General features: G+C 71.0%; 95 protein-coding genes and 6 pseudogenes (2 of these 101 cut by a window edge). 46 read left to right on the top strand and 55 right to left on the bottom strand.

Annotated elements, in window-relative coordinates:
- Window positions 1-669, top strand: partial view of a Gfo/Idh/MocA family protein gene (locus tag ACWDAG_RS11060; protein WP_450695297.1) — the 3' portion only. 459 nt of this gene lie to the left of the window's left edge; the window shows 669 of its 1128 coding nt (coding positions 460-1128); its start codon lies off the left edge, out of view; its stop codon occupies window positions 667-669.
- A 49-nt stretch (window positions 670-718) separates the two neighbouring features.
- Here ACWDAG_RS11060 and ACWDAG_RS11065 read toward each other — a convergent pair whose 3' ends face one another.
- Entirely contained in the window at window positions 719-1879 is a 1161-nt protein-coding gene (locus tag ACWDAG_RS11065) for a PP2C family protein-serine/threonine phosphatase (RefSeq protein ID WP_450695298.1), read from the bottom strand.
- Window positions 1880-1993: 114 nt separating this feature from the next.
- Window positions 1994-2752: an IclR family transcriptional regulator gene (locus ACWDAG_RS11070; protein ID WP_450695299.1), complete on the bottom strand. Its 759-nt coding sequence runs from the start codon at window positions 2750-2752 to the stop codon at window positions 1994-1996.
- A gap of 253 nt (window positions 2753-3005) precedes the next feature.
- Here ACWDAG_RS11070 and ACWDAG_RS11075 point away from each other — a divergent pair, with 253 nt between their 5' ends.
- The gene (locus ACWDAG_RS11075) at window positions 3006-3290 is read left to right on the top strand and encodes a hypothetical protein (protein ID WP_344398743.1); all 285 of its coding nucleotides are present in this window, start codon (window positions 3006-3008) and stop codon (window positions 3288-3290) included.
- A gap of 410 nt (window positions 3291-3700) precedes the next feature.
- On the opposite strand, the gene ACWDAG_RS11080 is transcribed toward ACWDAG_RS11075, so the two are convergent.
- The 10 genes and pseudogenes from ACWDAG_RS11080 to ACWDAG_RS11125 all read right to left on the bottom strand — a co-directional run bounded on the left by ACWDAG_RS11080 (window position 3701) and on the right by ACWDAG_RS11125 (window position 13327).
- Window positions 3701-3967 carry a hypothetical protein gene (locus ACWDAG_RS11080; protein WP_450695300.1) on the bottom strand — a complete coding sequence of 89 codons (267 nt, stop codon included), beginning with the start codon at window positions 3965-3967 and terminating at the stop codon, window positions 3701-3703.
- Between the two features lie 205 nt (window positions 3968-4172).
- Window positions 4173-6146, bottom strand: coding sequence for a collagenase (locus ACWDAG_RS11085; RefSeq protein WP_450695301.1), 1974 nt, complete (start codon window positions 6144-6146; stop codon window positions 4173-4175).
- Between the two features lie 147 nt (window positions 6147-6293).
- Window positions 6294-7253 (bottom strand): LysR family transcriptional regulator, encoded by a 960-nt coding sequence (locus tag ACWDAG_RS11090; protein WP_450695302.1) that lies wholly within the window; start codon window positions 7251-7253, stop codon window positions 6294-6296.
- 154 nt (window positions 7254-7407) lie between these two features.
- Window positions 7408-7560, bottom strand: a complete 153-nt coding sequence (locus ACWDAG_RS11095) for a hypothetical protein (protein WP_450695303.1) — start codon at window positions 7558-7560, stop codon at window positions 7408-7410.
- Between the two features lie 288 nt (window positions 7561-7848).
- A pseudogene (locus ACWDAG_RS11100) lies at window positions 7849-8754 on the bottom strand (sugar phosphate isomerase/epimerase family protein); the annotation flags it as partial.
- Window positions 8751-9299, bottom strand: a complete 549-nt coding sequence (locus ACWDAG_RS11105) for a hypothetical protein (protein WP_450695304.1) — start codon at window positions 9297-9299, stop codon at window positions 8751-8753. The pseudogene ACWDAG_RS11100 and the gene ACWDAG_RS11105, both read right to left, overlap by 4 nt.
- Window positions 9300-9322: 23 nt before the next feature.
- On the bottom strand, window positions 9323-9574 hold the full coding sequence (locus ACWDAG_RS11110; RefSeq protein ID WP_450695305.1) for a hypothetical protein: 252 nt from the start codon (window positions 9572-9574) through the stop codon (window positions 9323-9325).
- Between the two features lie 139 nt (window positions 9575-9713).
- Window positions 9714-10625 carry a YceI family protein gene (locus tag ACWDAG_RS11115; RefSeq protein WP_450695306.1) on the bottom strand — a complete coding sequence of 304 codons (912 nt, stop codon included), beginning with the start codon at window positions 10623-10625 and terminating at the stop codon, window positions 9714-9716.
- 31 nt (window positions 10626-10656) lie between these two features.
- On the bottom strand, window positions 10657-11526 hold the full coding sequence (locus ACWDAG_RS11120) for an intradiol ring-cleavage dioxygenase (RefSeq protein WP_450695307.1): 870 nt from the start codon (window positions 11524-11526) through the stop codon (window positions 10657-10659).
- A gap of 16 nt (window positions 11527-11542) precedes the next feature.
- A complete protein-coding gene (locus tag ACWDAG_RS11125; RefSeq protein ID WP_450695308.1) occupies window positions 11543-13327 on the bottom strand; it encodes an FAD-dependent oxidoreductase in 1785 nt (594 codons plus the stop codon).
- A gap of 143 nt (window positions 13328-13470) precedes the next feature.
- Here ACWDAG_RS11125 and ACWDAG_RS11130 point away from each other — a divergent pair, with 143 nt between their 5' ends.
- Window positions 13471-15300, top strand: a complete 1830-nt coding sequence (locus ACWDAG_RS11130; protein WP_450695309.1) for a helix-turn-helix domain-containing protein — start codon at window positions 13471-13473, stop codon at window positions 15298-15300.
- Window positions 15301-15419: 119 nt separating this feature from the next.
- Window positions 15420-16595, top strand: coding sequence for an FAD-dependent monooxygenase (locus ACWDAG_RS11135; protein WP_450695310.1), 1176 nt, complete (start codon window positions 15420-15422; stop codon window positions 16593-16595).
- Window positions 16596-16618: 23 nt separating this feature from the next.
- Here ACWDAG_RS11135 and ACWDAG_RS11140 read toward each other — a convergent pair whose 3' ends face one another.
- Window positions 16619-18097, bottom strand: coding sequence for a glutamate--cysteine ligase (locus ACWDAG_RS11140; RefSeq protein ID WP_450695311.1), 1479 nt, complete (start codon window positions 18095-18097; stop codon window positions 16619-16621).
- A gap of 169 nt (window positions 18098-18266) precedes the next feature.
- Here ACWDAG_RS11140 and ACWDAG_RS11145 point away from each other — a divergent pair, with 169 nt between their 5' ends.
- The gene (locus ACWDAG_RS11145; RefSeq protein WP_450695312.1) at window positions 18267-18638 is read left to right on the top strand and encodes a cupin domain-containing protein; all 372 of its coding nucleotides are present in this window, start codon (window positions 18267-18269) and stop codon (window positions 18636-18638) included.
- An 87-nt stretch (window positions 18639-18725) separates the two neighbouring features.
- A complete protein-coding gene (locus ACWDAG_RS11150) occupies window positions 18726-19745 on the top strand; it encodes a LacI family DNA-binding transcriptional regulator (RefSeq protein WP_450695313.1) in 1020 nt (339 codons plus the stop codon).
- Here ACWDAG_RS11150 and ACWDAG_RS11155 read toward each other — a convergent pair.
- Window positions 19728-23690, bottom strand: coding sequence for a glycosyl hydrolase (locus tag ACWDAG_RS11155; RefSeq protein ID WP_450695314.1), 3963 nt, complete (start codon window positions 23688-23690; stop codon window positions 19728-19730). The genes ACWDAG_RS11150 and ACWDAG_RS11155 overlap by 18 nt on opposite strands.
- Before the next feature lie 341 nt (window positions 23691-24031).
- On the opposite strand from ACWDAG_RS11155, the gene ACWDAG_RS11160 reads away from it, so the two are divergent.
- The 3 genes from ACWDAG_RS11160 (at window position 24032) to ACWDAG_RS11170 (ending at window position 29171) form a co-directional block, all read left to right on the top strand.
- Window positions 24032-25330: an MFS transporter gene (locus ACWDAG_RS11160; protein WP_450695315.1), complete on the top strand. Its 1299-nt coding sequence runs from the start codon at window positions 24032-24034 to the stop codon at window positions 25328-25330.
- Between the two features lie 35 nt (window positions 25331-25365).
- Window positions 25366-26835, top strand: a complete 1470-nt coding sequence (locus ACWDAG_RS11165; protein ID WP_450695316.1) for an arabinose isomerase — start codon at window positions 25366-25368, stop codon at window positions 26833-26835.
- Between the two features lie 164 nt (window positions 26836-26999).
- A complete protein-coding gene (locus ACWDAG_RS11170) occupies window positions 27000-29171 on the top strand; it encodes a GH92 family glycosyl hydrolase (protein ID WP_450695317.1) in 2172 nt (723 codons plus the stop codon).
- Window positions 29172-29175: 4 nt separating this feature from the next.
- Here ACWDAG_RS11170 and ACWDAG_RS11175 read toward each other — a convergent pair.
- Window positions 29176-29373, bottom strand: a pseudogene (locus ACWDAG_RS11175) (cytochrome P450); the annotation flags it as partial.
- Between the two features lie 5 nt (window positions 29374-29378).
- On the opposite strand from ACWDAG_RS11175, the pseudogene ACWDAG_RS11180 reads away from it, so the two are divergent.
- Window positions 29379-29486 (top strand): annotated as a pseudogene (locus tag ACWDAG_RS11180) (gamma-glutamyl-gamma-aminobutyrate hydrolase family protein); the annotation flags it as partial.
- A gap of 34 nt (window positions 29487-29520) precedes the next feature.
- On the opposite strand, the gene ACWDAG_RS11185 reads toward ACWDAG_RS11180, so the two are convergent.
- A complete protein-coding gene (locus tag ACWDAG_RS11185; protein WP_450695318.1) occupies window positions 29521-30939 on the bottom strand; it encodes a phytoene desaturase family protein in 1419 nt (472 codons plus the stop codon).
- A gap of 199 nt (window positions 30940-31138) precedes the next feature.
- On the opposite strand from ACWDAG_RS11185, the gene ACWDAG_RS11190 reads away from it, so the two are divergent.
- From ACWDAG_RS11190 to ACWDAG_RS11215, 6 genes are all read left to right on the top strand, one after another.
- The gene (locus tag ACWDAG_RS11190; RefSeq protein WP_450695319.1) at window positions 31139-36352 is read left to right on the top strand and encodes a family 43 glycosylhydrolase; all 5214 of its coding nucleotides are present in this window, start codon (window positions 31139-31141) and stop codon (window positions 36350-36352) included.
- Between the two features lie 125 nt (window positions 36353-36477).
- Window positions 36478-37803, top strand: coding sequence for a S1 family peptidase (locus tag ACWDAG_RS11195; RefSeq protein WP_450695320.1), 1326 nt, complete (start codon window positions 36478-36480; stop codon window positions 37801-37803).
- Window positions 37800-40148: a tetratricopeptide repeat protein gene (locus ACWDAG_RS11200; protein WP_450695321.1), complete on the top strand. Its 2349-nt coding sequence runs from the start codon at window positions 37800-37802 to the stop codon at window positions 40146-40148. Before ACWDAG_RS11195 ends, ACWDAG_RS11200 begins: the two co-directional genes overlap by 4 nt.
- A 65-nt stretch (window positions 40149-40213) precedes the next feature.
- Window positions 40214-41608: a vWA domain-containing protein gene (locus ACWDAG_RS11205; protein ID WP_450695322.1), complete on the top strand. Its 1395-nt coding sequence runs from the start codon at window positions 40214-40216 to the stop codon at window positions 41606-41608.
- Window positions 41605-42633 (top strand): hypothetical protein, encoded by a 1029-nt coding sequence (locus ACWDAG_RS11210; RefSeq protein ID WP_450695323.1) that lies wholly within the window; start codon window positions 41605-41607, stop codon window positions 42631-42633. Before ACWDAG_RS11205 ends, ACWDAG_RS11210 begins: the two co-directional genes overlap by 4 nt.
- Window positions 42630-43898 carry a carbohydrate ABC transporter substrate-binding protein gene (locus tag ACWDAG_RS11215; protein ID WP_450695324.1) on the top strand — a complete coding sequence of 423 codons (1269 nt, stop codon included), beginning with the start codon at window positions 42630-42632 and terminating at the stop codon, window positions 43896-43898. The genes ACWDAG_RS11210 and ACWDAG_RS11215 overlap by 4 nt, the downstream gene beginning before the upstream one ends.
- 230 nt (window positions 43899-44128) lie before the next feature.
- Here ACWDAG_RS11215 and ACWDAG_RS11220 read toward each other — a convergent pair whose 3' ends face one another.
- Window positions 44129-45211: a sugar ABC transporter substrate-binding protein gene (locus ACWDAG_RS11220; RefSeq protein WP_450695325.1), complete on the bottom strand. Its 1083-nt coding sequence runs from the start codon at window positions 45209-45211 to the stop codon at window positions 44129-44131.
- The gene (locus ACWDAG_RS11225; RefSeq protein WP_450695326.1) at window positions 45208-47742 is read right to left on the bottom strand and encodes a SpoIIE family protein phosphatase; all 2535 of its coding nucleotides are present in this window, start codon (window positions 47740-47742) and stop codon (window positions 45208-45210) included. Before ACWDAG_RS11225 ends, ACWDAG_RS11220 begins: the two co-directional genes overlap by 4 nt.
- A 251-nt stretch (window positions 47743-47993) precedes the next feature.
- Between ACWDAG_RS11225 and ACWDAG_RS11230 the strand changes: the two genes are divergently transcribed.
- The 3 genes from ACWDAG_RS11230 to ACWDAG_RS11240 are packed head-to-tail and all read left to right on the top strand — an operon-like array spanning window position 47994 to window position 51174.
- Window positions 47994-49082 (top strand): substrate-binding domain-containing protein, encoded by a 1089-nt coding sequence (locus ACWDAG_RS11230; RefSeq protein ID WP_450695327.1) that lies wholly within the window; start codon window positions 47994-47996, stop codon window positions 49080-49082.
- Window positions 49083-49120: 38 nt separating this feature from the next.
- The gene (locus ACWDAG_RS11235) at window positions 49121-49900 is read left to right on the top strand and encodes an ATP-binding cassette domain-containing protein (protein WP_450695328.1); all 780 of its coding nucleotides are present in this window, start codon (window positions 49121-49123) and stop codon (window positions 49898-49900) included.
- A gap of 5 nt (window positions 49901-49905) precedes the next feature.
- Window positions 49906-51174: a sugar ABC transporter permease gene (locus tag ACWDAG_RS11240; RefSeq protein WP_450695329.1), complete on the top strand. Its 1269-nt coding sequence runs from the start codon at window positions 49906-49908 to the stop codon at window positions 51172-51174.
- A gap of 156 nt (window positions 51175-51330) precedes the next feature.
- Here the strand turns inward: ACWDAG_RS11240 and ACWDAG_RS11245 are convergent, their stop codons facing one another.
- Together ACWDAG_RS11245 and ACWDAG_RS11250 are read right to left on the bottom strand one after the other, a co-directional pair.
- Window positions 51331-52113 (bottom strand): VOC family protein, encoded by a 783-nt coding sequence (locus ACWDAG_RS11245; RefSeq protein ID WP_450695330.1) that lies wholly within the window; start codon window positions 52111-52113, stop codon window positions 51331-51333.
- A gap of 147 nt (window positions 52114-52260) precedes the next feature.
- Window positions 52261-53799: a CYTH and CHAD domain-containing protein gene (locus tag ACWDAG_RS11250; RefSeq protein WP_450695331.1), complete on the bottom strand. Its 1539-nt coding sequence runs from the start codon at window positions 53797-53799 to the stop codon at window positions 52261-52263.
- Window positions 53800-53872: 73 nt separating this feature from the next.
- On the opposite strand from ACWDAG_RS11250, the gene ACWDAG_RS11255 reads away from it, so the two are divergent.
- Window positions 53873-54391, top strand: coding sequence for an ABC transporter substrate-binding protein (locus ACWDAG_RS11255; protein WP_450695332.1), 519 nt, complete (start codon window positions 53873-53875; stop codon window positions 54389-54391).
- A gap of 73 nt (window positions 54392-54464) precedes the next feature.
- Here the strand turns inward: ACWDAG_RS11255 and ACWDAG_RS11260 are convergent.
- Window positions 54465-54581, bottom strand: a pseudogene (locus tag ACWDAG_RS11260) (CHAD domain-containing protein); the annotation flags it as partial.
- Window positions 54582-54750: 169 nt separating this feature from the next.
- Here ACWDAG_RS11260 and ACWDAG_RS11265 point away from each other — a divergent pair.
- Complete coding sequence (locus ACWDAG_RS11265; protein WP_450695333.1) at window positions 54751-56013, top strand: MFS transporter; 1263 nt, start codon at window positions 54751-54753, stop codon at window positions 56011-56013.
- Window positions 56014-56066: 53 nt separating this feature from the next.
- Here the strand turns inward: ACWDAG_RS11265 and ACWDAG_RS11270 are convergent, their stop codons facing one another.
- Window positions 56067-57125 (bottom strand): alpha-hydroxy acid oxidase, encoded by a 1059-nt coding sequence (locus tag ACWDAG_RS11270; protein ID WP_450695334.1) that lies wholly within the window; start codon window positions 57123-57125, stop codon window positions 56067-56069.
- Between the two features lie 161 nt (window positions 57126-57286).
- Here ACWDAG_RS11270 and ACWDAG_RS11275 point away from each other — a divergent pair, with 161 nt between their 5' ends.
- The 4 genes from ACWDAG_RS11275 to ACWDAG_RS11290 all read left to right on the top strand — a co-directional run bounded on the left by ACWDAG_RS11275 (window position 57287) and on the right by ACWDAG_RS11290 (window position 61839).
- Window positions 57287-58477, top strand: a complete 1191-nt coding sequence (locus ACWDAG_RS11275; protein WP_450695335.1) for a L,D-transpeptidase — start codon at window positions 57287-57289, stop codon at window positions 58475-58477.
- A 112-nt stretch (window positions 58478-58589) separates the two neighbouring features.
- Window positions 58590-59114 carry a hypothetical protein gene (locus tag ACWDAG_RS11280; RefSeq protein WP_450695336.1) on the top strand — a complete coding sequence of 175 codons (525 nt, stop codon included), beginning with the start codon at window positions 58590-58592 and terminating at the stop codon, window positions 59112-59114.
- 231 nt (window positions 59115-59345) lie between these two features.
- Window positions 59346-60695, top strand: a complete 1350-nt coding sequence (locus ACWDAG_RS11285) for a jacalin-like lectin (protein ID WP_450695337.1) — start codon at window positions 59346-59348, stop codon at window positions 60693-60695.
- 403 nt (window positions 60696-61098) lie between these two features.
- Window positions 61099-61839, top strand: a complete 741-nt coding sequence (locus ACWDAG_RS11290; RefSeq protein ID WP_450695338.1) for a maleylpyruvate isomerase family mycothiol-dependent enzyme — start codon at window positions 61099-61101, stop codon at window positions 61837-61839.
- On the opposite strand, the gene ACWDAG_RS11295 is transcribed toward ACWDAG_RS11290, so the two are convergent.
- Complete coding sequence (locus ACWDAG_RS11295) at window positions 61819-62217, bottom strand: MarR family winged helix-turn-helix transcriptional regulator (protein ID WP_450695339.1); 399 nt, start codon at window positions 62215-62217, stop codon at window positions 61819-61821. The genes ACWDAG_RS11290 and ACWDAG_RS11295 overlap by 21 nt on opposite strands.
- An 86-nt stretch (window positions 62218-62303) precedes the next feature.
- On the opposite strand from ACWDAG_RS11295, the gene ACWDAG_RS11300 reads away from it, so the two are divergent.
- A complete protein-coding gene (locus ACWDAG_RS11300; protein ID WP_450695340.1) occupies window positions 62304-63788 on the top strand; it encodes an MFS transporter in 1485 nt (494 codons plus the stop codon).
- A gap of 71 nt (window positions 63789-63859) precedes the next feature.
- On the top strand, window positions 63860-64144 hold the full coding sequence (locus ACWDAG_RS11305) for a DUF6332 family protein (RefSeq protein WP_450695341.1): 285 nt from the start codon (window positions 63860-63862) through the stop codon (window positions 64142-64144).
- On the opposite strand, the gene ACWDAG_RS11310 is transcribed toward ACWDAG_RS11305, so the two are convergent.
- The 3 genes from ACWDAG_RS11310 to ACWDAG_RS11320 form a co-directional block, all read right to left on the bottom strand.
- Complete coding sequence (locus tag ACWDAG_RS11310) at window positions 64105-64770, bottom strand: response regulator (protein WP_450695342.1); 666 nt, start codon at window positions 64768-64770, stop codon at window positions 64105-64107. The genes ACWDAG_RS11305 and ACWDAG_RS11310 overlap by 40 nt on opposite strands.
- Window positions 64767-66002: a sensor histidine kinase gene (locus ACWDAG_RS11315; RefSeq protein ID WP_450695343.1), complete on the bottom strand. Its 1236-nt coding sequence runs from the start codon at window positions 66000-66002 to the stop codon at window positions 64767-64769. The genes ACWDAG_RS11310 and ACWDAG_RS11315 overlap by 4 nt, the downstream gene beginning before the upstream one ends.
- A 93-nt stretch (window positions 66003-66095) precedes the next feature.
- Window positions 66096-66782 (bottom strand): TetR/AcrR family transcriptional regulator, encoded by a 687-nt coding sequence (locus ACWDAG_RS11320; RefSeq protein ID WP_450695344.1) that lies wholly within the window; start codon window positions 66780-66782, stop codon window positions 66096-66098.
- Between the two features lie 170 nt (window positions 66783-66952).
- Here ACWDAG_RS11320 and ACWDAG_RS11325 point away from each other — a divergent pair, with 170 nt between their 5' ends.
- Entirely contained in the window at window positions 66953-67402 is a 450-nt protein-coding gene (locus ACWDAG_RS11325) for a nitroreductase family deazaflavin-dependent oxidoreductase (RefSeq protein ID WP_450695345.1), read from the top strand.
- On the opposite strand, the gene ACWDAG_RS11330 is transcribed toward ACWDAG_RS11325, so the two are convergent.
- Window positions 67392-68627, bottom strand: coding sequence for a geranylgeranyl reductase family protein (locus ACWDAG_RS11330; protein WP_450695346.1), 1236 nt, complete (start codon window positions 68625-68627; stop codon window positions 67392-67394). The genes ACWDAG_RS11325 and ACWDAG_RS11330 overlap by 11 nt on opposite strands.
- Window positions 68628-68759: 132 nt before the next feature.
- Here ACWDAG_RS11330 and ACWDAG_RS11335 point away from each other — a divergent pair, with 132 nt between their 5' ends.
- Complete coding sequence (locus ACWDAG_RS11335) at window positions 68760-70115, top strand: M20/M25/M40 family metallo-hydrolase (protein ID WP_450695347.1); 1356 nt, start codon at window positions 68760-68762, stop codon at window positions 70113-70115.
- Window positions 70116-70256: 141 nt separating this feature from the next.
- On the opposite strand, the gene ACWDAG_RS11340 is transcribed toward ACWDAG_RS11335, so the two are convergent.
- On the bottom strand, window positions 70257-70832 hold the full coding sequence (locus tag ACWDAG_RS11340) for a HutD/Ves family protein (RefSeq protein ID WP_450695348.1): 576 nt from the start codon (window positions 70830-70832) through the stop codon (window positions 70257-70259).
- A gap of 182 nt (window positions 70833-71014) precedes the next feature.
- Window positions 71015-71341, bottom strand: a complete 327-nt coding sequence (locus tag ACWDAG_RS11345) for a hypothetical protein (protein WP_450695349.1) — start codon at window positions 71339-71341, stop codon at window positions 71015-71017.
- A gap of 339 nt (window positions 71342-71680) precedes the next feature.
- On the opposite strand from ACWDAG_RS11345, the gene ACWDAG_RS11350 reads away from it, so the two are divergent.
- Window positions 71681-72733, top strand: coding sequence for a protein kinase family protein (locus tag ACWDAG_RS11350; protein WP_450695350.1), 1053 nt, complete (start codon window positions 71681-71683; stop codon window positions 72731-72733).
- Window positions 72734-72812: 79 nt separating this feature from the next.
- On the opposite strand, the gene ACWDAG_RS11355 is transcribed toward ACWDAG_RS11350, so the two are convergent.
- The 4 genes from ACWDAG_RS11355 to ACWDAG_RS11370 form a co-directional block, all read right to left on the bottom strand.
- On the bottom strand, window positions 72813-73289 hold the full coding sequence (locus ACWDAG_RS11355) for a hypothetical protein (protein ID WP_450695351.1): 477 nt from the start codon (window positions 73287-73289) through the stop codon (window positions 72813-72815).
- Between the two features lie 201 nt (window positions 73290-73490).
- Window positions 73491-74534: an NUDIX hydrolase gene (locus ACWDAG_RS11360; RefSeq protein ID WP_450695352.1), complete on the bottom strand. Its 1044-nt coding sequence runs from the start codon at window positions 74532-74534 to the stop codon at window positions 73491-73493.
- A gap of 147 nt (window positions 74535-74681) precedes the next feature.
- Window positions 74682-74888, bottom strand: coding sequence for a hypothetical protein (locus ACWDAG_RS11365; RefSeq protein ID WP_450695353.1), 207 nt, complete (start codon window positions 74886-74888; stop codon window positions 74682-74684).
- Window positions 74885-75868 carry a TIGR01777 family oxidoreductase gene (locus tag ACWDAG_RS11370; protein WP_450695354.1) on the bottom strand — a complete coding sequence of 328 codons (984 nt, stop codon included), beginning with the start codon at window positions 75866-75868 and terminating at the stop codon, window positions 74885-74887. The genes ACWDAG_RS11365 and ACWDAG_RS11370 overlap by 4 nt, the downstream gene beginning before the upstream one ends.
- 280 nt (window positions 75869-76148) lie before the next feature.
- On the opposite strand from ACWDAG_RS11370, the gene ACWDAG_RS11375 reads away from it, so the two are divergent.
- Window positions 76149-78170 (top strand): NPCBM/NEW2 domain-containing protein, encoded by a 2022-nt coding sequence (locus ACWDAG_RS11375; RefSeq protein ID WP_450695355.1) that lies wholly within the window; start codon window positions 76149-76151, stop codon window positions 78168-78170.
- Window positions 78171-78224: 54 nt separating this feature from the next.
- Here the strand turns inward: ACWDAG_RS11375 and ACWDAG_RS11380 are convergent, their stop codons facing one another.
- Window positions 78225-79172, bottom strand: coding sequence for an ROK family protein (locus tag ACWDAG_RS11380; RefSeq protein ID WP_450695356.1), 948 nt, complete (start codon window positions 79170-79172; stop codon window positions 78225-78227).
- A 249-nt stretch (window positions 79173-79421) separates the two neighbouring features.
- Here ACWDAG_RS11380 and ACWDAG_RS11385 point away from each other — a divergent pair, with 249 nt between their 5' ends.
- Window positions 79422-80471, top strand: a complete 1050-nt coding sequence (locus tag ACWDAG_RS11385) for a LacI family DNA-binding transcriptional regulator (RefSeq protein WP_450695357.1) — start codon at window positions 79422-79424, stop codon at window positions 80469-80471.
- Window positions 80472-80478: 7 nt separating this feature from the next.
- A pseudogene (locus ACWDAG_RS11390) lies at window positions 80479-81231 on the top strand (hypothetical protein); the annotation flags it as partial.
- A gap of 23 nt (window positions 81232-81254) precedes the next feature.
- Here ACWDAG_RS11390 and ACWDAG_RS11395 read toward each other — a convergent pair.
- Together ACWDAG_RS11395 and ACWDAG_RS11400 are read right to left on the bottom strand one after the other, a co-directional pair.
- A complete protein-coding gene (locus ACWDAG_RS11395; RefSeq protein ID WP_450695358.1) occupies window positions 81255-83150 on the bottom strand; it encodes a protein kinase domain-containing protein in 1896 nt (631 codons plus the stop codon).
- A 96-nt stretch (window positions 83151-83246) separates the two neighbouring features.
- The gene (locus tag ACWDAG_RS11400; RefSeq protein WP_450695359.1) at window positions 83247-84551 is read right to left on the bottom strand and encodes a DUF6986 family protein; all 1305 of its coding nucleotides are present in this window, start codon (window positions 84549-84551) and stop codon (window positions 83247-83249) included.
- Between the two features lie 210 nt (window positions 84552-84761).
- On the opposite strand from ACWDAG_RS11400, the gene ACWDAG_RS11405 reads away from it, so the two are divergent.
- On the top strand, window positions 84762-85691 hold the full coding sequence (locus tag ACWDAG_RS11405; RefSeq protein WP_450695360.1) for an endonuclease/exonuclease/phosphatase family protein: 930 nt from the start codon (window positions 84762-84764) through the stop codon (window positions 85689-85691).
- A 58-nt stretch (window positions 85692-85749) separates the two neighbouring features.
- Here the strand turns inward: ACWDAG_RS11405 and ACWDAG_RS11410 are convergent, their stop codons facing one another.
- From ACWDAG_RS11410 to ACWDAG_RS11425, 4 genes are all read right to left on the bottom strand, one after another.
- Window positions 85750-86712: an electron transfer flavoprotein subunit alpha/FixB family protein gene (locus tag ACWDAG_RS11410; RefSeq protein WP_450695361.1), complete on the bottom strand. Its 963-nt coding sequence runs from the start codon at window positions 86710-86712 to the stop codon at window positions 85750-85752.
- Between the two features lie 74 nt (window positions 86713-86786).
- Window positions 86787-87575: an electron transfer flavoprotein subunit beta/FixA family protein gene (locus ACWDAG_RS11415; protein ID WP_450695362.1), complete on the bottom strand. Its 789-nt coding sequence runs from the start codon at window positions 87573-87575 to the stop codon at window positions 86787-86789.
- Window positions 87576-87795: 220 nt separating this feature from the next.
- Window positions 87796-88311 carry a flavin reductase family protein gene (locus tag ACWDAG_RS11420; RefSeq protein WP_450695363.1) on the bottom strand — a complete coding sequence of 172 codons (516 nt, stop codon included), beginning with the start codon at window positions 88309-88311 and terminating at the stop codon, window positions 87796-87798.
- 205 nt (window positions 88312-88516) lie between these two features.
- Entirely contained in the window at window positions 88517-88930 is a 414-nt protein-coding gene (locus ACWDAG_RS11425; RefSeq protein ID WP_450695570.1) for a TlpA family protein disulfide reductase, read from the bottom strand.
- A gap of 75 nt (window positions 88931-89005) precedes the next feature.
- Between ACWDAG_RS11425 and ACWDAG_RS11430 the strand changes: the two genes are divergently transcribed.
- Together ACWDAG_RS11430 and ACWDAG_RS11435 are read left to right on the top strand one after the other, a co-directional pair.
- Complete coding sequence (locus ACWDAG_RS11430) at window positions 89006-89422, top strand: DUF4395 domain-containing protein (protein ID WP_450695364.1); 417 nt, start codon at window positions 89006-89008, stop codon at window positions 89420-89422.
- Window positions 89423-89606: 184 nt separating this feature from the next.
- Entirely contained in the window at window positions 89607-90335 is a 729-nt protein-coding gene (locus tag ACWDAG_RS11435; protein ID WP_351463103.1) for a lysophospholipid acyltransferase family protein, read from the top strand.
- Window positions 90336-90339: 4 nt separating this feature from the next.
- Here the strand turns inward: ACWDAG_RS11435 and ACWDAG_RS11440 are convergent, their stop codons facing one another.
- From ACWDAG_RS11440 to ACWDAG_RS11465, 6 genes are all read right to left on the bottom strand, one after another.
- Complete coding sequence (locus ACWDAG_RS11440; RefSeq protein ID WP_450695365.1) at window positions 90340-91032, bottom strand: B3/B4 domain-containing protein; 693 nt, start codon at window positions 91030-91032, stop codon at window positions 90340-90342.
- An 8-nt stretch (window positions 91033-91040) separates the two neighbouring features.
- On the bottom strand, window positions 91041-91634 hold the full coding sequence (locus ACWDAG_RS11445) for a transglutaminase domain-containing protein (RefSeq protein ID WP_450695366.1): 594 nt from the start codon (window positions 91632-91634) through the stop codon (window positions 91041-91043).
- Between the two features lie 72 nt (window positions 91635-91706).
- Window positions 91707-92135 carry a PH domain-containing protein gene (locus ACWDAG_RS11450; RefSeq protein ID WP_450695367.1) on the bottom strand — a complete coding sequence of 143 codons (429 nt, stop codon included), beginning with the start codon at window positions 92133-92135 and terminating at the stop codon, window positions 91707-91709.
- Window positions 92136-92198: 63 nt separating this feature from the next.
- Window positions 92199-93269, bottom strand: coding sequence for a threonine aldolase family protein (locus ACWDAG_RS11455; protein ID WP_450695368.1), 1071 nt, complete (start codon window positions 93267-93269; stop codon window positions 92199-92201).
- Window positions 93266-94060 carry an SDR family NAD(P)-dependent oxidoreductase gene (locus ACWDAG_RS11460; RefSeq protein WP_450695369.1) on the bottom strand — a complete coding sequence of 265 codons (795 nt, stop codon included), beginning with the start codon at window positions 94058-94060 and terminating at the stop codon, window positions 93266-93268. The genes ACWDAG_RS11455 and ACWDAG_RS11460 overlap by 4 nt, the downstream gene beginning before the upstream one ends.
- Window positions 94057-95454, bottom strand: coding sequence for a DUF6421 family protein (locus tag ACWDAG_RS11465; RefSeq protein ID WP_450695370.1), 1398 nt, complete (start codon window positions 95452-95454; stop codon window positions 94057-94059). The genes ACWDAG_RS11460 and ACWDAG_RS11465 overlap by 4 nt, the downstream gene beginning before the upstream one ends.
- Before the next feature lie 394 nt (window positions 95455-95848).
- Between ACWDAG_RS11465 and ACWDAG_RS11470 the strand changes: the two genes are divergently transcribed.
- Window positions 95849-96532 carry a glycerophosphodiester phosphodiesterase gene (locus ACWDAG_RS11470; RefSeq protein ID WP_450695371.1) on the top strand — a complete coding sequence of 228 codons (684 nt, stop codon included), beginning with the start codon at window positions 95849-95851 and terminating at the stop codon, window positions 96530-96532.
- A 3-nt stretch (window positions 96533-96535) separates the two neighbouring features.
- On the opposite strand, the gene ACWDAG_RS11475 is transcribed toward ACWDAG_RS11470, so the two are convergent.
- Complete coding sequence (locus ACWDAG_RS11475) at window positions 96536-97075, bottom strand: GNAT family N-acetyltransferase (protein WP_450695372.1); 540 nt, start codon at window positions 97073-97075, stop codon at window positions 96536-96538.
- 69 nt (window positions 97076-97144) lie between these two features.
- On the opposite strand from ACWDAG_RS11475, the gene ACWDAG_RS11480 reads away from it, so the two are divergent.
- On the top strand, window positions 97145-97537 hold the full coding sequence (locus tag ACWDAG_RS11480; RefSeq protein WP_450695373.1) for a VOC family protein: 393 nt from the start codon (window positions 97145-97147) through the stop codon (window positions 97535-97537).
- Between the two features lie 9 nt (window positions 97538-97546).
- Window positions 97547-97765: pseudogene (locus ACWDAG_RS11485) on the top strand (VOC family protein); the annotation flags it as partial.
- On the opposite strand, the gene ACWDAG_RS11490 reads toward ACWDAG_RS11485, so the two are convergent.
- From ACWDAG_RS11490 to ACWDAG_RS11505, 4 genes are all read right to left on the bottom strand, one after another.
- Window positions 97766-98059 (bottom strand): DUF1905 domain-containing protein, encoded by a 294-nt coding sequence (locus tag ACWDAG_RS11490; RefSeq protein WP_450695571.1) that lies wholly within the window; start codon window positions 98057-98059, stop codon window positions 97766-97768. It lies immediately after the preceding pseudogene.
- A gap of 24 nt (window positions 98060-98083) precedes the next feature.
- Window positions 98084-100645: a cellulosome protein gene (locus ACWDAG_RS11495; RefSeq protein WP_450695374.1), complete on the bottom strand. Its 2562-nt coding sequence runs from the start codon at window positions 100643-100645 to the stop codon at window positions 98084-98086.
- A gap of 126 nt (window positions 100646-100771) precedes the next feature.
- Window positions 100772-101314 (bottom strand): MarR family winged helix-turn-helix transcriptional regulator, encoded by a 543-nt coding sequence (locus ACWDAG_RS11500; RefSeq protein WP_450695375.1) that lies wholly within the window; start codon window positions 101312-101314, stop codon window positions 100772-100774.
- A gap of 113 nt (window positions 101315-101427) precedes the next feature.
- A complete protein-coding gene (locus tag ACWDAG_RS11505) occupies window positions 101428-103050 on the bottom strand; it encodes an FUSC family protein (protein WP_450695376.1) in 1623 nt (540 codons plus the stop codon).
- A gap of 166 nt (window positions 103051-103216) precedes the next feature.
- Between ACWDAG_RS11505 and ACWDAG_RS11510 the strand changes: the two genes are divergently transcribed.
- The 3 genes from ACWDAG_RS11510 (at window position 103217) to ACWDAG_RS11520 (ending at window position 105187) form a co-directional block, all read left to right on the top strand.
- Window positions 103217-103765: a DUF5134 domain-containing protein gene (locus tag ACWDAG_RS11510; RefSeq protein WP_450695377.1), complete on the top strand. Its 549-nt coding sequence runs from the start codon at window positions 103217-103219 to the stop codon at window positions 103763-103765.
- Between the two features lie 61 nt (window positions 103766-103826).
- Entirely contained in the window at window positions 103827-104501 is a 675-nt protein-coding gene (locus tag ACWDAG_RS11515) for a phosphatase PAP2 family protein (RefSeq protein WP_450695378.1), read from the top strand.
- Window positions 104498-105187, top strand: a complete 690-nt coding sequence (locus ACWDAG_RS11520; RefSeq protein WP_450695379.1) for an HAD family hydrolase — start codon at window positions 104498-104500, stop codon at window positions 105185-105187. The genes ACWDAG_RS11515 and ACWDAG_RS11520 overlap by 4 nt, the downstream gene beginning before the upstream one ends.
- Before the next feature lie 16 nt (window positions 105188-105203).
- Here ACWDAG_RS11520 and ACWDAG_RS11525 read toward each other — a convergent pair whose 3' ends face one another.
- Window positions 105204-105452: a DUF2630 family protein gene (locus tag ACWDAG_RS11525; RefSeq protein ID WP_450695380.1), complete on the bottom strand. Its 249-nt coding sequence runs from the start codon at window positions 105450-105452 to the stop codon at window positions 105204-105206.
- Window positions 105453-105646: 194 nt separating this feature from the next.
- Between ACWDAG_RS11525 and ACWDAG_RS11530 the strand changes: the two genes are divergently transcribed.
- The gene (locus ACWDAG_RS11530; protein ID WP_450695381.1) at window positions 105647-106336 is read left to right on the top strand and encodes a TetR/AcrR family transcriptional regulator; all 690 of its coding nucleotides are present in this window, start codon (window positions 105647-105649) and stop codon (window positions 106334-106336) included.
- On the opposite strand, the gene ACWDAG_RS11535 is transcribed toward ACWDAG_RS11530, so the two are convergent.
- Window positions 106321-106788 (bottom strand): DUF6214 family protein, encoded by a 468-nt coding sequence (locus tag ACWDAG_RS11535; RefSeq protein ID WP_389074092.1) that lies wholly within the window; start codon window positions 106786-106788, stop codon window positions 106321-106323. The two genes, ACWDAG_RS11530 and ACWDAG_RS11535, sit on opposite strands and share 16 nt — an antisense overlap.
- Before the next feature lie 190 nt (window positions 106789-106978).
- On the opposite strand from ACWDAG_RS11535, the gene ACWDAG_RS11540 reads away from it, so the two are divergent.
- Both ACWDAG_RS11540 and ACWDAG_RS11545 read left to right on the top strand, forming a co-directional pair.
- Window positions 106979-108334 carry an FAD-dependent oxidoreductase gene (locus tag ACWDAG_RS11540; protein ID WP_450695382.1) on the top strand — a complete coding sequence of 452 codons (1356 nt, stop codon included), beginning with the start codon at window positions 106979-106981 and terminating at the stop codon, window positions 108332-108334.
- Between the two features lie 141 nt (window positions 108335-108475).
- Entirely contained in the window at window positions 108476-109861 is a 1386-nt protein-coding gene (locus ACWDAG_RS11545; protein ID WP_450695383.1) for a nucleobase:cation symporter-2 family protein, read from the top strand.
- Here the strand turns inward: ACWDAG_RS11545 and ACWDAG_RS11550 are convergent.
- Complete coding sequence (locus ACWDAG_RS11550; RefSeq protein WP_450695384.1) at window positions 109784-110149, bottom strand: ArsR/SmtB family transcription factor; 366 nt, start codon at window positions 110147-110149, stop codon at window positions 109784-109786. The two genes, ACWDAG_RS11545 and ACWDAG_RS11550, sit on opposite strands and share 78 nt — an antisense overlap.
- Window positions 110150-110242: 93 nt before the next feature.
- Between ACWDAG_RS11550 and ACWDAG_RS11555 the strand changes: the two genes are divergently transcribed.
- Window positions 110243-111322, top strand: a complete 1080-nt coding sequence (locus tag ACWDAG_RS11555; protein ID WP_450695385.1) for an NADH:flavin oxidoreductase/NADH oxidase — start codon at window positions 110243-110245, stop codon at window positions 111320-111322.
- Window positions 111323-111477: 155 nt separating this feature from the next.
- On the opposite strand, the gene ACWDAG_RS11560 is transcribed toward ACWDAG_RS11555, so the two are convergent.
- Window positions 111478-113607: the 3' portion of an HAD-IC family P-type ATPase gene (locus ACWDAG_RS11560; RefSeq protein ID WP_450695386.1), read on the bottom strand. It continues 2190 nt past the right edge of the window; 2130 of the gene's 4320 nt are visible here — the last part of the coding sequence; its start codon lies off the right edge, out of view; the stop codon is at window positions 111478-111480.

Genomic DNA, 113607 nt, shown 5'->3' on the forward strand with positions numbered 1-113607 from the left:
GTCACCCCGGGACACGAGCGCTGGCATCCCCACCCCGACTTCTACTACACCGCCGGAGGCGGCCCTCTGCTCGACATGGGGCCGTACTACCTGGCGTCCCTGGTGCATCTGCTGGGGCCGGTGCGTGCCGTGGTCGGGGCGGCCGGCCGGCTGCGCGGCGAGCGCGTCATCGGTTCCGGCCCCCGCGCGGGCGAGCGGATCCCGGTCGAGGTGGACAGTCATGTCTCCGGTGTGCTGGAGCACGTGGGCGGTGCCCTGACGACGATCACGACGAGCTTCGACGGCGTGGCCACCACGGCCGCCCCGATCGAGGTCCACGGCGAGACCGGCACGCTCACGGTGCCGGATCCCAACCACTTCGACGGCGAGGTGCGGCTCTTCGAACTCGGCGGCACCCAGTGGCGCACGCTCCCGCCGTCGGCGGGTTACGTCGACGGCGCGCGCGGCCTCGGTCTGCTCGACTTCATCACTGCCGACGGGCAGCGGGCGCCTCGCGCGAGCGGCGCTCTCGCCCTGCACGTGCTGGAGACGATGACCGCCCTCCTGCGCTCCGCGGCCGAGGGACGCCGCATCGAACTGGCGACCTCGGCACTGCCACCGGCCCTGGTTCCCCTCACGGCCGCCGAGGCGTGGAGAGAACCGGCCGCCGGCCCAGCCGCCGCACGGTGAGAGCGGCAGCGGGCACACCGGCATGCCCTCTTCGCCACGGACTTGCTCGTCACGCGGCTTCGGAGGCGAGGTCCATGTCGTCGCACTCCCCGTCGGCGGCAGGCTCGCAGAGGGCCGGTTTACGGATCAGGAGCAGCGCCGCGTCGTCGTGAAGGCGGCCGCCGACATGTGCCAGCAGTTCGTCATGGAGCGCGCCGAGGGTGCGGGCCGGGTCGTCGGACACATGGCGTGCAAGCCCCTCGTGGAGTGGATAGAACGCGCGGCCGCGGTCGCGGGCCTCGGTGACGCCGTCGGTGTACAGCAGCAGCTGGTCCCGGTCGGCGAAGGACAGCACCTGGAGGCCGGGGGTGTGATCGGTGAGTGCGCGCAGCCCTAGGGGCGGGGCCGGGTGCGTGGACTCCACCGCCGTGACGCTGCCGTCCCCGCGCACCAGCAGCGGTGGGGCGTGTCCGCAGTTCACCACCTCCAGCTGCCCGGCCTTCGGGTATCCGGCGACCACGGCGGTGACGAAGTCGTCGCTGCCGAGGTTGCGCGCAAGGCTCCGCTCGATCCTGTCGACGACGGCGAGGAGATCGGGCTCGTCGTAGGCGGCCTCGCGGAAGATGCCGAGCACCAGCGCGGCGGTTCCCACGGCCGGCAGCCCCTTGCCGCGCACGTCACCGACGATCAGCCGTACCCCGTACGGGGTGGGAATCAGCGCGTAGAGATCGCCGCCGATACGGGCCTCGGCCGCGGCGGCGCTGTAGCGGACGGCCACCTGGAACGGGCCGACGGTCGCCGGGACGGGCGCGAGCAGCGCATGCTGGGCGGTCTCCGCGACCGAGCGGACGGCGGCGAGGACCCGCTCCCGGCGTCCGCGCAGCCAGCTGGCCAGACCGCTGGCCAGGGTGACGGCCGCAAGGGCGGACAGTACGGCCGCCAGCTCGCTGCTCGGGACGCCGTTGCGGGTGCCGAGCACGGCACCCAGCACCGCGGCGAGGAGGCCGACGCAGAGGACCCCGCGCGGGCCGTTGGTGGTGGCGGCCAGGGCCGGCCCGGCCGCGAGCATCGGCAGCCAGGTGATCCCCGCTCCGCCGGCCAGGTCGGCGAGCACGATCACGGAGACGATCAGCACGGGCAGGACGGGCGCCCCCGCGGCCAGCTGCGCGACGGCGCGCCGGAGCGACCGTATCGGCCAGTGTCCGCCGTCATGGTCTCGGGCCTGACTCATCTTTCGTCTGCAGTCCTCACCTGTGTGGGGCACGTCGGTCCTGGGGCCCGCCACTGAAATGTCTGTTTCATCCAGGAAACGCGGTGAGCCCGGGCGGTCACAAGCAGAGGATTTTCAGATAGTGAGCGACAGGCTCCTCGTCACACGGTCCGCCGTCGGCAGCAGCCGCGCCCGGATCTCCGGCAGCCGGGAGAGCCGCTCCGCCGGCATCGAGACGCCGAGCGAGCCGAGGGTGTCGCCGCTGTAGACGGGAACGGCGACACAGACCGTGCCGAGGGTGTACTCCTCCATGTCCGTGACGGCCGGGGCGACGGGTGAGGCCTCCAGCCGCCGGAGCAGTTCCGGGCGGCTGGTGATCGTCCGGGGGGTGAGGTCGGCGAGACGGTGGCGGGAGAGGTAGTCGTTGCGGGCCTCGTCGTCCAGTTCCCGCAGGACGGACTTGCCCAGGGCGGTGGCGTGCCCGGCGTCCTCGAACCCCACCCACAGGTCGACGCGGGGCGCTCGTGCGCTGTCGACGATCTCGGCGACGCGGATCTCGCCGTCCTCGTAGAAGGTGAGGTAGGCGGCGGTCGCGAACTCGTCCCGCAGCGCGGCGAGCGTGGGGCGGACCCGGCTGAGCAGTGCCTGTGCACGGCCCGTGGTCTGCAGCGTCTGGAGTCTGTCGCCGAGCACGAACCCGCCGTCGCCGAGCTTCCGCAGGTATCCGTCGTGGACCAGCGTCCGCAGCAGGTGATAGGCGGTGGCCAGGGGCAGCCCCGTCTCCCGTGCCAGCTGTTTGGCCGGCGCACCGTTCTCGTGGGCGCTCGCCGCCTCCAGCAGCCGGAAGGCCCGCTGGACGGAGGTGATCAGCGTGGGGCCGTCGTGCTCACCCATGTGACCAGCGTGCGCCAGGTGTACACGGCGCGCAACAACTCGCCCGGCGCCCTGCCAAGTTGGCAGGCCTCAATATCTGCTTACGTCGCCGTTCACTCACAAGGCGTATTTCCCGGCCATCGACCAGGGTAGTGAGTGATTTCCCGAATTCGGCGCGCCGCCGGATGTTCCGGGGATATTTCTTATTAACCTCCACAACTGCACGAAGTCGATCTATCGCAGGTCGCATCCACTTCACTCCACCGGAGATGACATGCACCAGCTTCGCAAGGCTGCCGTTCTGGTCGCCGCCGTCAGCGTCGGCCTCCTGGGTGCCGGCACCGCTCAGGCCCACGACGACGGCGGCAAGGGCGGCGGCAGCACCGTCCTGCAGAGCACCACCTGCAGGTCACACGACCTGAACCTGGACATCCTCGGCCAGGTCGGACTGCTCAACGGCCTGCTCGGCGGCGCCCTGAACGGCGAGGGCAACGAGGGCGCGCAGTCGACCTCGCTGGGCTCGTCCATGGGCTGCAACAACAGCGTCGGCGGTAAGTAGGACAAAAGCTCACCCCGGTGCCCCGGCCGCAAGCCGGGGCACCGGGGTTTTCGCTTGCCCGGAAAACCCGGTCGACCGCCACTGTCCCAGAAAGCCGAAATACCGGATCGGGAACCCGCCCCGGTCCGGCATTCGCGAATACAGATGATTGCTTTCCTCTTGGCGGAGGCGCCTTTCCCGCACGGATCTACGGACGCCGGAACGTGTACCCGTTCCCGAGCGCAATGGAGGCCCGGATGTCCTCGCCGTCGACCGGCGGGCACCCGGGCCTTGAAGGACCGCGGACACGGCAGCAGCCCAGGCGCGCACCCTGATGGGTCTCTGCGCGTCCGGGCTGCCTTTGCTGCTCTTGACGGACTTGGGCCGACCGGCGTGCGGACTACGGAGCCGCCCGCCCTCTTGAGGCCTGGCTACTTGTCGCTCGCATCCTTGGGGGAGGCCGGCGCGACGAACGCGTCGATGAACCGGTTGAGATCCAACTCGGGCACGGTGTATCTGGGCGACTGTTCCGGCGTCGCCTTCTTGGAGCTCTCCACCGGCGCGAAGTGCCACTGCGGGGTGACTTCGGTGGCCTGCCGCGGCCCGTCGGCTTCGTCGGCGAAGCCGACGCCGACACCAAGAACGGACAGCCCCGCGACCGCTGCGGCTACGACCGCAGCGCGCTGAAACTTGCGCATGGTTGACCCTTTCTCACCTGGGCGCAAAGCCCTGGGTTGACTACTTAATGTGAGCATATACATGCACTAAGTAGTAATTTGGGATCTTGGGCGCTCCATACTCCATTTCGACCCTCGGCGCATCCGCAAAAGTCCGGCGCCACGGCTTGAGCTCCGCGATCAGCGCGCGGCTCGCGCCCCAGCACTGACCGCCGCCCCGTCCGGCCTACATCACCGATCCACTACGCCTTCCGGGGGCGGGCGTGTCGGAGCAGGCGCCGGCGGCGCATGCCGTGAGCCACTGGTCGAAGTCGGCGTCGTAGCGGGTACCGATGTCGGAGTTGTAGACGGCGTATCCGCCCGTGTAGTCGCCGACCCGGAAGCGGGCGAGCATGCGCTGGATGTCCGCCGGGTGGTTCTCGAACATGTAGCGGACCGCGAGATAGCCCCACGGGTAGGTGCGGATCACGTCGCTGTTCGCGTAGGTGTTCTGGAACAGCGTGCTCAGCCGGTAGGTGTGCTTGGCCGCCTCACCGACCGCCTGCTCGTCGGTCAGGCCCCGGTAGCCGTAGGAGACGTATTCGGCCAGGCCCTCGATCCACCAGACGTCCGGCACCGACGTCTGCCGGGTGAAGTCGCCCTTCATGTCGTAGCGGGCGTCGAGGATGTGCGTGTACTCGTGGTTGAGGTTCCAGACGCGGGCCGTGAAGCCGTCGTCGGAGGGCTTCTGGTACATGATCGAGAGGGGCTGGTTGGCGGGGTCGGCCGGGTCTCCGGTCAAGGTGATGCCGCCGTTGTCCGTGCTGACGCCGTAGATCGCCCCGGCGTAGGTCTGGTAGTCCGCGCGGGTGGCGAAGACGACGAACTGGACCGTCGACAGGTACTGGCCCGGTATGGGGCCGTCGTCCTTGACGAGGTCGTCGAAGTAGGGGTCCTGTGCGCTGAGGTCGGCGCATACGGCGTCGAGGTCGGCGGAGGTGAGCGCCTGGGCCCGGACGGTGTGGGTCGCGTCGCAGGTGTGGGTGAGGGGCAGGGCCGCGTCGGTCAGCCGGGCGGGCAGGTTGCAGATGTCGTAGTACGAGCAGTCGGGGCGGTCGTAGTAGTCGGCCTGCGTCGCCACGGCGACCCAGAGCCCGGCCGTGGGACCGGTGATCTTCGAGGCGTTCAGCAGGTCCTTGGCCAGGGGCTGGACCGTGGCGCGCAGCGCCGTGTGTTCGACGTAACGGGCAACGTTCATCCCGGCGTTGGAGTCCAGGTAGGCACGGTCGGTGCCGAGCAGGTCCAGGTGCTTGAGCGCGAACCCGTGCAGGGTCCGGGCGATGCCCGGGTCGGCGGTCACTGCGTTGACGTAGTCCGGGTTCCAGTTGCCGCGCCAGAGCGGGGTGTAGACGTCGTTCACGGCGGCGACCATGCTCGGGAACGCGTCGTAGGAGCCGTCGTAGGCCTTGAGCATGCGCTGATAGGCGGTCAGATAGCGGGCCTGTTGGTCGGCGCTGTCGGTGAGGATGACGGTCTCGCCCAGCACGTCTCCGTTCGCCGCGCTGACGTCCCGGGAGTGCCGGTTGGCGAAGAAGGCGTCCAGGCCGCGGGTGGTGGACTGGGCCAGGGGCGCGCCGTACGGGCCGACGTCGGACGGGCGGTTGAACTGGACGTAGTAGCCGGCCCGCAGGAACAGGACGAGCTGCCACACCCCGGAGGAGTTGTCGCCCCGATACCGTTGCGCCTCTCGCGTGAAGGCCTTCGCCACGGTGACCATCTGGGACTGGCGGAAGATGTCGCGGGCGTCGGTGCCGGTCACGGCGAACAGCGTGTTGACGCAGCCCGTGGTCGAGGCTTCGACGAAGGCGACGAGCGCCGAACCGGTCCTGCTTGCGAAGTCGGCCGGGGTGCACGAGACCGGCTTCGGTCTGGGTTTCGGTCCGGTCTGTGTGGCGGGCCGGGTGCGGGAGGGGGTCGGCTTCAACGGCGGCAGTTGGGCCGTGGTGAACGGGCGGGCCTGTACGGCCGGCTGGTCGGCGGTGGTGGTGGTCGAGCCGGTCGGCGGCGGGGTTGGCGTCACCTTCCGGGCCGTGGTCATGGGGGTGGCGCCGTGCCCAGTGGGGGGTGCCGCGAGCGCCGGCACCGACAGCAGGCCCGCGAGGGTGGTGCAGACGGCGAGGGTGACGGCGGCGCGTCTGGGCAGCGCAAAGAGGTAGCGCATCTCTGGACTCCTCTGCGGAGGGATGCGCCTCGATACGGGTGTTGAGGCGCGTGAGGCACCATCTCAGCGCCGCATGCGCCCAACAATGGAATGTGACATAGCACTGTGCGGCGACCGGCCATAACACCCCCACAACGGCGGGACGGGCTACGCCCCGCCCGCCCGCCATGTACGCGCGGCCCAAGCCTTCAAGTGCGGTGACTTCTCGGCGAGTTCGCGATAGGCGACAGCAGCGGAGTGGAACAGCTCCTCCACCACGTCCTCGGCAACCGCGTCACGCCGCCAGGCCAGCACATAACGGCACCACAGCGGCGTCCCGATCAGCGGTTTGATCACCACGTCGGGGATCGGCCGCAGCGTCGCCTGCACGACGGACACCCCGAGGCCGTCGGCGATCATGCTCTGCAACTGCAGCTGGTCACCAAGGAATTCATGTACGGCGACCGGTGAGAACCCGGCCGCCGCGCAGGCCGTGTGGAAGACTCCCGGCCAGCCCGCCCCGTCGTCCGGTGTCAGGAACCAGGCGTCCTCGGCCAGATCGGCGAGCGAGACCTGTGCGTGGTGTCCGAGGCGATGGCGGGCGGGCAGCGCCACGAACGTGGGCTCGGTGACGATGCCCCGGTGGGTCACCGTGTCCGCATGCTTCAGTTCCATCCCGGGGTAGTCCGCGGCGACGGCCGCATCCACCTCGCCATCCTCCAGGAGTTCGACGATCCGCGAGGAGGCGTACACGCTGCTGACGGCGAGCCTGACGTCCGGCAGCCGGGCGCGGACCCGCGAGACCATGCCGGAGAGCACCGGGGAGTTGGTCGCCGCCACCCGCAGGGTTCTACGGGTGTGCGCGGCGTCGGCGGCCGGGCGGTGTCCGATCGCTGCGGCGCGGGCCAGGACGTCGCGGGCCTCGGCGACGACCTCGGCGCCGTAGTGTGTCGGCCGCACTCCCGTCGCCCTGCGCTCGAACAACGGCCGGCCGAAGTGGCGCTCGATGCGGCGCAGTTGCGTGCTCATGGCGGGTTGCGAGTAGCCCAGGTCCGAGGCGGCGCGACTCACGCTCCCCGCATCGGCGATCGCGCACAGGACGCGCAGGTGCCGAAGCTCCAGGTCCATCCGTCCACTCCCCCGACGCCGTGGCGCCCGTACCGGCCGATGCCGGTCCGTGGTCGAGGGCGCCGGTCAGGAAGCGTTCCACCACGCCGCCGCGCACACAAGACGCAGATTTGCGCCGTGCGGCGCGGGCGGCGCCGCACGTCCCGCGCCGGATCTACCCCTTCGGCGGGTCCATGTCGTCCGCGACTGTCGCTTCCGTGGCCACGCGCGCCGCATCGGCTACTTCGCGCTGCTTCTTCAGGGCGAGTTCCCTGGCCGTCTTTTCCGAGTGCAGCCTCATCTCGGCCTCTGTCCTGAGATCGAACATGATTGACCCCTTTACCTCGCCGCGAATATCTCTTTGCCTTCACATTACCTTGTGAAGGTGGGCGAAGTCACGGTCGAATTGCCGTCGTCCGCGAGCAGTTGAAGCACTACCAGGCCACTACCAAGCCACCGGCAGCTCCCGCACGCCATGGATCGCGCGCCCCTCGAACGCGTAGGCGGCTCCGCGCACCGGCAGGGCTTCGAGGAGCCGGGCGCGCGCGGCGTCGGCGACCGTCCAGCCGGGGACGAGCGGTCCGCGTCCGCAGCGGCGGCCGACGGCCGGGAAGGGCTCGGCGGCCTTGAGGAACTCCAGGGAGCGGCGGGCGACTTCGGGAGCGTTCAGGGACGCGCCCTGGATCTCCACCGAGACCGGTCCCCGGTACCCGGTGGCCTTCAGAGCGGCCAGCACCGGCGGGAAGTCGATCTCGCCCGTGCCGAGTTCGAGGTGCTGGTGCACGCCGCGCCGCATGTCCTCGATCTGCACGTTCACCAGATGCGGCGCCGCGAGGCCGATGCAGTCGAGCAGGGGAAGGTTCTCGACGCAGTGCGCGTGGCCGATGTCGAGCGTGATGCCGAACAGGTCGGGGTCGCCCAGCCGTCGGCGCAGGTCCAGGACGCGTTGCACGGTGTCGACGAACATGTGCGGCTCCGGCTCGAAGCCCAGGGCCACGCCGTGCCGGCGCGCGATGTCCAGGACCTCTTCGCAGCCGGCGGTCAGGCGCTTGAAGGCCTCCTCCTCCGGCATGCCCTCGGGGGCCGGACCGCTGCACAGATGGACGGCCGGGGCGCCCAGGTCGGCCGCGATGCGCACGGCGCGCCCCAGCAGGTCCACACGCCGCTCGGCGGCGGTGGCGGACATCAGGGTGGGGAGGTGCTGGCGCCAGGGATCCAGCAGGTAGGGCGCCCCGGTCTCCACCATGACCGCCAGCCCGAGCCGGTCCAACCGCCGTGCCAGACGGGCGACTTGCCGGGGCAGGTCGGCGGCGAACGGGTCGAGGTGGGCGTGGTCGAGGGTGAGGCCGACCGAGTCGTAGCCCAGGTCGGCGAGCACGGTCAGTGCGTCGTCGAGCCGGTGGTTGACGAAGCCGTTGGTGCCGAAGCCGAACCGCAGCCGCTCTAACCGCGTGGATGCCAAGTGCGACTCGGCTGCCGGGCTTGTGTCGGGGACCGAGGGCGTGCTGGGTCTCGGGCTCATGTCGGCGACACCTTGCGGGCGACCCTGCGCGCCAGCGGGTGCGCCACGGCCAGGACGCCTGCCAGACCCGTGCCGCCGGCGCCCGCGGTGAGCGCCGCCTGCAGGGGCATCAGCGACATGATCCCGGTGCCCACGGCGCCCCGTACGTTCGCCGCGGACGGCTCCCGCGCAGCCCGTGCCTGCGCCGTGCCGTACGAGGCGAGGTAGCCCAGCGCGCCGGCGGCCGCGCCGATCCGTGCCGTGCGGCCGCGTCGCCGTACGCCGGGAAGTGCCGTGGCGGCCAGCGCAGTTGCCGCACTGCCGGCCAGTGTGGCGGCGGGCACCGTGCGGGGCGCACCGGTCACCTCATGGCGGCTCAGCGCCGTCACGGTGTAGGTGTGCGCGCCGATCAGCAGGGCGGCGGGCACTGCGGCCGCCCGGCGCCCGGGATCGGCACCGGCCAGGACATTCAGTGCCCGTGCGCCCGCCATCGCGGCGGGGCCGGCGGGGGTGGACTTCAGGCCCAGGTCGTACGCCCAGACCAGCCCGGTCAGCGGAAGTGCCACGCCGAGCGCCCGCCGGCCGCCGGTCAGGGCGGCGAGGCCGAGTCCGGCGGCGGTGAGCCCGCAGGCGGTGGCCAGCGCGGTGCGGCGGGCAACTCGCCCGGACGGTACGGGTCGTCCGGGCGCTCCACCGCGTCGACGGTGGCGTCCGCGTAGTCGTCGAGCGCCATTCCCGCCCAGTACAGGGCGACGGAGGACGCCAGCGTGCCGAGGATGCGGGGCGGGGGTGTCCCGGTGCTCGCGGCGGCTCCCGCGAGGACGTCACCGGGCACGCTCAACGCAGCGGGCAGACGGACGAGTTGCGCCTTTCGAGCCGCGCATGATCGCACTCTACGCCTGATGTTTTACTTTTCAACCTCTCCTTTCCCTCATTAAGAATCTGCGCGCAGGGTGTACCGCGTGACGGCACCGAGTGAACTACTCGGGTGGTGTCGGTGTGTCATGCGTGCGGTACATCGCCTGGACGTCCAGCTCCAGTTGGACCGTGGGGCCGACCACCGCGATGCCGCGAGCGAGCATGGTCCGCCAGTTGAGCGTGTAGTCCTCGCGGTGCAGCTCGGCCTTGGCGAGGGCGGCGCAACGCAACTCCTCGCCGTAGCCGCCGTTGACCATGCCCAGGTACGTCGTGTCCAGCGACACCGATCTGCTCACTCCGTGCATGGTCAGCGTGCCCAGCAGCGACCACTTGCTGCCGCCCCGATAGGCGAAGCGGGTACTCCTGAAGTCGATGTACGGAAAACGGTCGACGTCCAGGAAGTCCGCGGAACGCAGGTGCGTGTCCCGGGTGTTGTTGCCCGTGGTGATGCTCGAAGCGTCGATGCGCACATGGACCCGGGAGTCGGCCACGTCCTGCGTGACCTGGATGCCGCCCTCGAAGCGCTCGAAACGGCCGTGCACATGAGCCATTCCGACGTGCTTGGCGATGAACCGGATCGCGGTGTGCGGCGGGTCGAAGAGCCAGGTGCCGGGAACCGGGAGGTCGGCCTGCCGGGCAGGCTGGAGCCACACCCGCTGGGTCTCGACGCCGGCGTCGGCGACGATCTCGACCGTCTCCCGGTGGGGTTCCAGCCCCTCGGCCATGGCCATCAGGCTGTAGCTGCCCGGCGGCAGAACAGCCATGAACAGTCCGTACGGATCGGTGGTGCCGCGCGCCACGACCTGGTGACTGCGAAGCTCCGTCACCGTCACATCGGCGGCGCCCAGGGGCTGGTTCACCGGATCCAGGACCTCGCGGACGACGCCACCCGCTCCGGCCGGGACGGGAAGCGTGAGGCCCGCCGCGCTTCCGGGGGCATTCCTGGATCGCCGCCGGAGCAGTCCGAGGGGCATGGATTTCACCTTTCGGTATGCCGGTCCGGGTTCAGGCCGGGTTCAGTACGAGGTCGAAGCACGCGTGCCGGAACGGGTTCGGAATGCCGAACTGCCCTGCCAGGGACGGGTCGTCGGTCTCGGCGAAGTCCTGCACGAGGCTTGCCTTGACCGCGAACACGGCGTCCGAGTCGAGATGGTCGCTGCCCGCCACGAAGATGTGCGTGGTCACCGATGCATGCCCCGCGGCGGAGGCGATGAAGTGGATGTGGGCCGGGCGGTAGGGGTGTCTGCCGGTCGCTCGAAGGAGGCCGCCGACCGGGCCGTCGGTGGGGATCGGATAGGGGCTCGGCACACAGGTACGGAACCAGAAGCGGCCCTCGGCGTCCGTGGCGAACAGTCCGCGCCCGTTGCCCGCCGGCTGGACATCCGGCTGCTGGACGTCGTAGAAGCCCTCGGCGTTCGCCTGCCAGACGTCGAGCACCGCGCCCGGCAGCGGAGTGCCGTCCCGGGACAGTACCCGGCCGCTGACCACGCACGGCTCTGAGCCACCCATCAGGTCGATGTCCGCGCCGAGTTCACGGGCCGGGGACTCGGTCATGTGGAAGGGGCCGAGCACCGTCGACTCGGTCGCCGTGCCGGGTGCGCCGCTGTTGATCGTCTCCACGAGCATCGAGACGCCGAGCACGTCCGACAGGAGGACGAACTCCTGCCGCGTGTCCGAGCAGGTCTGCCCGGTCGCCGTGAGGAAGCCGATCGCCCGCTCCCACTCCTGCTGCGTCAGCCGGGTCTCGCGGGCGAAGGCGTGCAGGTGACGGATGAGGGCGGCGAGGAGTTCACGCAGCCGGGGGTCGCCGGTGCCGTCGAGGCTGTCGACCACGGCCTCGGTGAGGCGGGTGGTGGATGTGGATTCGGTGGTCATCTCCTGCGTCTTCCGTTCAGGCGTGCCCGAGGATCCGCCGCACCGCCCCGGCCAGCAGAGCCTCGGCGTCCTCGCCGGACGCGGCCGCCGTGGGGTGCCGGAAGGCGACGTAACCGTCGGGCCGTACGAGGAGCGCGCCCCCGTCGGCCACCTCGCTCAGTCGTGCCCAGTCGCCGTACGGGTCCTCGTACTCCTGGCCGGGGCCGATGACGACGGTGGCGATCTCCAGGTCGTGGGATTCGGCGGCCCCTACCCAGTCCGCGCCGCCGATACCGGTGATCAGGGTGAAGCGGCCCTGTCCGACGGTGTCGAGGGTGGACAGGGTGCGGGTGCCCGAGGTGATCCAGGCGTGCGGGAGTTTGGCGCCGGGGCGGGAGGTGGGCTGGTGGTACAGCTCGGGGTCGCGGTCGAAGCCGGGGTCGGGGGTGCCGTCGGGCACGACGGCCGCGGAGGCGTAGCGCTGATTGAGGTCGACGCCGTGTGCGTTGAACTCGTAGACCTTGAAGGCGATCGCCTCGCGCAGCTTCGCGCGCTGCTTGTGCGCGGCCTCGGTGTCGTCCTTGCGGGCGGCGATGTTCGCCCACAGCTGCTCGGGGGTCTGCGGGGACAGGCCGTCGAGTGCCTCGAAGATGGGGGCCGTCTCACCGATGGACTTGTTGGCGCGGGTGACGATCTGCCGGCCGATCGGGGCGCGCTCGGCGGTGTAGGTGTCCAGCAGCTTCGGGGAGGCGGTGCCGTCGAGCACGAGCTTGAGCTTCCAGGCCAGGTTGTAGGAGTCCTGGATGGAGGTGTTGGAGCCGAGGCCGTTGGACGGCGGGTGGCGGTGCGTGGCGTCTCCGGCGCAGAACACGCGGCCGTTGGAGTAGGTCTCGGCGTACATCTCGTTGACGGTCCAGGCCGAGGACGACTTGATGGTCACCGGGATGTCGTCGTCGCCGACCAACTGGCGTACGACGGACTCGGCGTACTCGGTGGTCAGATCGGGGGCGCCGGCGGTGACGTCGTAGCCCCAGACGATCAGCCACTCGTTCCAGGGCCGGACGCAGCGCACCAGACCCGCGCCGATGCCGCCGACGGTGGCACCGGGCGCCAGCACCCAGTAGAGGGTGGACGGGCGGTGTGCGGTGTACTTCGACAGGTCCGCGTCGAAAACGATGTTGATGCTCCCGGCGACCCCCATCTGGCCACCCATCGGCAGCCCGGCGTCCTCGGCCACCTGACTGCGGCCGCCGTCGGCGCCGATCAGGTACTTGGCGCGGATCGTGTACTCGTCGCCGCGCAGCCGGTCCTCGACGGTGACCGTCACACCGAAGGCGTCCTGGACGAAGGACTTGTAGACCGTGCTGAAGCGCAACTGCGTGCCGCGCGCGACGGCCGCGTCGATGAGCACGGGCTCCATGAGGTGCTGCGGCATGTCGCACATGCGGGTGGGGCTGGCGAGTTCGTGCGCGGCCTGTACGAGAGGGTCGTTGCCCCAGGAGCGGACCCGGCCGAGTTCCTCGCCGGCGAGGCTGGTGCAGAACGTCGTGTTGCCCATGAGGTGCTGCGGGGTGGCCTTCGCGACCACCTCCTGCTCCACGCCTAGGTCGCGCAGCACTTCCATGGTGCGCTGGTTCGTGATGTGCGCCCTGGGCGTGTCGGCGAGGCTCGCGTAGCGGGTGACGACGATGTTCGGTACGCCGTAGGTGCTCAGGGCGAGCGCGGCGGACGCGCCCGCGGGGCCACTGCCGACGATCAGTACGTCGGTCACGACATCGGGCTCGACGGTGTGCACGGGGAATCGCTCCAGGAATGCAGGCATGGCAGAAAGGGGGCAGCAGGCGGGGCCCGTTCATGATCATGAAGGGGGATGCGGGAAGGCGGGTGTCTCAATACGAGACAGTTCCGCGAGCCGGCATGCAGGTTGTTGTGCGTTCAACCGTTCCCGGTAGGGTGAGTCGTGCCGTGACCACCGCAGAACGCCCAGCCGTCCACCCTGCTCTCGCCTCGCTGCGCAGGGCCCGCGAGCTGTTCCTGCTGGGGCGGCAACTGCCGGACGGGGTGCCGGAGGACGTCGTCGCCGCCTGGAAGCGTGCCCGGTTCTTGGGCGTGCGACACGACGCGAACACTCCCGCACCGGAGGTGCCCCGGCTACTGGTACGGACGCCGGAGCCCTCGCTGCTCACCGCGGCGCGGCCCGTGCTCGAACGGATCGCCCCCACGCTCGGCACCGGCCGGACGTCGTTGCTGCTCACGGACGAGCGGCTGCGGGTGCTGTGGGCAGCCGGGCTCGGGCCCGGCGCCTCCTGCCACGACCTCTCCGAACAGCACGTCGGCCACAACAGCGCGGCCCTCGCGCTGCACACCCGGCGCCGCGCCGAGGTGCACGGCCCCGAGCACTTCCTCGACCAGTGGCAGGACGTCTGCGCGGTCAGTGTGCCGGTGCGGGAGCCGGAGACCGGACGGATGCTGGGCACGGTGACGGTCTCCGGCGGACTGTGCGCCGACTGCGGGCCGCATCCGGGCGCCCCGCTGGCCGAGGCCGCGGCGGTCGCCGTCGAGGCGGAACTCCTGTCCCGGTCGCGGGCGGCCGAACGGGTGCTGCTGGACGCGTACCTGAAAGCCGCGGGCGAGCTGGGGCGCGCCGTGGTCGCCCTCGACGGTCGCAACCGGCTGGTCAGCGAGGTGGCCGGAGAGCTGCTGTCACCGGAAGGGCTGGAGGTGCTGGAGCGGGATGCGGTCGCCCTGCTGCGGGCGTGGGGCCGGGACCCGGGCCGGGGCGGGGACCCTGGCGCGCAGGAGCGGCCTGAATCAGCCGCGGGTGCGGCCGCCGGATCCGAGGCCTCGACCGCTCCGGCGCCTTCGGCCTCGTATCGCATCCGGCTCCCGGCCGGCACGGGGTGTACGGCGATGCTCACCCCGGTCTGTCACCAGGGCCCGGTCGTCGGGGTGGTCGCCGTGCTTCAGCCCGTGGGGCAGGCGAGCGCGGCGTCCACGGCGCGAGCCGTCGTGGGACTGGCCGGGCGTTCGGCGCCGTGGCGGCACGCCGTCGGCCGCGCGGTGGAACTGGCCACGACTCCCGAGCCGCTGCTGCTGGTCGGCGAGCGGGGCACGGGAAAGACCTCGCTCGCACGGCACCTCGCACAGGAACTGACCCCGAACCCGTTGGTCATGGACGCGGCGGAAGGTGAACTACCCCTCCGGGGTGACGAGTTGACGGACGGCCGGCTTCTGCTCATCCGGCATGTCGAGCGTCTCACGCAGCCCGGCACCGCGAGCCTCAACTCGCTGCTCGAAGCGCACCCGGGCGCACGTCTGCTGGTCACCTACACTCCCGGGGCAACGCCGGGGCCGTGTCTCCAGCGGCTGCTGGACTCCCTGGCCGCACGCTCGGTCACCCTTCCGGCCTTGCGTGAACGGCCCGACGACATCCGGGAGTTGGTCACCGACCTGGCTCCCCGCCCCGCGCCGGGACGTCCCCCGCTCACCTGGACGCTGGATGCGTTGCGGGCCCTGGAACAGCATCCGTGGCCCGGCAATGTCACCGAACTCGCCCATCTGGTGAGGGCGTTGGCCGAGCGACGGCGCGCGACTGGTCCCGTCCGGCGCAGTGAGCTGCCGGACCCCGTACGCGAGGGCCCGGCGAGCCGGCAGCTCAGCCCGATGGAGCATGCCGAGCGCGCCGCTATCCTGGAAGCCCTGCGCCTGCACGGCGGCAACAAGGCCCGAGCAGCGGCGGCCCTGGGCATCGCCCGCGCCACGCTGTACCGGAAGCTGCGGGGCTATCGGGGCTGACCACGGCTCACCAGCCAACCTCCGTCCGGCCGGAAAAGCCTTGTACAGCGGCGGAGTTCTGCCCGATAGCCTGTGTGAACCATGCAGGGCCCGCGCGTCCGTCGAAGTGAGGTCGTGCCATGAGAGCGATCGTCGTGGGGGCGGGCATCGGAGGACTCGCCGCGACGCTGAGTCTGCGCCGTGCCGGTCACGAGGTCACGGTCCTCGAACAGACACCGCAGCTCACCGAGGCCGGCGCCGGGATCCAGCTCGCCCCCAACGCCACGCGCGAGTTGCGTCGGCTGGATCTCCTCGACGCGGTCGCCGCACGGTCCGCCCGCCCTGCCGCCGTGAGTTTCCGCACCTGGTCCGACGGGTCCGAGATCTGCAGCTACGCGCTGGGCCGCGACGTCGAGGACGAGTTCGGGGCGCCGTATCTGCAGGTCCACCGGGCCGATCTGCGCGATGCCCTGATCGCCGCCGTGCCGCAGGGGTCGGTGCGGCTGGACACCCTGGTCGTGGGAATCGACCAGGACGACCGGACCGCGTACGTGAGGACGGCGAGCGGCGAACGCCTGGGTGCGGACCTGGTCGTGGCCGCGGACGGCATCCGGTCCGCGGCCCGCCAGTGGCTCTTCGGCGCGGACGAGGCCGTCTTCTCGGGGACCGCCGCCTACCGGGCATTGCTCCCGGTCGACGAGGTGGCCGATCTCGGACTGCCCGACAACGGGATGTGGTTGGGGCCGGGGCGGCACTTCGTCCACTACTGGGTGCGCGAGGGCGAACTCCTCAACGCGGTCGCCGTGTTCGGGGCGGAGGACGCCACCCAGGAGTCATGGACCTCGCAGGCGGAGCCGGGAGAGCAACTGCGCGCGTTCGAGGGCTGGGACTCCCGGGTGCGCAGTGTCCTGGAACGCGCCGGGCGGGTCTTCCGCTGGAGCATCTACACGCGCACCCCGCTCCCCCGCTGGCACATGGGGCGGGTGACCCTGCTCGGCGACAGCGCCCATGCGATGGTGCCGTTCCAGGCCCAGGGCGCGGCACAGGCGATCCTGGACGCGGCCGTGCTCGGCGACTGCCTCACGGAGGCGGGGCCCGCCGACGTACCCGACGCCCTCGACCGTTATGTGCGCCGGCGCCTGGCGGCGGCCACGAGCATGCAGGCGCGTTCCGCGCGGGCGGGCGACGAGTTCCACCTGCCGGACGGTCCTGAGGCCGAGGCACGCAACGCCGGCATGGCGGCGTACGCGGCCGCGCACAGGTTCATGCCCGTGGCGTCCGTGTGGGGAGTCGACGTCCTCGACGAGCAGTCGTGACAGCACGACGGACGTCCGCCGCGTCAGTCCACGGGCCAGGTGTGCGCGGGCGCGTTCAGGTGCATGTAGTCCATGTACGTGGTGGTCATCCGGCGCAGCGCCTCCTGGCGGTCACAGGTGCCGGTCTTCTCCAGGTGGTGGACCGTCTCCGCCTGCCACAGGGCGCCGTTGCGGGCCGTGACGCAGCGCTGCTCGATGATGCCGAGCAGGGGTTCGCGCCAGGTCGCGTCCATGCCGGCCAGTTCGAGGCCGCGGTGGGCCAGGGGCAGCAGGCGCCGCAACACCAGTTCCGTGACCGGGACTTCGCCCACGCCGGGCCAGTACAGGCGGGCGTCGATGCCGTCGCGGGCGGCGGCGTGCAGGTTCTCCTCGGCGACCGCGAAGGACATCCGCGTCCACACCGGCCGGTCCTCGTCGACCAGGGCACGGGTGAGGCCGTAGTAGAGGGCGCCGTTGGCGATGATGTCGGCCACGGTGGGGCCCGCGGGCAGGACGCGGTTCTCGATGCGCAGATGCGGGCCGCTGTCGGTGACGGCGTAGACGGGGCGGTTCCAGCGGTAGATCGTGCCGTTGTGCAGGGTCAGTTCGCCCAGTTGCGGGATGCCGCCGCTGTCGAGCGTGGCCTGCGGGTCCTCCTCGTCGCACAGCGGCAGCAGGGCCGGGAAGTAGCGCACGTTCTCCTCGAAGAGGTCGAAGACGCTGGTGATCCACCGCTCGCCGAACCACACCCGCGGCCGTACGCCCTGTGCCTTGATCTCCTGCGGGCGGGTGTCGGTGGCCTGCTCGAACAGGGGGATGCGGGTCTCGCGCCACAGTTCCCGGCCGAAGAGGAAGGGCGAGTTGGCGGCCAGGGCGATCTGTACGCCCGCTATGGCCTGGGCCGCGTTCCAGTAGGGCGCGAACTCCTTCGGGGCGACCTGCAGATGGAACTGGGTGCTGGTGCAGGCGGCCTCGGGGGTGATGGCGTCGGCGTACATCGACAGGCGCTCCACGCCGTCCACCCGGATCCGCAGGTCCTCGCCGCGGGCCGCGAAGATCTGCTCGTTGAGCAGCTTGTACCGCGGATCGCCGGACAGGGCGGACTCGCCCACGTCCGACTCCCCCAGCGTCGGCAGGATGCCGATCATGATCATGTGTGCGCCCACGGCTGAGGCGCGTTCCTCGGCGTGGTTGAGCGCGTCGCGGATTTCCTGCTCCCAGGCACCGGGGCCGCCGGCGGTCAGCTGCCGGGGCGGGATGTTGATCTCCAGGTTGAAGCGGCCGAGCTCGCTCGACCAGGCGGGGTCGGCGATCGCCTGGAGCACCTCGGTGTTCCGCATCGCGGGCCGTCCGTCGCCGTCCACCAGGTTGAGCTCGATCTCCAGCCCGACCTGGGGGCGCTCGCTCTCGAAGCCCGACTCGCGCAGCATCTGCGCCAGCACGTCGAGACAGAGGTGCATCTTGTCCCGGTAGCGGCGGCGGTCCTCGCGCGTGAACACCAGGGCAGGTACGTCACGTCCCATGGGGCCCTCCCGAGTGCCCTCGGCGGATACCTCTCGTCCCAGCGTGCCACCTGGAACCGGTCAAGCACAGTCGGCGACCCGCCGATCACGTCAAGTGCCGGACGGCACGACAGAGGGTGAATGGCCCGACGCCTGTGCTGAACTCGGACGACACAGTGAGGAACGGCCCATGAGCAGACCGCAGTCCGAGTTCCACCGTCCCGAGGCCCCCTGGCTACGGCCGCCGGGGGCGGCCGACGGCGTGTGGGAGCAGCTGCTGGCCGAGGATCCGCAGACCGGGGACGCCACCGTGCTGCAACGGTACGAGCCGGGGACGGACACCAGCGCGCAGGGCAGCGTCCGACACGACTACTTCGAGGAGGTGTTCCTCGTCGACGGTTCGCTGACCGACCTGCGCCTGGGCGAGACGTTCACCGCGGGGATGTACGCGTACCGGCATCCGGGAATGGAGCACGGGCCGTGGACGAGCGCGGAAGGCGTGCTGATGCTGGTCAGGCGCGGGCTTGCAGGAGACCGCCGGGCCGACGGTTCTCCGGGATGAAAAACGTTGCAACCACCGTCGGGGTAGACTTGCGTCGCCCATGAGGACCATGTCGTGCCTGGTCGCACGGCTGTCACAGCGAGGGGGGTGGACGCCATTCCGGTTCGCCCCGCCCGGATCCAGGACGTCGCAGCCGCCGCCGGAGTGTCGGTGTCGACGGTGTCGAACGTACTGAACCGCCCGGAGCGCGTGAACGCGGCCACGGCCGAGCGGGTCCGCGACGCGGTCGCGGCGCTCGACTACGTTCCCCATCCGGGCGCCGCGGGACTGCGCACGGGCCACACGTCCTCGATCGGCCTGGTCCTGCCCGACGTGACCAACTCCTTCTACGCGCGCATCGCGCGGGGCGCCGCCGACGCAGCGTACGACCACGGCTATTCCCTGGTGCTCTGTCACAGCGGGGACGCTCCGGAGCGCGAGCAGGGTTACTTCACCATGCTCGTCGAACAGCGGGCCGTCGGCGCCGTGGTCGTCCCGCTCAGCGCCGACCCCACCCGGCTCACCCGGCTGCGTGAGAGGGGCATTCCCCTGGTGCTGGCGGACCGCGCGATGCCCGCGCAGGACGGCTGCTCCGTCTCCGTCGACGACATCGCCGGCGGCCGTATCGCCGTGCAGCACCTCCTGGAGTGCGGGGCGCGCGACATCCTCGTCGTGAACGGCGAACGGTCGATACGGCAGTGCGCCGACCGCTACCAGGGCGCCCGGCAGGCCGTGCGCACCCGGCGCGAGGCGCGGCTGGGCCAGGTGGTCGCCGAGGAGATGACGGTGGCCTACGGCATGGAGATCGCCCAGGGGCTCGACGAGCTGCCCGACGGGGTGTTCTGCACCAACGACTTCCTCGCCGCCGGACTGTGCCGGGGCCTGGCCGAGAGGGGTGTCAAGGTTCCCGAGGACGTGCAGGTGGTGGGTTACGGCGACCTCGACATCGCCAGCTTCGTGGGGACGACCCTGACGACGGTCCGGCAGCCCGTCGAGGATCTCGGCCGGGCCGCCGTGGAGATGCTCCTCGACGAGGTGGAGGCCCGCGCCGAACACGCCCACGAGACAAGGGTGTTCGCGCCCGGCCTCGTTCTGCGGGACTCCACGCTGTCAGTCACGGGCGGCTGACTCCCGGATCTGCAGTGTCGCCGGTCCCAGCAGCCCGGACGTCAACTGGGAGGGGAAGGCCCAGGCGGTCGGGGTGGCTTCGGCGAGATACGGGGCCAGGGTGTTGTGGACGGTCACCTCGATCCGTACGGTGCGCCCGGCGGCACCGCGCAGCTGGAAACGGTACGGCGCGCAGAACGCCTCGCCGACCGGCTCCCCGTCGAGAAGAACCGCGACGCTCCCCCGCACCCGCCCCAGGTCGAGCACCGGGTCCGGCCCGGCGGGGACCTCCAGATCGCGCGAGTACGTCACCCCGCCGCTCCAACCGCCAAGACCCAGCGACCGCCAGTCCCCGAGGGGCAGGGGCGCCGCCACGGTACGGACGCGTACCGGCCCGCGCCAGGCGGAGCCGCCCCGCAGCACGGCGGTCGGTTCGGTGACGACCTCGAACTCCGTTGGCTTCAAGGTGGGTTGGGACAGTGTGAGCACAGGACCGTCGAGTGGTCGTTCCGTGCCGTCCGCGGTCCTCACCCGTGCGGGCAGTGCCAGCGGCAGTTCCAGCGACACGGCGCCCGGGGGGACGGTGAAGCGGAAACGCTGTGCGCACGCGCGGACTTCGTCGGTGGCCCGCAGCGGCAGTACGGCGGTGCCGAGCGCCGGTTCGCCGGTCAGCCACTCGGTGTCGGGCAAGGGATGCGGTCGTACGGCGGCATGGCAGTGCTGCAACTCCCCCCACCTGCCCTCGTGTTCTGCGGTACGACCGCGCCACTCCCCCGTCTCCGCCTCCCAGCCGGCTCCGCTGACCAGCGCGGTGACACCTGCTCCCGCTACGAGGTCGACGAACACGGCGTCCCGTGCGCGGACGCTGTCGGCCACGACGTCGAGCACGTGATCGCCCGCCGAGAGGGTCAGTTCGTGGCGGAAGAACATCGGCACCGCGCCCCAGTCGGACTCGTAGTACTCGACCTTCTCCTGCCGCGCCACGACCGCGCCGTCGAGCAGCACCGTGGCTCCCGCCGCCGCGCCCACCACGAGCACGGCCCGCGCCCCGCCCTCGGGAAGACGCAGACGGCCCCGGTAGGTGACGCCGCCGTCCGGCCGTACACCGTCGGGCAGACACATGAACTGCGGGCGCGCCGCGAACCCGCCCGGAGGAGCCAGACAGAAGTAACTGCCCAGGGGGGCCTGGGCCTTGGCCGAGATCATCGAGGGACGGTCCTCGGCGTCGGACAGTTCGTACTCCAGGACGTTGCGGGGCCGGTCGACCTCCACCCGGGCGGACGCGAGATAGCCGCGGCCCGTGGGCAGCCTTGCGCCGTTCCACCACACCCGCTTGGCCGCTGCCGCGCCGACATGCAGATCGGCGGGCCCGCGGTGGTCGGTCTCGACGATCGACCGGACCCGGGCGACGGTTCCGGGGCCCGGCACCGGGACGCGCACGAACTCCTCGGCCACCAGCCCCTTGTTGCCCAGCAGCCCGTCCGGGTCCGGGATTCCGCGGCTCGACGAGAACAGCGCCACGGCCCAGCTCTCGTCCCAGGGCACAAGGGGCTGCTCGCCGGCCACGACCCGAGCGACGGACTCCTGGTCGAGCGGTTCGGGGGCCTTCGCGGCGGGCACCGGGGGCAGCACGCGCGCCCGGTTGCCGTAGGTCGCCCGGGTCTGCTCCCAGCGTGCGTCGGGGGCGTCGCTCTCGGTCCACCGCATGGTCCAGATCTGCGGTTCGTCGACGGACGACCCGGCGGGCAGCGCGAGGTCGCCCCACGTGTTGTCCATGGTGGGCACCAAACGGCCCTCCCAGCCGCTGGATACGTCGATGGTCCGGGCCGGCTCGGGAGGTGGTGCGGGTGTCGGGGCCGTCGGGGTGCCTTCTCGCCATACGACGAGGGCGGCGGGGGCGCCTTCCAGCGGCACCTCGATGGTGGAGACGCCGTCGGCCACGGTGACGCGGGCGGGGCGCCGGGCACCGGTCGCCGGGTTCCAGACCTCGGCCTCGGCGAGCGGGGCGCGCACGGTGAGGGACCTGGTGGGCGCGTAGCGGGCGGGGTCGACGTCGTGGTTGCCGCTGGGCGGATGCACGCGGGCGTCGGGGAAGGCCCCCGTCACCAGGGCGACCGCCTCCTCTCCCTTCCGCCGCACGAGCAACGGCACATCACCGGTCGCATACCCGGCAGAGTCCGCCACGGCCCCAGCGCCTGCCTCGGCGTCACTGGCCCGCTCCAGCCGCGGATGAGCGCACAGCGCCGCCACGACGGCGTCGTCACCGGCCAGGCCTGCCGCAGCCGCCGGCGCACGGCCGACGACCACCACCCGCCCGCCGGCGTCGAGCAGTTCGGTCAGCCGTCGTGCGGTCTCCTGCTCCAGGACGCTCGCCGAGGGCAGCAGCACCGCGGTGTAGGCCAGGTCTCCGACTCGCAGGGCACCGTCGGCGGGCGTGGCCCGCTGCACCGAGGCGTCGTCGATGACGTCGTAGGAGACGCCGTGCCGGTCCAGGGTGCCGATGCGAGGTTGCAGCCAGTTGTCGGTGCCGCACAGGTCGAGGTAGTGGCGCTGGGTCTCGTCGACGTCGGCGTGACCCTCGCCGAGGCGGCCGTCGCCGAAGTGCTTGACGGGGGCGTCCAGCGGAATGAGGGCCTGCATGGTGGTGGTCGGGTGCAGGACCGCCACGTCGGCGCTGTAGGTGCCCCAGGAGAGGATCGAGCAGATGCGGGCGACGGCCCGGGAGAAGGCCGGGTACTGCGGCCAGTAGGGCTGGCGCCAGTCGGTGGACGGCGGCGCCCACTCGAACCAGCCGCCCGCGGTGCCGAAGTAACTGGCGTGCGGGTTGTACAGGTTGGCGCCACTGCGCAGGAACGGCAGGAGCCAGTCGTAGGTGTCCTCCAGGGTGCCGCCCCAGCCGGAGGAGTGGAACGCCTCGATCCAGACCCGCTCGTGTCCGTAGAGGTGCGCCATGGAGGAGTGGACCTTGGAGTCGCCGTGGTGGTCGCTGCCCGCGGCGCCGTACCAGCGGTGGGTGCGGAAGTAGTCCGAGTAGATCTGGGTGGACTGGGCCGGGAAGCCGGAGCGGGCGGGGTGGCTCTGGTCGCAGCCCAGCAGCATGCCACGTGCGTCGTGCCAGGCGGCGAGGGGTTTGAACAGGGCCTCTTCGGTGAGTTCGGCGCGGACCGCGTAATAGTCGGCGCGGATCTTCGATGCCTGAGCAGGGTCCGTGGTGTCGTGGAAGAGGGCCGGCAGGTGGTCGAGCAGGTCGTAGCCGCGGCGGGCGAGGAACTCCCCCGGGAAGCGGCGGCTGAAGGCGTTGGTGCCGGGCAGTTCGTCCTGGAAGCTTCCGGCGATGACATTGCCCAGGTACTGGGGGACGCGCCGGTCGTACTCGTGGTGCACGGCCTCCAGGAGCAGGCGGACGGCGTCCGGGTCCAGGTAGTCGAAGGCCGTCGGGACGGCCGTGACGAGCTGCACCTCACTGCCGTCGGCGGCCGCGATTTGCGCGGTGCCGGTGACGGTGAGACGCCGGCCCGCCGGCGAGTACGCGCCCACCAGGGTCTCCGAACTCCTCAGCGGGACGGCGCCGTTGGAGACTGCGGCCGTGCGGCAGCGCAGGGCGAGGCCGGCCGTCCCGGGGTGCAGACGGGTCACTGCGCCCTGGACGTTGGCGCCGGAGAACCCGATCTGGTCGTAGAACCACAGGCGCATGCCCAGGTCCCGGGCGATCTCGCAGGCGTCGGTGAAGCGTGCCCACCACTCCTCGCCGAACCACGGCGGTTCGTCGGCGCGGGCGCCGAAGCTCGGGCCGGCCGGCGCCAGGTTGATCACGACGAGGTTGTGGACGCCACCCTCGGCGAACCTGCGCATCTGCCAGGCGAGGCGTTCGCGGGTGACTTTCGCACCCGACCACCACCACAGGGGAGTGGGGCCGAAGTCCCGGGGCGGGTCGTCGAACAACTGCTGAAGCGCGGAGGAGATCACGGACACGGTCCTTCCGAGTACTCTGGGGCTCCCTCACGGATCAAAACGTTTTACGTGTGTCTGCCTCACGATGTCCGCGCAGGTCACTCCGGCAGTCCTGCTCTTCTGCTGGGGGTCCGGGGGTTACCCCCCGGGAAAATGCAGTACATGGGTCTGGTCGCCGACAACCTGGAATGTTCGCACCGGATCCCGGGGGCCGGAAGCATGCCGACGCGTCTTCCTGCAAATGGGCGCATGAGGGGTTGTTGGAACGTTTTTCCGACCCTATATTCACTGCACTCGGCCTCAGAGCCGCGACGTCCCCCTCCGCTCGGCCCATCCTCAGACGACGGAGTCGCATCATGGTCCGAACCCCGACCGCTCCCGAACGCTCGGAACAACCCATCCCCTGGCAGCTCTGGAAGGTGGCGGCCCTGTCGGGCATGGCCTCCTACCTCGACGCCGCACTCATCGTCAGCATCGCCGTCAACCTGGCCATCTACCGCGACAGTTACGACATGGGCGTGTGGATGGCGGGCGCGATCAGCGCGATCGTCACCGGCTGCATCGCGGTCGGCTCCCTGGTCGGCGGGCGGCTGGCCGACTTGTTCGGGCGCCGCCGTGTCTACAACTGGGACATCTTCTGCTTCACGCTCGGCGCGATCGTCATCACCCTCGCGCCGAACGACATCGTGCTCTTCATCGGCGTGCTCGTGGCGGGCCTCGCGGCCGGTGCCGACCTGCCGACCTCCCTGGCCGTGGTCTCGGACGCGGCGCCCGCCGACGGCCGGGCGCGTCTGGTGTCCTTCACCCAGGTCATGTGGACGGCGGGCATCGTCGTCGTCATCTTCCTGAGCTACCTCCTGTCGCACACGGGCATGACCGGGGCGCGGCTCATCACCGGCCATCTGGCCGTCGCCGCGTTCATCACCTGGCTGCTCCGCGCCCGGCTGAAACTGGCCGACGAGCCCTCGGACGCGGAGCTGGCGGAGGAGGCGGCCGCGCTGGAGGCACCGCGTGGCATCGACCTCAAGAACCTCCTCAGCCGTGCCGCGCTGCTGCCGATGGCCGCGACCTTCGCCTACTACGTCACCTGGGGCATCGGAGCCAACACCTTCGGCCAGTTCGGCACCTACCTGCTGGTCACCGTCAGCGGTGCCTCGCAGAGCCTGGCCACCGGGATCAACCTCGCCTTCCTCCCGGTCGCGCTGGTGCTGACCTTCGTGTTCGTGCGGATCGCCGACACTCCCCTGCGCGACCGGCTGTTCTACGTGTTCACCGTCGTGCAGATCATCGCCTTCTGCATCGCCTCCCTCACCGCCGGCGCTGTGCTCGGGATGCTGATCTTCTTCGTGCTCTACCAGATCTCCTATCCCTTCGCGGGGGAGGCCAACTACAAGGTGTGGTCGCAGCTCACCCTGCCCCCGGACACCCGCGGCACCACCCAGGGCCTCACCTACGCCCTGGCGCGCGGGGTCTTCGCGGGCGTCGCGTTCGTCACGCCCGCCCTGATGGAGTACAGCGCCTCGCTGCTGCTCTGGTCGATCACCCTCTGCATGGCGTTGTCGGCGGTGGCGGGCGTGTACATCATCCGTGTCCTCATCCGGCGCTCCCCCGGCGCCGCCGCGGCTCCGGCGGACCTGGGAGTGGCCCGGGCGTGAATGCGAAGCCGAACACCTCACAAGGAGCGCCGATCATGGCGACGACCGACACCCCGACCGTGACCGTGGACCGCGCCGCCGCGCTGCGCGATCTGCTGCCCCCGGTGACCCGTCGCCGCACCCGCATCGGCCTGGTGGCCGGCGGACTCGGCACGTACTGGCCGCAGTTCCCCGACCTACTGCCGCAGTTGAAGGAGTCGGCCGCGTACGTCACCGAACGTCTGCAGCGGATGGACGCCGAGGTGATCGACGTCGGTTTCATCTCCGACGCCGAGGAGGGCGCGGCCGCGGCCGAGCAGCTGCGCCGTACGGACTGCGATCTGATCGTGCTGTTCCTGACGACGTATCTGACCTCGTCGATGGTGCTGCCGATCGCCCGGCGCTCGCACACCCCGGTGCTCGTCGTCGACCTCCAGCCGTCCGAGCGGATGGACCACGCCACCTTCGACACGGGTGCCTGGCTGGCGTACTGCGCGCAGTGCTCGGTGCCCGAGGTCGGCAATGTCTTCCGCCGGGCCGGGATTCCCTTCCGGTCGGTGTCGGGCTGGCTGCGCCAGGAGTCCGCCTGGCGGCGCATCGAGCAGTGGATCCGTGCGGCCCATGTCCGCGCGGCGCTGCGGCACGCCCGGCACGGTCTGATGGGGCATCTGTATCCCGGCATGCTGGACGTGTCGACCGATCTGACCCTGCTGCCGGCGACGTTCGGCTCGCACGTGGAGGTACTGGAGTTCGACGACCTCCGGCACCGGGTGGAGCGGGTGACCGAGACGGAGACCCGCGACCGCATGGGCCTGGCCCGGCAGGTCTTCACCCTCGACGACAGCGTGGCGGACGAGGACTTCGCGTGGGGCGCGAAGGTGTCCGTCGCGCTGGACCGGCTGGTCGAGGACTTCGGCCTCGACACGCTCGCCTACTACCACCGCGGCCTCGACGGCGAACTGCACGAACGCCTCGGCGCGGGCATGATCCTGGGCGCCTCCCTGCTCACCGCCCGCGGCGTGCCCGCGGCCGGCGAGTACGAACTGCGCACCAGTGTCGCCCAGTTGGTCTCGCAGAGCGTCGGCGCCGGGGGCTCCTTCACCGAGATCCAGGCCCTCGACTTCGAGGACGGCGTGGTGGAGATGGGCCATGACGGGCCCGCCCACCTCGCGGTCAGTGCCCGTGATCCGCTGCTGCGCGGGCTGGGCGTCTACCACGGCAAGCGCGGCTGGGGTGTCAGCGTGGAGTTCGACGTCCGGCACGGCCCGGTCACCCTCCTGGGCCTCGGCCAGGACGCCGACGGCAGCCTGTCGTTCATCACCTCCGAGGGCACCGTCGTGCCCGGCCCCCTGCTGGAGATCGGCAACACCACCAGCCGTGTCGACTTCGGCCGTGACCCCGGCGAATGGGTCGACGCCTGGAGCGCGACCGGCGTCGGCCACCACTGGTCCCTCGCCGTCGGCAGGCACGGTGCCGACTTCCGGGCGGCGGCGAGCCTGCTCGGCATCGACCACCGGGAGGTGTGAAACACCCCCTCGTGCGCCTCCGTTCACTCCGGTGCATTGCGCCGTGAGCCTGATCCACACGCGTTCCTCGGCAAGGCGCCGCGCAACCACGCCGTCCGGTCGGGAAGGTGGACACTCCGTCGTCGTACGACACCGCGACGTCCCACCGTCTCGAGGAGAGCTTCTTGCGCCTGCACCCTGTCGCGGCTGCCCTGACCTCTGCCGTGCTGCTGGCCTCGCCGCTCCCGGCGGCGTCCGCCGCCCCGGCCACGACCGAACCCGCACGCGCCACGGACGATCCCGCCGGCTACGTCAATCCGTTCGTGGGCACCGCTCCGGGAGGCACCGACTTCGGCCATGGCGGAGGGGCCGGGAACACCTTCCCGGGTGCCTCGGCGGCGTTGGGCGGCATCCAGTGGAGCCCCGACACGGTCACCCGCCAGCACGGCGGGTACGCGTACAAGGACAACCGGATCCGGGGTTTCAGTCTCACCCACATCTCCGGCGCGGGCTGCAGCGACTACGGCAACGTCCCGTTCATGCCGCTCACCGGCCGCCCGGATCCGGACCCCGCCACCCGCTATGCCACCTTCTCGCACGCCAACGAGCAGGCGTCGCCCGGCAGTTACGGGGTCAGATTCGACAACGGCATCCGTACGCAGATCGCCGTCACCCAGCGCTCCGGCATCGCCCGCTTCACCTACCCGGCCGGCGACGCGCGGCCCGCCGGGCTGACGGTGGACGCGGGACGGGCCTTCAACAAGGCCACCGGGAAGATCAGCATCGGCTCGCGCACCCTGTCCGGCTACACCGACAGCGGTGGCTTCTGCCACTCCTCCAACCGCTACCGGCTCTACTTCCACGTCGTCTTCGACCGCCCCTTCGCGCACACCGAGCCCCTGGACGGCAGGACTTCAGGGGCGTACGTCTCCTTCGCCCCCGGAACCCGTACGGTGACCGCGCGGGTCGGTGTGTCCTTCGTGGACGTCGCCGCCGCCCGCCGCAACGCCGTCGCGGAGCAGGGCAGGCGCTCCTACGACCAGTTGCACAGTGCCGCGCGTGAGCGCTGGAACGAGTGGCTGGGCAGGATCGCCGTGCGCGGCGGCACCGAGACCCAGCGCCGGGTGTTCTACACCGCGCTGTACCACGCACTGCTGCACCCCAGCGCCTTCAGCGACACCGACGGCCGCTATCGGGGCATGGACGGCAAGGTCCACCGCACGCGGTCCGGGCATGTGCAGTACGCGGACTTCTCCGGCTGGGACGTCTACCGTTCGCAGGGCCAACTGCTGGCTCTGATCGCGCCGCACGAGGCGTCCGACGTCGCCCAGTCGATCCTCGAACAGGGCCGCCAGGCGGGCTATTTCGACCGCTGGACGGTGGCCAACGGAGGCACCCGCGTCATGGTCGGCGACCCGCTGCCCGCCATGGCCGCCTCGATCCACGCCTTCGGCGGCACCGACTTCGACGCCCGGGGGCTGCTAAGGGCGGCGGTGGCGGGCCGGCAGGACGACCGGCAGCGACCGGGGCACAGGCAGTACGACACCCTGGGCTACATCCCAGCCGGCACCAAGGGCGTCTGGGGCAGCGCGGCCACCACGCTGGAGTACGCCATCGCCGACGCCGCACTGGCCCACCTGGCCGGACGCCTCGGCGACACGAAGACCCAGGCGGTCCTCACCCGCGCCGCCGGCAACTGGCGCAATCTGTTCAACCCCGTGAGCGGCTACATCCAGCCCCGCAACGCCGACGGAAGCTGGCCGTCCTTCTCCCCCACCCAGCACGGGGAGTACGTCGAGGGCAACGCCGCGCAGTACACCTGGCTGGTGCCGCACGACCTGCCGGGCCTGTTCACCGCCATGGGCGGCCCCGCCGCGGCCACCTCCCGTCTCGACACCTTCTTCACCCAGCTCAACGCGGGCGCCGACAAGCCGTACGCCTATCTCGGCAACGAACCGTCCTTCAACATCCCCTGGGCGTACGACTACGCGGGCCGCCCCGACCGCACGGAGGACATCGTGCGGCGGGCCCTCACCACTCTCTTCACCGACCGGCCCGACGGTCTCGTCGGCAACGACGACCTGGGCGAGATGTCGTCGTGGGCGGTCTGGGCCTGTCTGGGCATGTACCCGCAGGTGCCGGGGAGCCCCCAACTCGCCCTGGCCGGCCCGCTGTTCCCGTCCGCCACCGTGCGCCGCGGCAACGGGGTCACTCTCAGCCTCCTCGCCCCGGACGCATCGGCCACGAACGCCCACGTACGGTCCCTGATGCTGAACGGGCTTCCCGTCAACGGCCCGTTCCTTCCGGAAGGCGTCCTGACCTCGGGCGGTGTGCTCCACTACGGGATGACGTCCTGATCTCTCAGGCCAGGGTCACCTCGACGGGCAGCTTCTTGATGCCGTTGACGAAGTTGGACCGTACCCGGGTCACGTCGAAGTCGTACGGGTTGCCGAAGACCTCCTCGTCCCGGTTGCCGGAGGCGTACCACAGGAAGTGGTAGACGGGGGACGCCCAGCGCAGGAACTCCTCGACGGCGACCGGGATCAGGGACGGGTCCTGCTACCGGGCTCACGGTCACCGTCCGCGCCGCGGACGGCACGGTCGAGGGACTCGAACTCCCCGACGGCCGCGGGTGGTTCACGGCCGTTCAGTGGCGCCCGGAGGACACCGCCTGGGGACGGGCACTGACTCCTCACGGACCCGCCGTCACGCGCGCAGCCGCCGCAGCGCTCGTGCCGCGGCATGGGCTCCGCACATTCCGTGGGCGCCGGCGCCGGGTGGGGTGGCCGCGGAGCACAGGTAGTGGCCAGGGACTCCGGTGTCGTAGGGGTGCAGGGTGGGGTGCGTTCCGAAGAGGAGCTGGGGGAGGTCCGTGGCACCGGTCATGATGTTGCCGCCGACGTAGTTCGGGTTGTGTTCGGCGAAGCCGGGTGTGGTGCGTACCGCGGTGCCGATGACGCGGTCCCTGAAGCCGGGGGCGAACCGTTCGATCTGGGCGGTGATCGCCACGGCGGCGTCGCCGGTGTAGCCGTTCGGGACGTGGGCGTACGACCACACGGGGTGGATGTCGCCGACCGACCGTGACGGGTCGGCCAGGTACTGCTGGCCGACCAGGACGAACGGCCGCTCGGGCATCCGCCCGGCATGGATGTCCCGCTCGGTGGCCGCGATCTCGGCGTAGGTCCCGCCGAGGTGCACCGTGCCGGCCCGCCGCGCGGCCTCGGCGCGCCAGGGGACTCCGCCCTCGACCGCGAAGTCGACCTTGAACGCGCCCGGTCCGTAGCGGTAGCGCCGGTAGGCGCGGGCGATCCGGGGCGGCAGCAGATCGCCGAGGATGTCGGCCAGGGCGGTGGGCGCCACGTCCCACAAGGTCACGTCCGTGCGCGGGAGTTGGGCGACCGACCGCACTCGTACCCCGGTCTCGATCGTGCCCCCGAGTTCGAGCAGCAGCGCCGCCAGCGCGTCGGTGATCCGGCGTGAGCCGCCCTCGGCCACCGCCCAGCCGTAGCAGTGGCCCGCGGTGACGATGCCCAGCCCGATGCTCGCGGTCAGCGGCCGCTCCAGGGGGCGGAAGGCGTGTGCGGCGACCCCGCCCCACAGGCCCCTGGCCTCCTCGGTCCTGAATACCCTGGCCGGCAGGGAGGCGGGGGCGAGCGCGGGTACACCGAAGCGGGCGAGGCGGATCGGGTGGCGGGGCAGGCGCAGGAGCGGGCCCATGATGTCGTCGCCGAAGGTGTCGTACGCCGCCGAAGGACCCTCGAACAGCCGCCGCCAGGTGCGGCCGTCGGCGCCACCGAGACCGGCGGCGGTCGCGGTCACCGAGCGGTGCAGCACCCCGGCCGTGCCACCGTCGAGCGGATGCACACAGTCGATCTCCGGCCACGCCCACCGCAGCCCGTACCGGTCCAGGCCGAGCTCGTTGAAGAACGACGAGCCGACGGCCATGGGGTGGATGGCCGAGCAGAAGTCGTGCAGCAGTCCCGGCACGATCGCCTCGCCGGAGCGGGTGCCGCCACCGATCCGGTCGGCCGCCTCCAGCACGGTGACCCGCAGGCCGGCCCGGGCCAGGGCGACGGCGGCGGCCAGACCGTTGGGCCCGGCACCGACGACGGTCGCCGTACTCATCCCGAATCCTTTCGTTCGACCTATCGCACATCGTTCGAAACCTCTTGACGCCCCACAGGACGCGGATTGAAACTCTCGCAACACGACGTCATCTCCACGTAACACCAGGTCCGCTGCGAACGCGCTGCCGACCCGCTCCCGCTTGCCCGCACCGCGCCTTTCCCCCCTCATCAGCCGTGTCTCAGCAGGGAATTCCGACATGACGCACAGCGCACGACTTCGCGGCCGCGCGAGACGGCTGGCGGGCCATCTCGCCGGACTGACCGCCGCCGCGATGCTCCTGACCCTCGCCGGTCCCGCCCTTCCCGCGCAGGCGGCTCAGCCGGCCGAAGCCTCGGGCCTCACCGACGGTCTGGCCCTGTGGTACAAACTCGACGGCGGATCCGGGACCACTGTGAGCGACGCCTCCGGCAACGGCCGCGACGGCACGGTGGGCGGCACCGCCGACTGGTCGGCGTCCGGGCAGGGGCTCGCCTTCAACGGGTCCGACACCTTCATCAAGGTGCCGGACGACGTCATGAAGGGCATGGACTCGATCACCGTCTCCCTGGACGTGCTCCTCGACTCCGCGCAGTCCACGCCCTACTTCCTCTACGGCTTCGGCAACTCCAGCGGCGGCAACGGCAACGGCTATCTGTTCACGACCGGCAACTCCCTGCGCACCTCGGTGGCGACCGGCAACTGGTCGACGGAACAGACCACGAAGCCGAACGACTCGCACAATCTCACCCGCGCGGTCTGGAAGCACCTCGCCTACACCCAGACCGGCACCACGGGCGTGCTCTACGAGGACGGCGTCGAGGTCGGCCGCAACACGTCGGTGACGATCACCCCCGGCGCGATCGGCTCCGGCACCACCACCGCCAACTACATAGGCAAGTCCCTGTACTCCGGCGACAAGCTCTTCAAGGGCCGCATCCGCGACTTCCGTGTCTACGACCGCGCACTGTCCGGCTCGGAGGTCCAGCAACTCGCCCTCCCCGTCGACACGCAGGGCGTCGCCGACGACAAGGCGACCCTGAGCCTCGGTGACACCAGCGCCGTCACCGCCGACCTGGACCTGCCGAAGACCGGTACGGCGGGCGGCTCCACGATCAGCTGGGCCAGCGACAACACCTCGGTCGTCTCGGACTCCGGCAAGGTGACCCGTCCGGCGGCCGGTTCACCGGACGGCCATGCCACGCTGACGGCGACCCTGAAGAAGGGCACGGTCACCGACACCCGAACCTTCGAGGTCACGGTCCTGCCCGACTTCGACGACGCCACCGCCACCCGGCGGGCCGCCGACGCGCTGAGCGTCCACAACCTCGACGACGCACGCGGCAACCTCACCCTCCCGACGAGCGGTTCGTACGGCACGCAGGTCGCCTGGTCCTCCGCGAACCCGGACGTCGTCTCCGCCGACGGTGTGGTCCACCGCCCCGCGCACGGCGACGGCGCCACCACCGTCGAGCTGACCGCCACCGTCACCAAGGGCGCGGCGACCGCCACCCGCACCTTCACCGCGCACGTGCCCGAACTGCCCGCCAAGGCGGCCCTCAAGGGCTATATGTTCAGCTACTTCACCGGCGAGGGCACCGCGGACGGGGAACAGATCTACAACGCCCTCAGCAAGGGCAACGACCCTCTGCACTGGCGGGAGTTGAACGACGGCAGGCCCGTCCTGACCTCCACGCTCGGTGAGAAGGGCCTGCGCGACCCGTTCATCATCCGCTCCCCCGAGGGCGACAAGTTCTACCAGATCGCCACCGACCTCAGGATCTACGGCAACGGCGACTGGGACGCCGCCCAGCGCACCGGCAGCAAGTCCATCATGATCTGGGAGTCCACCGACCTGGTGCACTGGACCGACCAGCGGCTGGTGAAGATCTCCCCCGACAGCGCGGGCAACACCTGGGCGCCGGAGGCGTTCTACGACGCGAAGCGCGGCGAGTACGTGGTCTTCTGGGCGTCGAAGCTGTACGACAACGCCGAGCACAGCGGCGACACGTACAACCGCATGATGTACGCCACCACCCGCGACTTCTACACGTTCAGCGAGCCCAAGGTGTGGATCGACCGCGGCTACTCGGTCATCGACTCCACGATGATCCAGCACGACGGGACGTACTACCGCCTGTCCAAGGACGAGCGGAACAACACCTCCTCCACCCCCAACAGCAAGTTCATCTTCGAGGAGAAGAGCGACTCGATCCTGGGCTCCTGGGACCCGGTCGCCGAGGGCATCGGCAAGGGCGCGATGAGCGCGGCCGAGGGCCCGCTGGTGTTCAAGTCCAACACCGAGGACAAGTGGTACGCCTTCCTCGACGAGTTCGGCGGCCGCGGCTACATCCCGTTCGAGACGACAGACCTGGCCTCCGGCAAGTGGACCCCGTCCACCGGCTACGACCTGCCGGCCAGGCCCCGCCACGGCACCGTCCTGCCTGTCACCCAGGCCGAGTACGACCGTCTGCTGCGCGCCTACCAGCCCGACCAACTGGTGGAGAGCGTCGAGGGCGTCAAGGTGAAGACGAAGACCGGTCAGGCGCCGGTCCTGCCGGCCACCGTGATCGCGAAGTACGCCGACGGCGTCGACCGGCCGGTCGCCGTGACCTGGGACGACGTCCCGGCGTCGGCCTACGCGCAGGACGGCACCTTCACCGTGACCGGCAGCCTGCCGGACGGCGCCGCGATCCCCGTCCAGGCCGAGGTCACGGTCTCGGAGGAGGGCGCCGACGTCCCGGCCGACCTGCTCCTGCACTACGACTTCGACGAGTCGGGCGGCAACATCGCCCGCGACTCCAGCGGGCACGGCTACCACGGCACCTACGTCCACACGCCCGACTTCGGCACGGGTGTGCAGGGCGGCTCGTTCAAGATGTCGGGCGACGCGTCGAGTTCGCCGTATGTGAAGATCCCGAACGGGGTGCTGAAGAACGCCGACAGCGTGACCGTGTCGACCTACGCCAAGTGGAAGGGCGGCAGCAGCTTCCAGTGGCTGTTCGGGCTCGGCCCCGACAGCAACAAGTACCTCTTCGCCACCCCCTCCAACGGCGGCTCCAGCCTCTACTCGGCGATCACGAAGGCCAGTTGGTCGGCGGAGTCGAAGCTGACGGCCGGATCGCAGCTCACACCTGGCAAGTGGCGGCACGTCACCGTCACCCTCGACGGCTCGACCGGCACGCTGGTCCTCTACGTCGACGGCATCGAGGCGGCCCGCACCACGACCACCGTCAAGCCGTCCGAGCTGTACGACGCGAACAAGGACTACAGCGGCTACATCGGCCGCTCCCTGTACTCGGCCGACCCGTACTTCGGCGGCGAGGTCGACGACTTCCGCATCTACGGCCGGGCGCTGTCGGCCGCGGAGGTCATGGAGCTCAGCGGCAACACGGCGGGCATCGCGAAGGCCACGCACCCCGGTCTGAAGGTCGACGCCATCGTCGACAACGCGGACAGCAGGATCACCCTGCCGATGAAGGAAGGCACCGATCTCACCGCGCTGGCACCGGAGTTCACCCTGGCCCACGGCGCGGCGATCAGTCCCGCCTCCGGCAGTGTCCAGGACTTCAGCAAACCGGTGACGTACGAGGTGACGGGCTCCGACGGCACCAAGCGCACCTGGACGGTCTCGGCGCTCGTCATGAAGAGCCCGGTGCTACCGGGGCTGAACGCCGACCCGAACATCGTCCGCTTCGGCGACACCTTCTACATGTATCCGACGACCGACGGCTTCGAGGGCTGGAGCGGTACGCGGTTCAAGGCGTACTCCTCTACCGACCTGGTCCACTGGAAGGACCACGGCGTCATCCTCGACCTCGGCCCGGACGTCTCCTGGGCGGACAGCAGGGCCTGGGCGCCGACCATCGCCGAGAAGGACGGGAAGTACTACTTCTACTTCTGCGCCGACGCGAACATCGGCGTCGCGGTCTCCGACTCGCCGACCGGCCCGTTCAAGGACGCGCTGGGCAAGCCCCTCCTCAAGGCGGGGGACTTCAGCGGCCAGATGATCGACCCCGCGGTCTTCACCGACGACGACGGCCAGTCGTATGTGTACTTCGGCAACGGCCATGCGTATGTCGTGCCGCTCGGCGCGGACATGACCTCCATCGACACCTCGAAGGTCAAGGACATCACCCCGAACGGCTACAACGAGGGCTCCTTCGTCATCAAGCGCAAGGGCACCTACTACTTCATGTGGTCGGAGAACGACACCCGGGACGAGAACTACCGGGTCGCCTACGCCACCGGCCCCTCCCCCACCGGCCCCTGGACCAAGCGGGGCGTGATCCTGTCGAAGGATCTCTCCCAGGGCATCAAGGGCACCGGCCACCACAGCGTCGTACACGTCCCGAACACCGACGACTGGTACATCGCCTACCACCGCTTCGCCATCCCCGGCGGAGACGGCACCCATCGTGAAACCACCATCGACAAGATGGAGTTCGACTCCGACGGCCTGATCGAGAAGGTCGTCCCGACGCTCACGAGCATCGACCCGGTCACCATCGTCCACGCGGGCCCGGACGCCACCGGCACCGAGGGCGACGCCATCCCGCTGGCCGGCACCGTCTCCGGAGCGGGCACGCCCAAGTGGACGGTGGAGAACGGCGCACCCTGCACGGTCACCGACCCCAACTCGACCCGCACCACGGTCACTTGCACCGACAACGGCACCTTCAAGCTCACCCTGACCGGCGGTCGCAGCACCGACACCACCACGGTCACGGTCTCCAACGCCGCCCCGTCGATCACCTCGGCGACAGGCCCGGCCACCCCGACTCCCGTGGGGAAAACGGTGGTTGTCACCGCTTCCTTCACCGATCCGGGCACGTCCGACAGCCACATCTGCACGATCGACTGGAAGGACGGCACCCGACCGGCACCGGGCCGGCTCACCGACTCCGGCGACGCCTGCCGGGCCGAGCACGTCTACGCCGCCGCGGGCATCCAACGCCCGGTGATCACCGCCTCGGACGACGACGGGGGCACGGACAGCACGACGCTCCCCGAGGTGATCGTCTACGACCGTGACGCCGGTCCGGCGTTCGGCGCCGGCACCATCACGTCACCGGTCGGCGCCTTCCCTGCCAGGTCCGCTCTGACCGGCAAGGCGGCGTTCACCTTCGGTGCCCGGTACCGGAAGGGGGCCACCACCCCCACCGGTGAGGCCGCGTTCGTCTTCGGGGCCGCCAAGCTCACCTTCCGCTCCACCGGCTCCGACTGGCTGGTGATCACCGGCTCCCGGGCCGTCTACCAGGGCTCCGGCACAGTCGACGGCAAGGGCGGCTACGGGTTCCGCATCACCGCCACCGACGGCCCGGACACGTACCGCATCAGGATCTGGAGGAAGTCCTCCGGCGACGTCGTCTACGACAACCGGGACGGCACGAGGACCAAGGGCACCGTCAGGATCGGAGACCACCGACACTAGGCACCGACCGACCCACCGGTTCCGGGTCTCCGATGTCAACCAGCGGCCGGATTCCTTTGATTGGCCGATCGAAGCTGGTCACAAGTCTAGGGACGCAGCATGCTCCGAGCGTAGTCTGAGACGCCATGGGGGAACTGCGTGCGGACTGGAGGCTCAGGCTGCGGCGCGAGGGCGCTCAGGGACCCATCTGTGGCGCCGGTGTGCTCGTCGATCAGCACACGGCGCTGACCTGCGCGCATGTGGTGGACCGCCCGGACGCCGTCATGTGGCTGGAGTTCGCGGAGAACAGCGACCTGGAACCGGTGGCCGCACGCGTCCTGCCCGGCGGCTGGCTGCCGGACCGCGGGAGCGGCGAGGACGTCGCCGTGCTGCGTCTGGACAGTCCCCGCCCGCGGGCGCGCCCCGCCCCACTGGAGCGCGCACTGTACGGCGGCATGGAGGTGCATGCGACCGGCTACGCGGTGGGCTTCGACGACGGCATGAGCCTGTGGGGCCGGATCAGCGGGGCCAGCGGCGATCTGGTGCAACTCGACGCCGTCACCAAGGCGGAGGTGGTCCGCCGGGGCTTCAGCGGCGCCGGCGTGTGCACCGGGCCGCGCGAAGGGCCTCCCGTGCGCGTGGTCGGCCTCGTCGTCAGCTGGCGCGGCGACATGAACGAGGTGCTGCCCGAGAAGAACCGGCTCGCCTTCTCCTATCTGATCCCCGTCGAGCGCATCGCCGAACTCTCGTCGCTCGTCGATGAGTTGAGCCGCCCGTCCGCATGGGACCGCGACTTCGAGGAGCGGTCGATACGGTGGTTCGAGGACCCGGACGAGGACCCGGTGAAGATCACTGTGGTGACCCCGGGCAGCGGCAAGGACCGCTCGCTGCGCCACCTGCTGCACCGCGCCGACGTCGTCCATCGCGGCGGCGCCAGCAGGCCGGACCTCGCCGACCACGCCCTGGACAGGATCACCGTCCCGACCGGCGAGTACCTGGCGTACTGGTACTGGCTGCTCGGCCGCAAGCCGCAGCCCGGGCGGGCGGCCGACCGCGCGCCCGTCCGCCCGGTCACGGTCCTCGTCGACGGCCTCGACGAAGAACCGGAGCCTGGCCCGCTGATCGAACTCCTCGTCCGATTACGGGTCCTCGGCGTCCGGCTGCTGCTCGTCTTCCGCCAAGAGGGCGGCACCGGCTGGAACGCGGCTCGCGACCGACTCCTGCGGCCCGCACTGCTCGCCCATGCGGACGCGCTGGTCACCCGTCTGCAGACCGAGGAGTTCGGCCGCGCCCTCCGCTGGGGTGTCGTCGACAGCGCCTCCCTCAGCCGCGCCACCGAGACTGCCGACCGGCGGCGCCACGAACTCCGCCTCATCGAAGGCCTCACGGAACCACAGCAGCAGCTGTCCCGGCTGCGCGGGCTGCTCAAGACCGTGCGTGCCGACCTTCGGCACCACGGAGGCCAGGGATGACGGCCTGCCCGCACCGGCGTTTCAACGGAGCCCCCTGCGGCGGCACCGTGCTGCCCACCGGCTACTGCTCCGACTGCGGCCGTGCCGAGGACGCCCCCGCACTGCCCGCGCTGCCCGAGAACCCGCAGGACCTGGGGCCCCGCGAGCTCCTCGCACTGCCCCAGCGCGTGCCACGGCCCCCCGAGGAACGCCTCATCGACCCGGAAGCACCGCTGCGCATCACCATGGCGTGCTCGTCCGCCGAATGCGGCATCACCTTCGCCCCGCCCTACACCGAGGGCCCGGTGCCGACCGAGGGGCACTGCCCGGTCTGCGGCAAGCCCTACTCGTACCGTCCCGAACTCGCCGAGGGCGCCACGCTGCGCGACCAGTACCGCATCATGGGGCCCATCGCGCACGGCGGCCAGGGCTGGGTCTACCTGGCCGAGGACACCCATCTCGGTGACGTCGTCGCCGTCAAGGGACTGCTCAACCGGTACGAGCACGACGGTGCCCGGCTCGCCGACGTGGAACGCCAGAACCTCGTCGCGATCCGCCACCCGCGCATCGTCCAGATCCGCGACTTCGTCGCCCGCAGCGACGCCGACGGCCAGGTCACCGGCGGCTACATCGTCATGGACGACGTCGGCGACGGCACCCTCGAGAAGCTCGTCGAGGAGACCCGGCGCGGTGAGACGGTCCTCGACATCGAGCATGTGGCCACGTACGGGTGCCAGATCCTGGAGGCCTTCGTCCATCTGCATGCCGGCCGCGAACGGGTCTTCGTGTACGGGGACATGAAGCCCTCGAACGTCGTGCACCACGAGGACGGCGTCAAGGTCATCGATCTCGGCGGCATGCGCGAACACGGCCAGAGCCTGCCCCCTGCCCATGTCACACCCCCGTACATGGCACCCGAGACCGCGTTCTCGCCGGGCCCCACCGTCGCCCACGACCTGCACACCGTCGGCGTCACCCTGCGGGAACTGGGCGGCTGGGCCGTCGACCAGGTGCCCGGTCTCGGCACCGCCTCCTTCTGGAAGGTCGTCGAGCGCGCCGTGCGGCCGGCCCCGGGCCAGCGGTTCGCCGACGCCCGGGAGATGGCCGGCCAACTGCGGGGCGCGCTGCGGGAGATCCGTGCGCTGCGCGGCAAGACCGACCCGCCCGAGCCCTCCGACTACTTCCGCCCGTCCCCACACCTGCTCGGTGCCCGCCTCGGCACGGTCCCGGGCATCGAGCACTGGCTGGAGCGCCCCCGCCGCTTCCGCTACGAACCGCCCGTGGCCCCCGCCCTCGACCTGGGCGCCCCCACCCCCGCCGAGATCGCCCGCTGTCTGCCCGTGCCGCGTCGTTATCCCGGCGATCCGCAGACCGCACGGTTCGAGGTGAGCAGCGGCTACGACCCGGGCCGACTCCTCGACCAGGAGGACGAGGAGCCGCGCTCGGTGGAGATCTGTCTGCACAACGTGCGCGTCCTGCTGGACCGGAACACGGAGGACGACCTGGAGCGGGCGCAACTGGAGCTCGACACCGCCGACTCCATCCCCGGGCCCTCGGCCGTGCGCCGGTGGCGGCTGGAGTGGCACCGCGCGCTGCTCGCACTGCGCAGCGCCGGTCTGCACGACGACCCGCGGCAGGTCGCCGAGGCCAGGACCCACTTCGCCCAGGTCCATCTCGAGCTGCCCGGCGAGTACGCGCCCAAACTGGCCCTCGCCTACTGCGGGGAGCGGCTCGGCGACGACCGGGCCGGGCCCACCGCCAAGGAACTGTACGAGGCCGTGTTCGCCCGCAACCCCGCGCACGGCGGCGCCGCCCTCGGCCTGGCCCGCCTCGCGCTGCGTGCGGGCGACCGCCGGGCGGCCCTCGACGTGCTCGGCCGGGTCCGCCCCGGCACCCTGGACCACACCGTCGCCCGGATCGCCTCCCTGCGCATCCGCGCCGCCCGGCTGCCAGGAGAGGGCGCCCCTCCCCCGGACTTCGTCCGGGGGGACCCCCATCTCGCTTCGCTCGCCGAGCCGACCGACATCGACGCGGCGCTGGCCGAACTGGCCGGTCTTGTGCACCAGACACCGGGCGCCGGTGAGCCGAGCCTGTCCGAGGACGAGGCGCTGCGCCTGAGCACCGAACTGCACGAATGGAAACTGGACGCCCTCCGCAGCCTCGGCGACCGTCCCGGCCCCGTGGAAGGGGACGCAGGACGGCTGTACGTCCGGAGCCTGAGACGCATGAGCGCGGCGGAACGCGAGCTGCGCAGACAGTTGGAGTCGCACTACCGGCAACTGGCCGCACGCAACCGGGAGTCGGCCGCCGCCCATGAGCACCTTGTGGACCTGCTGCACGCGATACGGCCGCAGACCGTGTTCTGACGGGCCGGCCGTACAGCGACGACAGCCCGAACGGCGACGAAGGGGAAGGAGCGGTGACGTACGGCATGAGCAGCCACACCCTGCCGCCGCAGCCGGAGATCCAGCTGCGCGTCGAGCTCGACGGGGACCTGCGCCCGCACCGCAGCGCGAAGATCGAAGCACATCTGCAGGTCGACGTGGCCGCCGACAGCGCTCCCGTCGACCTGCCCGCGGTGGAACTCGCCGTGATCATCGCGGTGGACGTCGCCGAGGCCAACCGGCCGACCGTACGGCACGCGCTGCCGGCCGCACTGCGCGCCCTGCCCGACGGCATCTCCTTCACCGTGCTGGGCAGCGGCCCCGAGCCGGTGCGGAGCTATCCGCGGGGCGATGCCGAGTGGGCCGTGGCCGACGACGCCCACAAGCGCCGGGCCGTCTTCGCCGCGGGCGCGCTCCCGCTGCACAAGGACGGTCCGCGGCCCGCCGGGTACGCCGTCTGGGCGGCCGGTGCACGTGCCCTGCTCACCGGCCGCCCGCTGTCCGTACGCCATCTGGTGCTGATCACCGACGGCAGCAGCGCCCCGGGCGAGACCCGGCTGGAGGAGGAACTGGCAGCCTGCGCCGGGCAGTTCACCTGCGATGTGTTCGCCGTGGGGACGGACTGGAACGCCGACCCGCTGCTGGCCCTCGCCGAGCGGCTGCACGGTACCGCCGAGTTCGTGAACGAGGGGCTCGGCGGGGCGATCACGGGCGCCATCGAGCGGCTGCGCCGGGTGCACACCCCGCAACTGCCGATCGAGGTGACCGTGCGGCCCTCCGTGCGCCAGGTCTCGCTCAGCGAGAAGGCTCCCAGGCCGCGCCGCCTGGGCGCACTGCCGCAGCCCGACCGGCCGCACCACTGGAGCTTCCCGACCTACCAGTGGCAGGAGCAGGGCAGGCGCGACTATCTGCTCACTCTCGTCGCCGACGCCGACGCCGACCCGCTGGAGACCGACCTGCAGTTCGCCATGGTCTCCATCGGCGATGTCCACGCGCCCGTCGTCGCCCGCTGGCACCGCCCCGGACCGGCACCGGCGCACGCCTCGGCGGGCGCCGACAGCGTGCGCTTCCTGACCGGCACCGCCGTCATGCGCAATGCCCTGCGGGAGGGGCTCGAAGCTCTCCAGAAAGGCCGACGGGAGGTCGCCGAACGCTGCTTGGGGCAGGCCGCAGGCATGGCTGAGAAGTTCGACGCGGACTGGGTGCTGGACGAGATCCGCGAAGTCGCCGACATCGAGGACGCCGGGGCTGGGCGGGTCCGGCTGCCGAACGCCGTCGACTCCGGTGCCCTCCGCCCGATGATCCTGCGCGCCGGGTCCTATCCCGGCGGAACCCTGACCGACACCGTCTTCCCGCGTCCGGGCCCGCGCTGCAGACACTGCTCCACCCCGGCCGGGAGCGAGGCCCGTTACTGCATCGTCTGCGGGAAGGAGCTGCTGTGACGGCCGGACTCGCCACCTCCCCTCGCGGCTACTCCCTTGCCGCCTTCTGGCGGGGGCGCCTGAGCCCCTGGCGGACCCGCCGGCTGCTCGAGGTGCACCTGCTGGCCCTCACGATGTGCGCGACGGTGGCGGTGGGCTCCCTGCTCCTCTCCTACCACCAGACCCAGCGCGGCGCCGAGGCGCTCTCGTCCCGGGAGGCGCCGGCCGTCCAGGGGCTTGCCGCCGCCCGGCTCGCGGTGTTGCGTGCCCAGTGGGAGACCGAAGTCCTGTTGCACAAGAACCTCATCCGCGTCGCGGGCTCCGGCGAGACCTACCGGTCCCAGCTCTCCGCCGCCGACCAGAGCCTGTCCCGGATCGCGGATCGGACGGACCAGGACCTCGGCACCGTCAACGGTCTGCTCGCGACCTACGGCAACTCCCTCAACCTCGGCACGTCCCTGTACCAGGACCAGTACTACATGCAGGAGCAGAAGCTGAGGGAGGCGAGGTCGCTGCTCACCCGCCCGGGCGTGGGACTCGTGCCCCGGCTGGACCGACTGCAGCAGGTCCAGATGGAGCACGCCGAAGCCACCGCCGCCATGGGGTGGGTGCAGCGCAGCGGCTGGTGGGTCGCCGAACTCGCCCTGGCAGCCCTGGCGTTGACCTTGATGTCCGCGCTGTTCGTGCTGCGCGACCGCTGCGGCCGAGACTGGAATCCGTACCTGCTCGCAGGCTTCGTGCTCACGGTGCTGCTCGCGGTCGTCCCGCTGCTGACGACCTCCGCCACCGAGGACGATCTCGACAACGCGTTCAGCGACCTGCAGACGATCACCGGGGTCTCCCGTCACAACAGCCGCGGCGACGAGCTGGACGGCGTGCAGCAAACGGTCACGGAGAAGTCCGAGTCGGTCCGGCGGGAACTGGCCGATGACGCCTGGACGGACAGGGTGTACCGGGGCACCCTGATCGGCGGACTGCTGGTCGTCCTCCTGCCCGCGACAGGTCTCGTGCTCCGGCTCGACAGCGACTACTGGAGGCGACGGTGACCCGGCGGTTCAAGGTGCTGGTGTTCGTCGTGGTACTGCTGCTGACCGCTGCCACCGGCATCGTGGTGGTGTGGGCGGAACAGGACGACCAGCAGCCGGTGACCATCCTCGGGACGTGGACCGGCACCCAGGAGAAGCAGTTCAAGGAGGTGCTGCAGAGTCTCGGCATTCCCTTCCGCTATCAGGGCACCGCGGCCCAGCGCGAGGTGCTGCTCTCCAAGGTGCAGTCGGGGGAACCCCCGGACATCGTGATCATGCCGGGTATCGGTGAACTCGCCGAGTACGCGGACCAGCACCGCCTCAAGCGGCTCAACGACCTCTACGACCCTCGGCAATACGGCGAGCCGTGGAGTGCGGCGAGCGGCACCTCCCGAGACGTGTACTGGGTTCCGGTCAAGGCGGACCTGAAGAGCATCGTCTGGTACCGACAGGGCCACCGGCCCGCCGACCACCCGGCGCCGCTGAAGAGTTGGTGCGTCGGCATGGGGGACGACGGCGCCTCCGGCTGGCCCGGCACCGACTGGATCGAGGACCTGGTGCTGCAGCGGGAGGGCCCGGGCATCTACGGAAAGTGGGCGCTGGGCAGGAACAGGAAGGAAAAGTGGTGGACCAGTGCTGCGGTGCGCAACGCCTGGGAGGCATGGGCCCGCCCGTTCCAGAAGGACAGGGCGGCGGCCGCGCAGGCCCTGCTCACCGATCACCGCGGCGCCCCGCGCCGCCATGGGCTGCTGTTCGGTGGCCGGCGCGGATGCACCCTGGAGCACCAGGGCTCCTTCGCCCGCTCCTTCTACGGAGAGACCGACGCGAAGCGCGCGGAGCTGATGGACTCCGCTCCGCTGCTGCCAGGGGGCCCGGATCAGGTCCGGGGCCATGAGGTGACCGGTGACTTCGCCGCCCTGTTCAGCGACCGCCGCCAGGCCAAGGATCTGATCGAGCGGCTGGCCTCCAAGGAGGGCCAGCAGCAATGGGCCGAGGTGGCGCACGTCTTCTCGGCCAATCGCCAGGTACACCCCCAGGGCGGTCAGGTCGAGGACGAGATCGCGAAACGGCTCACCGGTCACGGCCCGCGCTGTCTGGACGCCTCCGACGTCATGGCCCCCGCCGTGCGGGACGCCTTCTACGAAGCCGTCCTGCTGACCCTGGCAAGGGCCGCAGCCCCCGACCAGGACCCCGACATCCCGGGCCTCCTCAAGGGCATACAGGCGGTGCAGGACGCACAGCCCGGCACGGCTGCGGCACCGAGGACGGTCTGCAGCACACGGTGAGCGGTCACGCTCTGCTCGGCCGATGGGCGCCGCAGTGGCCGCCGCGCTCCCGGCGGCCATGCTCACCACGCCGACGAGCGCCTCCGCCGCGGGCTCGCTCAGCATGCGTGGCGCGGACGTCTCGACGGCCCAGCGGGCACTCGACCTGGGCGCCGAGTACTACGGTGCAGATCGGCAACGAGATCAACGTCGGCATGACGCCCTGACCGTGCCCGCCCCTTTGACGGCGACTACCGCCCGAGTCCGGCTTTCTGGCAGGCGGCCCGGAGCGCGCGGGTGCAGATCTCGTCGATGGTGTACACGCCGTCCTTGACGAGGGTCTGCTCGATGGTGTGGACGGTGACGGCCCTAGGGGTGAGCAGCACGGCCGGGATACGGCTGGTGGTGGGGCTGTCGGTCGTCGTGGTGGCGACGTTGCGGGGATCCTCGCCACGCCCCAGCGCGACGGCCATGGCGGCGGCCGCGTCCGCCTCCGCCCGGAACGGTTTGTACACCGTCATGTACTGCTCGCCCACGACGATGCGCCGGACGGCGTCGAGGTCGGCGTCCTGACCGGTGACCGGGGGAAGCCGCCCGACGCCCGCGCGCTTGAGTGCGGAGATGGCACCGGCGGCGATCGCGTCGTTGGCCGCCAGGACCCCGCCGATCCGGTCCGGGCCCAGGGCCGCGACGGCGGCGGACATCTGGGCGTGGGCGTCGTCCGTGCTCCAGCCCTGGATGGCGTACGACCTGCCGATGCGGACCTTGCCCGCCAGGACGGACAGGGCGCCCTTTCTGAACCAGGCCGCGTTGGGGCTGGTGGGATCGCCGTTCAGCATGACGACCTGCCTGCTCCTCGCCCGGCCGTCCATGGCCTTCAGCAGCGCCTCGCCCTGGAGCCTGCCGACCTGGGCTCCGTCGAAGCTGACGTAGCCCGAGACCGGGCCCTCCGCCAGCCGGTCGTAGGCGACGACCGCTACGTCCGCCCGGCGGGCCTCGACGATGGAGGAGCGGAGCGCCCTCGCGTCGGCGGCGTCGAGGATCAGGACCTTGACCCCCTTGGTGATCATGGAGGTCAGCTGTTGGCGCTGTCGGTCCGCGTCGTTCTCGGCGTTGGCGTACTCCGTGGTGCAGCGCGGACACAGCTCCTTCAGCCGCTTCTCGATCAGCGGTCTGTCGGAGTGCTCCCAGCGGGGGACCGAACGGCTCGGGAGCAGCAGGCCCACGGTGAAGCTGTCGGATCCCGCCGTGCCGTCTCCTCCGCAGGCGGCCTGGGACATCGTCATGAGTCCCGCGACGACGGCGGCGACGACATGCCACATGCGGGTTCTCACCGCCGGCTCCCTTGTTCCGTTCCCGGCCCAGAGGCGGTGGGCGCCGGTGCTCGCCCCGGAAGGGCGATCTCGCTCCACACCTGTTTGCCACCGGCCACCGGCATCGAGCCGAACATCTCCGACATCGCCTCGACCAGGAGCAGGCCCCGGCCGCCGGTCGACTCCCAGTCCACGATCACCGGCTTGGCGGGGGCACGGGGCGAGGAGTCGCCCACGCAGACCCTCACCCGGTCTCCCCGGAGCATGAGGTCGAGACGGACCGGACCCTGTGTGTGCACCAGGGCGTTGGTGACGAGTTCGGACACGACCAGCAGGACCGCGTCGGCCACGTCCTCGGCCTGCCAGCTGCGCAGTGTGCGGGCGGTGAAGCGGCGGGCGTGCATGACGGCGTCGGGCAGCCGCCACACCACCCAGCCGGCCCTGATCGGCCGGGTCCCCATGCCGTCGTAGCGCAGCAGCAGCACCGCGACGTCGTCCTCGCGGCGGCCGACGTCGCCGAGCAGTTGGTCGGCCATGCGCCCCAGATCCGCCGGGTCGGCCGCGGCGAGCGCGCCGCGTGTCTGGCGCATGCCCTCGTCGAGGGGCAGGCCGGCGGCCTCGACCAGGCCGTCGGTGACCAGGGCGAGGACCGTGCCGGGGGCCAGCTCGACCGAGGTCATCGGGAACTCCGCCTCCTCGAGAATGCCCAGCGGGAGTCCCCCCTCGACCTCGATCTCCTCGGTGCTGCCGTCGGGATGGCGCACCAGAGGGGCGAGGTGCCCGGCCCGGACGAAGAGGGTGTTGCCCTGCTCCAGGTCCAGTTCGGCGTAGCAGCAGGTGGCGAAGAGGTCGGTCTCCATGCCGACGAGCAGGCGGTTGGCGTGGGAGACGACCACGTCGGGCGGGTGGCCCTCCACCGCGTAGGCCCTGACGGCCGTACGCATCTGGCCCATGATGGTCGCGGCTCCGGCACTGTGCCCCTGGACATCGCCTATGACCAGGGCCACCCGGTCCTCGGACAGGGCGATGACGTCGTACCAGTCGCCGCCCACCTGCAGGCCCCGTCTGGCGGGCAGATACCGGGCCACGGCCGTCCCGCCGGGCAGCTCGGGGAGGCGACGGGGCAGCAGGCTGCGCTGCAGCATCGTCGCGAGTTCCTGCTCGGCGTCGTGCTCGTGCGCCCGTTTGAGGGCCTGTCCGACCAGCGCCGCGGTGGCGGTCAGCAGGGACCGTTCGTCGGGGGCGAACTCGTGCGGCTGGTCCCAGCCGACCAGGCAGAGGCCGGCGACGCGGCCCTTGGCGGGCAGCGGCAGGACGGCCAGGCCTCCGTCGCCGATGCCCGCGAGGTTCGGTTCGAAGGCCGTACCGGCCGGCCACAGGTCCAATCGCCCGTCGCGCAGGGCCAGTTGAAGGGTGGGCAGGGCGCTGACCGGTGCGTCCGGCCACTCGGTACGCCACTCGGCGCGCCAGCCCTCGGGCCAGTCGGCAGGCTGCGGCGGATCGAGCACGGTGACCATGAGCCGGTCGCCCTGCAGCTCCGCAAGGGCCACCCGATCGGCTCCCAGCGGCTCCCGCAGCGCGGTGACCACGACACGGCTGACGTCACGGACGGTGGTGGCGTCGTCGAGGGCGGCGGTCAGCCACTGGATCCTGGAGACGTCGTCGGGGCCGCGGCGCAGCACGGAGGTCGCCGTCACCACGCCCAGCACCTGCTCGGGCCGGTCGTCGGTGCCCGCCACCACCCGGCAGCTCAGGCTCAGCCAGCGCATCTCCCCCGTCGGGCCGCGCACCCGGAACTCCAGCTCCCGCCGGCCGAACGCCTGCGGAGCAGGTTCGAGGACCGACACCAGCGCATGCATGTCCTCGGGCAGGGCGTGCGCCAGTAGGGTGTCCGCCTTGCCGTCGAAGTCGGCCGGCGTGATACCGAGCAGTTCGAGCAGGGTGTCGTCCGCCTCGATCAGGCCGGTGTCGGGCACCAGCACGAACGAGCCGACGCGCAGACTCTGCAGGGCGGGACCGAGCAGCGGCGACGGCGGGGACCGGCCGGCGGCGACCAGCAGAAGACCGGCGACGGCATCGGCGTACCGCTCCAGGAAGCGGCGCTGCTCGTCCTCGAAGCCGTCCGCACAGGCCCCCACGACGACGAGGCAGCCGAGCCGGCTGCCGTCCGCCTCCAGCGGCAGGGCGCCGAGCGAGGCCTCCGTGTGCGGCGGAGTGGGAGCGCCCTCGGGGTATGCGGCCAGTTCCGCGGGGGTGAGCCACAGCGGGCGGTCGGTGCGGAAGGCGTGCGCGGCGGGTGAGCTCCCCGACAGGGGCAGACGCTCGGGCAGCCGGTAGTCGGAAACGGCCCAGCGGGCGGTCTCCGCCAGTCGCATCTCGTCCTTGTCGCCGGCGGGCACGTAGACCGCTGCCACGGCCGCTCCGGCGAAGGTCAGAGCCCGCTCGCCCACTGCCGCCTCGGGCACCGCGGGCAGGCCGCCCGCGTCCGCGGTATCGGCTCCGGATGCCCGCAGCTGAGAGACTCCGGCCCGGGCACCGCCGTCTTCAGGCATGTCCGCAACCTACCTCCCGTCCGTGCCGCGGATGCGGCTGAGATCGGGCGTCCCCACAACAGAATCGCATATTGGAGCAAACCGCTACTGCATTCGCAGATCGCCGTAGCCGGTGCCACACTGACGGCATGGTCGTCTTGCCGCTCACGTGAGAGGGCCAGGTGTCGCCGCGTGCGGGCAGCGACCAGTGTCCTTCTGGCTCTCCATGCCGGCGTGACCACCCGACCCGTGCTCGGAGGGAGGTCTCGCACATGAAGGCCTGCATACGGGGCGCGGCCGTCGTCATGACCGCGGTCTCGACGGCCGTTGCCGTACCGGCCTGCGGGTCGGGCACCGGAAGCGACTCCGACGGGGGGAACACACCGAAGATCGCCCTGCTGCTGCCGGATGCCACCACGGCCCGCTGGGAGACACAGGACAGGCCCTTGCTCGAGAAGAACATCATGGAGCTGTGCCGGAGCTGCACGATCGAGTACGCCAATGCCAAGGGCGATGTGGCGTTCCAGCAGGAGCAGATGGACTCGATGATCACCAAGGGCGTCGATGCGATCGTTCTCGTGGCGGTGGACGCCAGATCCCTTCGCCCCTCGGTGCAGGACGCGGCTCAGGCGCACATCCCGGTGATCGCCTACGACCGGCTCGCGCAGGGCCCGATCTCGGGCTACGTCTCCTTCGACGGCGAGGAGGTCGGCAGGCTCCAGGGCAGGGCGCTGCTGAAGGCCATGGGCGACCACGGCCGCACGCCCCAGATCGTCATGATGAACGGCGATCCCAGCGACCCCAATACAGGGTCGTTCAAGAGGGGCGCGTTGTCCGTGCTCACGGGGAGAGTGAAGATCGGCAAGGCGTACGACACGCTGCAGTGGCGGCCGGAGATCGCGAACACGAACATGTCCGGCGCCATCGCCGCCCTGGGCGTGGCCAACATCCAGGGGGTCTACTCCGCCAACGACGGCCTCGCCGCCGGCAGCATCGCCGCGCTCAAGGCGAACAAGGTCGAGCCGTTGCCCCCGGTCACCGGCCAGGACGCCGAACTCGGGGCGGTGCAGCGCATCGTCGCCGGCGATCAGTACATGACCGTCTACAAGCCCTTCGGCCCCGAGGCCTCCGCCGGGGCCGCCATGGCCGTGGCCGCGGCGCGCCGGAGCGCCCTCGATCAGGTCGGCAAGGACAAGGTCACGACCCGAGGCGGGAAGACCGTCCCGGCCGTCCTGCTCACCCCCGTGTCCGTGACCGTCGCCAACATCAAGAACACCTTGGTCAAGGACGGCTTCTACACCGTCCGGCAGATCTGCGTCCCCCGACTCGAGGCCGCCTGCAGCAGGTCCGGACTGACCTGACCAACCGGCTTCGACCGAGTCCGAGCCCCGGGAAGGAGATGGTCCGAGTGCCGGATTCCCCCTTGCTGGCGTTGCACGGCGTATGCAAACGCTTCGGTGCCGTCGAGGTCCTCAAAGACGTCGAGCTGGAGATCCGTGCCGGCCAGGTGGTCGCCCTGCTCGGCGACAACGGGGCCGGCAAGTCCACCCTCGTCAAGGTGATCTCCGGCGTCGCCCCCGCGGACAAGGGCGTCATCGAGTGGGAGGGCCGCACGGTGCACATCAGGCGCCCGCACGACGCCCGGGACCTCGGCATCGCCACCGTCTACCAGGATCTCTCGCTGTGCGGGAACCTCGACGTCGTCGGCAATCTCTTCCTCGGCCGGGAGATCCGCCGGTTCGGGTTCCTCGACGAGATGGAGATGGAGAGCCGCACCATCGAGCTGCTCAAACGCCTCACCAGGACCGTCCCCGAACTGCGTGCCCCGGTGGTCTCCCTGTCCAGCGGTCAGCGCCAGACGGTCGCCATCGCACGATCGCTCCTCGGCGACCCCCGCGTCCTCCTCCTGGACGAACCGACCGCTGCGCTGGGCTTCGAGCAGACCACCGAGGTCCTGGACCTCGTCGACGCGCTGCGCGACCGCGGCATGGGAGTGCTGCTCATCAGCCACAACATGGGGGACGTGAAGGCACTCGCGGACCGCGCCGCCGTGCTGCGGCTCGGCCGCAACAACGGCTTCTTCAACGTGAACACCGCGTCCCAGGAACAGATCATCTCCTCCATCACCGGTGCCACGGAGAACGTGCCCCGCCGGCCGGCCACACACGAGGCGTGGTGAAAGGGATGCCCCGCATGACCGACAATACGCGGGCCGAAGAGGCCACAGCCGCCGAGGCCCGCGGGCCGCACGGCCGGGAGACCGTCGCGCTCGCCCTCAAGGACGGGGCCGACTTCCTGCGGCGCAGGTTCCGCGCCGGCGAACTGGGCTCGCTGCCCGTGGTCCTCGTTCTGGCCACGGTCTGGATCATCTTCCAGTCCCTCAACGACAACTTCCTCTCCCCGCGGAACCTGTCGAATCTCAGCGTGGACATCGTCGGCACCGGCCTGATCGCGGTAGGCATCGTGTTCGTGCTGCTGCTGGGTGAACTCGACTTGTCGGTGGGCTCGATCAGCGGCTTCGCCGCGGCCATCTTCGCCGTGCTGAACGTGAACAACGGCGTGCCCGAATGGATCGCCCTCGTCCTCGCGGTGCTGGCGGGCACTGCGGCGGGAGCCCTCCAGGGCTTCTCCTGCGCCAAGACCCGGGTACCGGCCTTCGTCGTCACGCTGGCGGGGCTGCTCACCTGGAACGGTCTGATGCTCTACGTCCTCGGCACCAGCGGCACGGTCAACCTCGACGAGAACGGGCTGGTCGCCGACTTGACCAGCTACTACTTCACCAACGACGCCGTCGCTTACGCCCTGGCGGCGCTCTGCGCGGGCCTCGTCTTCCTGATCTCGTACCTGGACCGGCGCCGCCGCATGGCCGCCGGCATGCCGCACCGCTCACTGCGGGACATCGTGGTGCGCGCGGGAGGACTCGCGGTGGTCGCGTTCACCACGGCGTATCTGCTCAACCGGTTCCAGGGGCTGCCGCTCGCCCTGCTGATCTTCCTCGTGGTGGTGGCCGGCCTCGACATCGTCCTGCGCCACACCCACTACGGACGGCAGGTCTACGCACTGGGCGGCGGCGTCGAGGCGGCCCGTCGCGCCAGCCTCAATGTGACGGGCATCCAGACCGCGGTGCTCGCGGTCTCCGGGACGATGGCCGCGGTCGGCGGCCTGTTCCTCGCCTCTCGCATCACCTCGGTCAGCCAGAGCTCGGGATCGGGCGTCCTGCTGCTCAACGCCATCGCGGCAGCCGTCATCGGCGGCACCAGTCTGTTCGGCGGACGCGGTACGACCTGGTCCGCGGTGCTCGGCATGCTGGTCATCCAGTCGATCGCCTCCGGCATGGCGATCACGGACACCCCCACGGCCATCCAGTTCGTCATCACGGGCGGGGTGCTCTTCGCCGCGGTGGTCATCGATGCACTGTCGCGACGCTCGCAGGAGGCGCACGGGCGGGCCTGACACATCTGTCTTCTTGCCGATACATCCTGACAAACCCATTGACACTAGGTGCGGCGCTCCCGCTCTCCCCGACCACCTGGGGGGGCAACGGCCGGCCCGGTGACCAGAGTGCGCGCGATGGACGAGATCCGCCGGCAGTGCACGCTTGAGGAGCTGTCACCCTTGTCGCGGGTTCGGCTTCAGCACCGCGAACACCGCCTGGCCCGGGTCGGTCAGCCAGGCGATCCGGCCGACGTCCGGCACATCCGAGGCAGGCATGAGCACCGACCCGCCGTTCTCCTGCACCTTCGTCACGATGACATCGGCGTCGGCCACCGCGAAATACGGCACCCAGCGCGTCTCCTCGCCTTCGCCTTGGAGGGGGGCGGCACCGCCGAAGGAGCCCTCCTGCTGGTCGCCGTCCTTGATGCTGAGCACCCGGTACGTCATCCCTGGTGCCTGCATCTCCTGGGAACGCCAGCCGAACAGACCGGCGTAGAAACGGATCGCCGCCTCCGGGTCGCCGACGTGCAGTTCCACCCACACCAGCGTGTTGTCCTCCGAGGCCTTCTCCAGGCCCTTCGTCCTCGCGGGCTGCCACACGGCGAACTGCGCGCCCTGGGGATCGGTGAACTGGCCCATCCAGCCCTCACCCATGACGTCCATGGGTTCGGTGCGTACGGCGCCTCCGCCGGCGACCACGTCGCGGGCGGTGGCCTGGATGTCGTCGCTCTGGAAGTACGTCGTCCAGGCCGAACCGGCGCCCTCCTCGCTCAGCGGCCCGAGGGCGCCGACGGTCTTCCCGTCCTTCTGGAAGAACCCGTACCCGCCCGCGTCGGGCCCGGCGGACACGAACTGCCACCCGAAGACGGCACCGTAGAAGTCGGCGGCCGCGTCCGTGTCGGGGCTACCGAGGTCGATCCAGTTGGGTGATCCGGTGCGGAAGTCGGTGCCGAGCATGCGTTTTCCTCCTACGAAGTCCGGTGTCGAGACTCCGCCACGATGCCCTGCCGACTTGGACGGGGCTCGGTGCACCGGCCCGAATGCCCAGGTGGTTTCACCCGCGCGGGCGGCCCGCATCCCGCCGCACCCCGGCGCGGGGCGGCATCAGGGGGTGAGCGCCTTGCGCAGGCCGGGCTTCGACGCGTCGGCCCATGCGGTCGGCAGTTCCCGTTCGCGCTCTGTGGCCACGGCCTGCTCCTGGCCGTAGAGCAGGCCCCAGGTGAACCCGGGCTCCCCTGCGGCGTGCGCCGCCAGGGCCAGCTTCCGCAGGGCGTCCCGGGCCACGACGCTGTCCTGATGGTCCCCGAGCACCTTCTGCACGGCCTTCACGCGTTTGCCGAGCCGCTTCGCGGGCTTGCCGAGCGAGGCCCGCGCCGGTTCGGTGGCGTAGCGCGTCTTCTTGGCCGACTTGCGGGCCTCGTGGAGGGCCACGTCGCGTTCCGTTCCGGGAGAGAGCTCCAGCGCGTGGGCCACCCGGCCGACCAGCCGGTCGTACTCCTTGAAGATCGCCTCGGCCATCACCTGGTCCGGTTCGCGGGCAGCCTTGCGACGCAGCGGCGGCCGGCCGGTGAGAGCGGCGAGGGAGTCCAGCAGGGTCAGGTAGCGCGGTGCGTGCAGGGCATCGAGGGTGCGTCGACGCGCCTCGTCGGTGTTGGCGACGTTCCAGGCCTTCAACCGGGCTGCGACCGGCCCGAGGACCAGCTCTCCGGGCAACTCCTCGATGCGCGCACCGAGCCGTTCCATGAGGACCTCCTGGTCGCGTTCCGCGCCGAGTTCGCCGCCCAGCCACTTGAGGTCGTCGCGGATCGGATCGGTGATCTCACGGTCCAGCACCGACCGGTGGGAGCGCAGGATGCTGCGCAGCCGACGGCAGGCGACACGCATCTGGTGCACAGAGTCGGGCACGTCACGGCGGACCGCGGGATCGAGGCGCACCAGGGTCTGGACCTGCTCGTCCACGTACCTGAGGAGGTCGTCGCCCGCGGAGCCGGGTACGACGATCTCGGCACGCCGGTCCGGCAGTCGCGGGCCGCCCACTCCTGTCTGCTCCAGGGCCCGGGCCAGCTTGGACGGATTGGCCGCGCGGTCGATGCCGTTCTTGTGCAGCGTCTTGTCCACGGCGTCCAGCAGCGAGAGTTCGGTGTCCTCGGCGAGTTCGACCTCCATCTCGGTCCAGGCGGCCAGTGTGGTCGTGCCGCGAAGGGATTCTGCACGGACCTGGTCGACGGTCAGCTCGGCGAGGACCGCGCCCTCCGAGTCGACGAGGTGCCGTGTACGGCGGCTGGAGCGGATACGGACGACGGGCGTCAGCTCTGCTCCTCGGGTACGGGAAAGGGCCAGGTCACGCAGGGTGTCCGGGACCGTCTCGGACAGCGGGGCCTGCACCTCCTCCCGGCTGTCCTGCGACAGGGGCAGCTTCAGGTGCCAGCCCGCGTCGGGGCCGCCCGTCCTGCGCCGGAGCGTGGCGGACGCGCCGGCCAGCCGCAGGTCTTCTGTGTCGTGGTACACGGCGTCCAGCTCGTCCGTGCCCTGTTCCACGACCGACACGATGCCGTCCACGCCGGTGAGCTCGGGGAGCCACGAGGTGTCATCGGCCGACGGAGCATCGTACTTTCGCTCTGTCTCACGCTTCGACTGGGTCATACCGGTCGCGTACACGCCTCAGCACAGCTCAAACACGGGTACGGCCCCCAAGACGCCTCTCGCCATCAGCAAGGTGAAGGCCGCGAGGACCCAGGCGGTGGTCCTGATCCTCACCTCCCCCGAGGCGGCCGCCTTCCTCAAGGAGGCCAAGCTCCAGGGGCTCTCGCTGCCCACCTATGCCCATGCGCCCGTGGCCGCCGAATCGGCGGTCGCGCTGGCCAAGGACGCCGCCGAGGGGCTCAAGGCCGTGCAACTGGTGAAGGCGCCCTCCGACAACGACCCCGCGGTGAAGGAGTTCCGGACCGCGATGGCCGAGTACGAGCCCGGTCAGACCGCCGGATTCCTCGGCCTATGGGGCTGGGGCAACGCGAAAGTGTTCGCCGAGATCACGAAGACCATCAAGGGACCCGTCACATCACAGGCCATCAGTGCGGCGTTCCAGAAGGCGCCATCGGTGGACCCCGGGGTGTCGCCGGTGATGAAGTTCGGCGCGAGTGAGCATCTCGGCACCCGCAGCGTGCAGCGGGTGGAGGTGAAGAACGGCGTCTGGACCTCCGTCGGCGACTTCTACACGCCTCCGGCCCGCAACTGAACATGGCGCAGGCCGACCGAACCCCTGCCCAGGTCGCTCGCCGGCCGATGAGCGACCTTGCGCAGCCGGGACTTCGACGCCAACGCAGGGTGCTGCGCAGTCGACGGCAGGCGACGCGCATCTTGTGAACCGAGTCGGGCCGATCACGGCGTACCGCGGGATCGAGGGCCAGCGGGGCGCGCACCTGCTCGTCCATGGCAGCGTCTTGTCCGCCTCCGGTGTGGGAACGGTGTCGGACAGCGGGGCCTGTCTCAGGGACTCGCGTGCGCTTTGCCCGCGTCAGCAACCTTGCCCCACCCTCGCCACCCGCCTAGCCTGAGTTTGTGCCGCCAATAAACAAACCCCGAACGCACAACGTCGTGCCGGGCAGCAACACCACCGACCTCACCCGGCTCCGTATCGCCCTGACCGTCTTCTTCGCCCTCGACGGCTTCGTCTTCGCCGGCTGGGTCGTCCGCATCCCCGCCATCAAGCACCAGACCGGCGCCACCGCCGCCGCCCTCGGCCTGGCACTGTTGGGCGTCTCCGCCGGTGCCGTCGTCACGATGATGCTGACCGGGCGCCTGTGCCGCCGCTACGGCAGCCACCAGGTCACCGTCGTCTGCGCCATCCTGCTCTCCCTCAGCGTGGCGCTGCCCCCGCTCACCCACTCCGCCCTCGCCCTCGGCGCCGTCCTCCTGCTCTTCGGGGCCGCCTACGGCGGCATCAACGTCGCCTTCAACAGCGCCGCCGTCGACCTCGTCGCCGCCCTGCGGCGGCCGATCATGCCGAGCTTCCATGCCGCGTTCAGCCTGGGCGGCATGCTCGGCGCCGGGCTCGGCGGACTGGTCGCCGGGTATCTGTCCCCCACTCGGCATCTTCTCTGTCTGACCTTCATCGGGCTGCTCGTGACTGCCCTGGCGGGACGTGCGCTGCTGCGTCAGCCGCCACCGGAGCCGCCCGAGCCCGCGGGCGGGGCCGGGCAGGACCCTCCGCGCCGCCTCGACGGCCGTCGCCGCGGGCTGGTTGCCGTCTTCGGGCTCATCGCCCTGTGCACCGCATACGGCGAGGGGGCCATGGCCGACTGGGGCGCGCTGCACCTCGAGGAGGACCTCGGAGCCTCCGCGGGAGCCGCGGCACTGGGGTATTCCGGCTTCGCGCTCGCCATGACCGTCGGGCGGCTGACCGGAACGACCCTGCTCGAACGTCTCGGCCGTACCCGCACCGTCGTCGCGGGCGGCACCACGGCCGCGCTCGGCATGCTGGCCGGCTCGCTGGCGCCCTCGCTGTGGGCGGCCCTGATCGGCTTTGCGGTCACGGGACTCGGTCTCGCCAACCTCTTCCCGGTCGCCGTCGAACGCGCCGGGATGCTCGCGGGCCCCAGCGGCGTCGCGATCGCCTCCACTCTCGGCTACGGCGGCATGCTGCTCGGTCCGCCCGCGATCGGTTTCACGGCCGACTGGTTCTCCCTGCCCACCGCTCTCACCAGCGTCGCGGCGCTCGCAGCGGTCGCCGCGCTCATCGGGCTGCTACTGCACTTTGGCGGGGGCAGCGACATCAGCCGCTCCACCGCGGGCCCCCGGGCCCCCGACCGGAAAACAGGACAGTCGACGTCCGGCGCCGACCTCCCCAGGCGAACCTGAGAAACACGCCGCACGGCCACCGGACGAGTCGGAGCCGGGCGCTCACCATGCCCTCAGCTCACAGGCGGAGACTGCCTCCAGAGCAGATCGCGTGCCACCCGGTCCAGGGACGACGTGCCGGTCAGCCGCATCGCCTCGGCGAGTTCACCGGTGAGTTCGTCGAGCAGCCGGGCGACTCCGGCGTCCCCTGCCACCGTCAGCGCCCACAGCACCGGCCGTCCGACGAACACCGCGCGGGCGCCGAGCGCGAGGGCGGCCAGGATGTGGGTGCCCCGGCGCAGCCCGCCGTCGACGTAGACCTCCGTGCCGGTGCCCGCCACCGCGTCCGCGACTTCCGGGAGTGCCCAGGCCGTCGGCACCAGCCCGTCCAGCTGCCGCCCGCCGTGGTTGGAGACCAGCAGCCCGGAGGCACCGGCCGCCACGAACTCGCGCGCGTCGTCGCCCCGTAGCACCCCTTTGACCACGACCGGCAGTCCCGTCTGCTCGCGCAGCCGGCCGATCACGTCCGGGGTGAGGTCGGCCGCGTGCTCGGCCGCTTCCCGGGCGGGGATGCCGGTGATGTTGCCGTACAGGTCCTCCGGTCCGACGAAGTCCGCCACATGGGCTCCGGGCCTGCCGTGCGAGCCGATGACCGGAGTGTCGACCGTGAGCACGACCGCCCGGGCGCCGGCGGCCTTGGCCCGCTGCAGCACCTCCACGGTCAACGACCGGTCCCGCGCCACGTAGACCTGCACCCACCACGGCGCCCCGCTCGCCGGCAGGGCCGAGAAGGGGATCGCCGTGTTGGAGGTGACCGCCAGCAGCGATCGGGCACGGGCGACACCGCGCGCGGTGGCCGCCTCGCCCTCCGGGTCCGCGCGGCGCTGCAAGGTGCTCGGCGCGACGAGGACAGGGGTACCGACCGGTGTACCCAGCACAGTTGTCGAGGTGTCACAGACGGAGACGTCGCGCAGGACATGGGGCCGCAGTCGCAGCCGGTCCCAGCTGGTCGCCGCCTCGGCCGCGCTGAGGCCCTGGCCGGCACCTCTGCGGAAGTAGCCGTAGATCTCGGGCGGCAGAGCGCGGGCGGCCTGCTCCTCCAGGCCGTCCGCCCAGCGGCCGATCTCCGTCACAGCCGACCCCCCCGTCGAATCGCGGCCCCGAAGACGGCGCCTGCAGGTGACCCACACCTTAGGCCGTCACCCGATGGGCCGGTCGGCCGGATGCCTTCCCGGGGTACCAGGAAAGACGACAAAGCAACGCAACTCAGCCCCTGGGGAAAGGGGAGGGTCTCATGCCACTGCACCTGACCGCACCGTCGGGCCGCCGGACCGCGCCTCCGCTCGCGCTCGCCTCGGCCGCCGCCGTCCTTCTCGCCGGGTGCGGCGCCGGCGGCTGGGGCAGCGACGGCGACAAGGGCGCACCTCCCGCGATAGTCGTGCAGCCCGGCGCCGGCAGCGCAAAGGTGCCGGTCGGGCGGAAGGTGACCGTGCACGCACGGGGCGGCTCGCTGACCTCCGTCGAGGTCGACTCCCCCGGCCCGGGCCGGCTCTCCGGCACCTGGTCCGAGGACAAGTCCGTGTGGACCTCGACCACACCGCTCGCCCCGGGCGCCACCTACACGGTGAGGGCGAACGGCAAGGTGACAGGCGGAGGCCCCCTCGACACGACCGCTTCCTTCACGACCGAGCCGCCGAAGAACGCCTTCGTCGGCGAGTACTACCCCAACAGCGGCATGAGGGTCGGCATCGCCATGCCGGTCTCGATCACCTTCAACAAGCCGATCCGCGACAAGGCGGCAGTCGAACGGAAGCTCCGTGTCACCGCCTCCCCCGCGGTCGAGGGCGCCTGGAGCTGGATGAAGGACCGCAGTGGCAAGGACCGCATCGACTACCGCCCCGAGAGGTACTGGCGGCCGGGCACCCGTGTCACCCTGCGCATGGACCTGGCGGGCGTGGACGCCGGCAGCGGGATCTACGGCATCCAGGAGCGCGTCGTGAACTTCCGCATCGGGGACGCCGTGACGAGCACGGTCGACGTCACGACGAAGACGATGACGGTGACGAGGAACGGGCGGACACTGCGGACCCTGAAGGTCTCCAGCGGCAAGAAGGGCTACGAGACCTGGAACGGCACCATGGTCGTCATGGGCAAGGTGCCGACCATCCGCATGAACTCCGCGACCGTCCGCATCTTCGGCCCCGAGGCGTACAACCTGGGCGCGGTCAAGTGGGACGTCCAGCTCACCCAGTCCGGCACCTATGTGCATGCCGCGCCCTGGAACGCGAGCAAGTTCGGCATCGTCAACGGCAGCCACGGCTGCATCGGCATGAGCACGAGCGACGCCAGGTGGTTCTACGGCCACGTCGACCTGGGCGACCCGGTCACCGTCGTCCACTCCGTCGACACCGTGGCGGCCAACAACGGCTACGGCGACTGGAACGTCGCCTGGGCCAACTGGAAAGGGGGCAGCGCCCTGCCGTAGAAGCACGGCAGAATTGCGGCCGCCCGCTGCCACAAGGCTTGTTCGGCGGGATGCTGGTAGCAGCACGAGCGGGACGGGAGGTGGCGGGATGCGGTGGCGGGCCGGAGGGTGGATGATCGCCGGAATGGTCGTCCTGGTGGCGTGCGGCAGCTCGGCGGGCGGCGGTGCCTCGGGAGTGGCGTCGGCGTCCGGAAGCGGCTCGGCGCGGCCGTCCTCCCCGGCACCGACGGGCACGTCCGCGACCCCGTCCGGGGCAGGCCCGAGCGAGTCGGCCACGGCGCCCTCGACTCCGGCCGGGCACTGCGTCGCGGGGCACACGGAGATCAGCGTCGCCCCCGGTGACCCGGTCCGGCAGCGGCTGTGCGTACGACCGGGGACCGTGATCTCCCTCGTCCTGCGGCCCCGGACGGACGACAAGCGGTGGAAGGCCGTGAACACCTCCGCGCCGGCCTTCGTCCTCGCTTCCGGTTGGCGGCTGGACGCCGACGGAACGGCCCACGCCTCGCTGCGGTGCGCGGGCACCCGGGGCGGCGAGGCCCGGATCACCGCGCTGGCGAAGGCCCCGGACGTGGCGGGCGCGGCGCGCGCCGCCTTCACCCTGCAGGTGAGTGTGGTGCCGTACACGACGCAGGGGTGAGCCCCGAAGCAGGGCTGCTGATGTCGGCCGTGCCGGTTCGGCACCGCTGAACACGGAGTTGTGCACCGATGGCACCCCTGTCGGCGTCCACCGCGATCACCCGAACCATCCGTGTACAGGCGACAACTCCTGTGAAAGAGCGTCCAAACACTCGACAGGCCTGTGGTAACCGGCGGTAACTTCTGTCAGGCTCACGCCGAAACCGCTTTCCCTCCACAGGAGACACACCCCATGCGCAGACTCCTCGCCTGCCTGGCGGCGGCCACCGCCGTCCTCGGCGGGCTCACCGCGGCCGCGCCCTCCGCGGCCGCGGCCGACTCGGGCAGTTTCAGCGTCCTCAGCTACAACGTCGCGGGCCTGCCCGCGGCCGTCAACAGCGCGCCGACGCCCCGCGAGTCCAGCACCACCTCGATCGGCCAGCGGATCGCGCCGTACGACATCGTCCATGTCGAGGAGGACTTCAACTACCACTCCTACCTCTACGCCGCCGACACCGCGCACGCCTACCGCACCCCCACCAGCGGCGGCGCGGGCATCGGCAGCGGGCTCAACACGCTGTCGAAAATCCCCTACGACACGGACGACTTCGAGCGCGTCCACTGGAACTCCTGCCAGGTCGACTCCGGTGACTGCCTGACCCCCAAGGGCTTCACCTTCATGCGCGAGCGCCTCGCCGAGGGCGTCTACGTCGACTTCTACAACCTGCACACCAACGCCGGCACCAACGACGGCGACGAGGCCTCGCGCGCCGACAACCTCAAGCAGCTCACCGCCTTCATCAACACCCACTCGGCCGGCAACGCCGTCGTGGTCATGGGGGACACCAACACCCGCTACACCCGCTCGGCCGACACCATCGCCGAGTTCGCGGCGGCCAACGGCCTCACCGACGCCTGGGTGCAGCTGATACGCGGCGGTACCCCGCCGGCGAAGGGCAGTGACGCCCTGGTCTGCGACCAGTCGGGGGCGACCGTGCCGAACACCTGCGAGGTCGTCGACAAGGTCCTGTACCGCAGCAGCAAGCTGGTCTCGCTCAACGCGACGTCGTACAACAACGAGCACGCCAAGTTCCTGACCGACGCCGGGCTGATGCTCTCCGACCACGACCCGATCACGGTCGGCTTCAACTGGTCCCGCAGTGCCGCCTACCAGCTCAGCGACCAGTTCGGCGGCCCGCACGGCGACTACTACAACGACATCGACAGCGTGCCCGCCGGCGCCCGCGCCACCACCATCGCGCTGCGCTCCGGCTCCCGGGTCGACCAGATGAGCCTCACCCTGGCGAACGGCACCACGCTCGCGCACGGCAGCACGGGCGGCACCGTATCCTCCCTCACCCTCGGCAGCAGCGAGTACGTCACCAGCGCCTACCTCTGCCAGGGCGCGAAGGACGACCACACGCGGATCTTCTACGCCAAGTTCACGACCAACCTGGGCCGCACCCTCGCCGGCGGCACCACGACCTCCGACTGCGTGACCCGCACCGCCCCCTCGGGCTGGCAGATCGCGGGCTTCCACGGACGCGCGGGCGACGAGGTCGACAAGGTCGGCTTCATCTACACCCAGCGACAAGGCAGTTGACGAACACTCAGGGGCGGCCTCACGTCGGCCGCCCCTGAGCGGAGGCGTCTCGGGGCCGACCTCGGGTCCGGTTCGGGCCTGCTCGGTCGGGCGCACGAGGAGCTCGGCGACGGCAACTTGGCGGGGGCGCCCGTGAGGCGGACGCGGTGCGCGGGCACGGTCGTCCACGGCCAGGCCGATCTCGACCGGGTGCCTGCCGAGCGTTCACCCCGCCTCTGGCGGCGCCCTGCCCAAGAGCCTGCGTGTGGAGACCGCCGAGCTGATCGAGCGCCCCCCGTGACAGCGACGGCAGCCCTGTGCGCGGCCGAGTGCGCGGCCGCCACCGAAATCTCCTACGGCACCGCCGGCGGCCGTAGCCGCGCGCTCTTCCCTTCGACCGCGCTCCATCCGGCACACTCGCCCCATGGAGACAGCCGAGTTCGTGGAGACCCTGGACCGGGAGGGCCGGTCGCTGGCCGTGGCGGCCGAGGAGGCCGGCACCGCCGCCAAGGTTCCGACCTGCCCGGACTGGCAGGTGAGGGACCTGCTGCGGCACACCGGGATGGTGCACCGGTGGGCGGCCGCCTTCGTCGCCGAGAGGCACACGTCCTACCACCCCGACGGCGGGCTTCCCGACCTCGACGGCGACGAACTGCTGTCCTGGTTCCGCGAGGGGCACCGGCATCTCGTCGACACCCTCGCCTCCGCCGCGCCCGACGTGCAGTGCTGGCACTTCCTGCCCGCGCCGTCACCGCTCGCGTTCTGGGCCCGGCGCCAGGCGCACGAGACCACCGTGCACCGGTTCGACGCGGAATCGGCGAGGGGCGGAGCGCAGAGCGGGATCGACCCCGGTTTCGCGGCGGACGGCATCGACGAGCTGCTCCGCGGCTTCCACGCCCGCCCAAGGAGCAAGGTCCGCAGCGACGAGCCCCGGGTGCTGCGGGTACGGGCGACGGACACGGACGGGGCGATGTGGACCGTACGGCTGTCCCAGGAACCGCCGGTGGCCGTGCGCGAGGCAGCGGGAGACGCGGACTGCGAAGTGGCCGGGCCCGCCACGCTGTTGTACCTGGCGCTGTGGAACCGGCTGCCGTTCCCGGACGTGACCGGGGACGCGGCGGTCGCCGCACTGTGGCGGGAGAGATCAGCCGTCACCTGGAGCTGAGGTCGCCGCCAGCATCCGTGTCAGCACCGCACGCTGCACCGGCAGCACCTCGCCGTGCAGCGTGCGCCCCTTCGCCGTGAGGGCCACGCTGACACCCCGCCGGTCCTCCATGCACATGGCGCGGTCGACGAGACCGTCCTTCTCCAGCCGGGCGATCAGCCGGGACAGCGCGCTCTGGCTGAGATGGACCCGCTCGGCGATCTCCTGCACGCGGTACTTGCACGAGTCGCCGGACAGCACGTCCAGCACCTCGAAGTCGCTGGCGCACAGGCCGTGTTGATGCAGTGCGCGGTCGAGTTCGCATTGGATGCGGGCATGCAGCGCGAGGATGTCGCGCCACTGGTCCACGAGCGCCTGTTCGGCCTTCTTCGCCACCATGCGCGCACCGTAGCAGAGAAGCAGAATTATTGCATCGGAATTAAATGCATTTGCATTCGATGCATACGCATGTAGTGTCTGTGTCCATGACCTCTCCGCTCTCCACCGCTGCAGTTCCGTCCTCGGCGGCTCGCTGGACCCCCCGGCTGTGGGGCACCCTGCTGGTGCTCTGCGCCGCGATGTTCCTGGACGCGCTCGATGTGTCGATGGTCGGCGTCGCGCTGCCGTCCATCGGCTCCGACCTCGATCTGTCCACCTCGGCACTGCAATGGATCGTCAGCGGCTACATCCTGGGCTACGGCGGTCTGCTCCTGCTCGGCGGACGCACCGCCGACCTGCTCGGCAGGCGCCAGGTCTTCCTGATCGCCCTGGGCGTGTTCGCGCTCGCCTCACTGCTCGGCGGACTCGTCGACTCGGGTCCGCTGCTGATCGCCAGCCGCTTCATCAAGGGCCTGAGCGCGGCCTTCACCGCACCTGCCGGCCTGTCCATCATCACCACGACCTTCGCCGAGGGCCCGCTGCGCAACCGTGCCCTGTCCATCTACACCACCTGCGCGGCCACCGGCTTCTCGATGGGTCTGGTGCTCTCCGGCCTGCTCACCGAGGCCAGCTGGCGCCTGACCATGCTGCTGCCCGCGCCCATCGCCGTGATCGCCCTGGTGGCGGGCCTGAAGCTGCTGCCGCGCAGCGAACGCGAGAAGGACCACAACGGCTACGACATCCCCGGCGCCGTCATCGGCACCGCGTCGATGCTGCTGCTCGTCTTCACCGTCGTACAGGCACCGCAGGTCGGCTGGGCCTCGGCCCGCACGCTGCTGTCCTTCCTGGCGGTCGCCGCGCTGCTGACCGTGTTCGTGCTCGTCGAGCGGCGCTCGGCCGGTCCTCTCATCCGGCTCGGTGTGCTGCGCTCCGGCAGCCAGATCCGCGCCCAGCTCGGCGCGATGGCCTTCTTCGGGTCCTACGTCGGCTTCCAGTTCCTGGTCACCCTGTACATGCAGTCGCTGCTCGGCTGGTCGGCGCTGCACACGGCGCTCGCCTTCCTGCCGGCCGGCGCGCTGGTGGCGGTGTCCTCGACGAAGGTCGGCTCGATCGTCGACCGGTTCGGCACCCAGCGGCTCATCGCGACGGGCTTCGCCCTGATGGTCGTCGGATACGCGCTGTTCCTGCGCGTGAACCTGGACCCCGTGTACGCCGCCGTCATCCTGCCGTCGATGCTGCTGATCGGCGCGGCCTGCGCGCTGGTCTTCCCCTCGCTCAACATCCAGGCCACCAACGGTGTGGAGGACCACGAGCAGGGCATGGTCTCCGGGCTGCTCAACACCTCGGTACAGGTGGGCGGCGCGATCTTCCTGGCCGTCGTGACCGCGGTGGTGACCGCAGGAGCCCCCGAACACGCCACCCCGCAGGCGGTGCTGGACAGCTACCGTCCCGGGCTGGTGGTGGTGACGGGCATCGCCGTCGCCGGTCTGCTGATCACCCTCACGGGCCTGCGGACGCGCCGTCCGCAGCAGTCCGTGGTGGTCGCCAAGTCCACCTCTCCGGAGGCGGATCGCGTACCCGTACGCGACTAGGGGACGCCTCCCCGTGTGCGCCCGGCGGGGCCCGCTTGTCCCGCCGGGCGCACCGCTGTGAGACTGGGTGCATGGACGGATACGGGGGGCGGCGCCACAAGGCCGAGCAGGACGCGATGACCGTCGAGATCGGCTACGCGCTGGTCAGTGCGGTGTTCGCGGCGGCAGTGGTCTTCGGGGCCGTCGCCGGACCGGCGTTGCTCTTCGACCTGCCGGACCTGCTGTCCAGGTTGCTGCTGCTCGTGGGCCTGACGCTCGCACCCATCGTGTTCGTCGCCCGGGTCGTGAGCGTCCTGGTGCGCTTCGGGCGGGGCGATCAGCCCAGCCAGCCCGGCCGCACCAACCCCGACTCGTAGGCGAGAACGACCAGTTGGGCTCGGTCCCGGGCGCCCAGCTTGACCATGGTGCGGCTGACGTGGGTCTTCGCGGTGAGGGGGCTGACGACCAGGCGGCGGGCGATCTCCTCGTTGGACAGGCCGATGCCGACCAGGGCCATCACCTCCCGTTCCCGCTCGGTGAGTTCGGTGAGGGCGTCGGCGGCCGCGGGTTCCTTGGAACGGGCCGCGAACTCGGCGATCAGTCGACGGGTCACGCCGGGTGAGAGCAGCGCGTCGCCCCCGACCACCGCCCTTACGGCGCGCAGGAGTTCGTCCGGTTCGGTGTCCTTGACCAGGAAGCCGGAGGCGCCGGAGCGGATCGCCTCGAAGACGTACTCGTCGAGCTCGAAGGTGGTGAGCATCACCACCCTGACGCCCGCCAGGGCCTCCTCGCCGGTGATCCGGCGGGTTGCCGCCAGGCCGTCCAGCAGCGGCATGCGGATGTCCATCAGAACGACGTCCGGGCGCAGTTCGCGCACCTTGCGCAGCGCCTCCTCGCCGTCGGCGGCCTCCCCGGCCACCTCGATGTCCGGCTGCGCGTCGAGCAGCGCCTTGAAGCCGGCCCGCACCAGTGACTGGTCGTCGGCGAGCAGTACGCGGATCACCGGTCGTCCTCCTTGGCCTTGACCTTGAGCGGCAGTGCGGCAAGCACCCGGAAGCCGCCGTCCGTGCGCGGGCCCGCCTCGATCGTGCCACCCAGCGCTGCGGCACGCTCCCGCATTCCGGCCAGACCGTTGCCGCTGCCCCCGGCGTCGGCGCCGGTCGCGGGCCCGTCGTCGTCGATGCGCAGCCGTAGCGCCTGCTCGTCGTGGTCGACGTGCACGCGCGCGTGGCGTGAGCCCGAGTGCCGTACGACGTTGGTGAGGGCCTCCTGGACGATGCGGAAGGCGGCGAGGTCGGTGCCGGGCGGGAGGAGGGGAGGTTCGCCTTCGACGTCGACCGTGAGGCCTGCGCTCGCCGCCTGTTCCACGAGCTCGGGCAGCCGGTCGAGGCCGGGTGCCGGAGCGCGCGGGGCGTCTCCCGGAGTGCGCAGCGTGTCGAGGACCTGGCGTACCTCGCCGAGCGCCTCCTTGCTCGCGGCCTTGATGGTGGTGAGCGCGGTGCGTGCCTGTTCGGGGTCGGTGTCGAGGAGGGCGAGGCCGACGCCCGCCTGCACATTGATCACCGAGATGCTGTGGGCGAGGACGTCGTGCAGTTCCCGGGCGATCCGCAGCCGCTCCTCGTCGGCCCGCCGCCGCGCCGCCTGCGCCCGCTCGGCCCGCTCTCTGGTCCACTGCTCGCGCCGGATCCGTGCCAGTTCCGCCACCGCCACGATCGCCGCCACCCACGCGACGATCACGGCCTCCTGCGCCCAGGGGGCCGCCGAGTCGTGCGACGGCGGCAGCCAGCGGTACAGCCAGTGGGCCACCAGCATGTGCCCGGCCCACAGCATCGCCACCGCGCCCCAGGCGGCCCGCCGATGCCCCGAGACGATCGCGCTGAAGCAGGCCACCACCACGGTGAAGAAGACCGGCCCGTAGGCGTATCCGGCGCCCAGGTACACCATGGCGGCGGCCGCCGTGCCGTACACGACGAGCACCGGACGGCGCCGCCGCCACAGCAGCAGTCCCGAGCCCACCAGCAGCAGCACACTCGCGAAGCCGTCGAGGGCGGCCCTCTTGCCCTCCTGCTGGTGCGCCGCGTAGTGGGAGCCGGCGAGCACGAAGACGGTGAGCAGCGCGGTGGACAGCCACGGCCACCGGGCCTGCTGGTGCTCCTCGCCCCAGCGGTTCATCCACGGCGGCCCGTGCCGCCACCACTGGGGCGGCCCGCCCCCGTGCACACGCTGCTCGTCCATGACGGCCACGCTAGACGCGACCGGGCGCGCGGGGCGTCCGCCTGGCGTCGCGATCAGCGGTACTCCCCGGGAAGTACGACTCCGCGTCTGCGCTCACCTCAGCCCGACGCCGAGTGCGAGCTGCCCCGCGGCATGCCGGAAGAACGCCGCCCGGTCCTCCACGACCCGGTGGAACTGACCGAACAGCTCGAACCCGATCAGCCCGAAGAGCTGGGCCCAGGCAGCCACGAGGGCGGGGGCGACGGCGGGTGGCAGGTCGGAGGCGAAGTCGGCTGCCATGCGCTCGGCCTCGGGCAGCAGTTCGGCGGGGAGATCGGGCAGGGCCAGGCCGGGGCCCAGCCGGGCGTCGCGGATGATGCCGATCAGGACGAGGGCGACGCGGGCGGCGGGCGGGACGGTCGTGTCGGGCGCCTTGTAGCCCGGGACCGGCGAACCGTAGATCAGCGCGTACTCGTGCGGGTGCGCGAGGGCCCACTCGCGTACGGCCTCGCACACGGTGGTCCAGCGCTGCACGTGTCCGGCGTCTGCCGCGGCGTTGTGCGCCACCTCGGCCGCCTCGCCCACGGAGTCGTACGCGTCGATGATGAGGGCGGTCAGCAGGTCGTCACGGCTCGGGAAGTAGCGGTAGAGCGCAGAGGAGGCCATGCCGAGCTCGCGTGCCACGCTCCGCAGCGAGAGCTTGGCGGCGCCCTCGGCCGCGAGCTGTCTGCGTGCCTCCTCCTTGATGGCCGCGGTGACCTCGATCCTGGCTCGGGCGCGGGCTCCGTGTGCGGTGCTCATGAGGAGCAGTCTCCCATGAAACGAGAGCAGTGCACACAACCGAGAGCGGCGAACAAAAAAGAGAGCACCGCTCTTGCTTTCGGACACTGACCCCATGCAGACTGTTCATCAAGCGAGAGCAGCGCTCACAAAAGTGAGCGGCGATCTCACAGTCACCGTTGGGGGTCCTCATGTCCACACACGTCAAGAAGCCCGGCTGGTTCACCGTCAATGTCTTCAACCGCGCCGTGGCGTGGATGACCCGTCGCGGCATCAGCGTCTGGGGCTCACGGGTCCTGGCGGTCCGTGGACGCAAGAGCGGCGAATGGCGCACCACCCCCGTGAACCTGCTGACGGTGGAGGGGCAGCAGTATCTGCTCGCCCCGCGCGGTCACGTCCAGTGGACGCACAACATGCGGGCGGCGGGCGGCGGCGAGCTGCGCCTCGGCAAGAACGTGGACGTGTTCACCGCGACCGAGGTCGCCGACGACGACAAGGTCCCGCTGCTGCGCGCCTACCTGAAGCGCTGGAAGGCCGAGGTCGGGGTCTTCTTCAACGGCGTGGGCCCCGACTCCCCCGATGCCGATCTGCGCCGCATCGCCCCGGACCACCCGGTCTTTCTGATCACGGTCAGGAGCTGACCTCGCCGCCGGCCACCGGGCGCCGGTCGAGCGCGGTGAGCGCCCGCTGGGCCATCGGATGGGTGCGCACGATCTCGGCGAGAGACGTCGAGCCGCGCGTGATGTCCCGGAACGCGTTCCACGCGGGCCTGAACCCGGTCAGCGCCGCGTGGAACAGGCCGGGCCGGCGCTCGAACGCCGTCATCAGACGCTTGCCCACGCTCATCTCGACACCGAGGCCCGCCTTGATCGCGAAGGCGTAGTTCAGGGCCTGGCGCCGGGTGTCCACCGCGTCGTGCGCCTCGGCGATCCGCACCGCCCACTCCCCCGCGAGCCGCCCCGAGCGCAGCGCGAACGAGATGCCCTCGCGGGTCCACGGCTCCAGCAGCCCCGCCGCGTCCCCGCACACCAGCACCCGCCCCCGCGACAGCGGCGAGTCGTCGGCCCGGCACCGGGTCAGGTGGCCGGAGGAGATGCTCGGCTCGAACCCGGCGAGGCCGAGCCGCCCGACGAACTCCTCCAAGTACCGCTTGGTGGCCGCGCCTTCACCGCGCGCCGAGATCACCCCGACCGTGAGCGTGTCCCCCTTGGGGAACACCCATCCGTAACTGCCGGGGATCGGGCCCCAGTCGATGAGCACCCGCCCCTTCCAGTCCTCCGCGACGGTCTCGGGCACCGGGATCTCCGCCTCCAGGCCGAGATCCACCTGGTCGAGCTTCACCCCGACGTGCGCCCCTATCCGGCTGGCGCTGCCGTCCGCGCCCACTACGGCCCGCGCGAGGAGCGTCTCGCCGCCCTGCAGGAACACGGCGACCGTACGCCGGTCCGGCACCGCCGAGCCGTGCTGTTCGACGCGCTGCACGGCGACGCCGGTGCGCAGCTCGGCGCCGGCCTTCTGCGCGTGCTCGACGAGCTGCTGGTCGAACTCGGGCCGGTTGATCAGCCCGAACAGCATCTGCTTGGAGCGCCGGGTGCGGGTGAAGCGCCCGTTGTTCGAGAAGGTCACCGCGTGCACGCGGTCCTGCAGCGGCAGTTCGAAGCCGGGCGGCAGGGCGTCGCGCGAGGGGCCGATGATCCCGCCGCCGCACGTCTTGTAGCGCGGCAGCTCGGCCTTCTCCAGCAGCAGGACGCTGCGTCCCGCGACCGCCGCCGCGTAGGCGGCCGAGGCCCCCGCGGGTCCCGCGCCCACCACGACGACGTCCCACACCCGCCGCACGTCGTCCGCCGAAGAGTTCTCGCTGCTCACGATGGTCTACTGCTCCCGATCAAGCCGCTGCCGCACCTGTCCCCCGCATCCTACGGCGGACATCACCGCAGGCCGCTGTGGGAGGATCCCGATATCCACACGTACAACGTCGCACCCACAAGGAGCGTGCCCATGTCGTCGAATCCGGTCGCCGAGACCGTCGCCTCGCTGATGCCGAGGGCGCAGGCGGAGCTCGCCGAACTGGTGGCGTTCAAGTCGGTGGCGGACTTCGACCAGTTCCCCAGGAGCGAGAGCGAGGGCGCCGCGAACTGGATCGCCGACGCGCTGACCGCCGAGGGGTTCCAGGATGTCGCCCTCCTCGACACTCCCGACGGCACGCAGTCCGTGTACGGCTACCTGCCCGGCCCCGAGGGCGCCAGGACCGTCCTGCTCTACGCCCACTACGACGTCCAGCCCCCGTTGGACGAGGCCGCCTGGACGACCCCGCCCTTCGAGCTGACCGAGCGCGGGGGCCGCTGGTACGGGCGTGGCGCCGCCGACTGCAAGGGCGGCGTGATCATGCACCTGCTCGCGCTGCGCGCCCTGAAGGCCAACGGCGGCGTGCCCGTGCACATCAAGGTCATCGCCGAGGGCTCGGAGGAGATGGGCACCGGCGGTCTGGAGCGGTACGCCGAGGCGCACCCCGACCTGCTGGCCGCCGACACCATCGTCATCGGCGACGCGGGCAACTTCCGCGTGGGCCTGCCGACGGTCACCTCCACACTGCGCGGCATGACCCTGGTCCGCATACAGATCGACACCCTCCGGGGCAACCTCCACTCCGGCCAGTTCGGCGGCGCGGCCCCCGACGCCCTGGCCGCGCTGATCCGCGTACTGGACTCGCTGCGCGCCAAGGACGGTTCGACCACGGTCGACGGGCTCACCCCCGAATCCCGCTGGGACGGCCTGCAGTACGACGAGGAGCAGTTCCGTGAGGACGCCAAGGTGCTGGACGGCGTACAGCTGATCGGCTCCGGCTCGGTCGCCGACCGCATCTGGGCGCGCCCGGCCGTCACGGTCCTCGGCATCGACTGCCCGCCCGTCGTCGGTGCCACGCCGTCGGTGCAGGCGGGCGCCCGCGCCCTGGTCAGCCTGCGGGTGCCGCCGGGTGTCGACGCTGCCGAGGCCACCAAGCTGCTGCAGGCCCACCTGGAGGCGCACACCCCGTGGGGCGCCCGGGTGCGCACCGAACAGGTCGGCCAGGGCCAGCCGTTCAGCGCCGACACCACCAGCCCGGCGTATGCGGCGATGGCCGAGGCGATGTCGGTCGCCTACCCCGGCCAGGAGATGCAGTACGCCGGCCAGGGCGGCTCGATCCCCCTGTGCAACACGCTCGCCGCCCTCTACCCGCAGGCGGAGATCCTCCTGATCGGCCTGAGCGAGCCGGAGGCCCAGATCCACGCGGTGAACGAGAGCGTCTCGCCCGAGGAACTGGAACGGCTGTCGGTGGCGGAGGCCCTGTTCCTCCAGAACTACGCCGCGAACTGACGGCTCCGCAACGCGGAAAGGGCTCCCGCCCACGACGGGGCCCTTCCGCGTCCGCCGCATGGGCGCGGCCACACATCACGCCCCGGCCCCACCGTGGCCGCCGCGGCTGCGGCCCGCCCGCCGGGTCGCGCCCGACCTGGACTACCCCTCTGCGGCTGTGCCGGTGAGCGTGACGAGTGCTGTTGTGCCGGTCACCTTGAGGGCCTCTTCGGAAGCGTCGGTGATCAGGGCCCCGTCGAAGCGGTCGAGGACCAGGCCGGACGCCTCGAAAACCGCGGAGCCGTCCAGTACGACCACGAGCAGCGTCGTCTCGGCGCGGGCGGAGAGCGCCACCCGGCCCCGTACGATCTCGACCTGCGCGACGGCCCGTCCGCGCCGGACCATCACATTGAAATCGACGAGCGGACCGCCCAGCAGCCGGCAGTCGGTGGCGGCGTCCCCGGGGAAGGGGAAGGGGACGTACTGCTCGGCCACGGTGTGCGAGGTGCCGTCGACGGTCAGCACCATGCCGGGGCCGTCGACCAGGGTGATGATCCGGTCGACACCTTCGAAGCGGGAGAACGGTCCCGGCTCGGCCACATCGGCGAGACTCACCCGCCACACAAAGTCCGACATCCCTGCCAGGCTGGGAAAAGAGGCGACCTCGCGGGTGAGTCCTCCCCCGTTCTTCCACGGCACGGCCGGGCGCTCGTCCGCTCTCAGCACGCGCACCGTCATCTCACACTCCTACTCGTCCAAGAGCCGCTTCGGCGCCCACGTCCGCGACGATCACCTGGCCCGGCACCAGGATAGGCAGGCCCGCGGAGCGCCAGGTGAGCACCGGCGCCGGGCATCGGGCGCGTGGGGCCCCGGCCTCGGCCAGGACCCCGCCTTCAGGGCGACGCCAGTCGCCTACCGGGTCATTCGCGTTCTCGCGGCTTCTCCGTACCAGCCTCAAGTGCGCCCTGCCTGGCAGACAGTGCCCTCGCCAGCATCTTCGCCCGGTAGGGGTTCGCCGTGCTGAGGGCCTCGGCCACGTCCACGGCCTCGTTCAGCAGGGCCAGCCGTCGCTCGGGCAGCTCCCGCACCAGAGGTGAGCCGCTCTCCTCCACCAGGACGTACACCAGCTTCGACCCGTACACCTCCGGCTCGACCTGCGTCAGCAGTCGGTAGATCCACAGTCCCTCGGCGCCCCGCACCACCCGCCGGTTGGCACTGAGCAGCCGGACTTTTGCCAGCACAACCATGTCCCGGTCCATCGATCCCCTTCGTCCCGTCCCTCCCCGACCGGTGCGTGTCACACGGCGAGACAGCACGGCGAACGCACCGGCAGCCGATGACGGATGCCGGCACGTGGGCCGGAGAGTGGATGACGACGAGTCTGCGGGTACGGCACCACCGGCCACAAGGTCGAACGGGCGTGCACTACGTCCTACCAAAAGCGTCTCCGACCAGGCATGATGGACCTGACACTCGCTCAAGCCCCGTCCGCCGGGCGGCGGTCACGACCCACTGATCGCACATGCGAGGGCGACACTTCGCCGATCTGCAGACAGCCACCCGCCGTCACCGTGACCATTGAGGTCATGTCTTCCGCCGCGCGCCGCGCCGCCCACACCGACATCGCCATCTCCCTGGGCCTGCTCAGCGACACCGAGCTGGCGGACCTCCTTGCGAAGGGAACGCCTGCCGGAGTCGGGATCGGGGGGCGCTCGGTGCTGATCGACGTGGACGGGCGCCGGGTCTTCGTGAAACGGGTGCCGCTCACGGACATCGAGCGGCTGCCCGAGAACACGGGCTCCACGGCGAACGTCTTCGAGCTGCCGTCGTTCTGCCACTACGGCATCGGGGGCCCGGGTTTCGGGGCCTGGCGCGAGCTGGCCGCGCACACGATGACCACGAACTGGGTGCTGGCCGACCGCTTCCCGGGCTTCCCGCTGATGCATCACTGGCGGATCCTGCCGGATGCCGTGCAGCCGCTCCCCGACGAACTGGCCGACGTGGAGGAGGTGGTGGCGTACTGGGGCGGCGGCTCGCAGGTGCGTGAGCGCGTCGAGGCCCTGCGTACGGCCTCGGCGAGCCTCACCCTTTTCCTGGAGTACTTTCCGCACACCCTGCACGACTGGTTCGACATCCAGCTCCGTACCGGCGACCCGGACCGGACCTGCGCGCGGGTGGCGGAGTGGCTGGGCGCGCTGACCGCCTTCCTCCGCGACCGTCAACTTCTGCACTGCGACGCCCACTTCCAGAACGTGCTCACCGACGGCGAGGACTTCTGCCTCGCCGACTACGGCCTCGCGCTCAGCCCGCGGTTCCGGCTCACCCGGCAGGAGCTGGCCTTCTTCGACCGGCATCGCGACTACGACCTCGTCTACACGCGCGCGCACTTGGTGAACTGGCTCGTCACCGCCCTGTACGGCTACGACCGCCAGGAGCGCGAGGCCTTCGTACGGGCCTGCGCGATCGGCGCGCACGCGGGCGGCATCCCCGGCACCGCCGCGGCGATCATCTCGCGGGACGCTCCCCTGACCGCCGTACTGAACCGCTTCCTCGGCCGACTGCGGCAGGAAAGCAGGCAGACCGCCTATCCGTACGAGGAACTGCGGTTGGCCTACAACAGCTCGACGCTCTCGGCGTAGTGGCAGGCGACCGGGTTCCCCCCGCCGCGGTCGATCAGCGCGGGCACCTCCTCGATGCAGATCGCGCGCTCGCTCTCCGTCAGCCGGCTCGCGAACTTGGATGGCCGAGACGAGGGCCTGGGTGTAGGGGTGGGGGGTCGGTGAACAGGTGGGGGGCGGGGGCGATATCGACCAGTCTGCGCAGATACATGACCGCCACCCGGCCGGCCACCTGCCGCATCGCCGACAGGTCGTGGGCGGCGAAGAGGAAGGACAGGCCCCGCTCGCTCTGCAGGTCCATCAGCAGGGCCAACGCCCGTGCGATGCCGATGCGTTGGCGTCGGCCGCCGGAGAACTCGTGGGCGTGGCGGTTGCCGTGCTCGGGATTCAGGCCGACCAGGCGCAGCAGCTCGCGCACCTCGTCCTTGCCGCCGGCGTCGTAGCGGCCGTGGATCCGCAGGTGGCCACGGAGTTGCAGGTGTTGGCCCTGCCCTGGGTGTCGTACGACGAAAGCCCGGCCGAGCCGCCCTTGGTGGAGCCCCCGGCCGCCGCCGCTGCAGGCGGCCAGAGCCGACACGAGCCCGGCGGCAAGAGCAAGTCCCCTTGTGAAGGCCGATGATTGCGCGGTCGTGTCCCTCCTCCGACCGAAGGGGGCTCCGCGGCCTTGTCGAGGCGGCCGAGCGGCCGCGAGGAAGCTGAGCTGCACACTGACAGTAGAACTCGCGTGCCACTCAGGAGCCACAGAAGTCACTTCGGCACCAGGGGAGTTCGGCAAAGGTCAGCCGACCGGGACGCCCGCTTCCAGATACAGCGCCGCCCCGCGCTCGCGCGCCCGCAAGGCCCAGCGCAACCGTTCGTAGCGCACCGGCGGGAGCAGGTCCGCGGCCTCCTCCTCGGTGGCGAACCGCCAGCCACGCAGCTCGGGCCCGGGCAGCAGGAGCCGTGCGGCCTCGGTGGAGTCGAGCCGGCCGCCGTCGAAGAGGAGGCGCAGTCCGCCGTAGCCGGGCGGTGCGGGGGCCTCCCAGTCGACGACCAGAAGGCGGGGGACCTCGTCGAGGTGGATGCCGGTCTCCTCGACGACCTCGCGCATGCCGGCTCGGGCGGGCGCCTCGCCGGGTTCGACGACACCGCCGGGGAACTCCCAGCCGGCCTTGTAGGTGGGGTCCACGAGGAGGACGCGGTCCTGCTCGTCGAAGAGGAGGACGCCGGCGGCGACCGTCTCGGCGGTGGGTTCGGGGGTCTGCACTATGTCGCACACCACCACTTCTCCCGTACTGACGGCCTCAGCGATGCGGAGCGCAGTCTCATACGGAGTGAGGGCCCCGGTGTCGACGGGATAGGCATCGACGGTGAGCCAGGAGGCGAGAGCGGCGCGGTAGGGCTCGATGTGGTCGTACGACCACTGTCGTACCCGTATCTCGCCGTCCGGCAGGTCGGGTGGCACCTCCCGTCCGGCTATTCGCTCCCGCAGGATCGTTTCCGCCGGAGCGAGGAGGACATGCCGGACGGAGATACGGCGCGCTGCGAGGCCGCCGAAGATCTCGTCGCGGTACTCCTGGCGCAGCAGGGTCATCGGAACCACCAGGGTTCCGCCCAGTTCGGCGAGCATCGCGGCCGCCGTGTCGATCACGAGACGTCGCCAGATCGGCAGGTCCTGGTAGTCGCCGACCTCGGCGAGGTGTTTGGGCGGCAGCAGATGCGTGAGCGCTGCGCCGATCACCTCGGGGTCGAAGAGCGTGCTGTTCGGGATCAGCTCGATCAGTTCCCGTGCGGTGGTGGTCTTCCCCGCACCGAACGCGCCGTTGATCCAGACGACGGTCACAGGTCCCCCTCTTCTGTTGGCCCCCTGTGGCTTGCCCGCTCCACCCTGCCACGGAAACCAGCTCCAGTTGAGGGCGCACAAAAGGGGACGCCGGTGCCCCTGCTGCAGGGGCACCGGCGCCGCGATCCGGCCTGGACCGCGTCGGTGTTACTGGCCGAGGGCCTTGCCTGGCCCGGCAAGGCCCTCGTCGCCGGTCGTGTGGGTGACCGTGCCGACGGTGTCCTCGACGCCCAGGTCGCCGAGCGTCTGGTGATCACCGACCACCTGGTGGTCGGCGTGTTGCGAGGGGGTGACGGCCGCGACGACGAACCCGGTGGCGAGGGAGGCGATGGCGAGCATGCTGCGCTTCTTCATGCCCGGTTCAACTGTGAAACCGCCCGTGGGTCACGCCCTCGTCCGCCGCGCACCTGACGCACCAGGTCGGCGGCGGCCTCAGGCCATCGTGTGTACTCGAAGGCGAACCCCGCTTCGAGCAGACGGCCGGGGACGACCCGGCGGCTCTTCAGCAGGAGTTCGGTGTCCGAGCGCAGGGCGAAAGCACCGAGCTCCGCCATCCAGCGCGTGGCGGGCAGTCCGACCGGCATGCCCCACGCGGTGCGCAGGGCGCGCATGAAGGCGCGGTGCGGCAGCGGTCCGGGAGCGGCGAGGTTCACCGGCCCGGCGAGGTCGTCCCGGTCGACGAGGAACTCCACCGCGCGGACGAAGTCCCGCTCGTGGATCCAGGAGACGTACTGCGCACCGCCCGCGACCGGGCCGCCGAGGCCGAGTCGCGCCAGCCGCAGCAGGACGTCGAAGACTCCGCCGCGATCGGGGCTCATCACCATGGCGGAGCGCAGGGCGACCTTGCGGGTGCGGGGCGTGTCGGCGTCCTCCTGCGCCCGTTCCCAGTTCTTGGCGATCTCCACGCTGTAGGCCCAGTAGCCGGGGACGCCCGGCTCGCTGCCGCCGATCACTCCGGCCGTCTCGTCGTTGGGTCCGTCGAAGCGGTGGGCGTACACCGTGGCGGTACTCATCTGAAGCCAGACGCGGGGCGGCCGGGCGGCAGTCGCGATCGCCTCGCCGACGACCCGGGCGGAGTTCACCCGGGAGTCCATCATGGCCTTCAGGTTGGCCGGGGTGTACCGGCAGCTGACGCTGCGCCCCGCCAGATTGATCACCACGTCGCTGCCGGTGATCTCCTCGACCCAGGGACCCGGGTTCTCCCCGTCCCAGCGGATCTCCCCCTCGCGCACCGGCCGCCGGGTGAGGATCACGACCTCGTGACCGGCGGCCGTCAGCGCGCGCCTCAGGATCGCGCCGACCTGTCCCGTCCCACCGGGAATGACGATCTTCATCAGGCTTCCCCCTCCGTATGACGGAAGCCTATCCGAAAAACCTGAACACGTTCAAAAGTCTTCGCCCTCCGCTGGGACATCCGATGACCTGCCCATCTCCGGACTGGACCAACGGGTCGAACAACGACCGTCCGGTCGTGACAGCAAGAGTTCCGACGGGATATCGAACGACCATTACCCGACCTCTACCGACAGAGTCCAACACGTCCTACCGTAAACGCGCAGTGATGACGCGGACATGACGTCATCCCACCTTTCGTGTGCCCGGAGGAACGTAACGATGCGTCACCTTCCCACCCGCACAACCCGCCGAAGAGTGGTCGGAGCGCTCGCCGCAGGACTGCTGGGTGCCGCGGGACTCGCCGCGCCCGCCGTGGCGGCACCCACCGCCGATCCCACCGCGCCCGCCCTGGCAGACGGCCTCGCCCTCACCCCTCCGATGGGCTTCAACAACTGGAACTCCACGCACTGCCGTGCCGAGTTCAACGAGTCCATGGTCAGGGGAATCGCGGACATCTTCGTCGAGAAAGGCCTCAAGGACGCCGGATACCAGTACGTCAACCTCGACGACTGCTGGGCACTGCCGACCCGGGACGCGGCCGGCCAACTCGTACCGGATCCGGTCCGCTTCCCGAACGGGATCAAGGCGGTCGCCGACTATATCCACGCCAAGGGGCTCAAACTCGGCATCTACACCAGCGCGGGCACGAAGACATGCGACAGCGCCGGATTCCCGGGCGCGCTCGGTCATGAGTACAGCGACGCCCGGCAGTTCGCCGACTGGGGCGTGGACTACGTCAAGTACGACAACTGCAATAACCAAGGTGTCGACGCCAAGTCGCGTTACACGACCATGCGCGACGCCCTCAAGGCGACGGGGCGGCCGATCGTCTACAGCATCTGCGAATGGGGCGAGAACAAACCCTGGGAATGGGCGGCCGACGTGGGCCACTTGTGGCGTACCACCGGTGACATCAGCGACAACTGGGGTTCGATGCTCTCCATCCTGAAGAAGAACCTGCCGCTCGCGCCTTACGCGGGCCCCGGGCACTGGAACGACCCCGACATGCTGGAGGTCGGCAACGGCGGTATGACGGACGCCGAGTACCGCTCGCACTTCTCGATGTGGTCGATCATGGCCGCCCCGCTTCTCATCGGCTCCGACCTGCGCAAGGCCTCCCAGGCGACCTACGACATCCTCGACAACAAGGAGGTCGTCGCCGTCGACCAGGACCCGCTGGGCAAGCAGGGCACGGTCGTCTCCTCCCAGGGCGGGCGCTGGGTCGTCGCCAAGGAGATGAAGGACGGCAGCCGCGCGGTGGCCCTGTTCAACGAGTCCGGAACAGCCCAGCACATCAGCACGACCGCCAAGGCCGTGGGGCTGCCCGCCGCCGACGCCTACACCCTGCGCGACCTGTGGCAGCACAGGAGCTACAACATCGCCGGCACCATCTCGGCGACCGTACCGGCGCACGGCACGGTCCTGGTACGCGTCTCCGTCGACCCCAAGTGGGCCGTGAACCCCCCTGCCGTCGAACTCGGCGCGGACGGCAGCCCGTTGATCGAGGCGGGCAAGGCGGCCGCGCTGACGTCGACCGTCACCGACCTGGGCCGTGCGCCCGCCCAGCGCGTGTCCGTCTCGCTGACCGGACCCCAGGGCTGGGCGGTCGAGGCGACCTCACACACCACGGCCGCCTCACTGCCGACGGGCCGATCCCTGCGCACCAAGTGGTCGGTCATCGCACCTGAGGGGACGCCGACAGGGTCGTACGACCTGACACTCAAGGCGAGTTACCGCTCACCGGCCGGCGTCCGCGTCGTCAGCACGGTCCCGCTGACCGCGTCCGTGGTCGTGCCACCGCCCTCAGGGACCTCCGGACTCGGCGACCTGCCCTGGCTGTCGGCCACGAACGGCTATGGGCCGGTCGAGCGCAACACCAGCAACGGGGAGAGCGCCGCGGGCGACGGTCACCCCCTCACCATCGGCGGGGTGGTGTACGGCAAGGGACTCGGCGTCCACGCGGAGAGCGCCGTCGAGTACTACACCGGCAAGGCATGCGGGACGGTCACCGCCGATGTCGGTGTCGACGACGAGAAGGGCGCGAACGGCACCGTCGCCTTCGAGGTCTGGGCCGACGGCACCAAGGTCGCCTCGACCGGCTTGCTGACCAATGCGATGCCCGCCCAGCCGCTCACCGCCGATGTGACCGGCGCCCAGGTGGTCCGCCTGGTCGTCACCGACGGCGGCGACGGCATCGACTCGGACCATGCGGACTGGGCGAACGCGCAGTTGACCTGCTGAGCCCGCTCCGGTGGGCCCGGCAGCCCACGTGAACGTTCCTGCTGCGGGCGCCCCTCAGACCGCGGCCGCGTCCGCCCGCTTGGCGAGCGCGGCCGCGGCCGCCCCGACCAGTCCGGCGTCCGTGCCCATCTGAGCCGGCGCGATCTCCAGGCGCTGCACGAAGGAAAGCGTCGCGTAGTCGCTGAGGGCCTTGCGCAGGGGCGTGAACAGCACGTCGCCCGCCTTGCCCACTCCCCCGCCGATCACCGCGATGTCGATCTCGACCAGCGTGGCCGTGGCGGCGATGCCGGCGGCCAGCGCCTGGGCGGCTCGCTCGAAGGAGGCGAGAGCGACCGGGTCTCCGGCGCGGGCGGCGGCTGCCACCGCGGCCGCGGAGGTGTCGCCGTCGGGGCCGGGCCGCCAGCCGTTCTCCAGGGCGCGGCGGGCGATGTTGGGACCGCTCGCGATGCGTTCGACGCAGCCGCGCGAGCCGCACGGGCAGGTATCGCCGTCGAGATCGACGCTGATGTGACCGATGTGGCCCGCGTTTCCGGTGGGGCCGGGGTGCAGCTGACCACCCAGGACCAGGCCACCGCCGACGCCCGTGGAGACCACCATGCACAGCGCGTTGTCATGGCCGCGTGCGGCGCCCTGCCAGTGCTCGGCCGCCGTGATCGCCACCCCGTCACCGATCAGCTCGACCGGCAGCCCCCCTGCCGCGTCCTGGACCCGCCGCACGAGGGGGTAGTCGCGCCAGCCCGGCACGTTCACCGGGCTCACCGTGCCCGCGGAGGCGTCCACCGGGCCGGCGCTGCCGATACCGAGGGCCGTGGCGCGCCCCCACAGGGGTGCGGCGGTCAGCTCGCCGAGGACCTCCTGCACGGCACCCATCACGGTCTCGCCGTCCTGCTGCGCGGGCGTCGCGCGCTGAGCGCGCACCAGGATCTGGCCGTGGCCGTCCACCAGCGCCCCGGCGATCTTGGTACCGCCGATGTCGAGCGCTGCCACGAGGTCGGTGTCCATCAGTGTCGGATCTCCCCGAAAACCAGTCGGATCCCCGTCGACCAAGGGAAAGTTCCCCCTTCAACTACGGAGATGGGCGGGCCGGTCTGGCGGTGGGGGCGCAGGCCGGAGATTGCGATGGACAGTCTCTCGTGCATATGACAACGTTGTCCAGGCTCTATGCTCGACGCCACATCCTCATACAAACTCATGGTCTGACGCATCCCCGTGGACGAGACCCGTGGACGAGACAGGACAGGACAGCGCATCGTGCCCGAGACCGCTCGCCGAACAGCCCCCCTCTCCGGAACGCGTTACGGCAACCGTCCCACCATGAAGGACGTGGCGGCGCGGGCCGGAGTCGGCCTGAAGACCGTCTCCCGCGTGGTCAACGGCGAGCCCGGCGTCACCCCGGAGACCGAGCGCCGCGTCCAGGAGGCCATCGACGCGCTCGGCTTCCGCCGCAACGACAGCGCGCGCGTGCTGCGCAAGGGCCGCACCGCCAGCATCGGTCTGGTCCTGGAGGACCTCGCCGACCCCTTCTACGGACCTCTCAGCCGCGCGGTCGAGGAGGTGGCCCGCGCGCACGGCGCCCTGCTGATCAACGGCTCCAGCGCGGAGGACCCCGATCGCGAGCAGGAGCTGGCGCTGGCCCTGTGCGCACGGCGGGTGGACGGCCTGGTGATCATTCCGGCCGGTGACGACCACCGCTATCTGGAGCCCGAGATCAGGGCGGGTGTCGCCACGGTGTTCGTCGACCGGCCCGCCGGGAAGATCGACGCCGATGTCGTCCTGTCCGACAGCTACGGCGGCGCCCGCGACGGCGTCGCCCACCTCATCGCCCACGGCCACCGCCGGATCGGTTTCATCGGCGACATGCCCCGCATCCACACGGCCGCCGAGCGGCTGCGGGGCTACCGGGCCGCCATGGAGGACGCGGGCATCCCGGTGGAGGACTCCTGGATGTCCCTGGGTGTCACGGATCCACAGCGGGTGCGCCGGGCCGCCGAGGAGATGCTCTCCGGCCCAGCCCCGGTCACCGCGGTCTTCGCGGGCAACAACCGCGTGACGGTCACCGTGGTCCGCGTTCTCGCCGAGCAGCCCCACCGGGTCGCCCTGGTCGGCTTCGACGACTTCGAGCTCGCCGACCTGCTGCAGCCGGGGGTCACCGTCGTCGCCCAGGACGCGGCGGCCCTCGGTCGCACCGCCGCCGACCGCCTCTTCCGCCAGTTGGACGGCACTCTGCTCACCCCGGAGCGCATCGAGCTGCCGACGCGGCTGATCACCCGTGGTTCGGGCGAGCTGCCGCCGGGGGACTGAGTCGCCCATGGACGGCGCAGCGGACCACACCCTCGAAGCGCTGGGCCTCGCAGTGGCCCCGCGTGACCACCCGCTGCGCTACCCGGGAGCCTGGCCCGCGCGATCCGGGCTCCTCGACGGCGACCGGTTCCTGCCCCTCGACCGTCTGGTGCACGAGGAGCGCGTCCCTGTGGTGGCGGTCGGCTCCAATGCCTGCCCGGGCCAACTGCGCCACAAAATGGTCGAGTCCGGGATCGCCTCGCCCCTACCGATGGTGCGGGCCCGGGTCACCGGCATCGACGTGGGAGTCTCCGCGCACGTCAGCCGCCTGGGCTATGTGTCCGCGTCACCGGTCGAGGCGCCCGGCACGGTAAGGGAGTTGTTCTTGACCTGGCTGGACGCCGGGCAACTCGCGATGATCGACGCGAGCGAGGGCGTGCCGCTGCGGTACGGCAACTTCCGGCGCGCCTGGCTGCAGGAGCCGCAGGTCCGGATCGAGTTGGAGGACGGGACGCGGTTGCCCGGTGCGTACATCTACGTCAACCGCCGCGGGGTCCTGCGCAACGGCTCGGGGACGCCGCGCAGGCCGGTCGCCCAGCGGGCGCTGCTCGCCGAACTCCTCGTCGGTTCGGCCCGGTTGAGGGAACTGTTCGGGGTCACACCCGAGGAGTTCTGCACCCGGGCGCGTGCCGACGCCGGGCTGTGTGAGCGGGGCACCCGGGTGTTCGCCGAGGAGAAGCTGGTGACGGAGTCGGGGCTGGAACGGTACGTGGCGGACGGCTGAGCGTGGCGGGGTGGCGGGCGTCAGCAGACCGGGAGTCCGGGGATCGGCTGGTCGTTGTCGCCGCCCTTGATGTAGACGTCGCTGACGTAGACGTTCGTGTTGCCGCTGTCGTCGTCCGTCTTCGCCCACCAGACGTTGGTCCACTGGCCGTACGTCTCGCGCCGGCCCAGGTTCTGCTGGCAGTAGAAGTAGTTGGTGCCCGCGCCGAGGACTCCGACCTCGGTGCCGGAGGCGGTGTAGGACTTGGCGCTGCGCCAGACGGTGCAGTTGTACTTGCCGCCGCCGATGGAGGTGCAGGCCGGTGCCGCGGTGCTCTCGCCCCCTCCGCCCGTCGTACCGCCGCTGCCGCCTCCGGTGGTACCGCCTGAGGTCGTGCCGCCCGTGGTGCCGCCGCCGGTGGTGCCGCCGCCCGGGGGCTTCGTCGGGGACGAGGACGAGGCCCGGCTCGTGGGCGTGGCCCCGCTCTTCGGGCCGGCGGCCTTCGTCGGCGTCGGGCTCTTCTTGTCTCCCTGTTCCGTCGGCTGGGGGTCGCCCGAGTGATCGGCGTCCGTGCGGTCGGAGACGGACGCGGACGCCTGGGCATCCGAATGGGACGCGGAAGGGCTTGTGTTCGCTTCCGTGTTCCGCGCGTTCAGCAGCGCGACGGTGCCCCCGGCCGCCGCGAGGACGACGGTGACAGCTGCGGCGGCAAGCAGGGCGCGGCCCTTGTGGCGCGGGGAGGACGAGGGGGATATGGGCCCGGTGGGGGCCGTCGCCGGGTCCGGTGCCGGGTTGTGCGGAGCGGGCGGGCCGAAGCCCGGCGTCGCGTGTGCCGCGTACGGCGCGGGGTGGGAGTCGGGCGCCGCCTGGTCGTGCCGTCCGGCCGGGCCGGAGCCGGGCGCCGCCGGGTCGCGCTGCTCGGTGGGAGCGGAATCCTGCGCCGACGGCGCCGTCCCCTGGGCGGCGCCCGGCATGAGGAACGCGGGAGGCAGTGACGGGGTGACGGCCTCCGTCTCCGCCCTCGGTGCCGCGTCACCGCGCAGGGTCGTCGTCGGCGTGTCCGTGCCGCCCGCCTCCGCCACCGCCTGCAGCAGAGCGCGGCCCTGCTCGGCCTCCGGGCGGGTCTCGGGCCGCTTGTCCAGCAGCTGTCGGAGCACGGACGCGAGCGGGCCGGCGCGCTCCGGCTCCCGGAGGGGCTCGGTGACGATCGCGGTGAGTGTGGAGTACGTCGATGTGCGGCGGAAGGGCGAGGAGCCCTCGACGGCCGCGTACAGGGTGGCTCCCAGGGCCCAGACGTCGGAGGCCGGGCTTGCCTCGGCGCCCTGGGCCCGCTCGGGCGCCAGGTAGTCCAGGGAGCCGACGAGCGCTCCGCTGCGGGTCAGGTGGGCGGTCGCGCCATCGCCCGGGTCGTCCATGGCCGCGATGCCGAAGTCCGTCAGGACGACCCGGCCGGACCCTTCGAGCAGGATGTTTCCGGGCTTCACGTCACGGTGCAGGACACCGGCCCGGTGGGCGGCGGCCAGCGCGTCCATCACCTTGGCGCCGATACCGGCGGCCTCGACCGGGTCGAGGGAGCCGCGCTCACGCAACACCTGCTCCAGGGAGGGCCCGTCGACCAGCTCCATGACGATGAGGGGGCGGCCGTCGACCTCGGTCACGTCGTGAACGGCGACGACTCCGGGGTGGCGCACCCGGGCCGCCGCGCGGGCCTCGCGCTGCATCCGCAGCCGCAGGTCGGCGAGTTCGGGGCCGTCGGCGTCGCTGTAGGTGCGCAGTTCCTTGACGGCGACCTCACGGCCCAGCACCTCGTCGACGGCTCTCCAGACCACACCCATGCCGCCGCGCCCGAGTTGGGCCACCACGCGATAGCGCCCCGCCAGCAGCCGACCGGTCCCGTCGCCCTGGTTCTTCCCGCCTGAGGTCTCCCCCGAAGACACCGCACGCCCCGTTCCTGTGACACGTCATTGCGTGCGGTACAGACTACGGGGCGGGGGTGACAACGCCAGCCGGTGGTGACTCCTGTGACGGGCCTGCTACTTGGCGGACGCGGTCAGGTCACCGCGCCGGGGCGACGCGAAGCCCTCCAGGTCCGCCCGGGTCAGTCCGGTCAGGCGGGCCACCTCGGCGATGTCGAGGGCGCCGCAGTCCAGGCCGCGCAGCAGATAGCCGCTGAGGGCCTTGGCTGTGGCGGGCTCGTCCATGACGTCGCCGCCGGCCCGGTTGGCGTACCGCGAGAGGCGGGCGGCGGCCTGCTCGAAGCCCTCGCGGTAGAAGGCGAAGACGGCCGCGTACCGGGTGGGGATGTGGCCCGGGTGCATGTCCCAGCCCTGGTAGTAGGCGCGGGAGAGGGCGCGGCGGGTGAGGCCGTAGTGCAGGCGCCAGGCGTCGTGGACCTTCTCGGTCGGGCCCACGGGCAGCACGTTGGTCGAGCCGTCCGACACCCGTACGCCCGTCCCCGCGGCCGCGACCTGCATGATCGCCTTGGCGTGGTCCGCGGCCGGGTGGTCGCTGGCCTGGTAGGCGGCGGAGACGCCGAGGCAGGCGCTGTAGTCGAAGGTGCCGTAGTGCAGTCCGGTGGCGCGGCCCTCGGCGGCCTGGATCATGCGCGCCACGGTGGCGGTGCCGTCGGTGGCGAGGATGGACTGGCTGGTCTCGATCTGGATCTCGAAGCCGATCCGGCCGGGCTCGAGCCCGCGCGCCTTCTCGAAGGCCTCGAGGAGCCGCACCATGGCGGTGACCTGCTCGGCGTACGTCACCTTGGGCAGCGTGAGCACCAGCCCGTCGGGCAGGCCGCCGGCCTCCATCAGGCCACTGAGGAAGATGTCGAGGGTGCGGATGCCCCGGTCGCGTACCGGTGCCTCCATGCACTTCATGCGGATGCCCATGTACGGGGCCGCCGTCCCCTTCGCGTACGCCTCCGCGATCAGCCGGGCCGCGCGGGCCGCCGCCTCGTCCTCCTCGGCGTCCGGGCGGGGGCCGTAGCCGTCCTCGAAGTCGACGCGCAGGTCCTCGATGGGCTCGCGCTCCAGCTTGGCGCGCACGCGCGCGTAGACGGGCTCGGCGAGTTCGTCGGACAGGCCGAGGACGGCGGCGAAGGAGGCCGCGTCCGGGGCGTGTTCGTCGAGGGCCGCGAGGGCCTGGTCGCCCCAGGAGCGGAGGGTGTCGACGGCGAACACGTCACCGGGGACGTAGACGGTGTGGACGGGCTGGCGGGTGCCGGGGTCCCCGGGGTAGCGGCGCTCCAGTTCGGCGTCGACCGGGGCGAGGGAGGCGCTGATCTCCTCGCTGATCGCGCCTGCGAGGCTCGTCGCCACCTTCTCCTGCTGGCCCTGACCCATCCCACACCCTCCTGTTTTCCACTGTACGGAATCAACAATCCGTAGAATGAAGTTATCCGGGCACCTTTCGGCGGTCAACACCATGTCCACGGGGAGCCACGTCGTGATCTCGACATGTTCACGTCCATCTCACACCCGGGTATGACACTTCCCTACGCACGACTCGCCCCTCGCACGACTCGTCCGGCTGCCGTCACCGAAGGAGCCTCCGTGCCGAACCACCGCCGAGTCACCCGCCGCCTGGGCCTCAAGGCCATGTTGGCCGCGGCGGTCACGGTGCCGCTCTCCAGCGCCGCGATCCCCGCCTCGTCGGCGTCCGTCTCACCCGCGCCGTCCTCCCCGACGCAGGCACGCCGAGCGCCCCGTCTCGAGGTCATGACCTTCAACCTGCGTTTCGCGAGCACCAAGGAACCCAACAGCTGGAGCGACCGCAGACCGGTGATGCGCGAACTGCTGCGTCACGCCCGCCCCCACATCATCGGCACGCAGGAGGGCCTCTACCAGCAGCTGCGCGACATCGACTCCGACCTCGGCCCGTCCTACGACTGGATCGGCACCGGCCGCGAGGGCGGCAGCCGCGACGAGTCCACGGCGATCTTCTACGACAACCGGCGCCTGGCCCCCGTCGAGCACTACACCTTCTGGCTCTCCGACACCCCGGAAGTCATCCGCTCGAACACCTGGGGGGCCGCCTTCCCGCGCATCGTCACCTGGGTCCGCTTCCGCGATCTCGACGACGGCGGACGGGAGTTCTATGTCCTCAACACCCACTTCGACCACGCGAGTCAGTACGCACGCGAGCGCAGCGCCTCGCTGTTGGTCCAGCGGATCGCCGAGCTCGACCGCTCCCTTCCGGCCGTGGTGACCGGAGACTTCAATGTCGCCGCGCACCGGAACCCGGTCTACGACACCCTGGTGGGCTCCGGGCTCCTCGACACCTGGGACGCGGCGGCGCACCGCGGCGCACCGTACGGGACCTTCCACGGCTACAGGGGTCTGACTCCGAACGGCGACCGCATCGACTGGATCCTCACCACGCCATCGGTGAGGACGCACCGGGCATCGGTCGACACCTTCTCCGTCGACGGCCAGTTCCCGAGCGACCATCTGCCCGTGCAGGCCTCGCTGAGTCTGGAATGAGCCGAGGCCCCCGCGACTGTTCGTGCAGTCGCGGGGGCCTCGACCGGCCTTCGGGTGATCAGCCCTTGCGGGCGTTGATCTCCTCGGTGAGCTGGGGGACGACGTCGAAGAGGTCGCCGACCACGCCGTAGTCGACCAGGTCGAAGATCGGGGCCTCGGCGTCCTTGTTGACCGCCACGATCGTCTTCGAGGTCTGCATGCCGGCCCGGTGCTGGATGGCGCCGGAGATGCCGTTGGCGATGTACAGCTGCGGGGAGACGGACTTGCCGGTCTGGCCGACCTGGTTGGTGTGCGGGTACCAGCCCGCGTCCACCGCGGCACGGGAGGCGCCGACGGCCGCACCCAGGGAGTCGGCGAGGGCCTCGATCAGCGGGAAGTTCTCGGCGCCGTTGACGCCACGGCCGCCGGAGACCACGATCGCGGCCTCGGTCAGCTCCGGACGCCCGGTCGACTCCCGCGGCGTACGGGCGGTGACCTTGGTACCGGTCGCCGCCTCGGAGAAGGTGACCGCGAGGGCCTCGACCGCGCCCGCGGCCGGGGCGGCCTCCACCGCGGCGGAGTTGGGCTTGACCGTGATGACCGGGGTGCCCTTGCTGACACGGGACTTGGTGGTGAAGGAGGCGGCGAACACCGACTGGGTGGCCACCGGACCCTCGTCACCGGCCTCCAGGTCGACGGCGTCGGTGATGATGCCGGAGCCGATGCGCAGCGCCAGACGCGCGGCGATCTCCTTGCCCTCGGCGGAGGAGGGCACCAGCACGGCGGCCGGGGAGACTGCGGCGACGGCGGCCTGCAGCGCGTCGACCTTGGGGACGACCAGGTAGTCGGCGTACTCGGCGGCCTCGTGGGTCAGCACCTTGACGGCGCCGTGCTCGGCCAGGGCGGCGGCGGTGTCACCAGCGCCGTTGCCCAGCGCGACGGCGACCGGCTCGCCGATACGGCGGGCCAGGGTCAGCAGCTCCAGGGTGGGCTTGCGGACGGCACCGTCCACGTGGTCGACGTAGACGAGAACTTCAGCCATGGGATTGCTCTCCTGCGGATTGCGAAGTCTGAGGGACGGTAAGGGAGTTGAGCCTCGAAGGGACTACGGGTCCCTTAGATGAACTTCTGGCTCGCGAGGAACTCGGCGAGCTGCTTGCCGCCCTCGCCCTCGTCCTTGACGATCGTGCCCGCGGTGCGCGCCGGACGCTCGGCCGCCGACTCGACCTTCGTCCAGGCACCCTCGAGACCCACCTCTTCGGCGTCGATCTCCAGGTCGGACAGGTCCCACGACTCGACCGGCTTCTTCTTCGCCGCCATGATGCCCTTGAAGGACGGGTAACGCGCCTCACCCGACTGGTCGGTGACCGACACGACCGCGGGCAGGGAGGCCTCCAGCTGCTCCGACGCGGCGTCGCCGTCGCGGCGGCCCTTGACGGTGCCGTCCTCGACGCTCACCTCGGACAGCAGGGTCACCTGCGGCACACCCAGACGCTCGGCGACCAGCGCGGGCACGATGCCGGCGGTGCCGTCGGTGGACGCCATACCGGAGACCACCAGGTCGAAGCCGGCCTTCTCGATCGCCTTCGCCAGCACCAGCGAGGTGCCGATCGCGTCCGTGCCGTGCAGGTCGTCGTCCTCCACGTGGATGGCCTTGTCGGCGCCCATGGACAGCGCCTTGCGCAGCGCGTCCTTGGCGTCCTCCGGGCCCACCGTCAGGACGGTGATCTCCACGTCGTCGTCGGAGTTCTCGGAGATCTGCAGCGCCTGCTCGACCGCGTACTCGTCGAGCTCGGAGAGCAGACCGTCCACGTCGTCCCGGTCGACGGTCAGGTCATCGGCGAAGTGCCGGTCGCCAGTGGCGTCGGGCACGTACTTCACAGTGACAACGATCCTCAAGCTCACGCCGGCTCTCCTACTGCAATCGTCATTTCGGTGCTGCCTACTTTCAGGCAGCATAGGCGCCTCAAGCGGCCGATCCCGATCGGGGCGACCCGCGCTCCGAGCGAAATATTACTCGTCAGTACACCCAGTTCGTTCCCGCTAAGCAAGCGCTTTGAACTGTGACCTTTGCAACGCAGCGTAATCGGAACTCGACCGCTTCGCAGGCGGAGCCGGCCGGCGGTCAGTCGCGCAGACCGTTGAACTGACCCTGGTGATAGAGGAGCGGACGGCCGGGGCGCGTGGGATCCCCGAGCACAGCCTCGGCCAGCACGATGCGGTGGTCCCCGGCGGGGACACGGCCGACGATCCGGCACACCAGCCAGGCCAGGACGTCATCGAGGACGGGAACGCCTTCGGGGCCCGTACGCCAGGCGGTGGACGCGCCGAAGCGGTCGGCGCCGCTCTTGGCGAAGGTCGCCGCCAGGTCCTGCTGGTGCTCGCCGAGTATGTGGACGCCGATGTGATCGGTCGCCGATATCGCCGGCCAACTGGAGGCTCCGGTGCTGATGCCGAAGGACAGCAGGGGCGGTTCGGCGGAGACGGACGTGAGGGAGGTGGCAGTGAAGCCGACCGGACCGGCGTCGCCTCGCGCGGTGATCACGGCGACTCCCGCCGCGTGCCGCCGGAAGACGGAGCGCAGCAGGTCGGGAGAGGCGAGCTGAGGGGTACGGGTACCGACGTCGGGCGTGGCCGTCATGGAGTTGTCCTTCTACGCGGAGGGGCGGGCGTCGTGGCTGCTCAACAGCTCGGACAGCGCGCGCTCGCAGTGCGGGCGAGGTCGACGTGCACCCGCCCGTAGAGAAGGAGTTCCATAGGCATACGGTCAGGCTGACGATAGGTGGTGTGCGCAGTCAAGTACGTTCCGGCATATGGGAGATGCCTCACCGTCCGCTTCACAGCCGTCAAACCGCCTCCCCGAGTGCGGAGATGACGTCGGCCTTGCGCGGCTGGCCGGTGGCACGCCGTACGACCCTGCCGTCGGCGTCAAGGACCAGCACGGTCGGCGTCTTGAGGATGTCGAGTTCGCGCACCAGGTCCAGGTGGTCCTCGGCGTCGATCTCGACATGGGTCACACCGGGGACCATGTCGGCGACCTCACCGAGGACGCGTCGGGTGGCCCGGCAGGGCGCGCAGAAGGCGCTGGAGAACTGCACGAGCGTGGCGCGCTCGCCGAGTTCCTCGCCCAACTCGGCCACCCCTAGCCGTTTCCCGCCGTCGCGCCCGCGCACGCGTACCCTCCCGTTCCGCTGCCGATGAATCACTCCGTAGGCGCTCGCCATCAGGAGCACCACTGCGCACACCACAAGTCCGGTCATCACCTGCACAAGCATTCACGAGACTGCAAAGATTCCCGGCTCCCCGGATCTCTTCCCATGCGGAATGCTTGCTTCATGGACATCGATGTGAGGGGGCCCCGCTTCGGGGCGGCCGTGACGACCGTCGTCCTGGCGGTCGTGCTGATCACCGGGAGCGCCTGGCTGCTGGCCTGGCAGACGCTGGCGTTCGCGCTGGGCGCGGCGGGCGGGGTGGGCCGTTCGCCCTACGGCTGGCTGTTCCGCAAGGTGGTGCGTCCCAGGCTCGGGCCGCCGACCGAGTTCGAGTCGCCGGAGCCGCCGCGGTTCGCGCAGGCGGTGGGGCTGGTCTTCGCCGGCGTGGGGCTGGTCGGTTTCGGGCTGGGCCCGACCTGGCTGGGGCTCACGGCGACCGCCGCCGCGCTGGCCGCGGCGTTCCTCAATGCCGCGTTCGGGTACTGCCTGGGCTGCGAGATGTACCTGGTCGTACGGCGGGTGACGGCCCGTACGGAGTAAAGGCTGCTTAAAAGTACGAGGTGGATCAGTTGTCCGACGTGACGAGGATCTCGCCGTTCTGCGGCGCCAGGACTGGCCCCCGGTTCGTTCTTGGGGCACGATCTGCGCAATGCCGTAAACCTACGGCTGCGTAACTTCCCGCCGGGAGAACCCGTCCAGGCAGAGAGAAGGGTCCACCCCGTCCATGGCTGAGCTTGTCTACCGTCCCGTCGTCGGTCTCGCCCAAACGTTGTTCAAGGTCTGGGACCTCAAGATCGACCTGAAGGGATCGGAGAACATTCCGCGCTCGGGCGGCGCCGTGCTGGTGAGCAATCACATCAGCTATCTGGACTTCATCTTCGACGGTCTGGCCGCCCTGCCGCAGAAGCGCCTGGTGCGCTTCATGGCGAAGGAGTCGGTGTTCCGGCACAGGATCTCCGGTCCGCTGATGCGCGGTATGAAGCACATCCCGGTGGACCGCAAGCAGGGCGAGACGGCGTACCAGCACGCCCTGCAGTCGCTGCGCTCCGGCGAGATCGTCGGCGTCTTCCCGGAGGCGACGATCTCGCAGTCCTTCACCCTGAAGAGCTTCAAGTCGGGCGCCGCACGCATGGCCCAGGAGGCCGGCGTCCCGCTCATCCCGATGGCGCTGTGGGGCACCCAGCGGCTGTGGACCAAGGGCCACCCTCGCAACTTCAAGCGTAGCCACACGCCGATCACCATCAGGGTGGGCGAGCCCGTGGAGGCTCCCCAGGACCAGTACGCGGGCGCCATCACCCGGCGGCTGCGCGAGCGCGTCCAGGAGCTGCTGGAGGCGGCGCAGCGCGCCTATCCGGTGCGGCCCAAGGGGCCGGACGACACCTGGTGGATGCCCGCCCACCTGGGCGGCACGGCGCCGACTCCCGAAGAGGTGAAGGCGGCCGAGGCCCGCTGAATCGTCACTCCGGGGTGTGGACGGTGATCCGCGCCCCGGGGCTGAACTTCTCCAGCAGTTCGGCGAGTTCCGCTCCTGCCTTCTCGACCTCGGCGACCGGCATCGGGGCCAGGCTCTCCAGCAGGAAGATGCCCGTGACCGTGTCCTCGGTGAGGCGGGTGCGCGGGCCCTGGCGCCAGTTCCAGCGACGGCAGGTCACGCCGGCGTCGTCGCGCCAGACGATCTCGCCCGCGTCGGGGTGTTCGACGACCTCCTCACCACCGGCCACGGTCACGAACTCCTCGTCGCCGGTGGCCCGTACGAGCCGCATGCCGCCCTGGATGCGGTCGATGTCCTCGCCTCCGACGGGGATCAGATGGGCGACGCTGATGGCGTTGTAGAGGTCGACGAGCAGATTGATGCGTGGCAGTCCGGCGTCCGACAGGGCCCTTTTCGCCAGCGCCTCGGCCGAGTTGCGGGTGCGCGAGGGCTTGGAGCCGAACGCCGTGTAGATCTCGCGCCAGGCGGCCATGTGCGGGTCCTCGTGCGGGGCGCGCCCGTCCAGGCGGGCGGTGAGGCGGGCGGCCGCCTCGTCCAGGAGGGCCGAACTCTCCTCGGTGCTGGGGCCGTTGACCAGGCCGTGCGCCTCGACGGCGACATGGGTGAATCCGGGGGCGAGGGCGCGTACCTCGTCGGACACGGTCAGGGAGAGCGTCATGGTCTGCCTCAGAGTGCGGTGGGGAGCGTCTTCCAGAGACGGGGCCGGTCGGGGGCGGCCTTGAGGGTCTCGATGACCGCCGGATGCGGTTCAGCGTACAGGACCGGATAGTCCACCTCATTGGACTCCGCATCGGGGATCCAGGCCAGCCGCTCACCCTCGAGGGAGAACTGGGCATCGACGCCCGGTTTGTTGCCGCGGGGATCCTGCCGGTGCCAGGCGCCGTTGAAGCGAACTGCGATCAGCCCGTGCACGGCGTGGCCGTCGCCGTCGTCGTCCACCAGCCTCTGGTAGCAGAGCGCCGTGGGGATGTCCTCGGCCCGCAGCAGGGCGGCGAGGGCGTGGGCCTTGGCGTAGCAGATGCCGGTGCCCTGCCGCAGCACGTCGGAGGCCCGCCAGGTGACGCGCGGGTCGCCCGAGTCCTGGGAGTGCGGGATGCCGTCCCGCACGAACTCGAAAGCAGCCCGCGCATAGGCATACGAGTCCGGTACGTCCCGGGCGAGGCGGGCAGCCGTCTCCCGTACCACTGGATGACCGTGGTCGATGACCTCGTCAGCGGCCAAGTAGGCGGACAGGTCCGGGGTGTTCTGGATCAGCTCCATGCCTGCAGAGCATAGAAAGACGATCAACCACCAGTCAATCAATTTACGACTTAATGCATAATCATGCATCATTCACCGCTCGTCGCACATCCTGTTCAGGTCCCTCGCGATCCGGTCGACTCCTGACTCGCCCTCGCTGCGCAACCCGTACACGCCCGTAAGGCTCACGACGCTCCCGTCGAGGAGGATCGCCACCGGGCACTCCCACAGGGCGCCGTTCGTCCACCAGTCGATCCGGCTCTCGACCACCACCAGGTCGTCCCACGCCACGAACCGGGTCCGCCACAGTCCACGGCTGCGGATGCCGTCGGGGGACACCCGCAGACGACTGGAGAGGGCGCGCCAGGCCAGCCACGTCACGGCGACCGCCGGCGCGGGGTAGAGCCAGGGCTGCACGGGCTCCGGAGCCTCGGTGACGAGGCCGAGGAGGACTGCGCCGAGCAACAGGATCCCGGCGCACCTCAGCCCGTTCGTCCACGGGTTGCGGATGGTCCTGTCCATCCCTCAGGGATACCGCCGGACATCCTGCGCCGACACTGGCCGCCGCGGAGGCTTGACGCGGACCTAACGCGCCATCTCCTCCTTGAGCGCCGCCAGGAACGCGTCCACGTCCTCCTCGGTCGTGTCGAAGGCGCACATCCAGCGCACCACACCCGCGGCCTCGTCCCAGAAGTAGAAGCGGAACCGCTTCTGCAGCCGCTCGCTCACGTCGTGCGGGAGCCGGGCGAACACCCCGTTGGCCTGCACCGGGTAGAGGATCTCCACGCCGTGCACGGCGCGCACGCCCTCGGCGAGGCGCTGGGCCATCTCGTTGGCATGGCGGGCGTTGCGCAGCCACAGGTCCTTGGCGAGCAGGGCCTCCAACTGCACCGAGACGAAGCGCATCTTGGAGGCGAGCTGCATGGACAGCTTGCGCAGATGCTTCATGTGGCTGACGGCGTCCTGGTTGATGACGACGACGGCCTCGCCGAACAGCGCGCCGTTCTTCGTCCCGCCCAGGGAGAGGATGTCGACGCCGACCGCGTTGGTGAACGTCCGCATCGGGACGTCCAGGGACGCGGCCGCGTTGGCTATCCGGGAGCCGTCCAGGTGCACCTTCATGCCGTGCGCGTGGGCGTGCTCGCAGATCGCGCGGATCTCGTCCGGCGTGTAGAGCGTGCCGAGCTCCGTGCTCTGGGTGATCGAGACGACCTGCGGCATCGCGCGGTGCTCGTCGTCCCAGCCGTACGCCTGCCTGTCGATCAGTTCGGGGGTGAGCTTGCCGTCCGGCGTCGGGACCGTCAGCAGCTTGAGGCCGCCCATGCGCTCCGGCGCCCCGCCCTCGTCGACGTTGATGTGGGCGCTCTCGGCGCAGATCACCGCGCCCCAGCGGTCGGTGACCGCCTGGAGCGCGACGACGTTCGCGCCGGTGCCGTTGAAGACCGGGAAGGCCTCCGCCGTGGCGCCGAAGTGGCTACGGATGATGTTCTGGAGGTTCTCGGTGTAGTCGTCCTCGCCGTACGCGACCTGGTGCCCGCCGTTGGCCAGGGCCAGGGCGGCGAGCACCTCCGGGTGGGCCCCGGCGTAGTTGTCGCTGGCGAAGCCGCGGACCTCCGGGTCGTGATGGCGACGCGCGTCGGTCCTCGGGGGGTTCACGGCTTCTCGGTCAGCCACAGACGCTTTCCGTTCACTTCGGCGGCGGGCTTGCTCCAGACGTCGGTGATGGCCTCGGCCAGCTCCTTGACGTCCGTGAAGCCCGCGAACTTCGCATTGGGTCGCTCGGCGCGCATCGCGTCGTGCACCAACGCCTTCACCACCAGGATCGCAGCCGCCGACGTCGGCCCCTCGGCGCCTCCCGCCTTGCGGAAGAAGTCGGCCATGGCCAGGGTCCACGCCTCGGCGGCGGCCTTGGCGGCGGCGTACGCGGCGTTGCCCGCGGTGGGCTTCGTCGCGCCCGCGGCGCTGATCAGGACGTAGCGGCCGCGCTCGCTGCGCTGCAGCGCCTCGGAGAAGGCGAGGGAGGTGTGCTGCACGGTGCGGATGAGCAGCAGCTCCAGGAAGTCCCAGTCGTCGAGGCTGGTCTTGATGAAGGTCTCGCTGCCGCGCCAGCCGCCGACGAGGTGGACCAGGCCGTCGACGCGGCCGAACTCCTTCTCGATGTGGGTGGCCCACTCCCGGGTGGAGTCCAGGTCCAGCAGGTCGACGGGCTCGCCGGTCACGGTGGCGCCGCCGGACGCGTAACGGGCCGCGTCCACGGCCTCTGCGAGCCGCTCGGGATCGTTGTCCGCGGCGACGACGGTGGCACCCGCCTCCGCGAGCCGGATCAGTGCCGCGCGCCCGGCGGGTCCGCCCGCGCCGGCCACCGCGATCACCGCACCGCTGAGAGCTCCGTTCCCGGCCATGGTCTTCGCCTCCTGAGCAGTGGTTCTGGTGCTGCGGTCGCTCATGCGGCGACTCGCTCGGCGCTCTTTGCCGTGATGCCCTTGGTGGAGGCGATCACGTTCTTCAGCTTCTTGGAGAGGGCCTCATAGAACATGCTCAGGGGAAACTCGTCCGGAAGCACGTCATCGACGAGCTTTCGCGGCGGCCGGCTCAGGTCGAGGGCGTCGGGGCCCTTGGCCCAGCGGGAGCCGGGGTGCGGGGCGAGGTACTGCGACACCAGGTCGTACGCGGCGAACCAGTGGACCAGCTTCGGGCGGTCGATGCCGGCCCGGTAGAGGTCCTCGATCTCGGCGCACAGTTGGTTGGTGACCTGCGGGGCACGCTGCCAGTCGATGTGCAGCTTGTTGTCGGTCCAGCGGATGACGTCGTGCTTGTGCAGGTAGGCGAAGAGGAGCTGGCCGCCGAGGCCGTCGTAGTTGCGCACGCGCTCGCCGGTGACCGGGAAGCGGAACATGCGGTCGAAGAGCACCGCGTACTGCACGTCACGGGCCTGCGGGACGCCGTCGGCGTCCAGCTTCACGGCCTCCTTGAAGGCGGTGAGGTCGCAGCGCAGCTCTTCGAGGCCGTACATCCAGAACGGCTGCCGCTGCTTGATCATGAACGGGTCGAAGGGCAGGTCGCCGTGGCTGTGGGTGCGGTCGTGGACCATGTCCCAGAGCACGAAGGCCTCCTCGCAGCGCTTCTGGTCGTGGACCATCGCGGCGATGTCCTCGGGCAGCTCCAGCCCCAGGATGCCGACGGCGGCGTCGGTCACCCGCCGGAAGCGGGCAGCTTCGCGGTCGCAGAAGATGCCACCCCAGGTGAAACGTTCCGGCGCCTCGCGCACGGCTATGGTCTCCGGGAAGAGGACGGCCGAGTTGGTGTCGTAGCCGGCCGTGAAGTCCTCGAACTTGATGCCGCAGAACAGCGGGTTGTCGTAGCGGGTGCGCTCCAGCTCGGCCAGCCAGTCCGGCCAGACCATCCGCAGCACGACCGCTTCCAGATTGCGGTCCGGGTTGCCGTTCTGCGTGTACATCGGGAAGACGACCAGGTGCTGCAGGCCGTCCGCGCGGTTCGCGGCGGGCTGGAAGGCCAGCAGCGAGTCGAGGAAGTCGGGCACCTCGAAGCCGCCGTCGGCCCACCGGAGCAGGTCCTTGGCCAGCGCCTCGTGGTAGTCGGTGTCGTGCGGAAGCAGCGGGGAGAGCTCCTCGACGGCCGCCACGACACGCCGTACGGCCGCCTCGGCGTCCGCGCGCTCGGGTGCGCCTTCGGCGTCGAGGTCGATCGATCCGTCCTTGGCCTGCCATGGCCGGATCTGCTCCACGGCATTCTTGAGCACGGCCCATGCCGGGTGCTCCACCACCCTGGTCACAGGAGGAATCTGCTCCTCCGAAGCCGCCTGCACAAGAATTTCCGTCATGTCCCATCCTCCACGGGAGAAGCTCACGTATGGAGACCGTATACATACGGACTTCCTCTCAGCAAGAGGGGTCTCGGGAGATTATCCTGTGCCTCTGCATGGTCACCGAACTTTTTCCTGCCGGAAACCGAACCGGCAGACATTTGGGTATCGCGCGGCTACCCGGGTGCCGACCGCCGAAACCGGCCACATGTCAATCCCGGAAGGACTCGCCCACGCCAGGGTGATCGCTCGACGGGCACAGGCCAGGCCTGCCCCTGGCGGCACGCCGATCCCCCGTGTACGCGCGGGTTCATCGCGGGGCCGGGCCGTTAGGCTGCGGCTCTGCCCGCGCGGCCGTCCGCTCCGGTCCGCGCGCGGAGCCGAGCCGCCGTCGACGGAAGCGAGTTGAACCTTGAACTTCCTTACCATCGGTCATCGCGGAGTCATGGGTGCCGAGCCCGAGAACACCCTCCGTTCCTTCGTCGCCGCCCAGCACGCCGGGCTCGACGTGATCGAACTCGATCTGCATCTGAGCAAGGACGGCGCCCTCGTCGTCATGCACGACACCGACGTGGACCGCACGACCGACGGCACCGGCCCGATCGCCGAGAAGACCCTCGCCGAGCTGCGCGCCCTGGACGCGGGCCGCGGCGAGCGTGTCCCGGTCTTCGAGGAGGTCCTGGAAGCGGTGCGGGCACCGCTGCAGGCCGAGATCAAGGACATCGCGGCGGCACGGGCACTGGCCGAGGTCATGCTCAAACGGGACCTGGTCTCCCGGGTCGAGGTGTCCTCGTTCCACGACGAGGCCATCGCCGAGGTCACCCGCCTGGTGCCGGGCGTACGGACCGCGCTGATCGGCAGCCGCTACGGCACCGACATCGTGGAGCGCGCGGTGGAAGCCGGTGCCGCGACCGTCTGCCTCAACATCCGCCGCCTCACTCTGGAGGTCGTGGAGCTGGCCCGCAAGGCGGACCTGAGGATCATCGGCTGGGTGGTGAACACGCAGGACCATCTGCGGCTCGTCCGGGCGCTGCAGCTGGACGGCGCGACCACCGACTACCCGGAGATCAAGCGCACCGGCCGGTTCACGGCCTGAGCCTCAGACCAGCTCCTTGACCAGCAGCTCGAACTGCAGGTCGTCGCGGAGCGGGACGCCGAAGCGCTCGTCGCCGTACGGGAACGGGGTCATCCGGCCCGTACGGCGGTAGCCGCGGCGCTCGTACCAGGCGATGAGGTCGTCGCGCACGGAGATCACGGTCATGTGCATCTCACGCACGCCCCAGGTCTCGCGCACCGTGCGCTCCGCCTCCGTGATGATCTGCTTGCCGAGGCCCGCGCCCTGCAGCAGCGGGCTGACCGCGAACATCCCGAAGTAGGCGTGATCCCCGCGGTGTTCGAGCTGGCAGCAGGCAACGACGGCGCCGTCCCGCTCGACCGTCAGCAGACGGCTGTCGGGCGACTTGATGACGGCGCGTACGCCCTCCGCATCGGTGCGCTGCCCTTGCAGAATGTCCGCCTCGGTGGTCCACCCGGCCCGGCTGGAGTCCCCGCGGTACGCCGACTCGATCAGCGCGACCAGCGCGTCGGCGTCGGCGTCGGTGGCGTCGCGGAAGGTCAGTCCGCCGGCGGTGGTCTCCATGTGCGGTACTCCGGTTCTGGCGCGGCACGGGCAGGGACGAGGGTAACCCTGCCACTAGGCTCCGGATGCATGGTGCACGTTCTCAGCAGCCGGACCCTTCTCCGCCCCAGCGATGCCGAGCGTTCCCGCACGTTCTACGGCGAGCAGCTGGGCCTCGCCGTCTACCGCGAGTTCGGCACGGGGCCGCAGCGCGGCACCGTGTACTTCCTCGGCGGCGGCTTCCTGGAGGTCTCGGGCCGTTCCGAGACCTCGCCCTCGCCCGCCGTGCAGTTGTGGCTGCAGGTCGAGGACGTGGCCGCGGCGCACGAGGAGCTGCGGGCCAAGGGCGTCGAGATCGTGCGGGCGCCGGTGAAGGAGCCGTGGGGGCTGGTCGAGATGTGGATCGCCGATCCGGACGGGACACGGATCGTGCTGGTGGAGGTGCCGGCGGACCATCCGATCCGGTACCGGCCGGGGATCTGAGGGCCCGACGGCGGCATGGTGCGGATGGACGAGAAGTTCCCGCCCGAGGTGCCACCGCACTGGCTGCCGTACTTCGCGGTCGCCGACGTGGACGCCTCCGCGGCCACGGAGGCGGGCGGCACCGTCCTCATGGAGCCCACCTCGGTGCCGGACGGCCTGCGGATCGCGGTGCTGCGGGATCCGCAGGCGGCGGTGTTCGGCCTGTACCGGGCGGGCGACGAGCACTGATCAGTGCGGGAGCCGGACGGTCATCTCGACGGTGATCTCGTCGCCGACGGTGATCTGCCGGGGCCCCCGGACGGCGGCCTTCAGCGGCAGCAGATACCCGCCGTCCTTGGGGAACAGCGAGGTCTCGAAGTCGACCTCGCCGATCCGCGCGGCCACCGGGATCACGCCCCAGCCGTAGCTCGCCGTCGCCGCGACCTCACGGATGTCCGCGGACTCCTCGTCGGGCACGGGCAGGTAGTAGTAGGGCGCCGGGCCGCGCCACTCGATCACCCGGCCGGCGAACGTGAACTCCAGCATCGGACCCCTTTCTTGTGTCCGTCACGACGCCCCTTGTGCGAGCGGTGTCACCGTGACCTGGTCGATGACCGGCGCGTACGCCGAGCGCTGGCCGTATGCGTTCTTGGTGCGGCCGTCGAAGTCGGGGAGTTCGTCGGCGGTGAAGGTGAGCGTGTTGGTGCCCTGGTTGAGGGTCACCGGCACGGAGAGGTTCCAGAAGTTGTTGAAGTGGAAGGTGGTGGGGAACAGGACGCGGTGCGGGGCGGCGCCGTTGACGGAGATGTCCGCGTGGCGGCAGACCGGGTCGGGGTTGTAGTGGGTGGCGGGCGCCTGCTCGCCGTTGGAGTAGCGGATGGTGAGCGCGTGGCGTCCGGCGCGTTCGGCCGTCACCGTCAGGGTGAGCGCGTTGCCGGGGCCCGCGCCGATGCCGTCGACGGCCTTGCCGCCGGTGGCGTACGAGTGTCCCGACACCCTTGCGGTGCCGGTCAGGATGCCGTCCTCGGCGGCGGACACACACGTGGGCAGCAGCCCGCGGGAGGGGGCGACACGCAGCCGGTCCACCACCAGGCGGTCCGAAGTCCCGGTGACCGTGACCTTGTTGATGCCGCCGGCCAGGAAGAGCGGGACGGCGCCTCGCGGCACGGGCCCGAGCTCCTCGCCGTTGACCGTGAGCAGGCCCTCGCCGGGGCCGAGCAGGTCGACGGTGACCGTCGCCTCGCCGTCGTCGGCCGCATGCACCCAGAAGGTGACGGTGCCGCCTCGCGGCAGGACGGCGGCGCCGGGGCCGGAGGCGCCGAGGTGGGCATAGCTGACCCGTGCGCCCGCGTCGAGAGCGGCGAACTCGGCGTCGTACAGGGCCTCCTGGTCGTCGCGCAGGGCGAGGTCCAGCTTGTCGACGACCGCGTCGCCCTTGGTCGTGCCGAGGTCGGGGTCCTGTGCGGCGAGGGTGATCCGGTGCGGGCCGGCGGTCAGTTCGGCCCGGGTGTCGGTGTGGCCCCACACCGCCCACTTGTAGCCGAGCGGCAGCCGCAGCTCGCGCGCGTCCCTGCCGTCGATGCGCAGGAAGACGTTGGTGGGGCCGTTCTCGCGCACCAGGTCGGCCAGGTTGTGGGAACCGGCGAAGATCCGGAGGTCGTACGTCCCGTCCTGCGGGACCTCGATGTCGAAGGCGAGCACGCCGTCGGACCCGGTGCGCAGGCCACCGATGTGGTAGCCGCCGGAGGTCGCGAACTTGTCGACGTCGGAGGGGGATCCCTCGGGGCCGTGCTTGACGTAGCCGCCGCCCGTGTACGTGGCGTCCTCGGCCTCGTAGGTCAGCCGCCGGCCCGCCGCGGGCGGCAACAGTGCCGCGCCGTGGCCGCCGGGAGCCACGATCAACTGGTAGGCGGACATCTCGTCGAGGTCGGTGAGCGTCAGCGTCACCCGGCCGTCCGTGACGGGCAGTTCGGTGTCGAGCAGCCGCAAGGGCTGGGCACTCGCGCCGACCTGACCGCTCCAGGCGATCTCCTGGAGGCGTACGTGGACGGTCGTACCGAAGACGTCCGCGTCGACGCCCTCGATGACGAGGTCCGCGGTGCCGCCCGCGCCGCCGAACAGCACGCGGGCCTGCCGCTTGAGACGGTCGAGGGTGGCGACGCCCTGCAGGGTGTACTGGACGTTCGGGTGCGGCGCCGTGACCCGGACGGTGTTGCCGGACAGCTGCCCGTAGGCGTTGAACAGCCACCACTGCCCATTGCCCTTGCCCGCCTCGACCGCCGAGTCGTTGAGGTTGCCGGCGATGTTCCAGTACGCCATGTCGGCGTCGACCTTGGACTCCTCGATCGCGGCGATCCACTGGATCATCTGCCCGGGGACGGACAGGTGGTAGTTGTGCGCGTACTCGTTGAGGTTGACGGGCAGCCGACCGATGCCCAACTCCCGTTCCAGATCACGGTACTTGGCGACGTTCCTGCGGACCTCGTCCGGCGAGGACAGCTCGTGCCAGGTGATCACGTCGGGCAGCACGCCGTGCTCACGCGCGAACTCCAGGAAGCCGCGCACCTCGGGGTCGAAGACGCAGGTGTTGGGGCCCGCGATGCGTGCTTCGGGGTCCAGGCCCTTGATGAGGTGGTACGCCCGCTGCCAGGCCGCGAAGTAGGTACCCGGCTCGGTGTGCCAGGAGACCTGGTCGTAGCTCCACTCCCCCGTGCCGAACATGTTGCCCTCGGGCTCGTTGAACGGCACGTACACGACATGGGACTTGAGGGCGCCGAGCGTCTGCACCTGGGCGACCTGGCGGCGGATGCTCGCCAGATAGGCGCTGAGCCGTTCCTCACCGGTGGCGCCCGGCCACTCGTAGGGGAAGCCGCGGTGGATGTCGGTCAGGTAGACGTAGACGTCCTTGCCGCCCGCCGCGACGAAGGACGGCAGGATCTCCAGGGCGTCGGCGCCGGGGTGCTGGATACCGTCCTGCGCCTTGGTGGTGACCGTGCGGACGTACATGCCCTCGACGACGGCACGGCTGGGCACACCGTCGCCGTACAGGCCGTAGAGCGTGCCGCTTGCGCCGCCGTGGAAGGGGCCGGTCTCCGTGCCCAGGTCGACCGTGAGCGTTTCGGCTGTCACGGCACCGCCCTTTCGTTCGACATGTCGTACGCCAGCCGGTCGTCCGAACCGGCTGGTCGAACGTAGGGAGTCGGCGTCGATCACGTCAACGGGCACACGGCCGCCGAAAGTTGCGGAGGCGGCCGTTCAGACGCGGAGCGCGCCGAGGCGGCCCTCGAGCCGGGCGAGCAACTCGCCCAGCAGCCCAGCCAGTTCGCCCTGCCCCTGCGGATCCAGGACGCCCAGTACGGAGGTCTCGTAGGCCAGCTGCTCGGGGAGGATGCCGTCGACCAGATCGCGGCCGGCGTCCGTGAGGCGGAGGTGGGCGACGCGGCGGTCGCGGGTGTCGCCGCGGCGCTCGACCAGGCCGCGCTCGGTGAGCTGTTTGAGGCGCTTGGTGACGGCGGCGCCCGAGGAGAAGGTCTCGCGGGCGAGTTCGCCGGGGGTCAGTTCGTGGCCGGTGCGGCGCAGCGCGCCCAGCAGGTCGAACTCGGGGCGGCTGAGCCCGGCCCGGCGCAGCGGGGCGTCCTCGGCCTGCTGGAGCAGGGCGGCACAGCGGTTGATCCGGCCGATGATCTCCATGGGGCCGGTGTCGAGATCGGGATGGACGGCCTGCCACTGCCGGACGACCGCGGAGACGGTGTCCTCGCCCCTGGTCGCCGCCGCCTGCCGTCCGTTCGCTGCCGTCATGGCCGTACGCCCTCCGCTCTCGCGTTCCGGTGCAGTCCCTGGTGTCTCAGAGCCTGTGGCTGAACCCCTGCCGGGCGCCCGCCGCCTGGCACGCACGCTGATCCGACCGGGATTCAGCCACAGGATCTTGCCGTCGCCGCGAGCGTACGGTGTCCGGCCTGCTCGGCGCGCACGACCCGCTCCTGGGGCAGGGCGCGCTGCCACCACTCGCCGGACGCGGCGTCGACGGTGGCGCGCAGCTCGGCCAGGGAGGCGGCGAGGGAGCGACGGGCGGCCTCCAGGGCGGCGGGTGCGGGGGCGGGCTCGGCCAGCAGGCGGGCGGTACGCTCCCGGGCGCGCTCGGCGGCGGCCAGCGCCTGCTCGACGCGGCTGCCTGCGCGGCGGTTGGTGACGGCGACGGCGGCGAGGAAACCGACCAGGGCTCCGACGAGGGTGTCCACGAGCCGTTCGGTGATCAGCCGGCCCGGCTCCTGGAATCGGGTGAACTCGGTGATGAGCAGGGCCATCGGGGTCACACAGACGCTGCCGAGCCAGTAGTTGCGGCCCATCAAAGCCTCGGCGCCGAAGTTGAAGGCGAGACAGCACAGCACGAGCGCCGCCGGGCCGAGGTGGGCGAGCGGGACGACGGCGGCGAAGAGCAGGACGCCGACGAGGTTGCCGACGACGCGCTGGACGCCCCGGCTCCAGGTGAGGACGAGGTTGGCCTGGTAGAGGGAGGCGGCGGTGACCAGGGCCCAGTAGGGGCGGCCGATGCCGAGGGCGAGGGCGGCATAGCCGGCTAGGGCGCAGCCCAGGGCGGTGCGGGCGGCGATCGGGGCGATCGGGCCGAGTCGCTGCCACAACGGGCGGGCCGGGGCGGCGAGTTCCGCGTCCACGCCGAGGAGTTCGGCGGTGGCTGCCGGGTCGTGGACCTCCGGGACCGGTCCGGTCCCGGTCAGCTCGCGGGCCCAGGTGCGCAGTTGCTCGGGGTCGGTGTCGGCGGGGGCGGCGAGGGCGACCTCGGCGCGGACGACGAGGCGTTCGAGGGCGCGCCGGGTGCGGGTGTCGCCGGTGGCCAGGAGCGGCTGCCAGGCGGCCTGGACGGCGGCGGCCGCCGTGGCGCGGGCCCGGCCGTGGCCGTCGCCGGTGCCGCGGGCGGCGTAGGCGGCAGCGGCCCTCAGGGCGGCCGCTGTGGCCCGGCGCTCCGGTCCGTGCGGGCGCAGCAGCCCGGGTGCCATGCCGACCACCCAGGCCCAGCCGCCCGCGGCGAGCGCCAGCGCGAGGTGGGCGGGGACCTGGGCGAGGGTCTGCGGGGCGAAGAGGGACGCGGAGGTGATGAAGGTCAGGACGACATTGCCGGGCGGGCCGATGCGGGTCGCGTCGCACAGCGCCTTCTGCAGGGCGGCCAGCAGCGCACCGACCGTGACCAGCACGACGGCGCTGCCGGTGAGTGAGGCGGCGACCAGGGAGACGGCGAGACCGCCGACCATGCCGAGGACCACCCAGGCCAGGGCGCGCGCCCGGGCGGCATAGGGACGGTTGTGGGCGTACAGCGCGCACAGCGACCCGGCCATCGTGTACATGGCCAGGTCGAGCCTGCCGAGGGCCAGCAGCGTCAGATTGGGCGGGGCGACCGAGGCGACCACGCTCAGCGCGGGCTTGAACCAGATGTCCGCGGGGCGGCCCACCCGCAGCACACCCGCGAGCGGCAGACGACGGACGCGTGGGGCGGCGGCAGTGGGGGTGACACGGTTCATGACGCATGAGTTTAGCAGGTGTTTTACTCGTAAAGGATTCCTTGCCGGCATGCACTCACCTGCTGTGCTCCGGTGAATGCTCCCCGTGTACATCCTTGCGCTTGCGTGCGCGCCGCGTGCTGCGGGCAACCACCGACTGTCGACACCGTCGAGCGGGGAGGTGCGCGTGCACGGACCGGTCTCGCCCGGCTGGCTGCTGGTCGCGCTGTGTGCGTCGACCGGGGCCTACTGCCTGCTGCGGATGCGCAGCGCGGTCGAGGAGCAGCGCCGGGCCGCGGGCGGCGAGGCGCTGATGGGCTTCGGCATGGCCGCCATGGCGGTACCGGCGGGGGCGTTCACCCCGCCGGCCTGGGCCTGGCCCGGCTACGCGGCCGTCTTCGGCACCGCCGCGCTGCGTGCCCTGTGGGCGGCACGGACGAACCCGCACCATCTGCACCACCTGGTGGGCGCCTCGGCCATGGTCTACATGGCGGTCGTGATGGCGGGCACCCCGGGACACCGTGCCGGGCACGGGGGGTCAGGCGGAGTCCCGCTGGTGACAGGGGTGCTGCTGCTCTACTTCACGGGATTCGTGCTGCTGTCCGGTGCCCGGCTGATGCCCGTCGTGGCCACGGCCGGCGGCGGGCCGGTGGGCTGGGGCGACCGTCCGGAGCTGGCGCGGGCGTGTCGGCTGTCGATGGGAATCGCGATGACGGCGATGCTGATCACGCTCTGAGGCGGGGCCGCGCGACCCCCGTCATTGGCCTTGCACCCCGCCGGTCGGCGAGGATCACTGCATGCGCCGCCCGCCCGTCGACTCCCCGTCCCACCCGCCGGACCGCCGCACCGCCGCCCGCGCCGCGGCCGCCCTCACTCTGTGCTCCGCTCTGCTGCTCACCCTGGTCGCCGTCAAGTGGCACCCGTTGATCAGCGTCGACGGCGACGTCGCCCGCACCACCCACGGCTGGGCCGTCGACGAGTCCGGCCTCACCCACGCCTTCCGCATCCTGTCCGACTGGGTCTGGGACCCCTGGACGATGCGTCTGGTGTGCGCGGCGGCCGCGGTGTGGCTGGTGTGGCGGCGCTCGGCATGGTGGACGGCGGTGTGGCTGGCGGCCACCTGTGCACTGGGCAGCCTGCTGCAGCAGACCCTCAAGGCCGCGGTCGACCGCCCGCGCCCCGTCTGGTCCGACCCCGTCGACTCGGCTCGTTACGCGGCCTTCCCCTCGGGTCACGCGATGACCGCCACGGTCGTCTGCGGCCTCCTGCTGTGGCTCCTGCACCGCTACGGCCCAGGACGCGCCGTGTGGCGCACCGCGCTGGCCGCGGGGGTGGTCTCCGTGCTCGGGGTGGGCTTCACGCGCCTGTGGCTGGGCGTGCACTGGCTCTCCGACGTGGTGGGCGGCTGGCTCCTGGGGGCGCTGCTGGTCGCGCTGGCCGTGCTGGTCCACCGACGTAAGATCCACTCATGATGGCTGTCCTGTTCGACTTCTCCGGCACCCTCTTCCGCATCGAGTCCACCGCGTCCTGGCTGCGTGCCGCGCTGGACGACGCCGAGATCACGCTGCCGGAGCCGGACTTGGCGCAGGCGGCGAAGGCACTGCAGGTGGCGGGGGCCCTGCCCGGCGGGGCGGATCCGGAGCAACTGCCCGAGGAACTCGCCGAGGTGTGGCGGATCCGGGACCAGAGCGCCGAACTGCACCGGGCCGCCTACACCGGGCTCGCGCGCCAAGTACCGCTTCCCGACCCGAAGTTGTACGACGCGCTGTACGACCGGCACATGACGCCGGCCGCTTGGGCCCCCTACCCCGACGCCGCCGAGGTGCTGGACGCGCTGTGCGAGCGCGGGCTGGGCATCGCCGTGGTGAGCAATATCGGATGGGATCCGCGGCCCGTCTTCGAGGCCCACGACCTGGACCGGTTCGTGGACACGTATGTCCTGTCGTACGAACACGGCATACAGAAGCCGGATCCACGGTTGTTCGCCATCGCCTGCGAGGCCCTCGAGATCGAGCCCCACGAGGCGCTGATGGTCGGCGACAGCCGGGAGGCGGACGGCGGGGCGGCAGCGCTGGGGTGCCGGGTGCACTTCGTGGACCATCTGCCGGTGACCGAGCGGCCGGACGGGCTGCGTCCCGTGCTGGAGCTGGCGGAGTGAGCCCCCGCCCGCCCGGTCAGCCCTGATACCCCTCCACCTGCGAGGACGGCCGCACCTGCGCGTCGTCCGGGTTCTCCCCGAACTCGGCCTTCGCGCGCCGCTGCCGCAACAGGTCCCAGCACTGGTCGAGTTCGCGTTCCAGCACATCGAGACGCTGGTGTTCCGTCGCGCTGTCGATCTCGCCGGACGCGAGGGACTCACGGAGCTCCCGCTCGTCCTCGACCATCTCCGTGATCCTGGCCAGGATCCGCTGGTCCTGTCCCATGTCCCGGGCCTCCAGACACGCGCGCCGGCCCGGAAAGTAGCCTGAGGACACCTTCAGGGCGATGAGGCCGCCCGCCTCGGACGATCCCCCGCGTCGCCCGAAGCAGACGGCAGCCCTGACCAGCCCCTACGGAGCTTCGATCAGGACGTTCCGAGTATAGTTGGCTGGCAGCCAGTCAACGCAGGAGTTACAGCATGTCCCCGCGCAGCGCCTCGGTCAATGAAGAGTTGCGGAGACGTTCCCGGGAGCGGCTCCTGCAGGCGGCCGTCGAACTCGTCGGCGAGCACGGGTACGAGGCGACGACGCTCGGCGACATCGCCGACAGAGCGGGCTCGGCGCGCGGCCTGGTGTCGTACTACTTCCCGGGAAAACGCCAGCTCGTACAGTCCGCGGTGCACCGGCTGATGCACCGCACGCTGGAGGAGGCGGTGGAGCGCGAGCCGCACACCGAGGACGGCCGGGAGCGGATGGCGCGGGCCATCGACGCGATTCTGGGGCTGGCCCGGGACCGGCCCGTGCTGATGCGCCAGCACATGGCGGGCCTGTTGCAGGCGGAGGGCTTCGTGCAGTGCCCGGAGCAGCAGCGCCTCGCCGAGGTGCTGCGGGACGTCGTCACCCGGAACGGGTCGCGGGACGTCGACGTGGAGTACCCGTTGCTGCGTTCCCTGCTGATGGGTGCCGTCTACGCGATGGTGCTGCCGAACGTGCCGATGCCGATCACGACCCTGCGGGCCGAGCTGTTCGAGCGCTACCGGCTCGACTGGGAGATGGGCGTGCCGCCGGACACCGGGGCGGCCTCCGGCGCGACCTGCGAGACGGATCTTTCGCGGTTTTTCGCGACCGGCGAGGAGCCCGGGGCCCCGACCGGTCAGCGCCGTGCGTGACGAGGCGACAGAAATCCCGAGTCGCGCGCCTGCGAGATCAGTCTGAGTGACTTGCGGCGGCTGTGACCGGTCGCGCACATCACCGCGAGGACGGGGTCGAAGCCCCCTTCCTGTGCCGCGCGGTACTCCTGGGCGACCAGCCAGCGGCCCTCGACGCCCGGGGGCCACGCGGGGCGAGCCCGCCGGGGGACGGGGGATCCGTCGCCTCCGGCGGCCGGATCCGCCCCGGGGCCGCACGCCTCGAAGAGCGGCTCCTCGATCCACTCGGCGAGTTCCGCGAGGTCGTGCAGGGACAGGGCCGGCTGGGAGCGGACCTCCTCCAGCGAGGCACAGCCCTCGCAGACCACGGCGAGCGCGTCGATCCGGGCACCGTCGGTGAACGCAAGCCGGACGGTGAACCACGAGGTGGCGCGCTCGTCCTCCCGCACTTCCCACGCGGGCCATACGGACACCGTGCCGTCCGTCGGACAACGATCAGAAAGATTAAGAAAGGATGCGTCTAGCACACGCGGAACGTAACCACTTGATCACATTCAGCAAGGGGGGACACGCACGCCGACACCGCGCCTGCACCCTGTCAGCGGAGCACCGGCGGTGCGATGCTGGAGCCGTCAGCGATCTCCTCTCGTAAGGAGTTCCGCCGTGTTGCGTGTCGCCGTCGTCGGTTCCGGGCCGAGCGGGGTCTACACCGCCCAGAACCTCGTCCAGCTGGATTCCGGGGTGCTCGTCGACGTCCTGGACCGGCTGCCGTGCCCCTACGGCCTGGTGCGCTACGGCGTCGCGCCGGACCACGAGAAGATCAAGTCGCTGCAGAACAACCTGCGCACAGTGCTGGAGCACGAGCGGGTGCGGTTCCTCGGCGGCATCCAGGTCGGGCCCGGCGGGCTGCCGGCCGCCCGGCTGCGCGAGCTGTACCACGCGGTCGTGTACTGCGTGGGCGCCGCCACCGACCGCCATCTGGGGATCCCGGGCGAGGACCTGCCGGGCAGCTGGTCGGCGACGCAGTTCGTGTCCTGGTACAGCGCCCATCCGGACTCCGCCGACGACGATTTCGTACGCGGTGCCCGGTCGGCCGTGGTCATCGGGGTGGGGAACGTCGCGGTGGACGTCACGCGGATGCTGGCACGGGGTCCGGCGGAGCTGAGCCCCACCGACATGCCGCAGGCCGCGCTCAGCTCGCTGGCCGCGAGCCGGGTGCGCGACATCCACATGGTGGGCCGCCGCGGGCCCTCCCAGGCTCGCTTCACGACCAAGGAACTGCGTGAGCTGGGCGGCCTTCCGGACACCGAACTCGCCGTGGATCCGGCGGAGTTGGAGCTGGATCCGGGGTACGTGGAGCCCGCCGCGCTGCCGGCGGTCCAGCGCCGCAACGTGGACGTGCTGCGCGGCTGGGCGCAGGCGCCGCCCGGGGACGCCCCGCGCCGCATCCGGCTGCGCTTCTTCCTGCGCCCCGTCGAAGTGCTCGCCGACGGCGGGCGGGTGGGCGCGGTGCGCTTCGAGCGGACGGCACCCGACGGGCAGGGCGGCGTGACGGGCACGGGATGCTACGAGGACATCGAGGCGCAGTTGGTGCTGCGTTCGGTGGGCTATCGCGGGGTGCCGCTGGAGGGGCTGCCCTTCGACGCGGCGAGCGGCACCGTGCCGCATCTGGCCGGACGCGTCCTGCGCGCGGGCGCGGTCGCGCCGGGCGAGTACGTCGCCGGCTGGATCAAGCGCGGCCCGACGGGCATCATCGGCACCAACCGTCCGTGTGCCAAGGAAACGGTGTTGTCGCTGCTCGAGGACGCCCCCGTGCTCGTAGGCAAGGAGCTTGCGGGGGATCCGGTCGCGGCCCTGCACGCGGAGGGGATCGAGCCGGTGTCGTGGGCGGGTTGGCAGGCCATCGAGCAGGCCGAGGCGAGGCTCGGGGCCTCGCTCGGGCGCGGTGTCGTCAAGCTGGCGGACTGGGAGTCACTGCTGGCGGCGGCGCGGTCGACGGGCTCGCAACAGGCGTCGTAGCAGGCCTCGTAGCAGAGTCGAACGGCTCCCAGTGGGCAGGACACACATCGGCAACAACCCGGCAATCAACAAACTGTTCAAGCCCCTTACGGTCTCGTGCTGTTCGGATGTCCCCTCCCCTGCCGCCGCTCTGGAGTGCCCATGGCCACGACCACCCCCGTCCATCCCGTCGACGAGGTCCCGCCCCTACGGCAGTTGGCCGCTTTCGGTCTGCAGCACGTGCTCGCGATGTATGCGGGCGCGGTGGCGGTGCCGCTGATCGTGGGCGGGGCGATGAAGCTGTCGCCCGCGGACCTGGCGTATCTGATCACCGCCGATCTGCTGGTGTGCGGCATCGCGACGCTCATCCAGTGCGTGGGGTTCTGGCGCTTCGGGGTGCGGCTGCCGATCATGCAGGGCTGTACGTTCGCCGCTGTGTCGCCGATGGTGCTCATCGGGACGACGGGCGGCGGGCTGCCCGCGATCTACGGGTCGGTGATCGTCGCGGGGCTTGCGATCGTGCTGCTCGCTCCGGTCTTCGGCAGGCTGCTGCGCTTCTTCCCGCCGCTGGTCACCGGCACCGTCATCCTGATCATCGGGGTGTCGCTGCTGCCGGTCGCGGGCAACTGGGCCGCGGGCGGGGTCGGCGCGAAGGACTTCGGGGAGCCGAAGAACCTGGCGCTGGCCGGGTTCGTGCTGGCGGTGGTGCTGGGTGTGCAGCGGTTCGCGCCGGCGTTCCTGAGCCGGGTCGCGGTGCTGATCGGCATCGCGGTGGGCCTGGCGGTGGCGGTCCCCTTCGGGTTCACGGACTTCAGCGGCGTCGGTGACGCCCACTGGCTGGGCATCAGCACGCCGTTCCACTTCGGGGCGCCCAGTTTCCACGCCTCGGCGATCGTCTCGATGCTGGTGGTGGCGCTGGTGACGATGACCGAGACGACCGGTGACCTGATCGCGGTCGGGGAGATGACCGGGCGGAAGGTGGAGGCGCGCTCGCTGGCGGACGGTCTGCGCGCCGACGGCCTGTCGACCGTCCTCGGCGGCGTCTTCAACACCTTCCCGTACACGGCGTACGCGCAGAACGTGGGCCTCGTCGGCATGACGCGGGTGCGCAGCCGCTGGGTGGTGGCCACCGCGGGCGGCATCCTGGTCCTGCTCGGCCTGCTGCCCAAGCTGGGCGCGGTGGTCGCGGCGATACCCGCGCCGGTGCTGGGCGGGGCCGGTCTGGTGATGTTCGGGACGGTGGCCGCGAGCGGCCTGCGGACCCTGGCCCAGGTGGACTTCAAGGATAACCACAACCTCACGGTCGTGGCGGTGTCGGTGGCCGTGGGCATGCTGCCGGTCGGCGTGCCGACGGTCTACGCGAAGTTCCCCGACTGGTTCCAGACAGTGATGAACAGCGGCATCAGCGCGGGCTGCCTGACGGCGATCCTGCTGAACCTGCTCTTCAACCACCTTCCCTCGAAGGCGACTTCAGCCACCGAGCCGGAGGGCCTGCCGAGCGGCGGCGGCGAGCAGGCTGTCGAGCAGCCCCGGGAAGAGATCGTCTAGATCCTCCCGGCGCAGGCCGTTCATCTTGGCCGTGCCCCGGTAGCACTGCCGGACCACCCCCGCCTCGCGGAGCACCCGGAAGTGGTGCGTGGTCGTGGACTTGGTGACCGGCAGCTCGAACTGCGAACACGAGAGCTCGTTGCCATCGGCGGCGAGCTCTCGCACGATCTGGAGCCGCATCGGGTCGGAGAGCGCGTGCAGCACGGCCTCCAGCCGGATATCGGCACGCGCGGGGTGCGGCAGATCGCGGCCGGCGGCTGCAGGGGCAGGGGTACTCACGCCACCCATTGTACGAGAGGCATCGTAGTTTGACATCTCCCGTACTACGATGCCTATCGTACGAGCCGTCCTTCGGTCCCGCGAGAACGGAGCATCTCCCCCATGAGCGCCCTCTTCCAGCCCTTCACCCTGCGAGATGTGACCATCCCGAACCGGGTCTGGATGCCCCCGATGTGCCAGTACTCGGCCGCACCCGAGGGCCCGGAGACCGGCGCACCGAACGACTGGCACTTCGCGCACTACGCGGCGCGCGCGGCCGGCGGCACCGGGCTGATCATCGTCGAGGCCACCGGCGTCTCACCCGAGGGCCGCATCTCGCCCTACGACCTCGGCATCTGGAACGACACCCAGGTCGAGGCCTTCCGCCGCATCACGCGCTTCCTCGTCTCGCAGGGCACGGTGCCGGGAATCCAGCTCGCACACGCCGGCCGCAAGGCATCGACCGACCGGCCATGGAAGGGCGGCGCGCCGGTCGGCCCGGACGCACACGGGTGGCAGGCGCTCGCGCCGAGCGCGGTCGCCTTCGACGACAAGCACCCGGTGCCGACCGAGCTGACCACTGATCAGATCGGCGAGATCGTGGGCCAGTTCACGGACGCCGCCCGTCGGGCCCTGGCCGCCGGTTTCGAGGTCGCCGAGATCCACGGCGCCCACGGCTACCTGATCAACCAGTTCCTCTCCCCGCACTCCAACCACCGCACCGATGCCTACGGCGGTTCGTACGAGAACCGCACCCGCTTCGCCCTCGAAGTCGTGGACGCCGTACGGGAGGTGTGGCCGGACGACAAGCCGCTGTTCTTCCGCATCTCGGCCACCGAGTGGCTGGAGGAGGGGGGCTGGACGGCCGACGACACCGTCCGCTTCGCCGCCGACCTCCAGGCGCACGGCATCGACCTCGTCGACGTGTCCACCGGCGGCAACGCCTCGGGCGTCCGCATTCCCGTCGGCCCCGGCTACCAGGTTCCCTTCGCCGCCCGGGTGAAGGCCGAGACGACGCTGCCGGTCGCCGCGGTGGGACTCATCACCGATGCCGAGCAGGCCGAGAAGATCCTCGCCAACGGGGAGGCGGACGCGGTGCTGCTCGGGCGGGAACTGCTGCGGGATCCGTCGTGGGCACGACGCGCTGCGCGAGAGCTGGGCGGGGATGTGCACGTGCCCGACCAGTACCACCGGTCTGTTTGAACGCCTACTCGGCCTGTTTGAACGCCTACTCGGGGGGTGACTTGTCTCGTCTTGCGACTGCGGGATCGTTGTGGCTGGTCGCGCCCACGCGGCGGAGCCGCAAATCGATACAGCCCCGCGCCCCTTCAGGGGGTGGCACGCCCCCTCGGTCTAGATCATCCGGTCGGTAGAACTCTCAGGACCGCCCGCTCCACGTGCGGTACCGCTCGCTGGCCGGCCAGCGCGAGCGCGATCGCCGCGGCGACGCCGGTCCAGGCGAGCGGACCGAGCGGGGTGCAGCCGAAGAGCCGACTGAGGCCCGGGGTCTCCACCACGACGAACAGGGCGGCCGCCGAGCCGAGGGCGGTGGCCGCCACCAGCGGACTGCCTCGGCGGTCGGCGAGTGTCTGGGCGAGCTGGGTGCCGACGAGGGCGCACAGCGCCATGGTGGCGGAGCGGCGGGCCGTGCCCGGTGTGAAGCGGCCGAACAGCCAGGCCGTGGTCGCACCCAGGGTGGTGGTGAGGGCGCGGTGGCGGATCTTGCGCATCAGGGGGGCGCCGAGGAGCGAGGTACCCAGCGGCTCGGTCCCTTCGGCGCCGTTTCCGCTTCCCGGCGAGTCGGGGTGCTGCTCCCCCTCCGGCTCCGGCGTCACCGACACCGCCATCGCCGGGAACAGGTCCGTGAGCAGGTTCACCAGCAGCATCTGACGGGTGGACAGAGGGGCCGCGCCCGACAGGAGCGTGCCCAGGATGCCGAAGCCCACCTCGCCCGCGTTGCCGCCGATCAGGATGGTGGTGGCATCGGCGACGCTGTGCCACAGGGCCCGTCCCTCGGCGACCGCCTCGATCAGGACCGTGAGGTCGTCGACGGTGAGGACGAGGTCGGCCGCATTGCGGGCGGCCGCCGAGCCGCGGGCGCTGATGCCCACGCCGATGTCCGCGGCGCGGATGGCCGCGGCGTCGTTGGCGCCGTCGCCGACCATCCCGACGACCCGGCCCGCGTCCCGCAGCGCCTCGACGACCTGGAGCTTCTGTTCGGGCGCCACCCGGGCCACGACGCCCATGTCACGCAGCATCCGGGCGCGCGCCTCACGGTCCGCGGACGCCAGTTCGTCGCCCGTGACCACGCCGGTGTCGTCCGGCCAGCCCAGGTCGGCCGCGATGGCCCGGGCGGTCTGCGGATGGTCTCCGGTCAGCACGATGGGCCGTACGCCTGCTGCCCGCAAGCCCTGGACCAGGGCGGTGGAGGTGTCGCGGGGTACGTCGGCGAGCGCGAGCAGCCCCGTGAACTCCAGGTCTTCCAGGGGCTGTTCGAGGATCTCCGACGCCTCGTCCGCGCTGTCCAGGGGGCGCCGCGCCACCGCCAGCACGCGCAGTCCGTCGCGGGCCAGGGCCTGCGCCGCGTCCGATGCTTCCGGGGACAGGCCGGGGCAGGCAGGGAGCACGGTCTCCGGGGCGCCCTTGACGACGAACTGGGGGGCGCCGTCCTCCGCCTGGCCGACGGCGGCGGCATATCCGCGGCCGGCCTCGAAGGGCAGCGCCGCGGTCTGGGTCCACTGCGCGTCCGGGGGTGCCGCGTCCAGGACGGCCTCGTCGGTGGCGTGCACGGGCCTATCCGTGCCGCCGTTCAGCCGCGGGCACGCGCGGGCCGCGGTCCGCAGCGTGGTGTCGGCCGCCTCGTCGTCCGGCGCATGGACCGTGCCGCCCGCGTCGCTCACCCGCACCAGGCGCAGTCGGTTCTCGGTGAGAGTGCCCGTCTTGTCGAAGCAGATGGTGTCCATCCGGCCCAGCGCCTCCAGGGTGCGCGGGGTGCGGACGAGGACGCCGCGGCTGCTCAGCCGGCGGGCGGCCGCCATCTGCGCCACGGTCGCGACCAGCGGCAGTCCTTCGGGGACGGCGGCCACGGCCACCGCCACGCCGCCGCTCACCGCGCGCCGGACGGGCGTGCCGCGCAGCAGCGAGAGTCCGGTCACCGCGGCCCCGCCCGCCAGCGTCAACGGCAGTTCCTTGCCGGTGAGTTCCCGCAGCCTGGCCTGCATTCCGGCGGCCGGTGGCGTGCGGGCGGCGAGGTGGACGGCCCGGGCGGCCTCGGTGCGGTCGCCGGTGTCCACCACGACGGCCCGGGCCTGTCCGGCCACCAGCGTGGTGCCCTCGAACACCATGCAGTGCCGGTCCGGCACGGCGGCGTCCGGTGTCGGATCGGTGCCCTTGTCGGTCGGCAGTGACTCTCCCGTGAGCGCGGACTCGTCCACCTCCAGGCCGTCCGCCCACAGGAGGCGGGCGTCGGCGGGTACGACGTCGTCGGC

This window comes from Streptomyces sp. NPDC001157 (assembly GCF_053598255.1).

What these genes read in the sequence shown, in the direction of transcription:
- ACWDAG_RS11065 (WP_450695298.1), bottom strand. Translation starts at nt 1,879, where the DNA reads ATGAGTCAGGCCCGAGACCATGACGGCGGACACTGGCCGATACGGTCG.
- ACWDAG_RS11070 (WP_450695299.1), bottom strand. Translation starts at nt 2,752, where the DNA reads ATGGGTGAGCACGACGGCCCCACGCTGATCACCTCCGTCCAGCGGGCC.
- ACWDAG_RS11075 (WP_344398743.1), top strand. Translation starts at nt 3,006, where the DNA reads ATGCACCAGCTTCGCAAGGCTGCCGTTCTGGTCGCCGCCGTCAGCGTC.
- ACWDAG_RS11080 (WP_450695300.1), bottom strand. Translation starts at nt 3,967, where the DNA reads ATGCGCAAGTTTCAGCGCGCTGCGGTCGTAGCCGCAGCGGTCGCGGGG.
- ACWDAG_RS11085 (WP_450695301.1), bottom strand. Translation starts at nt 6,146, where the DNA reads ATGCGCTACCTCTTTGCGCTGCCCAGACGCGCCGCCGTCACCCTCGCC.
- ACWDAG_RS11090 (WP_450695302.1), bottom strand. Translation starts at nt 7,253, where the DNA reads ATGGACCTGGAGCTTCGGCACCTGCGCGTCCTGTGCGCGATCGCCGAT.
- ACWDAG_RS11095 (WP_450695303.1), bottom strand. Translation starts at nt 7,560, where the DNA reads ATGTTCGATCTCAGGACAGAGGCCGAGATGAGGCTGCACTCGGAAAAG.
- ACWDAG_RS11115 (WP_450695306.1), bottom strand. Translation starts at nt 10,625, where the DNA reads ATGCCCCTCGGACTGCTCCGGCGGCGATCCAGGAATGCCCCCGGAAGC.
- ACWDAG_RS11120 (WP_450695307.1), bottom strand. Translation starts at nt 11,526, where the DNA reads ATGACCACCGAATCCACATCCACCACCCGCCTCACCGAGGCCGTGGTC.
- ACWDAG_RS11125 (WP_450695308.1), bottom strand. Translation starts at nt 13,327, where the DNA reads ATGCCTGCATTCCTGGAGCGATTCCCCGTGCACACCGTCGAGCCCGAT.
- ACWDAG_RS11135 (WP_450695310.1), top strand. Translation starts at nt 15,420, where the DNA reads ATGAGAGCGATCGTCGTGGGGGCGGGCATCGGAGGACTCGCCGCGACG.
- ACWDAG_RS11140 (WP_450695311.1), bottom strand. Translation starts at nt 18,097, where the DNA reads ATGGGACGTGACGTACCTGCCCTGGTGTTCACGCGCGAGGACCGCCGC.
- ACWDAG_RS11145 (WP_450695312.1), top strand. Translation starts at nt 18,267, where the DNA reads ATGAGCAGACCGCAGTCCGAGTTCCACCGTCCCGAGGCCCCCTGGCTA.
- ACWDAG_RS11160 (WP_450695315.1), top strand. Translation starts at nt 24,032, where the DNA reads ATGGTCCGAACCCCGACCGCTCCCGAACGCTCGGAACAACCCATCCCC.
- ACWDAG_RS11165 (WP_450695316.1), top strand. Translation starts at nt 25,366, where the DNA reads ATGGCGACGACCGACACCCCGACCGTGACCGTGGACCGCGCCGCCGCG.
- ACWDAG_RS11185 (WP_450695318.1), bottom strand. Translation starts at nt 30,939, where the DNA reads ATGAGTACGGCGACCGTCGTCGGTGCCGGGCCCAACGGTCTGGCCGCC.
- ACWDAG_RS11190 (WP_450695319.1), top strand. Translation starts at nt 31,139, where the DNA reads ATGACGCACAGCGCACGACTTCGCGGCCGCGCGAGACGGCTGGCGGGC.
- ACWDAG_RS11195 (WP_450695320.1), top strand. Translation starts at nt 36,478, where the DNA reads ATGGGGGAACTGCGTGCGGACTGGAGGCTCAGGCTGCGGCGCGAGGGC.
- ACWDAG_RS11200 (WP_450695321.1), top strand. Translation starts at nt 37,800, where the DNA reads ATGACGGCCTGCCCGCACCGGCGTTTCAACGGAGCCCCCTGCGGCGGC.
- ACWDAG_RS11205 (WP_450695322.1), top strand. Translation starts at nt 40,214, where the DNA reads ATGAGCAGCCACACCCTGCCGCCGCAGCCGGAGATCCAGCTGCGCGTC.
- ACWDAG_RS11225 (WP_450695326.1), bottom strand. Translation starts at nt 47,742, where the DNA reads ATGCCTGAAGACGGCGGTGCCCGGGCCGGAGTCTCTCAGCTGCGGGCA.
- ACWDAG_RS11230 (WP_450695327.1), top strand. Translation starts at nt 47,994, where the DNA reads ATGAAGGCCTGCATACGGGGCGCGGCCGTCGTCATGACCGCGGTCTCG.
- ACWDAG_RS11235 (WP_450695328.1), top strand. Translation starts at nt 49,121, where the DNA reads ATGGTCCGAGTGCCGGATTCCCCCTTGCTGGCGTTGCACGGCGTATGC.
- ACWDAG_RS11240 (WP_450695329.1), top strand. Translation starts at nt 49,906, where the DNA reads ATGCCCCGCATGACCGACAATACGCGGGCCGAAGAGGCCACAGCCGCC.
- ACWDAG_RS11245 (WP_450695330.1), bottom strand. Translation starts at nt 52,113, where the DNA reads ATGCTCGGCACCGACTTCCGCACCGGATCACCCAACTGGATCGACCTC.
- ACWDAG_RS11250 (WP_450695331.1), bottom strand. Translation starts at nt 53,799, where the DNA reads ATGACCCAGTCGAAGCGTGAGACAGAGCGAAAGTACGATGCTCCGTCG.
- ACWDAG_RS11275 (WP_450695335.1), top strand. Translation starts at nt 57,287, where the DNA reads ATGCCACTGCACCTGACCGCACCGTCGGGCCGCCGGACCGCGCCTCCG.
- ACWDAG_RS11280 (WP_450695336.1), top strand. Translation starts at nt 58,590, where the DNA reads ATGATCGCCGGAATGGTCGTCCTGGTGGCGTGCGGCAGCTCGGCGGGC.
- ACWDAG_RS11285 (WP_450695337.1), top strand. Translation starts at nt 59,346, where the DNA reads ATGCGCAGACTCCTCGCCTGCCTGGCGGCGGCCACCGCCGTCCTCGGC.
- ACWDAG_RS11290 (WP_450695338.1), top strand. Translation starts at nt 61,099, where the DNA reads ATGGAGACAGCCGAGTTCGTGGAGACCCTGGACCGGGAGGGCCGGTCG.
- ACWDAG_RS11295 (WP_450695339.1), bottom strand. Translation starts at nt 62,217, where the DNA reads ATGGTGGCGAAGAAGGCCGAACAGGCGCTCGTGGACCAGTGGCGCGAC.
- ACWDAG_RS11300 (WP_450695340.1), top strand. Translation starts at nt 62,304, where the DNA reads ATGACCTCTCCGCTCTCCACCGCTGCAGTTCCGTCCTCGGCGGCTCGC.
- ACWDAG_RS11305 (WP_450695341.1), top strand. Translation starts at nt 63,860, where the DNA reads ATGGACGGATACGGGGGGCGGCGCCACAAGGCCGAGCAGGACGCGATG.
- ACWDAG_RS11315 (WP_450695343.1), bottom strand. Translation starts at nt 66,002, where the DNA reads ATGGACGAGCAGCGTGTGCACGGGGGCGGGCCGCCCCAGTGGTGGCGG.
- ACWDAG_RS11320 (WP_450695344.1), bottom strand. Translation starts at nt 66,782, where the DNA reads ATGAGCACCGCACACGGAGCCCGCGCCCGAGCCAGGATCGAGGTCACC.
- ACWDAG_RS11325 (WP_450695345.1), top strand. Translation starts at nt 66,953, where the DNA reads ATGTCCACACACGTCAAGAAGCCCGGCTGGTTCACCGTCAATGTCTTC.
- ACWDAG_RS11335 (WP_450695347.1), top strand. Translation starts at nt 68,760, where the DNA reads ATGTCGTCGAATCCGGTCGCCGAGACCGTCGCCTCGCTGATGCCGAGG.
- ACWDAG_RS11340 (WP_450695348.1), bottom strand. Translation starts at nt 70,832, where the DNA reads ATGACGGTGCGCGTGCTGAGAGCGGACGAGCGCCCGGCCGTGCCGTGG.
- ACWDAG_RS11345 (WP_450695349.1), bottom strand. Translation starts at nt 71,341, where the DNA reads ATGGTTGTGCTGGCAAAAGTCCGGCTGCTCAGTGCCAACCGGCGGGTG.
- ACWDAG_RS11350 (WP_450695350.1), top strand. Translation starts at nt 71,681, where the DNA reads ATGTCTTCCGCCGCGCGCCGCGCCGCCCACACCGACATCGCCATCTCC.
- ACWDAG_RS11365 (WP_450695353.1), bottom strand. Translation starts at nt 74,888, where the DNA reads ATGAAGAAGCGCAGCATGCTCGCCATCGCCTCCCTCGCCACCGGGTTC.
- ACWDAG_RS11370 (WP_450695354.1), bottom strand. Translation starts at nt 75,868, where the DNA reads ATGAAGATCGTCATTCCCGGTGGGACGGGACAGGTCGGCGCGATCCTG.
- ACWDAG_RS11375 (WP_450695355.1), top strand. Translation starts at nt 76,149, where the DNA reads ATGCGTCACCTTCCCACCCGCACAACCCGCCGAAGAGTGGTCGGAGCG.
- ACWDAG_RS11380 (WP_450695356.1), bottom strand. Translation starts at nt 79,172, where the DNA reads ATGGACACCGACCTCGTGGCAGCGCTCGACATCGGCGGTACCAAGATC.
- ACWDAG_RS11400 (WP_450695359.1), bottom strand. Translation starts at nt 84,551, where the DNA reads ATGGGTCAGGGCCAGCAGGAGAAGGTGGCGACGAGCCTCGCAGGCGCG.
- ACWDAG_RS11410 (WP_450695361.1), bottom strand. Translation starts at nt 86,712, where the DNA reads ATGGCTGAAGTTCTCGTCTACGTCGACCACGTGGACGGTGCCGTCCGC.
- ACWDAG_RS11420 (WP_450695363.1), bottom strand. Translation starts at nt 88,311, where the DNA reads ATGACGGCCACGCCCGACGTCGGTACCCGTACCCCTCAGCTCGCCTCT.
- ACWDAG_RS11425 (WP_450695570.1), bottom strand. Translation starts at nt 88,930, where the DNA reads ATGACCGGACTTGTGGTGTGCGCAGTGGTGCTCCTGATGGCGAGCGCC.
- ACWDAG_RS11430 (WP_450695364.1), top strand. Translation starts at nt 89,006, where the DNA reads ATGGACATCGATGTGAGGGGGCCCCGCTTCGGGGCGGCCGTGACGACC.
- ACWDAG_RS11435 (WP_351463103.1), top strand. Translation starts at nt 89,607, where the DNA reads ATGGCTGAGCTTGTCTACCGTCCCGTCGTCGGTCTCGCCCAAACGTTG.
- ACWDAG_RS11440 (WP_450695365.1), bottom strand. Translation starts at nt 91,032, where the DNA reads ATGACGCTCTCCCTGACCGTGTCCGACGAGGTACGCGCCCTCGCCCCC.
- ACWDAG_RS11445 (WP_450695366.1), bottom strand. Translation starts at nt 91,634, where the DNA reads ATGGAGCTGATCCAGAACACCCCGGACCTGTCCGCCTACTTGGCCGCT.
- ACWDAG_RS11450 (WP_450695367.1), bottom strand. Translation starts at nt 92,135, where the DNA reads ATGGACAGGACCATCCGCAACCCGTGGACGAACGGGCTGAGGTGCGCC.
- ACWDAG_RS11460 (WP_450695369.1), bottom strand. Translation starts at nt 94,060, where the DNA reads ATGAGCGACCGCAGCACCAGAACCACTGCTCAGGAGGCGAAGACCATG.
- ACWDAG_RS11465 (WP_450695370.1), bottom strand. Translation starts at nt 95,454, where the DNA reads ATGACGGAAATTCTTGTGCAGGCGGCTTCGGAGGAGCAGATTCCTCCT.
- ACWDAG_RS11475 (WP_450695372.1), bottom strand. Translation starts at nt 97,075, where the DNA reads ATGGAGACCACCGCCGGCGGACTGACCTTCCGCGACGCCACCGACGCC.
- ACWDAG_RS11480 (WP_450695373.1), top strand. Translation starts at nt 97,145, where the DNA reads ATGGTGCACGTTCTCAGCAGCCGGACCCTTCTCCGCCCCAGCGATGCC.
- ACWDAG_RS11500 (WP_450695375.1), bottom strand. Translation starts at nt 101,314, where the DNA reads ATGACGGCAGCGAACGGACGGCAGGCGGCGGCGACCAGGGGCGAGGAC.
- ACWDAG_RS11505 (WP_450695376.1), bottom strand. Translation starts at nt 103,050, where the DNA reads ATGAACCGTGTCACCCCCACTGCCGCCGCCCCACGCGTCCGTCGTCTG.
- ACWDAG_RS11515 (WP_450695378.1), top strand. Translation starts at nt 103,827, where the DNA reads ATGCGCCGCCCGCCCGTCGACTCCCCGTCCCACCCGCCGGACCGCCGC.
- ACWDAG_RS11520 (WP_450695379.1), top strand. Translation starts at nt 104,498, where the DNA reads ATGATGGCTGTCCTGTTCGACTTCTCCGGCACCCTCTTCCGCATCGAG.
- ACWDAG_RS11525 (WP_450695380.1), bottom strand. Translation starts at nt 105,452, where the DNA reads ATGGGACAGGACCAGCGGATCCTGGCCAGGATCACGGAGATGGTCGAG.
- ACWDAG_RS11530 (WP_450695381.1), top strand. Translation starts at nt 105,647, where the DNA reads ATGTCCCCGCGCAGCGCCTCGGTCAATGAAGAGTTGCGGAGACGTTCC.
- ACWDAG_RS11545 (WP_450695383.1), top strand. Translation starts at nt 108,476, where the DNA reads ATGGCCACGACCACCCCCGTCCATCCCGTCGACGAGGTCCCGCCCCTA.
- ACWDAG_RS11550 (WP_450695384.1), bottom strand. Translation starts at nt 110,149, where the DNA reads ATGGGTGGCGTGAGTACCCCTGCCCCTGCAGCCGCCGGCCGCGATCTG.
- ACWDAG_RS11555 (WP_450695385.1), top strand. Translation starts at nt 110,243, where the DNA reads ATGAGCGCCCTCTTCCAGCCCTTCACCCTGCGAGATGTGACCATCCCG.